Raw genomic sequence first — 113,896 nt, 5'->3', positions numbered from 1 at the left:
CAAAGCGCCGATGATTTCGGTGAACTGCGCGGCGATTCCGGAAAGCCTGATCGAGTCAGAACTGTTCGGCCACGAGAAAGGAGCGTTTACCGGCGCCAGCGCCGGTCGTGCCGGTCTGGTTGAAGCGGCGGACGGCGGCACCTTGTTTCTCGATGAGATCGGCGAATTGCCCCTCGAAGCCCAGGCTCGCTTGCTGCGGGTTCTGCAGGAGGGCGAGATTCGCCGCGTAGGTTCGGTGCAGTCACAGAAAGTCGATGTGCGCCTGATCGCTGCAACTCACCGCGATCTGAAGAGCCTGGCGAAAATCGGTCAGTTCCGTGAAGACCTTTATTACCGTCTGCACGTGATTGCCCTGAAGCTGCCGCCGCTGCGCGAGCGTGGCGCCGACGTCAACGAAATCGCCAATGCCTTCCTCGCTCGCCAGAGCGCGCGGATCAATCGCACCGACCTGAAATTCGCCGCCGATGCCGAACAGGCGATCCGGCACTATTCCTGGCCGGGTAACGTGCGTGAGCTGGAAAACGCCGTCGAGCGCGCGGTGATTCTCAGCGAAAGCCCGGAGATCTCGGCCGACCTGCTGGGCATCGACATCGAGCTGAGCGATCTGGAAGACGACGAGTTCATCGGTCTGCCGCCGCAAACCGGCGGTAACGCCAGCAACAGCAGCCATGAGCCGACCGAGGATCTGTCGCTGGAGGATTACTTCCAGCACTTCGTCCTCGAGCATCAGGACCACATGACCGAGACCGAACTGGCACGCAAACTGGGCGTCAGCCGCAAATGCCTGTGGGAACGCCGCCAGCGTCTGGGCATTCCACGGCGCAAGACCGGGGTCGCCAGCGAAAGCTGAGCGTTACCCACCGCGTGCGCGGGTAACGCATGACAATGTGAAAAAACTGTTACCGCAGTCGATTCACGTAACAGAAGCCGGGGTTATCGGTAACGAAACCCCGGCTTTTTTTCGCCCCTGCAAAACGGTTATATCGACCTAACCCCTTGTTTTACTGGGCTTGGCAAAAGTTGGCACGCACCCTGCTATATGTTTGGTACAAGAACAATAACAAGCAATGCACAAGACAATAAAAATAAGACGAATCGACTCACGCACAATAAAAACAAGACGGCGAGAGGCGCAGCTAACTGATTCTTTTGGAGAGGCGTTGTATTTGGGGCTTGCCCCACGACCAGGCCGAGAACAACAAAAACTGTCCTAAGACAGAGCCTGTACTGGTTGGATCGACAGATCACTGCAATTCAGCGACCAAAGCAATCCGTTTGCTCTTGGCTCCCGATTGGGAGGGTCACGAAGGAAACACTTCGTGGCGAGGGCACTCAACAAAAACAAGAAGCCCGAATCAATAATAAAAAGAGCACGCAACTACTTCTTGGGGAGCTTCGGCTCCCCTTGTAGTTTCTCACTTCCGTGAAATCCCCCCGTTTTCCGCGCTCGACCCTTGTAGCTTGCGGCTTGCAGCTCATATCTGCCGCGTCCTACACCATCCCCCGACTAAATGCTAGAATCTGCGCCCATCATGCGGTCATTCTTTTGGTATGGCCGAACATTCCTTCAAACAGTGCATCCCATGCTGAAGAAGCTGTTCCAGTCATTCCGAACTCCCGTGCGTCGTACGCAACACATCCGCAGCACCCCTGAAGTGCTCAACAGCGGCCAACATTCGCTGCAGAAAACGCAGTTCAGCCGCTATGCGGTGAATATCGTCGAACGCCTGCAAGGTGCCGGTTACCAGGCTTATCTGGTCGGTGGTTGCGTGCGTGACATGCTGCTGGGCATCACGCCCAAGGACTTCGACGTCGCCACCAGCGCCACCCCCGAGCAGGTGCGGGCCGAATTCCGCAATGCGCGAATCATCGGCCGCCGGTTCAAGCTGGTGCACATCCATTTCGGTCGCGAAATCATTGAAGTCGCGACCTTCCGCGCCAATCACCCGGTCAACGAAGACGACGAAGACAGCAACCAGTCTTCGCGCAACGAGAGCGGGCGCATTCTGCGCGACAACGTCTACGGCACCCTGGAAGAAGACGCGCAACGTCGCGACTTCACCATCAACGCCCTGTATTACGACCCGGTCAGCGAGCGCATTCTCGATTACGCCAATGGCGTGCACGACATCCGCAATCACCTGATCCGCCTGATCGGCGACCCCAAGCAGCGTTACCAGGAAGACCCGGTGCGCATGCTGCGGGCCGTGCGTTTCGCCGCCAAGCTCAACTTCGGCATCGAGAAGCACACCGTGCAGCCGATCCGTGAGCTGGCGCCGATGCTGCGCGAGATTCCGTCGGCGCGACTGTTCGAAGAAGTGCTCAAGCTGTTCCTCTCCGGGCACGGCGCGATCACCTTTGAAATGCTGGTTGATCTGCAACTGTTCGCCCCGCTGTTCCCGGCCAGTGCCGAGGCGCTGGAATACAATCCGGAATATACCCACACGCTGATCAGCGAAGCACTGACCAACACCGACCTGCGCATCAAGCAGAACAAACCGGTGACCCCGGCGTTCCTCTTTGCCGCCCTGCTCTGGCCGGCGCTGCCGGCGCGAGTGTTGCGTCTGCAGGAACGTGGCATGCCGCCGATTCCGGCGATGCAGGAAGCCGCTCACGAACTGATTGCCGAGCAGTGCCAGCGCATCGCGATTCCGAAGCGCTTCACCATGCCGATCCGCGAAATCTGGGACATGCAGGAACGCCTGCCACGGCGCAGTGGCAAACGCGCCGATCTGTTGCTGGACAACCCGCGCTTCCGTGCCGGTTACGATTTCCTCCTGCTGCGTGAAAGCGCCGGTGAGGAGACCGATGGCCTCGGCGAATGGTGGACCGATTATCAGGACGCCAATGACAGCGAGCGTCGCGACATGATCCGCGACCTCAGCGGCAAGGGTGACGATGCCAGCGGCGCACCGCGCAAACGTCGCCGCAGCGGCGGTTCCAAGCGCAAGCGCGCCGGTGCTTCGAGCGCGACGGGCGAGTAAGCATGGAACGCATCTACATCGGCCTGGGCAGCAACCTCGCTGACCCGGCCGACCAGTTGCGCAGCGCCATCGCGGCGCTGGGCCAATTGCCGCAGACACGTCTTGCCGGCGTGTCAGCCTTTTATCAAAGCGATTCGCTGCTGCCGGGCCAGCCGCGTTACACCAACGCCGTCGCCGCCCTCGACAGCTCGCTCGCACCGATCGAGCTGCTCGACGCCTTGCAAGCGATCGAAAACGCTCAGGGCCGCGAGCGTCTTGAGCGCTGGGGGCCTCGCACGCTGGATCTGGATATTCTGCTGTTCGGCGATCGCCTGATCGATGAGCCACGGCTGAAGGTCCCGCATTACCAGATTCAGGAGCGGGCGTTCGTTCTTTATCCTCTCGCTGAACTGGCACCGCAGGATCTGCGTCTTGCCGATGGCCGCACGCTGACAGACCTGCTGGCCGCCTGCCCGTTTGTCGGCCTTGAACGCCTCTCCCAGCCCTGAAAAAAATCTGCTGTGAAATGTGGTTATGTGGCGAGGGGATTTATCCCCGTTGGGTCGCGGAGCGGCCCCATGTTGTGTACAGATAGTTCAGATTTGGGCCTGCTTCGCAGTCCAACGGGGATAAATCCCCTCGCCACAGGTCACCTGCCAATCTCCAGTTTTTGTCAGACAAAAATCCCCCGAATCAGGCCCGCCGCGCCGCTGAATCGCATCAGTAACGCCGGTAACACCGCCCGCGTAACAATGCGGTAACACACGCAATTGACTTCCTGTTGGCTCATCACGACTATAGGCGTCCCGCTGCCGCCAACCCGGTATGAACGGGCGCAATCCAGGCCTTTCAAAGCACGACACAAGACCGTGCGCCTGAGTAGATGAAGAATCACGCGCGTGACTCGCAGCAGTTTCCAGAGCGCCTGAACGAGGATTTTTTACATGCCAGCCATCACCCTGACCACGCTCCAGAGCCTCAAGCAGAAAGGTGAAAAAATCACCATGCTGACCTGCTATGACGCGACCTTCGCCCACGCCTGCAACGAGGCCGGTGTCGAAGTGCTGCTGGTCGGCGACTCCCTCGGCATGGTTCTGCAGGGTCATGACAGCACCCTGCCGGTGACCACGGCGGAAATGGCCTATCACGTCGCCAGCGTCAAGCGTGGCAATGGCGATGCCCTGATCCTCGCCGACCTGCCGTTCATGGCCAACGCCACCCTCGAACAGACCATGACCAACAGCGCCATGCTGATGCAGGCCGGCGCGCACATGGTCAAGGTCGAAGGTCAGCTGTGGCTGGCGGAGTCGATCCGTCTGCTCGCCGAGCGCGGTGTGCCGGTGTGCGCGCATATGGGCCTGACCCCGCAAGCAGTGAACATTCTCGGTGGCTATAAAGTGCAGGGCCGCAACGAGAATCAGGCGCGGCAGATGCGTGCCGATGCGATCGCGCTGGAGCAGGCCGGTGCGGCCATGCTGTTGCTCGAGTGCGTGCCGAGCGAACTGGCGGCAGAAATCAGCCAGGCCGTGAGCATTCCGGTGATCGGTATCGGTGCCGGCAACGCCACCGACGGCCAGGTGCTGGTATTGCACGACATGCTCGGCCTGTCGATCACCGGCCGCGTACCCAAATTCGTCAAAAACTTCATGCAAGGTCAGGACAGCATCCAGTCCGCGCTGAAGGCTTACGTCAGCGAAGTCAAAGCCACCACGTTCCCCGGCATCGAACACGGATTCTCTGCATGAACACCGTCAAAACCGTACGCGAACTGCGCGCCGCCGTCGCCCGCGCGCGCAGTGAAGGCAAGCGCATCGGCTTCGTGCCGACCATGGGCAACCTGCACAGCGGCCACGTCGCATTGATCACCAAGGCTACCCAGCGAGTGGATTTCGTGGTCGCGAGTATTTTCGTCAACCCGCTGCAATTCGGCGCCGGTGAAGACCTCGACAAATACCCGCGCACCCTCGCCGCCGATCAGGAAAAGCTCCTCGAAGCCGGTTGCGACCTGCTGTTTGCGCCGACGGTTGAAGAGATGTACCCGGACGGCATGGCCGTACAAACCCGGGTCAGCGTGCCGCAATTGTCCGAAGGCCTGTGTGGTGCCAGCCGTCCGGGGCACTTTGAAGGTGTGGCGACGGTGGTCAGCAAGCTGTTCAACATGGTCCAGCCGGATCTGGCGATCTTCGGCCAGAAGGATTACCAGCAACTGGCGGTGATCCGCGCACTGGTGCATGACCTGAACATGCCGATCCAGATCATCGGCGAGCCGACCGTGCGTGCAGCGGATGGCTTGGCGCTGTCGTCGCGCAACGGCTTCCTCAACGAAGACCAGCGCGCCGTGGCACCGGTGGTGTATCGCGTGCTGAGCAGCATTGCCGAAGCGATCAAGCAAGGTGAGCGCGATTACCCGGCGCTGATCACTGCGCAGTTGCAGGTGCTGGAAGCGGCGGGGCTGCGTCCGGATTATCTGGAAATCCGTCATGGCCTGACCTTGCGTCCGGCGACGGCGGAAGACCGCGATCTGGTGATTCTGGCAGCGGCGTTCCTCGGCACCACGCGGCTGATCGACAACCTGCACCTGAATCTCGATAGCCCGATTTAAGCAGCAACGAATTTCCCTGTGGGAGCGAGCTTGCTCGCGAAGGCGGTGTATCAGCGACTTATAAGTTGCCTGACACGCCGCCTTCGCGAGCAAGCTCGCTCCCACAGGTGTTTTCGGCGCATGCCGGTTGGGCGAAAGTGTTCCGGGCACCTCCGTTTGTCGGCCAGATTCCTCTGCGGATGTTAAAAAAGTACAGGGATCTGGTCAGACAAAGTCAAGACAGAACGCAGCGCGAGGTTTACTGTATTCGCCCTGTGTCCAGATCTCGTGTCGACGCAGTTGATCCCATGCGCTAAAAACCCGTGGTTGATCTGTACCGTGTTCAAAAGGCCGTTCAAGTAAAAAGGAAAACCGCAGCGATGGCGTACTACCGCACTCCTCACGACGTTACCGCTCTGCCCGCCTGGCAAGCGTTGAAAGATCACCGCCAAGCCATGCAGGATTTCAGCATGCGCGAAGCCTTCAACGCCGATCCGCAGCGTTTCAATCAGTTCACCCTCAGTAGCTGCGGTCTGTTTCTCGACTATTCGAAGAATTTGATCAACGCCGAGACCCGCAACCTGCTCGTGGGCCTGGCCAATGAAGTCGACCTGAAGGGCGCGATCAAAGCGCTGTTCGACGGCGAAATCGTCAACGCCTCCGAAGACCGCCCGGCACTGCACACCGCCCTGCGCCGCCCGGTCGGCGACAAGTTGTCGGTCAACGGCGTCAACGTGATGCCGGAAGTGCACAAGGTGCTGAACCAGATCACCGATCTGGTCGGCCGCATCCACGATGGCTTGTGGCGTGGCTACACCGAGAAGCCGATCACTGACGTGGTCAACATCGGCATCGGTGGTTCGTTCCTCGGTCCTGAGCTGGTCTCCGAAGCACTGCTGTCCTACGCGCAGAAAGGCGTACGTTGCCACTATCTGGCAAACATCGACGGCAGCGAATTCCACGAGCTGACGCAGAAACTGCGCGCCGAGACCACGCTGTTCATCGTTTCGTCGAAGTCGTTCAACACCCTCGAAACGTTGAAAAACGCGCAGGCCGCACGCGCCTGGTACCTGGCGCAGGGCGGCTCGGAAGCCGAGCTGTATCGCCACTTCATCGCTGTGTCGAGCAACAACGCCGCCGCTGTGGCTTTCGGGATTCGCGAAGAAAACATCTTCCCGATGTGGGACTGGGTCGGCGGGCGCTACTCGCTGTGGTCGGCGATCGGTTTGCCGATTGCGCTGGCCATCGGCATGTCCAACTTCAAGGAACTGCTGTCCGGTGCCTACACCATGGACCAGCATTTCCAGACCGCGCCGTTCGAACAGAACATGCCGGTGCTGCTGGCCCTGCTCGGCGTCTGGTATGGCAACTTCTGGGGTGCGCAAAGCCACGCGATCCTGCCGTACGACCACTACCTGCGCAACATCACCAAGCACTTGCAACAGCTGGACATGGAGTCCAACGGCAAGAGCGTGCGTCAGGACGGCACCTCGGTGTCGACCGATACCGGCCCGGTGATCTGGGGCGGCGTCGGCTGCAACGGTCAGCACGCTTACCACCAGTTGCTGCACCAGGGCACCCAACTGATCCCGGCCGACTTCATCGTGCCGATCGTCAGCTTCAACCCGGTTTCCGACCATCACCAGTGGCTGTACGCCAACTGCCTGTCGCAGAGCCAGGCGCTGATGCTCGGCAAGACCCTGCCGGAAGCTGAAGCCGAACTGCGCGACAAAGGCATGGGCGAAGACGACGTGCGCAAACTTGCGCCGCACAAGGTGATCCCGGGCAATCGTCCGAGCAACACCCTGGTGGTCGAACGCATCAGCCCGCGTCGCCTCGGCGCGCTCGTTGCGATGTATGAGCACAAAGTGTTCGTGCAAAGCGTGGTCTGGGGCATCAACGCCTTCGACCAGTGGGGCGTAGAACTGGGCAAGGAATTGGGCAAAGGCGTCTACAACCGTCTGGTCGGCAGCGACGAGACCGTGGCTGACGATGCCTCGACTCAGGGCCTGATCAACTACTTCCGCGGGCGTCATCGCGGCTGATAAAAGCCTTCGGGCACAACGCTGTTCCCCTGTGGGAGCGAGCCTGCTCGCGAAATCGGTGCGTCATTCAACACTGTGTTAACTGATCCGCCGCCTTCGCGAGCAAGCTCGCTCCCACAGTTGTTTTGGCGCATGACTTGAACCTGTGCAGCGCTCGGCGCATCTTTATTCGTGTCGCACCACAAGAATAAGGAACCGTCATGTTCGATATCAGCACGTTCCCCAAAGCCGATGCCGTGCGCCAGGCCGCTCAGTTGAGCCAGGACGAGTATCGGCGCCTGTACCGCGAATCGATTGAACACCCCAGCGCCTTCTGGGCCGAGCAGGCCACGCGTTTCCTCGATTGGAGCACGCCGTGGCAGACCGTTCAGCGCTATGACCTGAAAACCGGTGAAGCGGCCTGGTTTGCCGGCGGCAAGCTCAACGTCAGTTACAACTGCATCGACCGTCACCTCAAGCAACGCGGCGAGCAGACCGCCCTGCTCTGGGAAGGCGATGATCCTGCCGAATCGGCGCAGATCACTTACAACAAACTCCATCACCACGTCTGCCGTCTGGCCAACGTACTGAAAAGCCGTGGCGTGAAGAAAGGCGATCGGGTGTGCATCTACATGCCGATGATCCCCGAAGCCGCCTACGCCATGCTCGCCTGCGCGCGAATCGGCGCAATTCATTCGGTGGTGTTCGGCGGATTTTCCCCGGATTCCCTGCGTGATCGAATCCTCGACGCCGATTGCCGCACCGTGATCACCGCCGATGAGGGCGTGCGCGGCGGCCGCTTCGTGCCGCTGAAAAACAACGTCGACAAAGCCCTGCAAAGTTGCCCGAACGTCAGCACCGTGGTGGTGGTCGAGCGCACTCAGGGCCAGGTCGATTGGGTCGAGGGCCGTGACCTCTGGTACCACCAGGCCGTGCGTGAGGTCAGCGACGACTGCTCGCCGGAACCGATGGACGCCGAAGATCCGCTGTTCATCCTCTACACCTCCGGCAGCACCGGCAAACCCAAAGGCGTGCTGCACACCACCGGCGGCTATCTGCTGCAAGCAGCAATGACCTTCAAGTACGTGCTGGATTACCGCGACGGCGAAGTGTTCTGGTGCACCGCCGACGTCGGCTGGGTCACCGGCCACAGTTACATCGTCTACGGGCCGCTGGCCAACGGTGCGACCACACTGATGTTCGAAGGCGTGCCGAGCTACCCGAGCAGTTCGCGCTTCTGGCAGGTCATCGACAAGCACAAGGTGAACATTTTCTACACCGCACCCACCGCCCTGCGCGCGCTGATGCGCGAAGGCGCCGGACCGTTGAAGGAAACGTCGCGCGCCAGCCTCAGATTGCTCGGCAGCGTCGGTGAGCCGATCAACCCGGAAGCGTGGGAATGGTATTTCAATGCTGTCGGTGAACAGCGCTGCCCGATTGTCGACACGTGGTGGCAGACCGAAACCGGCGGCATCATGCTCAGCCCGCTGGTCAGCGCGCAACGGATCAAACCGGGCTGCGCGACGCAACCGATGTTTGGCGTGCAACCGGTGCTGCTTGACGAAGTCGGCAAGGAAATCAAAGGCGCCGGCAGTGGCGTGCTGGCGATCAAATCGAGCTGGCCGGCGCAGATTCGCAGCGTCTACGGCGATCCGCAGCGGATGATCGACACCTACTTCAAACCCTACCCCGGCTATTACTTCACCGGCGACGGCGCCCGCCGCGACGAGGACGGCGATTACTGGATCACCGGACGCATCGACGACGTGATCAACGTCTCCGGCCACCGCATCGGCACCGCCGAAGTGGAGAGCGCCTTGGTGCTGCACGACAGCATCGCCGAGGCCGCCGTGGTCGGTTATCCCCACGACGTCAAAGGCCAGGGCATCTACGCATTCGTCACGCCAATGAACGGCACCGAGGCCAACGAAGAGCTGAAGAAAGACCTGCTGGCGCATGTCAGCAAGGAGATCGGCAGCTTCGCCAAACCGGACCTGATCCAGTGGGCGCCAGCATTGCCCAAGACCCGTTCGGGCAAGATCATGCGGCGGATTCTGCGCAAGATTGCCTGCAATGAGCTCGACAGCCTCGGCGATACTTCGACCCTGGCTGATCCGAGTGTGGTGCAGGACCTCGTTGATAAACGTTTGAATCAATAGCTTCAAGAGCAGGCTCGCGGCCACAGGTGATCGCATTGCACATGTGGGAGCGAGCCTGCTCGCGAAGGCCATCACGCGATCCCCCGGCAAACTGTTAAACTCCCGCGCCCCAATTCCCCTCAGCAAGGCGCCCGCATGTCTTCCTTGAACCAGGCGCTGCGCGCCGCCCTCGATCAACGCCAGGACCTGCTCGCTGCGCTGCACAGCCAGGGCACCGATTGCTATCGGCTGTTCCATGGCAGCCAGGAAGGTGCCGGCGGCCTGACCATCGACCGCTACGGCCCGCAACTGCTGGTGCAGAGTTTTCACCAGACGCTCGAACGTGATGATCTGCTGCAACTGCACGCCATGGTCAACCAGACGCTGGGCTTCGACAGCCTGCTGGTCTACAACGACCGCTCCCGTGGCAACTCGCGGATCGATCGCGAGGACAGCGTTTATAAAGCCGATGACGCCGCACTGGCGGATCTGGTCGGGCATGAATGGGGTCTGAACTACCGCGTGCGTGGGCGTCATGCCGGGCAGGATCCGCTGCTGTTCCTCGACCTGCGCAACACCCGTGGCTGGGTCAAGGATCACGCGCAAGGCAAAAGCGTGCTCAACCTGTTCGCCTACACCTGCGGCGTTGGCCTCAGTGCGGCGGCGGGCGGCGCGCGCGAGGTGTGCAACCTAGACTTTGCCGAGGGCAATCTGGCGGTCGGTCGCGAGAATGGTTTGCTCAATCCGCATCTGCCGGAGATGCAATTCATTCAGTCCGATTACTTTCCGGCAATCCGCCAGCTCGCTGGCCTGCCGATCAGTCAGCGGCGCGGGCAGAAGCTGCCGAGCTATCAGCGCCTCGAACAGCGCCAATACGATCTGGTCCTGCTCGATCCGCCGGCGTGGGCCAAAAGCGCATTCGGCACCGTCGATTTGCTGCGCGATTATCAGAGCCTGCTCAAACCGGCCCTGCTGACCACGGCTGACAACGGCGTGCTGATCTGCTGCAACAACCTGGCGAAAGTCAGCATGGACGACTGGCGCGAACAAGTGTTGCGCTGCGCCGAAAAGGCCGGCCGCCCGGTGCGCGAATGGAGCGTGATGACCCCGGGCGCCGACTTCCCCTCGCGGGACCAGCAGCCACCCTTGAAGACACTGATTTTGCAGCTCTAATCCCTCAAGCATGAGCGATTACATTCCCCTGTGGGAGCGAGCCTGCTCGCGAAAGCGCAGTGTCAGTCGACTTGTTTTTCACTGAACCAGCGCATTCGCGAGCAGGCTCGCTCCCACCGGGGAGATCTATTCCTACAGAAATTTCTGAACAATCCTGTCCCACATCAAGCACTTCGGAACCAGAATCGCGTGCCATACTCCAAGGCACTCCGATTCAGACAGATGAAGCCGCACATGCCCAAAGGATTGATTCGCGCGATTGGCGCACTGCTGACAGCCCTGGCCCTCTACAGCCTGCTGGGGTTTCTGATCCTGCCGGGCATTGCCTTGCGCGTGGCCAACCAGCAACTGGCCAACTACGCGACGGTGCCCGCGCATCTGCAGCGCATCGAACTCAACCCCTTCAGCCTTGAGGTCACCCTGTGGGGCCTGATCATCGGCGAACCGGGCAAGGAGCAGGTCGGCTTCGATCGCCTCTATGCCAACCTGCAAATCGACAGCCTGTGGACCAAAGCGCTGCATCTGTCCGACATCGAACTGGACAAACCCAAAAGCGAAATCCTCTTCGCCAAGGACGGCAAGCTCAACCTGCTCGGCCTGTTCAACCTGCCGCCGAGCGAGCCGACACCCGCCGATCCCGACGCCAAACCATTTCCGCTGCGTATCGACAACATCAAACTGGCCGGCGGCGTGGTGCATTTCGAGGATATGCGGCCCAGCGAGCCGATCGAATTTCTTTACGACGACCTCAGTTTCGAGCTGAAAAACCTCAGCACCCTGCCCGAGGACAGCGCCGACATGACCCTCGTCGCCATCGGCCCCGCTGGCGGGCGGATCGACTGGACCGGCAATTTCAGCCTGATCCCGTTCACCTCCGAAGGCACCCTGAAAGTCACCGATGGCCAGATGAAATCCTTCTGGCCCTACGTGCGTGACGCCGTGCCGCTGGTACTGGAAAACGGCGTGGTCAGCCTCAGCACCGAGTACAAACTCAACCTGTCGAAACAGACCGAACTGCTGCTGAACAACGTCGCGGTGAGCATTGCGCCGTTCGCCATCAAGGCTCCGGACGGACGTCCGCTGGCCAGGCTTGAACGCCTCGACGTCAGCGAAACCTCGCTCGACCTGGCCAAGCAGCAAGTGGTGGTCGGCAAGATCCGCAGCAACAAACTGGAAACCTGGGCGGCGCTGGAAGCCGACGGCCAACTGGACTGGCAGAAGCTGTTCGCCAGCCAACCGTCGAAACCGGCGGCCAAAGCCGCTGCCGAACCTAGGGATACACCGGCCGCCGCCGACTCGCCGAAACCTGAGCCAAGCGCCCCGAGCAAGCCATGGCAGGTGCTGGTCAAGGATGTGCAACTGCGCAACTACACGGTCCATCTCGCCGACCGCTCGGCGCAACCGGCGGTGGCGCTGGACATCACTCCGTTGAACGTCGACCTGCAGGATTTCGACAGCCTCAACGGCTCGCCTTTCAAGCTCAAGCTCGACAGCGGCCTGGGCAAGCAAGGCAAGATCAGCGCCGACGGCACGGTCAATCTGGCCCCGGTCAACGCGCAGCTAAACGTGAAAACCGAGGACGTCGACCTGCGTGTCGCGCAGTCCTACATCAACCCGTTCATTCGCCTGGAACTGCGCAGCGGCATGCTCGGCAGTGACCTCAAGGTCAACCTGAAGAGCACCGAGCCACTGGCCCTCAGTGTTACCGGCCGCGCGCAGATCGATCAACTGCACACCCTCGATACGCTGAAGACCCGCGACTTCCTCAAATGGCAGCAAGTAGTGGTCGACGGTATCAACTATCAGCACGGCGACAGCCTGTCGATCGACAAGGTCAACCTGTTGCAGCCGTATGTACGCTTCATGATCAACGACGATCGCACCACCAACGTCGACGACCTGCTGATCCCGCAACCGGCGGACAGCGGTGCTAAAAGCACCGCAGCCAAACCGGCCGGCAAGGACAAACCGCTGGGCATTCACATCGGTGCGATTGCGATCAACGACGGCTCGGCCAACTTCGCCGACTTCAGCCTGACGCCGAATTTCGCCACCGCCGTGCAGCAGCTCAACGGTCAGATCGGCACCATCGACAGCCGTCAGGCAAAACCGGCCAGCGTCGACATCAAAGGCAAGGTCGACCGTTATGCGCCGGTGACCATCAAGGGGGCGGTCAATCCGTTCGACCCGATGGCCAGCCTCGACATCGCCACCAGTTTCAAGCGCGTCGAACTGACGACCCTGACGCCCTACTCCGGCAAATTCGCCGGCTACCGCATCCGCAAGGGCCGGCTCAACCTTGATCTGCACTACCTGATCACCAAAGGCCAACTGAAAGCCGAGAACAAAGTCGTCGTCGAGCAACTGCAACTGGGCGAGAAGGTCGACAGCCCTGATGCAGTGAGTCTGCCGCTGAAACTGGCGATCGCCCTGCTCAAGGACGTCGACGGCAAGATCTCCATCGAGTTGCCGGTGACCGGCGACCTGAATAATCCACAGTTCAGCGTCATGCCGATCGTCTGGCAGACCCTGCGCAATTTGATCGTCAAAGCTGCCGCCGCGCCGTTCAAGATGATCGGCGGGCTGGTCAGTGGCGGCGGCTCCGAAGACCTCGGCACGGTGTCCTTCGCGCCGGGCTCCAGCGATCTGAGCAAGGACGCCGAAGCGGCGCTGGTGAAACTGTCGCAAGCGCTCAAGGAACGTCCGGCGCTGCGCCTGGAAATCGAAGGCACTGCCGCGAAGAGCAGTGATGGGCCACTGCTCGCCGAGCAACGTCTGGAACGCGAATACCAATACAACTACTACAAGATGCTCCAGCGCCGTGGCGACAAGGTCCCGGCCCAGGCCTCGCTGCTGCAAGTGCCCGAAGGCGAGAAAGGCGCATTGCTCGAAGGGATTTACCGCACCCGCCTGAAAACCCAGCCACCGGCAGAATGGAAAGACCTGGGCAAGGAAGAGCGCACGGCGAAAATGCGCCAAGGCGTGATCGCGTTCTGGAGCGGCAGCGAGGTGCTGTTGCGACAGTTGGGCCAGGATCGCGCCAGCACCATCAAGGATTACCTGGTCGACAAGGGCAAGCTCGAAGATGACCGCGTGTACTTCATCGACGCGAACCTCGGCGAGGCCGAAAGCGATGGCCGCGTGGTCACGCAAATGCACCTGGATGCAGAATGACCGTGCGTAACTGGCTGGCTGTGCTCGCTCTGACCTGCGCCGCCGGCCACGCGTCGGCTTCGGATACATTGCGCTGCGGCAGCCAGTTGATCAGCCTCGGCGACCGCGCCAGCGAAGTGCTGCAAAAATGCGGCGAGCCGGTCAGTCGTGATGTGCTTGGCTACAAGCGCAGTGCCAATCGCCGCGAAGAGTTTCAGGTCGAGGAATGGACCTACGGCCCGAACAACGGCATGTATCAATACCTGCGCTTCGAAGGCAATCGCCTGCGGCAGATCAACAGCAAACGCGGTAACTAAGCCGAACGAAATTCACCCTGTGGGAGCGAGCCTGCTCGCGAATACGGTCTGTCTACTGACGAACTTGTCGGCTGAGACTTCGCATTCGCGAGCAGGCTCGCTCCCACATTGGTATTGCCCAAAATAGAACAGGCCCCGACACAAGTGCCGGGGCCTGTAATGGTCACATCCGTGTGACCGTTCGCATGAACTCTAAAGTTGCGGCAGACGTATTGCTCGGCCCGTCTGTCGCGTCTTCTCCCGGTTCAGGCGAGAAGTCTTGCCTTACTCGGCTTTCAGGCCGTCAGCGGAGACCGCTTTAACGCCTTTGATTTTCTTGGCAATGCCAACGGCGACTTCTTTCTGCGACTCGGTTACCGCAGTGGTCGACGACAGGGAAACTACACCCTTGTTGGTTTCGACTTTGATGTCGGTGCCTGGAATGCCTTTTTCGGTAACCAGGTCAGCTTTGACCTTGGTGGTGATCCAGGTGTCGCTGGTGTCTTGTTTCATTTCGGTAACTTCACCGGCAGCCAGAACCATTGGCGCCTGGGTAGCCTGAGCGGACTGGGCGAAAGCGCCACCAGCCATGGTCAGGGTCAGAGCGGTAGCAGCGGCAGTGATAGCGAACTTCTTCATACGAGTAACTCCTGTTTTTACTGGAAGTCTGCTGTAACGCTTGTCAGCAGGGTTACCGGAGATATTGCGAACGCTGTGCCAACTTTTTCTGGCATACAAATTCGTTTAAAAACAACGAGTTACGAAAACGGGCTATTTTCGTTTTCATGCAAAATGCATGACGTGCGTGAAAATCACATGCAAGTTGCGGTTTTTTGGAAAGTTCATAAGCTGCTGAAATTATTGGAGCTTTTAAAAACCGTTGCGTAATAAAAAGCTCCGCAATTGCGGAGCTTTTTAAGTTGCAGGTGCGTGTCAAACGCCCGGGCAGCTCGTAGTTGTATATTCTTTCGAGCCGGAGAACTTACAGGTCCAGCCAGTGGTAGGACTGCGTGTCAGCGTTACGGTCTGGCCGAGAACAGGCGCTGGAGCGTTGAGCAGCGTACAAGTAATAGTACCCGTCCCATCGGCGACTTTTCCGGATGCCGCCAACGTGCAATTCTGCGTGGCCGCTGTGCCGCCGTTCACGTTGGTGATGCTCGGGTCAGTCGATCCGGCATTGATCACGTCTTCAAAATTAACCTTAAGAGCTGATGCTTCCGCAATCCCAGCGGTCACCTTCGACCGCGCCTGATACTTCGAATACTGAGGCAGGGCGATAGTCGCCAGAATGCCGATGATCGCCACGACGATCAGCAGCTCGATCAGTGTAAAACCTTGTTGTTTTTTCATAGACACGCTCCATGCATGAGTCGAAATCTCATGATCTGAACAAGGCTCAGCACAGCCCATGCCAACGCCTTTCAAGCCCCGCCTGCTGGGCGCGCGCAATTTCCTGCGCCGTTTCCTACAACCCGCAACCGCACTATCTGACACTTTTTGTCACCTGCACCGGCCGTGTTTGGCGCTGTCACTTGACTAGGCTATAAGTCATGAACGGCAAGCGTGCGGAATCCCCATGAATGACATCGCTCTGAGCGGTCTGGCCAAGCAATTGGTCCAGGCCGAACTGCTCACGGAAACAAGTGCCCGGCAATCCTGGGCGCAGGCCCAGCGCAATCGCGTCTCGCTGGTCAATTACCTGGTACACAACAAACTGGTCAACAGCCGGCAGATCGCCGAGATCGCTTCCGAACATTTCGGCATGGCCCTGCTCGATCTCAGCTGCCTCGACAAGGAGACTCAGCCCCGGGGCCTGGTCAGTGAAAAACTGGTTCGTCAGCACTGCGCCCTGCCCTTGTGGCGGCGCGGTAACAAATTGTTCGTGGGCCTTTCCGACCCGAGCAATCAGCAGGCGATCAGCGACATCCAGTTCAGCACCGGCCTGAGCACCGAAGCGATTCTGGTCGAGGACGACAAGCTCAGCGACGCCATCGACAAGTTCTTCGACAGCCACGCCTCTGGACTGGAGGAAATGGCCGATGTCGATCTCGACGGCCTCGACGTCGAGTCCATTGATGACAACAAACAGGACGTGATCGGCGGCCTCGATGCCGACGACGCCCCGGTCGTGCGCTTCGTGCACAAGATGCTGCTCGATGCGATCAAGAGTGGCTCTTCCGACCTGCATTTCGAGCCGTACGAAAAAAACTACCGGGTGCGCATGCGCACCGACGGCATGCTGCGCGAGGTGGCCAAGCCGCCGATCCAGTTGGCCGGGCGTATTGCCGCACGTTTGAAGGTCATGGCCAGTCTGGATATTTCCGAACGACGCAAACCACAGGACGGGCGGATCAAGATGCGCCTGTCGAAAAGCAAATCCATCGATTTTCGCGTCAACACCTTGCCGACCCTGTGGGGCGAAAAAGTGGTGATCCGGATTCTCGACCCGTCCAGTGCACAAATGGGCATCGACGCCTTGGGTTACGAAGCCGAGCAAAAGGCTTTGTACCTGGCCGCGCTGAAACAGCCGCAAGGGATGATTCTGGTCACCGGCCCCACCGGCTCCGGTAAAACCGTGTCGCTGTACACCGGGCTGAATATCCTCAACACCGTTGACATCAACATTTCCACCGCCGAAGACCCGGTGGAAATCAACATGGAAGGCATCAACCAGGTCAACGTCAATCCCCGCCAAGGGCTGGACTTTGCCCAGGCGCTGCGCTCGTTTCTGCGTCAGGACCCGGACGTGATCATGGTCGGCGAGATCCGCGATCTGGAAACCGCCGAGATCGCAATCAAGGCTGCGCAGACCGGCCACCTGGTGCTGTCGACCCTACACACCAACAGCGCAGCGGAAACCCTCACGCGCCTGCACAACATGGGCATTCCCGGTTTCAACATCGCCACCTCGGTCAGCCTGATCATCGCCCAGCGTCTGGCGCGCAAATTGTGCGCGCACTGCAAGCGACCGCTGGATATCCCGCACGAAACCTTGCTCAAGGAAGGCTTCCCCGAGGAACGCATCGGCCATTTCACGATCTACGAGCCGGTCGGTTGCGATCACTGCAACGGCGGTTACAAAGGACGCGTGGGGATTTATGAAGTGGTAAAGAACACACCGGACCTGCAACGGTTGATCATGGCCGAAGGCAATTCGCTGGAAATCGACATCCAGATGCGCCGCGACGGTTTCGCCGATCTGCGCACCTCCGGGCTGCACAAGGCCATGCAAGGCATCACCAGCCTTGAGGAAATCAACCGGGTCACCAAGGATTGAACATGGCGGTCAAGGCAGCGAAAGTCAGCGTTTACGCCTGGGAAGGCACCGACCGCAAAGGCAGTAAAGTCAGCGGCGAGTTGAGCGGGCAGAACCCCGCACTGATCAAGGCGCAGCTGCGCAAACAAGGGATCAACCCGGGCAAGGTGCGCAAGAAATCCGCGTCCCTGCTGAGCTGGGGCAAACGCATCAAACCGCAGGACATCGCCCTGTTCACCCGGCAGATGGCAACGATGATGAAGGCCGGTGTACCGCTGTTGCAGTCCTTCGACATCATCGGCGAGGGCTTCGAAAACCCGGCCATGCGCAAGCTGGTCGACGAGGTCAAACAGGAGGTCGCCGCCGGTAACAGCTTCGCCACGGCCCTGCGCAAGAAGCCGCAATACTTCGACGAGTTGTACTGCAACCTGGTCGACGCCGGCGAACAGTCCGGTGCCCTCGACACTTTGCTCGAACGGGTCGCGACCTATAAGGAAAAAAGCGAAGCGCTCAAGGCCAAGATCAAGAAGGCCATGACCTACCCCACCGCCGTGGTGCTGGTGGCGGCGGTGGTGACCGGCATTCTGCTGGTCAAGGTGGTGCCGCAGTTCCAGTCGGTGTTTTCCGGGTTCGGCGCAGAACTGCCGGGCTTCACCCTGATGATCATCAGCCTGTCGGAATTCATGCAGCAGTGGTGGTGGGCGATTCTTTTTGCGCTGGTGGCAGCGTTTTTCGGCACTCGCCACGCGTTGAAGACTTCGCAGGCCCTGCGCGACCGGCGCGATGCCTGGCTGCTGAAGCTGCCACTGGTGGGCACCTTGATGTACAAGTCCGCCGTTGCACGCTTTGCCCGCACCCTGTCGACCACTTTCGCCGCCGGCGTGCCGTTGGTGGAGGCGCTGGATTCGGTGGCGGGCGCCACCGGCAACGTGGTGTTCAAGCGCGCGGTGCTGCGCGTGCGGCAGGACGTCTCGACTGGCATGCAGCTGAATTTTTCGATGCGCAGCACCGGTGTGTTTCCCAATATGGCGGTGCAGATGACCGCCATCGGCGAGGAATCGGGCGCACTGGATGACATGCTCGACAAGGTCGCCGGTTTTTATGAAGCGGAAGTCGATAACATGGTCGACAACCTCACCAGCCTGATGGAGCCGTTCATCATGGTGGTGCTGGGGGTCATCGTCGGTGGACTGGTGGTGGCCATGTACCTGCCGATCTTCCAACTCGGCTCAGCGATCTGACATGCCTATCGATGAACTGTTTGCCGTGTATCCGCTGGCCTTTGTGGTCAGCGCGCTGCTGCTCGGGCTGGTGGTCGGCAGCTTCCTCAATGTTGTGGTCTGGCGCCTGCCGAAGATGCTTGAGCGTGACTGGCGCCAGCAAGCCCATGATGTGCTCGGCCTGCCCAGCGAAACGCCCGTGCCGACCTACAACCTGATGCTGCCGCACTCCGCGTGCCCGCATTGCGGACATCGAATCCGCCCGTGGGAAAACATTCCGCTGCTCAGTTATCTGTGCCTGCGCGGGCGCTGCTCGGCTTGTTCGGCGCCGATCAGTAAACGTTACCCGCTGACCGAACTGGCCTGCGGCCTGCTGTCGGCATTCATTGCCTGGCATCTGGGCTTCGGCTGGCCGGCGGGCTTGCTGATCTTGCTGACGTGGGGCTTGCTGGCGATGAGTCTGATCGACTGCGAACATCAGCTGCTGCCCGATGTGCTGGTGCTGCCGCTGCTGTGGCTGGGGCTGATCGTCAACAGCTTCGGCGTGTTCGTGGCGTTGCCCGATGCGTTGTGGGGCGCGGTCGCGGGTTATCTGGCGCTGTGGTCGGTGTTCTGGCTGTTCAAACTGCTCACCGGCAAGGACGGCATCGGTCATGGTGATTTCAAGCTGCTGGCCTTGCTTGGCGCTTGGGGTGGCTGGCAGATTCTGCCGCTGACGATTCTGTTGTCATCCTTGGTGGGGGCGATTTTGGGCGTCGTCATGCTGCGCCTGCGCGCCCAGGCAACCTCGACGCCGATCCCCTTCGGACCCTTTCTGGCAATTGCCGGCTGGATTGCCTTGCTCTGGGGTGGTCAAATAACCGACTTCTATTGGCAGTCTGTCGGTTTGAAATGAATACCCCTGTGGAAAAACCCTGGATCCTCGGCCTGACCGGCGGCATCGGCAGCGGCAAAAGTGCGGCGGCGCAGCACTTCATCGACCTCGGCGTGCACGTGGTGGACGCTGATCATGCGGCGCGCTGGGTAGTCGAGCCGGGGCGTCCGGCGCTGGCGAAAATCGCCGAGCATTTCGGTTCCGGCGTGTTGCAGGCCGATGGCACGCTGGACCGCGCCGCCCTGCGCAAACTGATTTTTGAAGACCCTGAACAGCGGCGTTGGCTAGAGGCGCTGTTGCATCCGTTGATCGGCGAAGAAATCGCTCATCACCTGGCGCAGGCAAAATCGCCTTACGCGATTCTGGTTTCACCGTTGCTGATCGAATCCGGGCAATACGCGATGACCCAGCGCATTCTGGTCATCGATGCGCCGCAACAACTGCAGATCGAACGCACCTTGCAGCGTGACCAGACCAGCGAACAACAAGTGCAGGCGATCCTCAAGGCGCAATCGAGCCGTGAAGACCGCGTGAGCCGTGCCGACGATGTGATCGTCAACGACCGCGACCTCGCCTGGCTGCACAGCGAGGTCGAGCGTCTGCATCACTTTTATCTGACTTTATCCGGAGGCCAAGCATGAGCCAGATTCCAACCGTTGAATGCCCAACCTGCGGCGCCCCCGTCGAATTCACCCCGGCGAACAAATTCCGTCCGTTCTGCTCCGATCGCTGCAAACTGATCGACCTCGGCGCCTGGGCCTCGGAAGAGCACAAGATTCCGGTCGCCCCGGATGCCGAAGACGAGCTGTTTTCCGGCGATTTCGATCCGCGTCACTGATCGCTGATCAGGGCCGCATAAAGCCGTAGTCCTGACTGTCGTCGAGGTTCTCCGCGAGAAAGCGCAACTCGTCGGCCAGGTCTTCGGCATTGCGCACGGCCTTGCTCTGCTGCACCACGGCGCTGAGCAGGGCGCGCAAACTCAGGCCCGGGTCAAAGCCCACCTCCTGCGCCAGCTCCAGACTCTGCCGGGTTTCCTGCCGCGCCCATTCGTAAACGCCCATGCCACTGCTCCTGAAGGAATTTGCGCGAGCATGAAATCTCTGCGGCATGGCCGGTTTGATGTGGATCAAGACTTCGGATCGTCGTCCTTCCACGGCGCTGAAAGGTAACGGGTGCGGTTGAAGGTCTCCAGCCATTCCGGGCAGAACACCACCAACGCACTGACAACCATGCCGTTGATAAAGGCCTCGGGAAACAGCAGCAACCACAGGTAGCCGACGAAATCTTCCAGCCATTCCGGCATGGCGAAGAGGCCGTCGTACCACAGCAACGTCAGGCTCAGAATCAGGCACAACAGGCCTGACAACGCAGCGGCGAAGAAACCGGAACAGAAGATGTAAACGAATGGATTGCGTGGCTGCGCACGCTCGACCAGAATCGCCACGCACTCGGTGATCAGCACTGGCAGCAGAATCAGCAACGCGCCATTGACGCCCACCGCCGCCAGGTCCTGACGCCCCAGCAGCACCAGCCCCATCTGCGCAACCAGCCCGCCGACGATCGCCAGCGGCCAATCGAGCAGCAGCGTCACGGCCGTCATGCCGATGAAGTGATAAGACACGCCAGTGTCGAAATCCCTGCGCACCAGCCACAGCAGAAATAGCGCGAACACCGTGCCGAACAGCAAGTGCTGCCGGCGACTGTCGCTGAACAGCTCGACCCATGGCGCACGCATGATCGCCCAGAGCAGCACCGGCAGATAAATCAGCCAGCCGAGCGTCAGGCTTGCCGAGGACAGCAGTTCGGCACCGATCATGATTCCCTCACCTTCTCCATGGGCTTACCGCTTTGTCGCAGTCTACACCGCCGATGCATGTGCACCAGCCGATGCAAAGCTATCTGCTTGTCGCATTTGGACGCTAAGCTTGGGCTTATGGATGATTCAGATTATTTACGCCTGCTGACCATCGCGGCCGAGCAGGCCAATGCGTTCCTGTCCAATGCCCGCAAATGGGAGCGTGAGCGTTGGGTCTGCCAGCGCCTGCTGCAAGGTCTGAACATCCCCTACCGCGCCGACGAATTCGCCCCGGCCGGTGAGCCGCCGGACGTATTGTTCCGCGATGCCAATTTCGAAGTTTTTTTCGTCCTCGATGAAGGCCGCCGTCTGAATGACGAGTGGCGCGACGAATTGCAGCGTCGGCGCAGCGCATTTTCCCTGAGCCAACTGGTGCGCCGCGAAGCCAAACCCAAGCGCATCCCGGCCAACGAATTTCTCCTGCGTCTGGCGCCGACCCTGCGCAAGAAGGCGCACAACTACAAGGAACGCGGCATGGATCTGGGTGAACTTGACATCATCGCCTTCGCCAGCCTCAAGCGCGAAGTGCTCGACCTCAACAGTCATTTCCCGCCACCGACCGAATACCTGCGTCAGGGCTGGCGCTCGCTGTCGCTGGTCGGCCCGACATTCGCCCGTGTGCTGTTCGCCCACCCCGACGCACCGGACTTTCTGCGCAGCAACCTCGGCCGCAGCATTGTGTTCGACGTAGGTATCAGCCTGTGACGCCGCTGCAGCAGTTGATCGCCGAGGTTCCGCAAACGGGCCGTGTGCGCTGGATCGGTGTGCGTCCAGAATCCCGTGGGCCGATGCTTGAGCTGGACGCGGTCGAGGCGCGGCTGGAGGCCGGGCTCACCGGCGACCATGCCCGCCCGGGCATTCGCAATGCGCGACAGGTGACGCTGATCCAGTGGGAGCACCTGGCGGTAATCAACGCACTGATGGGCCGTCCCGCTGACCAGCCAATCCGGCCTGAAGATCTGCGGCGCAATCTCGTTATAAGCGGAATCAATTTGTTTAGCCTGAAGGGGCGGCGCTTTCGCATCGGGCAGGCGATACTCGAAACCACTGGCTGGTGTCAGCCCTGTGCACGCTTGCAGAACAATCTCGGCCCGGGCACTTTCCAGGCCGTGCGCGGGCATGGCGGGATCACTGCCCGGGTGTTACAAAGCGGCATTATTCGCCTCGACGATAGCGTGTGCGTCGAACCGGTTCCGGACAGTGGCTACGCTGCGTTCAATCCGGGCTGAAAACCGCTGTAGCCTGTGCTCATTCAGTAACGTCTACCTGACGAGGCAAATATGACCAGCCGCCTGAACCCCGAAGACCAAAAGCATGTCGAAGAGTACCTGCAACTGTCCCAACACCGTGTCGAGCGCCGGCCTTTCCGGCCTTGGATGCTCCTGGTGCTGGTGCTGGCAGTGACCATTGGTCTGGGCCTGTTGAGCCGATTTATCAGTTACCTGACGTTATGAGCTGCCTTGCGCTCCCTCGGGTAACCGCACCGATTTCCTTTAAAAACCTTGCGAGTTATCCCTATGTCCCATCGTATTGTCATTGTCGGCGGCGGCGCCGGCGGTCTGGAGTTGGCTACCCGTCTGGGTAAGACTCTGGGCAAGCGCGGCACGGCCAGCGTGATGCTGGTCGACGCGAACCTGACCCACATCTGGAAACCGCTGCTGCACGAAGTGGCCGCCGGTTCCCTGAACTCCTCCGAAGACGAACTCAACTATGTCGCCCAGGCGAAATGGAACCACTTCGAGTTCCAGCTTGGGCGCATGAGCGGGCTTGATCGTGCGCAAAAGAAAATCCAGTTGGCCGCGACCTATGACGAAAACGGCGTCGAGCTGGTACCGGCGCGTGAAGTGGCTTATGACTCGCTGGTGATCAGCGTCGGCAGCACCACCAACGATTTCGGCACCCAGGGCGCGGCGCAGCATTGTCTGTTCCTCGATACGCGCAAACAGGCCGAGCGCTTTCATCAACAATTGCTCAATCACTATCTGCGCGCCCACGCCGGGCAGACCGATGTGGTCGAGCAGATCAGCGTGGCCATCGTCGGCGCTGGCGCCACTGGCGTCGAACTGGCGGCAGAGCTGCACAACGCCGCCCATGAATTGGCCGCGTATGGTCTGGACCGGATCAAACCGGAAAACATGCACATCACGCTGATCGAAGCCGGCCCACGAGTGCTGCCTGCCCTGCCGGAGCGCATCAGCGGGCCGGTGCACAAAACCCTGGAGAAGCTCGGGGTCAATGTGATGACCAACGCAGCAGTCAGCGAAGTGACTGCCGACAGCCTGATCACCGCCGATGGCAACGAGATCAAGGCCAGCCTGAAAGTCTGGGCTGCCGGCATTCGCGCACCGGGCTTCCTCAAGGACATCGACGGTCTGGAAACCAACCGCATCAATCAGCTGCAAGTGCTGCCGACTCTGCAAACCACTCGCGACGAAAACATCTTTGCCTTCGGTGACTGCGCGGCCTGTCCGCAACCGGGCACTGATCGCAACGTGCCGCCACGGGCACAAGCGGCGCATCAACAAGCCTCGTTGCTGGCCAAGTCGCTGAAACTGCGCATCGAAGGCAAGACCCTGCCGGAGTACAAATACACCGACTACGGCTCGCTGATCTCGCTGTCGCGTTTTTCTGCTGTGGGTAACTTGATGGGTAACCTGACCGGCAGCGTCATGCTCGAAGGCTGGCTGGCGCGGATGTTCTATGTGTCGCTGTACCGTATGCACCAGATGGCGCTGTACGGGCCGTTCCGCACGGCGATGCTGATGCTGGGCAGCAAGATTGGTCGTGGCACCGAGCCGCGTCTGAAGCTGCACTAAGGCCAACATCTGTGGGAGCTGGCTTGCCAGCGATGGCGCCGGGTCAGTTGATATTTCTGTTGCCTGACCCACCGCTATCGCGGGCAAGCCCGGCTCCCACAGGTTTTCGTGCTGCTCGAAGATCCGGCGCATTCGCGAGCAGCCTCGCTCCCACCTTTGATCTTTATTCCAAGCCCCGCATCGCGCGGGGCTTTTTATTGGCTGTCGATCACAGCTGGAAGCGCCGCACCATGCCCTGCAGCGCATTGGCCAGCTGCGACAGTTCGTGGCTCGACGCGCTGGTCTGATCAGCCCCCGCAGCCGAACGCACCGACAGGTCGCGAATGTTCACCAGATTGCGATCCACTTCCCGCGCCACCTGCGCCTGCTCCTCGGCAGCGCTGGCGATCACCAGGTTGCGCTCGTGAATCTCGTGCACCGACGCCGTGATCGTCACCAATGCCTCACCCGCCCGCTCTGCCAGAACCAGCGTGCTCGCCGCACGAGATGCGCTGGCCTGCATTGACTCCAGCGCCTGGCTCGAACCGCTGCGCATGCCTTGCACCATCTGTTCGATTTCCTGCGTCGATTGCTGGGTGCGATACGCCAGCGCGCGCACCTCGTCGGCCACCACCGCAAAACCTCGACCGCTTTCGCCCGCACGAGCCGCTTCGATGGCAGCGTTGAGCGCCAGCAGATTGGTCTGCTCGGCGATGGCGCGAATCACGTCCAGAACCTTGCCGATGTCCTGCGACTGATTGGCCAGCGACTGCACCAGTTCACCGGTGTTCTGCACATCACTGGCCAGCGCATTGATCGCGCTGGCGGTTTCGCTGACGCGCTCCTGGCCCAATTGCGCCGACTGACTGGACTGGCGCGTGGCATCGGACGTCGACACCGCGTTGCGCGCGACCTCCTCCACCGCAGCGGTCATCTCATTAACCGCAGTGGCGGCCTGTTCGATTTCGTTGTTCTGCTCTTGCAAGCCTTGGGTGCTGTCGACGGTAACGGCGCTCAGTTCGTCAGCGGCGGTGGCCAGTTGTGTGGCTGAGCCGCTGATACCTTGCAGCGTCTCGCGCAGGTTCTGTTGCATCGTCGCGAGGGCTTTGAGCAAGCGGCTGACTTCGTCGTTGCCATGGGTTTCGATCGGTCGGGTGAGATCGCCCTTGGCGACACTTTCGGCGGCATCCACCGCGCTGCTCAGCGGGCGCACGATACTGCGCGTGAGCAACATCGCCAGCGCCACCGTGGCCAGCGCTGCCAAGGCAATGAACAGGGTTACGATGGTGCGCGAGGTTTCATAATGCGCGGCGGATTTCTCGCTTTCGGCAGCGACCTGGCGGGCGAACAGATCGGCGAGATCATTGAGCTGTTTGCCGGAGCCGTCGACCACGGTCTTCATGTCAACCAGCAACAATTTGGTCAACTCGTCACGCTTGCCTTGCTCGGCGAGGGTGAATGACTGGGCGATGCCGGTGCGATAGGCGGCGAAGGTTTTCTTGAACTGGTCATACAGCTGCTGGCCTTCGGCAGTGTCGACCAGTTTGTCGTAGGCGGCGATCTTCTCGCTCAGTTCCTTGTCGCGGGTGTCCATCTGGCCGCGATAGGTGGCGATATTGGCCGGATCCTGATCGAGCGCCATGCGCAGGGAGATGGTGCGGATGCGCAGCATCAGTTCACGGATCTCGTCGCCGCCACGGATGCTCGGCAACCAGCGGTTCTCCACCGCCACCTCACTGTCGCGAATGCTCGACATCTGTCCCAGCGCAAACACGCCGAGCAAGGCCACCAAGACCGCGATCAGGGCAAATCCCAGGGCAGCCCGGGGAGCAATATTCAACTGACGAAGCAACATGACGAACGCCCTTATTCTTGTAATGGCCAGATCAAGGGGCGAAGCGTTGGCAGTCCCCTCGTGTTAGCGGGCTATCGGCAGGTTGTATGACGACTTGAAGGGATTCAGCTTTCGGCAGGCAAAAAAAATCCCCGTATCTTTCGATACGAGGATTTTCAATATGGTCGGGGTAAGGGGATTCGAACTCCTGACATCCTGCTCCCAAAGCAGGCGCGCTACCGGACTGCGCTATACCCCGGTAAAAAAAAGGCGACCTTTCAAAGATCGCCTTCTTCGATCAGCGCTTTTGGCCTCTGATCTTAAGATTCGATCCCAGCGCAAACTGGTTTCAAAAATGGTGGGTCGTGTGGGATTCGAACCTACGACCAATTGGTTAAAAGCCAACTGCTCTACCAACTGAGCTAACGACCCAAATATGGTCGGGGTAAGGGGATTCGAACTCCTGACATCCTGCTCCCAAAGCAGGCGCGCTACCGGACTGCGCTATACCCCGGTTTGAAATTGGCTCCGTGACCAGGACTCGAACCTGGGACCCAATGATTAACAGTCATTTGCTCTACCGACTGAGCTATCACGGAACTACATATTTCAATTTACAACGGTGAAGCTTTGTTGCATTTCGCCACCCGTTCGCATCGCTGCGTTCGTGTGTCTGAGGCGCGCTATTCTACAACCTAGAACACCTCTGTCAACCCCCTAAATTGCTTTCAAGTTAATGATTTGCAACTTATTTCAGATTCCAACCCGGTGGGTTGAAACGCTGCCGGTGACTGACTGCGGGGCGCACTTTACAAGCCTTTTCCTTTGAGTTCAACAGCCTGGCGAAAAAAAGGCCTCGCAATGCGAGGCCTTCCCGGTTTCATTGCCGCTGAGGCTTAGCCGAAAACGATTTCGTCGTTCTCGACCTTGCCGGTGGCGGTGTCGCCCGGCATGAAATGACCCGACAGGATCAACTGCGCCAGCGGGTTTTCGATCCAGCGCTGGATCGCCCGTTTCAAAGGACGCGCGCCATACACCGGGTCGTAACCGACGGCGATCAGCTTGTCCATCGCTTCCGGGCTCAGCTCCAGCTTCAGCTCGCGCTCGGCCAGACGGCTGCGCAGGCGACCCAACTGGATCTCGGTAATCCCGGCGATCTGATCCCGCGCCAACGGCTCGAAGATCACCACCTCGTCGACCCGGTTGATGAACTCAGGACGGAAGTGCGAGGTCAGCGCGTCCATCACAGCAGCACGCTGCGCCTCACGATCACCGACCAGCTCCTGGATCTGCATCGACCCGAGGTTGGACGTCATCACGATCACCGTGTTGCGGAAGTCCACCGTACGCCCGTGACTGTCGGTCAGCCGGCCATCCTCAAGCACTTGCAGAAGGATGTTGAACACATCCGGGTGCGCCTTCTCGACTTCGTCCATGAGGATCACCGAGTACGGCTTGCGACGCACCGCTTCGGTCAGATAACCGCCCTCTTCATAGCCGACGTAGCCCGGTGGCGCACCAATCAGACGAGCCACGGAGTGTTTCTCCATGAACTCCGACATGTCGATCCGCACCATCGCCTCTTCGGTATCGAAAAGGAATTCGGCCAAGGCCTTGCACAGCTCGGTTTTACCGACACCGGTAGGGCCGAGGAACATGAACGAGCCGCTCGGACGATTCGGGTCGGACAGCCCGGCGCGGGAACGCCGCACGGCGTTGGCCACAGCCACGACCGCTTCTTCCTGACCGATGACCCGTTTGTGCAACAGGCTCTCCATCTTCATCAGCTTGTCGCGCTCGCCTTCGAGCATCTTCGACACCGGGATGCCGGTCCACTTCGACACGACTTCGGCAATCTCTTCTTCAGTCACCTTGCTGCGCAGCAACTGGTTTTCGCTCTTGCCGTGCTGGTCGACCATTTGCAGGCTGCGCTCCAGATCGGGGATCACCCCGTACTGCAACTCGGCCATGCGGTTCAGGTCGCCTTTGCGGCGTGCGGCTTCCAGTTCCTGGCGCGACTGTTCGATCTTCTGCTGAATCTGCGCAGAACCCTGCACCTCGGCTTTTTCCGAGTTCCAGATTTCTTCCAGATCCGAGTACTCACGTTCGTGACGCTCGATTTCTTCCTGGAGTTTTTCCAGGCGTTTCTTCGCTGCGTCGTCGCTTTCTTTCTTCAGCGCCTGGGATTCCACTTTCAACTGAATCAGGCGCCGCTCCAGACGATCGAGTACTTCCGGTTTGGAGTCGATCTCCATACGGATACGGCTGGCGGCCTCATCGATCAAGTCGATGGCCTTGTCCGGCAGCTGCCGATCCGTGATGTAGCGATGGCTGAGCTTGGCTGCGGCGATGATCGCACCGTCAGTGATCGCCACCTTGTGGTGGACCTCGTAACGCTCTTTAAGGCCACGCAGAATGGCGATGGTGTCTTCTTCACTCGGCTCGTCCACCAGGACTTTCTGGAAACGCCGCTCGAGCGCCGCGTCCTTCTCTATATATTGGCGATACTCGTTGAGCGTGGTCGCGCCGACGCAGTGCAACTCGCCGCGAGCCAGCGCAGGCTTGAGCATGTTGCCAGCGTCCATCGAGCCTTCGCCTTTACCAGCGCCGACCATGGTGTGCAGTTCGTCGATGAACAGAATGATCTGCCCTTCCTGCTTCGACAGCTCGTTGAGCAAGCCTTTCAGGCGCTCTTCGAACTCGCCGCGATACTTGGCGCCGGCGATCAGCGCGCCCATGTCCAGCGACAGCAGGCGCTTGCCTTTAAGGCCGTCCGGCACTTCGCCGTTGATGATGCGCTGGGCCAAGCCTTCGGCGATCGCGGTTTTACCCACGCCAGGCTCACCGATCAGCACCGGGTTGTTCTTGGTGCGGCGTTGCAGAACCTGAATGGTGCGGCGGATCTCGTCGTCACGGCCGATCACCGGGTCAAGCTTGCCGTCTTCGGCGCGCTTGGTCAGGTCGACGGTGTATTTGTCCAAGGCCTGCCGCGACTCTTCGTGGTTGGCGTCATTTACCGCTTCGCCACCACGCAGGTTGTTGATCGCGTTTTCCAGGGCTTTTTTGCTCACGCCTTGGCCGAGCAGCAACTTGCCAAGCTTGCTGTTCTCGTCCATCGCGGCGAGCAGCACCAGTTCGCTGGAAATGAACTGGTCGCCCTTCTGCTGAGCGAGACGGTCAGCCTGATTGAGCAGACGCGCCAGATCCTGCGACATGTTGACGTCGCCGGTCGGGTTCTGGATTTTCGGTAGTTGATCAAGCTCTTTGGTCAGCTCTTTACGCAAGCTGTTGACGTCGAAGCCTACTTGCATCAGCAACGGCTTGATCGAACCGCCCTGCTGTTCAAGCATGGCCTGCATCAAGTGCGCCGGCTCGATGGCCGGATGATCGTGGCCAACCGCCAACGACTGGGCGTCGGACAGGGCCAACTGTAATTTACTGGTTAAACGGTCAATACGCATGGGTCACCTTCCTTTTGAGCAGGCCGGACCTAAGAAACCATCCTGAATAAAGAAACCTGCCAGATACCACTGTAGATGCGGTCGATTCTGGGAGATTCAAGCGTCGGAGAGTTGATGCAGATCAGAGAGTTTAGCGGGTGAGCCAAACAAGGGAGGCGAAACGACCGGTGCGCGACGCACGGCGATAGGAGAAGAAGCGCGGATCGGTCACGGTGCAGAAACCGCCACCATAAACAGCCGTGACACCCCGTTCAGCCAGACGCAGGCGCGCCAGCAGATAGATATCAGCCATGAACTTGCCGGCATTGTTGCTCGGTACGAACGCTTCTGCTGCTTCAGGCAGTTGATTGATGAAGACTTCCCGTACTTCCGGACCGACCTCAAAGGCTTTGGGGCCAATGGCCGGGCCGAACCAGACCAGTACCTCGTGAGCAGGAACATCGAGGCTGTCGAGAGTTGCCTCAAGCACGCCCGCCGCCAGCCCACGCCAACCGGCATGAGCGGCCGCGACACGCGTGCCGGCACGATCGCAGAACAATGCCGGCAAACAGTCTGCCGTCATCGCCGCACAGGCAATACCCGGCGTTGCCGTCCAACTGGCATCTGCAGTCGCAACGATGCCCGGATCAGCATGCGCAACGGTGATCCCGTGCACTTGCTGCAACCAGGCAGGCTGTATGGAGAAGTGTTCGGTCAAGCGGCGACGATTTTCGGCCACCGCTTGCGGGCGATCATCGACGTGATCCCCCAGATTCAGGCTGTCGAACGGCGCCTCGCTGACACCACCCTCGCGGGTGGTGACACAGGCCCTGACGCTGGCCGGCGCAGGCCAGTCCGGCGTCAGCCAGTTCATCCGACGAAGGCCTCGCGATCCTGCTTGAGCAGGGTCAGCAGCCAGACGAAATCTTCCGGCAGCGGCGATTCCCAGCTCATGCGCTCACCGCTCGTCGGGTGATCGAGTTCAAGGAAGCGCGCGTGCAGCGCCTGACGCGGGAAGTGCTTGAGCGATTCCACCATGGTCGGGTTGGCCGCAGGCGGAATGCGGAAACGCCCGCCATACGCCGGATCGCCGACCAACGGGAAGTTGATGTGCGCCATGTGCACGCGGATCTGGTGAGTCCGACCGGTTTCCAGCTTCACCCGCACGTGGGTGTGCGAACGGAAACGCTCGAGCACGCGGTAATGGCTGACGGCAGGCTTGCCGCCTTCCATCACTGCCATGCGCTGGCGTTGCTGGCCGTGACGACCGATCGGCGCATTGATCTTGCCACCGGCGGTGACCACGCCGATCACGATGCACTCGTAGATACGGCTGACGCTGCGGCTCTGCAATTGTGCGACCAGCTTGGTCTGCGCCTGAATGGTCTTGGCCACCACCATCAGACCGGTGGTGTCCTTGTCCAGACGATGCACGATACCGGCACGCGGGACATTGATGATGTCCGGCACATGGTGCAACAAAGCGTTGAGCAGGGTGCCATCGGCATGACCGGCAGCCGGGTGCACCACCAGACCGGCAGGCTTGTTGATCACCAGGATGTCGTCGTCTTCATAGACGATGTCGAGCTCGATGTCCTGGGCGATCCACTCGCCCTGGGCTTCCTGCTCGGCAGTCAGCTCAAGGATGGCACCGCCATGCACAATGTCGCGCGGGCGGATCACCGCCCCGTCCACAGTCAGGCGACCTTCTTTGATCCAGGCGGAAAGGCGCGAGCGTGAGTGCTCAGCGAAGAGTTGGGCGGCGACTTGATCGAGGCGTTGGCCGCCCAATTCGGACGGCACCTCTGCGCGAAGTTCAATTTTATCGGACATGCTCGGACTGGGCGTCGGCACAGCCTTTGGTTTCGGCTGCGCGCTTGTGGTTAAATACGGCGTCTTTTGCCCCGAGGCTTTTCAACGGGGCGCTCATCATAACAGGACGGCCCCGCCCAAGACAGCGGCCGTCATAGGGACGCAAGCCGCCATGCAAGTGAAACACCTGCTGCTGATCGCCATCCTCGCATTGACCGCTGCTTGCTCATCGAAGGAAGTCGTAGACGAAAACCTCAGCGAAGCCGAGCTGTATCAGCAGGCTCAGACTGATCTGGACAACAACAGCTACACTAGCGCCACAGCCAAGCTGAAGGCTCTGGAGTCGCGTTATCCGTTCGGTCGCTACGCCGATCAGGCTCAGCTGGAGTTGATCTACGCCAACTACAAGAACGCCGAGCCGGAAGCTGCAAAGTCTGCCGCCGAGCGTTTCATTCGTTTGCATCCGCAGCATCCGAACGTGGATTACGCGTACTACCTCAAGGGTCTGACCTCGTTCGACCAGGACGTCGGCCTGCTGGCGCGCTTCCTGCCGCTGGACATGACCAAGCGTGACCCGGGCGCCGCCCGTGACTCGTACAACGAGTTCGCGCAGCTGACCAGCCGCTACCCGAACAGCCGCTACGCGCCGGACGCCAAGCAGCGCATGATCTACCTGCGCAATCTGCTGGCGGCCTACGAGATTCACGTCGCTGACTACTACCTGACCCGTCAGGCTTATGTAGCCGCTGCCAACCGTGGCAAGTATGTCGTGGAAAACTTCCAGGAAACCCCATCGGTCGGCGACGGCCTGGCGGTGATGACCGAAGCCTACCAGCGTCTGCACCTCGACGATCTGGCCGCCACCAGCCTGGAAACCCTGAAGCTCAACTACCCGGATCACCCAAGCCTGCAAGATGGCCAGTTCGTGCCACGCGTAGCCGAGGCCGACAACCGTTCGTTCCTGAGCAAGGCGACTTTGGGCCTGATCGAATCGCGTCCACCGCTGCCGCCGGGCGAAACCCGCGCCAACCAGGACGTGCAGAAGCAGTTCCAGGACGCGAAAGATGCGATTCCGAACGAGCTCAAGCCTAAGGACGAAAACGGCGACGTGATCGAAGAGCCAGAGCCGGAATCCAGCGACACCGATCGCTCGTGGTTCAGCTACATGACCTTCGGCGTGTTCGACTGATTACACCGGCTGTACGAAAAAAGGGAGATCTGCGGATCTCCCTTTTTTATTGCCGCACTTTAATAGGCTGTGCGCTGATCGGGTCCTTGGCTAAACTGCCGGATCATCAGTCGAAAAGCCGCTCATCATGCTTCGTTTATTGTTCTGGATTGCCCTGATCTTCGCCGCCATCTGGCTCTGGCGCAAATTCAAGGCCCCCGCCTCGTCCACCCGACCGCCGCGCGAACAGGACGCGCCGCCGATGGTGCGCTGCGCCCACTGCGGCGTGCACCTGCCGCGCGACCGCGCGCTGGGCAACCAGCAACAGTGGTATTGCAGCCAGGCTCATCTTGAGCAAGGCCCGGGCGCCAGTGGTCGCTGAGGTCGCCAACGCCGACCAGAAACAGGCGCAGCGTCTGCTGCGCCTTTATCACCTGTACCGTTTAAGTGTCGGCATCACTCTGGTGCTGCTGATCTCCAGCAACATGGACAACCGCCTGCTGACGTCGGCCAACGACGACCTGCTGCGCGGCGGCAGCTGGCTGTACCTGATCATCAATATGCTGCTGGTGGTGTTCCTCGAAAACACCCGGCGCCCGGCGCAGTTGTTCACCCTGGCCTTCGTCGACGTGCTGCTGTTGTGCGGCCTGTTCTACGCGGCGGGCGGCGTGGCCAGTGCGCTGGGCAATCTGCTGGTGGTCTCGGTGGCGATCAGCAACACCCTGCTACGCCGACGCATCGGCCTGCTGATTGCCGCCATTGCGGCGATCGGCATTGTCGGCCTGAGCTTTCTGCTGGGGCTCAGCCGCCCCTTGAGCGCCAACGCCTACTTGCAAGCCGGCACCCTCGGTGCGCTGTGCTTTGCCGCATCGCTGCTGGTGCAAGGGTTGATCCGCCGCCTCGAAGTCAGCGAGACCCTGGCCGAACAGCGCGCCAGCGAAGTGGTCAGCCTGGAGGCGCTGAACGCGTTGATCCTGCAACGCATGCGCACGGGGATTCTGGTGCTCGACGAGCAACGTCGGGTGCAACTGGCCAATCACAGCGCGCAGAGTCTGCTCGGCCACAGTCACCTGCAAGGTCATATGATCGACGAATATTCGCCAGCACTGGTCGAGCGTCTGCAACTGTGGCGCAACAACCCGACCCTGCGCCCGCAGAGCCTGAAAATCCCCGGCAATGGCCTTGAGCTGCAGCCCAGCTTCATCGCCCTTGAGCAGAGTCCGAACCAGCAGACGCTGGTGTTTCTCGAAGACCTGGCGCAAATCACCCAACAGGCGCAGCAACTCAAGCTCGCTGCGCTCGGGCGTTTGACCGCCGGCATCTCCCATGAAATTCGCAATCCACTGGGCGCGATCAGTCATGCCGCGCAGCTGTTGGCCGAGTCCGAGGAACTCGATAGCGCAGATCGGCGTCTGACGCAGATTATTCAAGACCACTCCCAGCGCATGAACCGAGTCATCGAAAACGTCCTGCAACTGTCCCGCCGCCAGCAAAGCGCGCCGCAACGGCTGGACCTCAAGCCGTGGCTGGAAGACTTCGTCGGCGAAATCCGCGAGCAGGCCAACGAGCGCCAGCACATTCATCTGCGGATCAATTCCGGCGATTTCACCACGCTGATGGACCCCAACCAATTGCGGCAGATTCTCGACAATCTGATACGCAACGCCTGGCGTCACAGTGCGCAACTGCACGAGCAGGCCGACGTCTGGCTGGCACTGTTCGTCGACCCGGACAGCCAGTTGGCGGTGCTTGAGGTCCAGGACAACGGCCCCGGCGTGTCGGCCGAGGAACAGGCGCATCTGTTTGAGCCGTTTTTCACTACCAGCAGCCAGGGCACCGGTCTTGGCCTTTATCTGTCCCGTGAGCTGTGCGAAAGCAACCAGGCACGCCTAGACTTCAAATCACGCCAAGGCGGCGGCTGCTTTTGCATCACTTTTGCTCACGGACGGAAACAAAGTTGAATACAAGCCCACGGCAAAAAATTCTAATCGTCGACGACGAACCGGATATCCGCGAGCTCCTGGAAATCACCCTGGGACGGATGAAACTCGAGACCTTCAGCGCCCGCAATCTGAGCGAGGCTCAGGCGCTGTTGCAGCGCGAGCACTTTGACCTGTGCCTGACCGACATGCGCCTGCCCGACGGCACCGGGCTGGAGCTGGTGCAACACATTCAGCAACGCGATCCACACCTGCCGGTAGCGATGATTACGGCGTACGGAAGCCTGGAAACTGCGATCAATGCGCTGAAGGCCGGGGCGTTCGACTTCCTCACCAAACCGGTGGAACTGCCGCGCTTGCGCGAACTGGTCAGCTCGGCGCTGCGCCTGCCGACAGCGGGCGGCTTGAGCACGGCAATCGAGCGACGCTTGCTGGGCGACTCGCCGCCGATGGCCAATCTGCGCAGGCAGATCGACAAGCTCGCACGCAGTCAGGCACCGGTGTACATCAGTGGTGAATCCGGCAGCGGCAAAGAACTGGTCGCGCGTCTGATCCACGAACAAGGTCCGCGCGCCAGCCAGCCGTTTGTGCCGGTGAACTGCGGGGCGATTCCGTCAGAGCTGATGGAAAGCGAATTTTTCGGCCACCGCAAAGGCAGTTTCACTGGAGCCGTCGAAGACAAGCCGGGGCTGTTTCAAGCGGCCCATGGCGGCACTCTGTTTCTCGATGAAGTCGCCGACCTGCCACTGTCGATGCAGGTGAAGCTGCTGCGGGCGATTCAGGAAAAAGCCGTGCGCAGCGTCGGCGGCCAGCAGGAAACGGTGGTCGACGTACGCATCCTTTGCGCAACGCACAAAGACCTTGAAGCCGAAGTTTCGGCCGAACGCTTCCGCCAGGATCTGTATTACCGGCTCAACGTCATCGAACTGCGTGTGCCGTCCCTGCGCGAACGCCGTGACGACATTGAGGCGCTTGCCATGCACGTGCTCAAGCGCCTGGCCAAAGACACCGGACAACCCGAAGCGCGCCTGCACCCGCAAGCGCTGGAGGCGCTGAAGAACTATCGCTTTCCCGGCAATGTGCGCGAACTGGAGAACGTCCTCGAACGCGCGCACACCCTGTGTGAAAACCGCACGATCGAAGCGCAGGATCTGCGTTTGAGCGAAGGCAATTGCACGGCGGACGGGGCGATGGCCGATCTGACGCAGGTCGACAATCTTGAGGATTATCTGGAGAGCGTCGAGAGGAAGCTGATTTTGCAGGCGCTGGAGGAAACCCGCTGGAACCGCACGGCGGCGGCGCAGCGGTTGAGTCTGTCGTTTCGGTCGATGCGTTATCGGCTGAAGAAATTGGGCCTGGATTAAAGGCCCCTTAGCGAGCAGGCTCGCTCCCACATTTGGAATGAGTATTCCTGTGGGAACGAGCCTGCTCGCGGCGGTCTACCCGCCTCTGACTAAATCCGGCCCTCAGGCGCATACGGCGCCGGATCAATAATCGGCGCCCGCCCCAGCATCACGTCAGCAAATAGCTGACACGATGCCGGCGCCAGCACCAGCCCGTTGCGGTAATGCCCGCAGTTCAGCCACAACCCTTCGAATCCCGGCACCCGGCCAATAAAGGGAACCCCTTCCGGCGACCCCGGCCGCAACCCGGCCCAGTGCCCGACCACTTCGGCATCCGCCAGCGCCGGCAACAATTCGATCGCCGAGGCCTTGAGGCTTTGCAGCGCTACATCGGTCGGGGTCTTGTCGTAGCCTTCGTGCTCCAGCGTGCTGCCGATCAAAATGTGACCGTCGCGACGCGGGATCGCATATCGCCCCTTGGCCAGCACCATGCTCGGCAGGAAATCAGCCGCGCACTTATAGAGAATCATCTGGCCTTTGACCGGCTCGACCGGCAGCGTCAGGCTCAGCGTCTGGAGCAGATCACCGCTCCACGCCCCCGCTGTCAGCACAATCTGATCGCCGTTGATCACGCCCGTCGGAGTCTGCACGCCGACCACGCGCTCGCCCTCGCGGACGAAGCCACTGACCTCGCATTGCTCATGAATCGTCACATTCGGCAGCGCCAGCAGCGCGGCTTTCAGCGATTTGACCAGCCGTGGATTGCGCACGTTGGCGACATCGGCCATGTAGATCGCCCGGCTGAAACCGCTGCCGAGCACCGGCACCGCGTCATGCGCCGCCGAGATATCCACAGCCCGCAGCGGGCGGCTTTCCCGCTCGGCCCAGGCCAGGGCTGCGGCTTCATCGTCCAGATCCAGCCAATACAGACCAGTGGTGTGTACCTCAGGATCAACCCCCGTGTCGGCAAACAAGCGCTCGCCGAGCTGTGGATAAAAATCCTGCGACCAATGCGCCAGCGCGGTGACTGCCGGACTGTAGCGCCACGGGTATAACGGCGAGACGATGCCGCCGCCAGCCCAGGATGATTCCTGGCCGACATTCGAGCGATCCAGCAGCACCACGCTGCGCACTTCGGAGGCGAGATTGTAGGCAGTGAGCAGGCCAATCACCCCGCCGCCGACAATCACCACTTGCTGTTGCCTGGTCATGTTTGATCCAACCGTAAAAAGACAGTGGGCGCAAAAGGCGCCCGAAAAAGAGTGCGTCAGCGGCCCCAGCAATCCTTGGCGGTCACTCCGGTGGTCGCGTTGTTCATGCTTCGCACGCCGGTGTTGGTCAGGGTGAAATCCCCGCACTTGTCGGTGGCCATGGCCGAGCCGGTTTTACGCGTCGCGGTCAGCACAAACGTCTGGTCGGTCAGCGTCGGGGTGATGGTGTAGAAATCATTGCCCGTGCTCAGTCCGGTGACGCCGGTGTAGACATTGTTGCGGGTGTAGAAACGCTCGAGGGTCTGCGCCTGCTCCGAGAGCAGCGAAACCACTTCGGCGCGACGGCCCTTCTTCACGTATTCGTTGTAGCTGGGAATGCTGATGGTGAGGATGATCCCGATAATCGCGATAACGATCATGATCTCGATCAGGGTAAAACCTCGGCTGGTTCTGCGCATGCCTCAAATTCTCGCTTACTGGATTTGTCGCCACATGATACGACGGCTGCCACCGCCACCCTTCTCTACAATGGTGGTGATGACGCCACTGGTGTCGGTCACGACCTTTCCCGTACCACCGGCGGAAATGACGTTAAGGGTCGGAATGCCGCCGGTAAAAATCACGCCGCTGGATATCGTATCGTTGCTGTCGACCAAACGGTCGCCGGTGGTGTCGATCACGGCGTAGTTGAGCATCTTACCGTTGAACGCATCGAGTTCGACCAGTCGGCCCGTACCAAAGCTCGAACACGGGTCGGTGGTATCGACGCTGGCAGTGGTGAAAACAACTCGCCCCAACACAAGACTGGCCTGATTGATCACGCGCTCGCCGGTCAGCACGTTGTTATACACCAGCGGCAGATACCAGCCTTTTTCTCCCGGATAGGTCGTTTCATTCTGGCTGGTGGTCAGAAACTGCCCGGAACTGCCGGAGAACGAACCGGTTATCGCCTGTGCTTGCAAACTGCTGACGGTGATTTGGCCGGCCCCACCCTCTGCATCCCAGATTGAATAGAACGCCTGCAGATCCTTGTTGGTCTTGTCGGCAGTCTCGTTGAACTTGCCGGTGCCAAAGAACACTTGCTTGCCGCCCTGCGGATTATCCGCCAGCAGCGGTTGCGCGGTGATCGGCTGCGTTGCCCCACCCGGGGCGGTAAACAAAGGCTTGCCGGCAAACGCCACGCCCCAGCTTTCTGCCCCGGGTGCGCTCAAGTCGAATTTCCACATACGCCCCTTCAGGTCACCAGCGTAGGCAGCCTGCACCACGTTCGAGGAATTGACCCTGAGTTTTACCGAAGACAGACCGTTAGTGGTTTCCGTGCTGTCGATGACGATTTTCCTGATCAGCGAACCATCCATTGCATCCAGTACATACAAAGCCGCAACCCCCGAATTGCTGCCGTAACCATTGGCGATGAATGTCGCCCAGCGACCATTGGCCAAGCGTGCCACTTCCGGACGGGCGTAAGCGTAACCCAGGTCATTGAAAGCGTTCGACGTATTGGCAGTGACCGGCGCACTGACCTCCCACAATGCCCTGATGACATTGCCCGCCGAGGCATCGAACAGTTGCAGCCCATAGAAGGTTTTGCCACCAGCCCCCGTTCCGCCAATGGCCAGCGTTCTCCAGGTGGTGCCAGCCTGCGCATCGAACACGCCGACCTGACCGTCCACGAGAAACTTGTGGCTGACGCCGTTGACGTAATTGGTATCCGCAATCAGCCGCAACGAGGGCAGCACGCTGGAGGGCATGTAGGCATAACGGCGGGTGCCGTTCGCCGAATTGATCACGTTGACGAAACCGTCGTTGGCGTTCACCACCAGACTGGTATTCATGTTCGCAGTCTTGGTCGTCAGGTAGTTGGTGTAACTGCTGTCACCCGTCAGATCGGATGCGGTCTTGTCCGAAGGCGACGCGAGCACCAGCGGCGAATTGATGATGTCGCCCAGCAGCGCAGTGCGCACTTTGAGCCCTGCCCTGTTGGTCCCTTTGCTCCACTCCACCAGTTCAGTGCCGCTGATACCGGTGGGTAGGCCCTGATTCAACGTGTTCTGCTGGGCTGGGGAAAAGCTGCCGAATGCCAGAGCAATGGGCGTGTTGCTCAAGGTGTTCCATGACTGGAAAGTCGGCGCTGTGGCAGAGGGCACGATGGTGGTGTCGGTCGACCATTGCGCCGTCGAGGTATTTACCGTGCCGGTCGAGGTAAAGCCGAACGACCTGATCGTGCCGCGCCAATCCTTGGGATCGTAGGTTGTCTGGTAAAAACTGCTGCCACTGGTCAACGTACTGCTGCTGGCAACACCGGCACCACCGGAGCCGGCCTTGGAAGTGATATCGCTCAGTGCCGACGATAACGCCGCATTGAGCCCGGAGCTGTCGGTCGCCTGGTAATACCTGCCCTGCCCGTAACTGGCGGCGTCGGACAACATATCGTTATCCGCAGCGAAACCCACGGTGTAGGTGTTCATGTTCTGCCCGGGAAAATCCAACGCGTTCCAGCTCTTGCCGGCGGCGTCGGTGCCGGTCGAACGCATGTCGATGTCGAAGGCGAATTTGGCGATGTCATCCAGATACAGCGTGTCACCTTCGCCGTCACCGTTGAGGTTGTCGCCATCGTTATTCACGCCATCCCAGTTCGGTAAGCGACTGCCTCCCAGCGGATCGTTGGTCGGGAAGGTACGGTCATAGGTCGGCAAGCCATCGGTAATCACCACGCCGTAGTTTTTCTGGCAGCGGTATTGAATCGGACTGGTATAGGTCGCCGGCGTGCCGTTGTAGTAAGGCGCCAAGCCACGCATGTAGCGGGTGACTTCGTAATAGCTCTCGGCCAATGGCGTGTTGGCCACGGCGTTCAAGCCGTTGATCGATGAGATCAGCGCGTTGTAGTTGGTGTCTGCCTGGGCCTGGGTGACGCTGCCCGCGACGGGTGACAAATCGGTGATCGAGCGGGCGATGAAACCGCCGTTGCCCGGGTTGCTGCTGGTCGCCGGATTGAATGTCGACAGGCCCATGCGCAAGGTGCGGTTGCTGCTCACCAGTGCGGTGGAAACGTTGCGCGCCACGTTCATCCGGTAATCGTTGGGAATCGCCCCCGTGGTGAAGTCACGGGTGCCGTTGCTGTTGGCGAGGCTGACTATGTAGGAAATGTAATCGGCGGAATACCGAGTGTTCTCATTGCCTACGGGGTCGGGCAGTTTCAGGCACAAGGGCGCCACGCTGTTGTTGTAGAACGCATAGGCGCCTCCCGAGCAACCGGAAGTCGGCAGACTCGATAGAAACACTGTGTCGCCAGTAATCTGCGGTGCATTGAGTGCAGAGCACAAGCCGAGGAAGGCATTGCACTGCCGGGCGGGAGTGCGGTTGACGTTCGGGTCGAATCCGGCGGCGTAAATGATACTGTTCATACTCCCCGAATCATCGATCAGCAGCATCACGTTCGGCGCCACCGCAGCCGCGCTCAGCAATGGCGAATCGGAAGGCGTGAAAGCCCAGGCCGGTGCCGCCAGGTAGAAACTCAGGAGCATGCCGATCAACAACGACAGGCCGCGCTCAATACTTCGCATAGACACTCTCCACCACGCTACGCGAATTGCCGGCGATGCCGACCGCAGTGACTCGATACAACGTCGCCGAAGTGTTACTTGGTACGTTCACCGCCGTCAGGGTCGTGCCGATGTTCTGCACGCCATAAAAGCCATTACCGGCAGCGATCCAGGTCACCCCGGAGGTCGAATTGAAGCCGGCCGAGCTGACCGATGACGATTCCGCCGGCGGCAGACATTGGCTCGTGCCGCTGCACACCGCCAATGAGTAGCTGTCCAGTTGTACTGCACTTTCGCCGACACGCAATGCCGCTTCGGCCGCCTGAAACGATTGATTGCGCAAGCTGACGCTGCCGGCCATTTTCTCTTGCAGGTTGGCGCTCTGCATCGAGGACAAACCGATCAATGTGAGCAACAGCAGAAACACCAGACTGACCAACAAGACCATGCCGCGCTGTGCCTGACGTTGTTGCAAGGAAATCCTCATCGCCGCCCCCTCATGGCAAGCGGTTGCGCAATGCCGCAACCACGTTGAAGGTTTGATTGCGCACCCGATTGTTCGGGTCGGTGAGGGTCAGGCTCAGGCGCACACTGCGGATGCGCGCGGGATCGCCAGGGTTGCTGCTGTAGGTCGAGGCTGCGACGTCGGTCGCCGAACTGGCCAGGCCGAAGGTGACGTTGAAGGCGCTGACATTGTTGACCAGCACTTGCTGCGCCGGATTGCCGCTGCCGGTGCCCATGAGGATCTGGTTATTGCTGAAGCTGTAGATCAGGCGCCGGATCGGGAACGCGATCTGGCCCGTGGTCGGGTTGCGCAATCCGCTGTAGGCGACCGCGCTGTTGCGGCAATCGGAAATCACCGTCCAGGTCGGTGTGCCCCCGCCGCTGCCCACATCGGCGGTGACCAGGGTCAGCTTGAGATTGGCGTTATCCCAGTTGATCGGGATGAGTTGGGCAGTGTTGAAATCCCCTGCTGAGCTGGAGTCGACGATGGTGCCAAGGCAGCCGAACATGCCGACCATGCGGATTTCCTGAATCATTTTGCTGAGAACGAAGCGCGCGTCTTCCTGCATCGCTGCGGCGCTGTTCTGACTGACGTAAGTGTTTTTTGCGGCGATGAAAATCTGTACCACACCAAGCACGACGATCAGCCCCAAAGCCAGAGCAATCAGCAATTCGATCAGGCCGAAACCACGGCTGGCACGCTTCATGGTGTGGCCACCGGATCGACCGCCGCCCGGCTGGTCAGGACGAAACTGCGCTGGGCACTGGCAGCGTTCGCCGCGCGCGCATCGCTCCAGGTAATGGTGATGGTGTAGACCCGTTGATTGAGGGTGATGCTGCCCGTCGCGGTCGGACCGCCGAAGTTGGCGATGTTGGTGGTGAAATCGTAGAGGTCCTGGTCCCGCGCATTACTGAGATTGCCCGAGGTCGGTGGCGTGACGGTGTAGTTGGCGCCGGAATTGGCGCGGATGCGATCCATCATGTCATAGGCGATGAAGCTGGCCTGACTGGTCATCCGCGAACTGTCGGTGTACTTCAGCGCATTGAGCTGCACCGCCGCTGCGCCCAACAGCCCGACGGTGAGAATCAGCAGCGCGACCAGCACTTCGATCAGCGTCATGCCCTCCTGTGCGTTTTTTCTCCCTGCCCTCATCCGCAATTTCCACCCAGTTGAATGCGTCCGTTCAAACACACGTTCAGCGTCCTGCTTTGCGTGCCCAGCGTGTAACCGATGACTACCGCCGTCGACGGTGCCGCCAGACCACCAAGATTGTTGAAATCCAGTGCGGTCACTCCTGAGGGTAGCGCCAGAGTCGCGCCACTGCTCATTGCTGGAACAACCCGCAACACATTGGCCGGATTGCCAGTACTGTCGTAGACCGCCAGCTCACCGGTCCACACACTGCCGCCGGCGGTCGGACGCAGACGCGTGGTCACGCCGCGATTGATCGCTTCGAGCCGGGCGAAATTGATCGCTCGCTGCAAGTCGCCGACTTCGGTATCCGCCTTGCTGCTCTGGATCGTACGGGTAAAGGCCGGCACCGCCAGCGTGATCAGTACCAGGAACACCGCGATGGCGACCAGCAACTCGACCAGCGTGAAACCTTTTGTACGAAGATCCATCGGTGCCCTCCGTTGCCGTCGGCTATACCTGCTTTTACACGCTAGAACATTCGCTCGGCACGCGCCGACTGATTTGCCCTGCGCGGCGCACGGATTGCGCTGCTCATACCATTCCCGGAGGGATTTTTTATGCCGCAACACGGTTTCAGCCTGATTGAACTGCTTATGGGACTGGCGATTGGCGCAATTGTTCTGCTGCTGGTCAGCCCGGCGTTCGCCGCGCTCAAGCAAGCGACTCAGCGCGACCACGCAGCGCAGTCGCTGCTCGAAGGCATCCGCCACGCTCGCACACTGGCGATCACGCACAATCAGAGCGTGGTGATCCATGGCATCGACGATGACTGGAGTCAGGGTTGGCGGATCATTCTGGATCGAAGCGGCAAGGGGCCGGAGGACAGCAGCAATCCGCTGCTGGTTGAACGCGCCAGTGAGGCGAAGGTGCCGATTGTCGGCAACTGGTGGGTGAGCCGCTATGTGCGGTTCAGTCATTTGGGGCAACCGCTGATGCCGGGACGGCGGTTTCAGGCAGGGACAATACACGTCTGCTCGCCGCACGAGCCGGTCAGCCAGCGGCAGATCGTGCTGGCGGCGACCGGTCGCGTGCGCCTGGGCAGTCAGGAGACCGAACAGGCGCTGTGCGACAAACGCAGAAGCGTCAGATCGAACGGACGCGCAGCTCTTTCGGCATCGAGAACGTGATGTTCTCCTCACGGCCAGCCAGCTCGTCGGCACCGGTCGCGCCCCAGGCCTGCAATTGCTGGATCACGCCCCGCACCAGCACTTCCGGTGCGGAGGCGCCAGCGGTAATACCGATGCGCTCGACGCCGTCGAACCAGCTCTGTTGCAGGTCCTCGGCACCGTCGATCAGGTACGCCGGAGTCGCCATGCGCTCAGCCAGTTCACGCAGACGGTTGGAGTTGGAGCTGTTCGGGCTGCCGACCACCAGCACCACGTCGCACTCGTCGGCCAGTTGCTTGACGGCGTCCTGGCGGTTTTGTGTGGCGTAGCAGATGTCGTCCTTGCGCGGGCCACCGATGGCCGGGAAGCGCGTGCGCAGGGCATCGATCACACGGCTGGTATCGTCCATCGACAAGGTTGTCTGGGTGACGAAAGCGAGTCTTTCCGGATCGCGCACCTGCAATGCGGCCACGTCCTTTTCGTCTTCAACGAGGTAGATCGCGCCGCCATTGCTCGCGTCGTACTGGCCCATGGTGCCTTCGACTTCCGGGTGACCGGCGTGGCCGATCAGGATGCACTCGCGACCGTCGCGGCTGTATTTGGCGACTTCGATGTGCACCTTGGTCACCAGCGGGCAGGTTGCATCGAAGACTTTCAGGCCACGACCGGCGGCTTCGTTGCGTACGGCTTGGGAAACACCGTGGGCGCTGAAAATGACGATCACGTCATCGGGTACCTGATCGAGCTCTTCTACGAAAATCGCGCCACGGCTGCGCAGGTCTTCGACGACGAACTTGTTGTGCACCACTTCGTGACGCACATAGATCGGCGGCCCGAAGACTTCCAGGGCGCGGTTGACGATTTCGATCGCCCGGTCCACACCGGCGCAGAAGCCACGGGGGTTGGCGAGTTTGATTTGCATGCTGTGCCTCGTGTCTTGCGCGCGAAAACAATGGAAAACAGACTGTAGAGACCTGCTTGTTGTGGCGAGGGGATTCATCCCCGCTCGACTGCTTAGCAGTCGTAGACCGTCAACGGATTTGTCTCAGAATCCGTTGACTGGTCTGGGGGCGCTTCGCACCCCAGCGGGGATAAATCCCCTCGCCACAGAAGCTCACTCCTGCATTTTTAGATCGCTTTGACGGAAATGATTTCCACGTCAAAGGTCAGCGTCTTGCCCGCCAGCGGGTGGTTGAAGTCGACGGTCACTTGCGTGTCGTCGAATTCCTTCACCACACCTGGCAATTCAGTATTGGCCGCATCGTTGAAGATCACCAGCAGACCCGGTGACAACTCCATGTCGTTGAACTGCGAACGCGGGATGGTCTGCACGTTCTGCGGATTCGGCTGACCGAAAGCGTTTTCCGGCTCGACGGTCAGGGTGCGCTTGTCGCCGGCCTTGAAGCCGAACAGTGCGGCTTCGAAGCCCGGCAGCAGGTTGCCATCGCCGACCTTGAACGTCGCCGGGGCCTTGTCGAAGGTACTGTCGACGGTGTCACCGTTTTCCAGGCGCAAGGCAAAGTGCAGGGTGACTTCGGTGTTCTGGCCGATGCGTTGCTCAGTCGATAGCGGTTCAGTCATGAGCAGCCTCTTCGGTTTTCTTCGATTTGAACATGTCCAGTGCCAGCATGATCGCGCCAACGGTGATCGCGCTGTCGGCAATGTTGAACGCCGGGAAATACCAGCGGTTCTGCCAGTGCACCAGGATGAAGTCGATCACATGGCCCAGGGCAACGCGGTCATACAGGTTGCCCAGCGCGCCACCCAGCACCAGTGCCAGGGCGACGGCCAGCCAGGTGTCGTTGCGGCCCAGGCGCTTGAGCCAGACCACCAGCACGGCACTGACGACAATGGCGATCAGGGCAAACAGCCAGCGCTGCCAGCCGGAGCTGTCGGCGAGGAAGCTGAAGGCAGCGCCGGTGTTGTAGGCCAGCGTCCAGCTGAACAGGTCGGGAATGATCACGATCTGCTGGAACATTTCGAGCTTGGCTTCGAAGTAGAACTTGCTGGCCTGGTCAATGACCAGAACCAGCAAGCTCAACCACAGCCAGCTCAGCCGTCCGAAACGGCCAATGGCATCAGGCATAGTGACGAACCTCGCCAGCACCGCTGATGTTGTCGACGCAACGCCCGCAGATTTCCGGATGTTCCGGGTTCACGCCGACGTCTTCGCGGCAATGCCAGCAACGCGCGCATTTCGGGAACGCCGATTTGACGATCTTCAGTTTCAGACCGCTGACTTCGGTGGCCACTGCATCGGCCGGAGCCTGCACGAATGGCGCAACGCTGGCAGTCGAGGTGATCAGAACAAAGCGCAGTTCGTTGCTCAGCTTGGCCAGATCGGCGCTCAGCGCCTCTTCGGCAAACAGCGTCACTTCGGCCTGCAGGTTGCCACCGACGGCTTTCGCCGCACGCTGGATTTCCATCTCTTTGTTGACTGCAACCTTCACTTCCATGATGCGATCCCAGTAGGCGCGACCCAGCTCGAAGCCTTCCGGCAGCTCGGTCAGGCCTTCGTACCAGGTGTTGAGCATGACCGACTCGTTACGCTCGCCCGGCAGGTATTGCCACAGTTCGTCAGCAGTGAAGGCGAGGATCGGCGCGATCCAGCGCACCAGCGCTTCGGAGATGTGGAACAGCGCGGTCTGGCACGAGCGCCGGGCCTTGCTGTCGGCGCCGGTGGTGTACTGGCGGTCCTTGATGATGTCGAGGTAGAAACCACCCAGCTCCTGCACGCAGAAGTTGTGGATCTTCGAGTAGACGTTCCAGAAACGGTATTCGCCGTAGTGCTCTTGCAACTCGCGTTGCAGCAGCAGCGTGCGATCCACCGCCCAGCGATCCAGCGCCAGCATGTCTTCAGCCGGCAGCAGGTCGGTGGCCGGATTGAAACCGGTCAGGTTGGAAAGCAGGAAGCGCGCGGTGTTACGGATACGACGATAGGCATCAGCGCTGCGCTGCAGAATCTGCTCGGACACCGCCATTTCGCCGGAGTAGTCGGTCGAAGCGACCCACAGACGCATGATATCGGCGCCCAGGGTGTCGTTGACCTTCTGCGGCGCGATCACGTTGCCCAGCGACTTGGACATCTTGCGCCCGGACTCGTCGACGGTGAAGCCGTGCGTCAGCAGTTCGCGGTACGGCGCGTGGTTGTCGATGGCGCAACCGGTCAGCAACGAGGAGTGGAACCAGCCACGGTGCTGGTCGGAACCTTCCAGGTACAGGTCGGCACGCGGGCCGCTCTCGTGGCCCATCGGGTGCGAACCGCGCAGGACGTGCCAGTGCGTGGTGCCCGAGTCGAACCAGACGTCGAGGGTGTCGCTGATCTTGTCGTACTGCGGCGCTTCATCGCCAAGCAGTTCGGCGGCGTCGAGTTTGAACCAGGCTTCAATCCCTTCGACTTCAACGCGTTTGGCGACTTCTTCCATCAGCTCGACGGTACGCGGGTGCAGCTCGCCGCTTTCCTTGTTGAGGAAGAACGGGATCGGCACGCCCCAGTTGCGCTGACGCGAGATGCACCAGTCCGGACGATTGGCGATCATCGAGTGCAGGCGCGCCTGGCCCCAGGCCGGAACGAACTTGGTGTCTTCGATGGCTTTGAGCGAGCGCACGCGCAGGGTGTCGCCGCTGGTTGGCTCCTTGTCCATGCCGATGAACCACTGCGCAGTAGCGCGGTAGATCAGCGGGGTCTTGTGGCGCCAGCAGTGCATGTAGCTGTGTTCGATGACGGTGGTGTGCATCAGCGCACCGACTTCGGTCAGTTTTTCCACGATGGCCGGGTTGGCCTTCCAGATGAACTGGCCGCCGAAGAATTCCAGCGACGGCACGTATACGCCGTTGCTCTGTACCGGGTTGAGGATGTCGTCGTTGACCATGCCGTATTTCTTGCAGGTCACGAAGTCGTCCACGCCGTAGGCCGGGGCGGAGTGAACCACGCCGGTGCCAGCGCCCAGCTCAACGTAGTCAGCCAGGTACACCGGCGACAGACGATCGTAGAACGGGTGACGGAAGTTGATCAGCTCAAGTTCTTTACCGGTGGTGGTGGCGATGACCGAACCTTCCACGTCGTAGCGCGCCAGGCAGGCTTCGACCAGCTCTTCAGCCAGCACCAGCAGCTTGTCGCCGATATCGACCAGGGCATAGTTGAATTCCGGGTGCACGTTCAGCGCCTGGTTGGCCGGGATGGTCCACGGGGTGGTGGTCCAGATCACGATCGCAGCAGGTTTGCTCAGCGACGCCAGACCGAACGCGGCAGCCAGTTTGGCCTCGTCAGCGATCGGGAATGCAACGTCGATGGTCGAGGACTTCTTGTTCTCGTACTCGACTTCCGCTTCAGCCAGAGCCGAACCGCAATCGAAGCACCAGTTCACCGGCTTGAGGCCCTTGAAGACAAAACCACCCTTGACGATTTCGGCGAGGGCGCGGATTTCACCGGCCTCGTTCTTGAAGTCCATGGTCTTGTACGGATTGGCGAAGTCGCCGAGCACGCCGAGACGGATGAACTCGGACTTCTGCCCTTCGATCTGCTCGGTGGCGTAGGCACGGCACAGCTCACGGGTCTTATCCGCGCCAAGGTTCTTGCCGTGGGTCACTTCCACCTTGTGCTCGATCGGCAAGCCGTGGCAATCCCAACCCGGGACATACGGCGCGTCAAAACCCGACAAGGTTTTCGAGCGGATGATCATGTCCTTGAGAATCTTGTTCAGTGCGTGACCGATGTGGATCGTGCCGTTGGCGTACGGAGGGCCGTCGTGCAGGACGAACTTCGGACGATCCTTGCCAATCTCGCGCAACTTTCCGTACAGGCCAATACTGTCCCAGCGCTGCAGGATCTGCGGTTCGCGCTGTGGCAGGCCGGCCTTCATTGGGAAGGCGGTGTCCGGAAGGTTTAGCGTGGCTTTATAGTCGGTCATTTAAGGCTCTTCATTAGCGATGGGCGCTAGGTGCGGCTAGTGCACGGGCGGTGGCGACATCCGCATTGATCGCCGTTTTCAATGCCTCCAGAGAGGCGAAGCGCTGCTCTTCACGCAGCTTTTGGTGGAAAACCACCGTCAAACGCCGGTCATACAGATCGCCGGCAAAATCTAACAGATGGACCTCGAGGTGGGCTTTGCCATCTCCTTGCACCGTGGGGCGCACGCCGATATTGGCGACGCCGGGCCAGGTCTTGCCGTCGATGTCGACATTCACCAGATACACCCCGGTAAACGGCACGCGACGACGCTTGAGTTGAATGTTGGCAGTGGGCGTGCCCAGTTGCCGGGCCAGTTTCTGCCCATGCAGCACGCGACCGGCGATGCGGTACGGACGGCCGAGCAAGCGTTCGGCCAGGGCAAAGTCGGCCGCAGCCAAGGCGTTGCGCACCTGCGTGCTGCTGACGCGAATGCCGTCCAGCTCTACGGTTTGCGCCGCTTCGACGGTGAAACCGTGAACCTGCCCGGCCTGCATCAGAAAATCGAAATCGCCGAGGCGGTCGCAACCGAAACGGAAATCGTCACCGACCTCCAGATGCTGCACGCCAAGGCCATCGACCAGAATGGTATCGACGAACTCACTGGCGCTGAGCTTGCTCAGCCGCTGGTTGAACGCCAGGCACAGCACCCGGTCGACGCCTTCAGCGGCCAGCAATTGCAGCTTGTCGCGCAACCGCGCCAGACGTGCCGGTGCGGTATCGGGCGCAAAGAACTCCCGCGGCTGCGGCTCGAAAATCACCACGCAGCTGGGTACGCCCAACTCGAGCGCACGCTCACGCAGCCGGGCCAGGATAGCCTGGTGACCACGGTGAACACCGTCAAAGTTGCCAATAGTGGCGACGCAGCCCCGATGCTGGGGGCGCAAGTTGTGGAGGCCTCGAACCAGCTGCATAACGCGCTTCTTGCTCATAAAGTGGTCGATTATAACCACACCCGACGGCCGACGACAGGCAACACCGTAACGCAAAGTGAACGAGCCGACAAAACCGCCGGCCCGTGCCTGTTTATAAAGACTGAAACCTCAGCTCAAGGCTTTGCGATTGAAGTCGCGCAGGCGGAAACCCAGCAGCAGCAACATACCGAAATACGCCACCACGCCAGCAACCACCAGCGCGCCCAGCCGCAGGAAGCGCTCGAGCATATGCCCCTCATCCCACGCGGGCATGAAATGCATGCAGGCCAGCAACACCGCCGACATCACGGTCACTGCAACGACCAGCTTGAAACCGAATTTGCCCCAGCCCGGTTGCGGTTGATACATCTTTTGCTTGCGCAGCTGATAGAACAGCAGCCCGGCATTCAGGCAAGCACCGGCACTGATCGCCAAGGCAAGGCCGGCATGGGCCAGTGGGCCGATCAACGCCAAGTTGAACAACTGGGTACAGACCAGCGTGAAAATCGCGATTTTCACCGGGGTGCGAATGTTCTGTTGCGCATAAAAGCCCGGCGCCAGCACTTTGATCACGATAATCCCGAGCAGGCCGACAGAATAGGCAATCAGCGCACGCTGGGTCATCTCGGCATCAAAGCCACTGAACTGGCCGTATTGAAACAATGAAACCGTCAGCGGCTCGGCAAGAATCCCCAGTGCCAGCGCGCACGGCAGCACCAGCACAAAGCACAGGCGCAGCCCCCAATCGAGGATTCGCGAATACTCGTGGCGATCCTTGCTGGCGTAGGTCTTGGCCAGCGTTGGCAGCAGAATCGTCCCGAGAGCCACACCCAGCACACCCGACGGCAATTCCATCAAACGGTCGGCGTAATACATCCACGACACCGAACCTGCGACCAGAAACGAGGCGAAGATGGTGTTGATGATCAATGAAATCTGGCTGACCGACACGCCGAGAATCGCCGGCAGCATCTGCTTCATCACCCGCCACACGCCGCTGTCGCGCAGGTTCAGGCGTGGCAGCACGAGCATGCCGATCTTTTTCAGGTGCGGCAGCTGATACAGCAACTGCGCCAGACCGCCGACCAGCACCGCCCAGCCAAGGGCCATGACCGGTGGATCGAAGTACGGCGTGAGGAACAGCGAAAACACGATCATGCTGACGTTGAGCAGAGTCGGCACGAAGGCCGGCACCGAGAAGCGGTTCCAGGTATTCAGGATCGCGCCGGCCAGCGACGACAGCGAGATCAGCAATATATAAGGAAAGGTTACCCGCAACAGATCGGAGGTGAGCTGGAATTTCTCCGGGGTATCGGTAAAACCGGGCGCTGTGGCCCAGATCACCCAGGGCGCGGCGATCATGCCCAGCGCCGTCACCACCGCCAACACCAGCGTCAACAGGCCGGATACATAGGCAATAAAGGTACGCGTCGCCTCTTCGCCCTGCTGGCTTTTGTATTCGGCCAGAATCGGCACGAACGCCTGGGAGAAAGCCCCTTCGGCAAAGATCCGCCGCAGCAGGTTGGGCAGTTTGAACGCAATAAAGAAGGCATCCGTGGCCATCCCGGCGCCGAATGTCCGCGCGATCAGCGTGTCACGAACAAAACCCAGAATCCGGGAAAGCATCGTGATAGAGCTGACGGCGGCCAACGATTTGAGCAGATTCATTGAGAGAGTTTGTGCCTGTCGATAAACAGCAGGCGAACAATGCGCCTACTTGTGCGATACTCCGCGCCGCAACAGCACAGAGCCAAAGCTCGCGAGTTTACAGGTCAAGCGCCGGAAATAAATATCCCGCCTCTTTATACCTACCACTTAGCGGAACGATTCAACTGCCCTTGACAAGACAAGTCTTCATCGGCATGATTCGCGGCCTATTTTGTTTGCTATTTCCTAAAAAGTCTTTCGAGGAGCTCGACGGTGGCCAACTCACCTTCCGCCAAAAAACGTGCAAAACAGGCTGAGAAGCGTCGCAGCCACAACGCCAGCCTGCGTTCCATGGTTCGTACCTACATCAAGAATGTAGTTAAGGCCATCGACGCAAAAGACGCTGAAAAAGCTCAAGCTGCATACGTTCTGGCTGTGCCAGTTATCGACCGTATGGCCGATAAAGGCATCATCCACAAGAACAAGGCTGCTCGTCATAAGAGCCGTCTGAATGGCCACGTCAAAGCGCTGAAAGAAGCCGCTTAATCGACGTAGTCATTAAAAAACCGACCTCAGGGTCGGTTTTTTATTGCCTGTGATTTAACAAGCTACAGGCAAAAAAATGTGGGAGCGAGCCTGCTCGCGAATGCGATCTGCCAGTTGATATTTCTATCGACCGACATGACCTCTTCGCGAGCAGGCTCGCTCCCACAGTTCGGATTGATGACGCTTATTGCTGGACCGGCACCCACGGCAGGATCGGGATGGCCGTGACCGCATTCTGCGGACTGCCCTCGATCAAGCGATCGCTGTAGACCAGGTACACCAGCGTGTTGCGCTTCTTGTCGAGGAAACGCACCACCTGCATGGTCTTGAACACCAGCGAAGTGCGCTCCTTGAACACCTCATCGCCATCCTTCAGCTCACCCTTGAACTTGATCGGCCCGACCTGGCGACAAGCGATCGACGCCTCAGCACGATCCTCGGCCAGACCGAGACCACCCTTCACTCCACCAGTCTTGGCGCGTGACAGGTAGCAGGTCACGCCTTCGACTTTCGGATCGTCGAACGCCTCGACCACGATCCGGTCATTCGGCCCGACAAACTTGAACACCGTCGACACCTGACCGATTTCCTCGGCCGAGGCCAGCAATGGCATGGCCATCAGCAGGCCCAACAATCCTTTCGCTACACGCATCGAATTTTCCTTAGACCAGAATCAGGTTGTCACGGTGAACCAGTTCCGGCTCCGCCATGTAACCGAGCAAACCGACAATCGCATCCGACGACTGACCGATGATTTTTTGCGCTTCCAGGGCGCTGTAATTGGCCAGACCCCGAGCGATCTCCCGACCATCCGGCGCTACGCAGACGACCATCTCACCGCGACGGAAACTGCCTTGAACCAGCTTCACCCCCACCGGCAGCAGACTTTTGTTGCCCTTGGACAACGCCGACACCGCCCCCTCATCCAGCACCAGAGTGCCACGGGTTTGCAGGTGCCCGGCCAGCCACTGCTTGCGCGCCGCGAGCATGCCGCGCTCCGGCGATAGCAGCGTGCCGATGCGCTCGCCCGCCTTGAGACGATCAAGCACGCGCTCAAGGCGCCCGCCGACGATGATGGTATGCGCACCGGAACGCGCTGCCAGGCGCGCCGCGCGCAGCTTGGTCTGCATGCCGCCACGCCCCAGCGCACCGCCGGTACCGCCGGCGACCGCATCAAGCGTCGGATCATCGGCGCGCGCTTCATAAATCAGCTGCGCATCAGGATTGTTGCGCGGATCGGCGTCGAACATGCCGTCGCGATCAGTGAGGATCACCAGCAGATCGGCCTCGACCAGATTGGCCACCAGCGCCGCCAGCGTGTCGTTGTCGCCGAAACGGATTTCATCGGTGACCACAGTGTCGTTTTCGTTGATCACCGGAATGACTTTCAGCTCGACCAGCGCACGCAAGGTACTGCGGGCGTTGAGGTAGCGCTTGCGGTCGGACAGGTCGTCGTGGGTCAGGAGAATCTGCGCAGTGTGCCGGCCATGCTCGGCGAAGCTCGACTCCCACGCCTGCACCAGCCCCATCTGACCGATTGCAGCGGCCGCCTGGAGCTCGTGCATGGCACTGGGTCGCGCGGTCCAGCCCAAGCGACTCATGCCGGCCGCCACCGCCCCGGAGGACACCAGCACCAGCTCGACGCCCGCTTCATGCAACGCCACCATCTGCTCGACCCAGACACTCATTGCCGCGCGATCCAGCCCTTTGCCGTCAGCTGTCAGCAAAGCGCTGCCGATCTTCACGACCCAACGCTGCGCACCTGTCACCTTGCTCCGCATCATCTTCAACCTTAGCTTGAGGGCAGCGCGACCTGGCGCTGCCCGTGACGTTAATCGTGGCGATTGCTGACCAACGATCGATTTCCGGATACTAAAACGCCGCTCGATTGAGCGGCGTTCAAGTTTATCGCAACGGATCAGTCACGCACGTAAATGATTTCCGGACCGTCTTCGTCATCCACATCTTCTTCGTCCCAGTCATCGTCGCCGATGTCATGGACCGACTTCACGCCACTGCGACGCAGGGCACGCTTGTCGTCCAGCGCCTGCAACTGCGCACGGGCTTCGTCTTCGATGCGCTGATCGAGATCGGCCAGCTCTTCCTTGTACGCAGGATCTGCGGCGAGGCGATCGGCACGGTCTTCCATGTAACGCATGATGTCGTGGCACAGACGCTCGGTACCGATCTTGGCGATGGCCGAGATCACGTACACCGGACCGGTCCACTCCAGACGATCGACGATTTCCTTGACCCGAGCATCGTGCTCTTCTTCAAGGATCTGGTCGCACTTGTTCAGCACCAGCCAGCGATCACGCTCGGCCAGCGACGGACTGAACTTGATCAACTCGTTGACGATCACTTCAGCCGCGTCCGGAGCACTGGAATCATCCAGCGGCGCCATGTCGACGAGGTGCAGCAGCAGACGCGTGCGCGCCAGGTGCTTGAGGAAGCGAATGCCCAGGCCAGCACCGTCGGAAGCGCCTTCGATCAGACCCGGAATGTCGGCAATGACGAAGCTCTTCCAGCGATCGACGCTGACCACACCCAGGTTCGGCACCAGCGTGGTGAACGGGTAGTCGGCAACTTTCGGCTTGGCCGCCGAGACCGAACGGATAAAGGTACTTTTACCGGCGTTCGGCAAGCCCAGCAGACCGACGTCGGCCAGCACTTTCATTTCCAGTTTCAGGTCGCGCTGCTCGCCCGGCTTGCCCGGCGTGGTCTGACGCGGTGCACGGTTGGTACTGGATTTGAAACGGGTGTTGCCCAGACCGTGCCAGCCGCCCTGCACTACCATCAGTTTCTGACCGGCCTTGGTCAGGTCGCCGATGACTTCCTGAGTGGCAGAGTCGATCACGGTGGTGCCGACCGGCACGCGCAGGATCAGGTCTTCGCCCTTCTTGCCGGTGCAGTCGGTGCTGCCACCGTTGGAGCCACGCTCGGCATCGAAGTGACGGGTGTAACGGTAGTCGACCAGGGTGTTGAGGTTTTCGTCGGCCATCATGTAGATGGAACCGCCGTCACCACCATCACCGCCGTTCGGGCCGCCGTTTTCAATGAATTTTTCCCGGCGGAAACTCATGGCACCGTTGCCACCGTCACCGGCCTTTACGCGAATCGATACTTCATCAACAAACTTCATAACCAACGCCTCTCGCCGTACGGACGAGCCGAAAAACAATCAAGACATAAGACTCTTGCAAAAATGAGCGCAGCGACCCCAAGACACGACCTGCATCGCACGCCGACAGCCCATACAAACAGCTTTGCAAGAGACTCACCCCACAAACGAAAAAGCCCCGTCGCAAGACAGGGCTTCTCCAGCGATCTCGCGATTAAGCCGCGATTACGCTCACGTAACGACGACCGAAGGCGCCCTTTACTTCGAACTTGATCACGCCTTCGATTTTAGCGAAGAGAGTGTGATCCTTGCCCATGCCAACGCCGTAGCCAGCGTGGAATTGGGTGCCGCGCTGACGCACGATGATGTTGCCGGCCTTGATGACCTGGCCGCCATACATCTTCACGCCAAGGCGTTTGGCTTCTGAGTCGCGACCGTTACGGGTACTACCACCAGCTTTTTTGTGTGCCATGAGTTCAATTCTCCTAGTGAGGAATTAGGCTGTAATTAAGCCTGAATACCGGTGATTTTGATCTCGGTGAACCACTGGCGGTGGCCCATACGCTTCATGTGGTGCTTACGGCGACGGAACTTGATGATGCGGACTTTATCGTGACGACCTTGGGAGATCACTTCAGCCTTGACGGTTGCGCCAGCAACAACTGGTGCGCCGATGTTCACGTCGTCGCCGTTGGCGACCAGCAGAACGCGATCAAAAGTCACGGATTCGCCAGTAGCGATTTCCAGTTTTTCGATCTTCAGGTATTCACCTTCAGCGACCTTGTATTGCTTACCGCCGGTAACGATTACTGCGTACATGGTATTTCTCCGATAATCCTGCTCACCCAGCTCTTTATAAGAAGAGGTATTGGCTGGCATGGCTGCATGGGGCTGGAACGGCCCAAGTGCAATTGCGTAAGGCAGGTGCTGCCCAGGAAGTTCAGGGTGCGCGATTGTACGCAAGCAATCTGCCTCGCGCAAGTGGCCGTCCATCGCGCCTTGACAGGTCTGGACGGGGGTCCTAGCATGCCGCGCAACCCTTCTGGAGCGACTCTCGCTGATGCAACCCCAAGCTTTCTACCGCGCGGTGGCGGACGATTTTAGCGCCGTCGACGGCATCATCAAGAAGCAGCTGACGTCTCGAGTGCCGCTGGTATCGAAAATCGGCGATTACATCACGTCGGCCGGCGGCAAACGCCTGCGTCCTTTATTAGTGTTGCTGTGTGGCAAGGCCCTGGGTCGCGAAGGCGACGACATGCGCCTGCTGGCCGCCACCATCGAATTCCTGCACACCGCGACCCTGCTGCATGACGACGTCGTCGACATGTCCGGCATGCGCCGTGGCCGCTCGACCGCCAACGCCATGTGGGGCAATGCCCCGAGCGTGCTGGTCGGCGACTTCCTGTATTCGCGCTCGTTCGAAATGATGGTCGAACTGGGCTCGATGCCGGTGATGAAGATTCTCTCCCAGGCCACACGCATCATCGCTGAAGGTGAAGTGTTGCAGCTGTCCAAGGTGCGTGACGCCAGCACCAGCGAAGAAACCTACATGGAAGTCATCCGCGGCAAGACCGCGATGCTCTTCGAAGCCTCGACCCACAGCGCCGCCGCGCTCGCCGGCGCGACCGCCGAACAGAGCGAAGCCCTGCGCACGTTCGGCGATCACTTGGGTGTGGCGTTCCAGCTGGTTGATGACCTGCTCGACTATAAAGGCGACGCGGAAACCCTGGGCAAGAACGTCGGCGACGATCTGGCCGAAGGCAAACCGACCCTGCCGCTGATCTACACCATGCGCGAAGGCACGGCCGAACAGGCGGCACTGGTGCGTCAGGCGATCCAGAAAGGCGGGATCGAAGACCTCGAAAGCATCCGCATCGCCGTCGAAGCGTCCGGCTCGCTGGAGTACACCGCGCAACTGGCCCGCGATTACGTGGCCCGTGCGATCAAGTGCCTCGAGGCGCTGCCGGCCAGCGAATACCGCGATGCGCTGGTGGAACTGAGCGAGTTCGCGGTAGCCCGCACGCACTGATTCATCCCCTGTGGGAGCGAGCCTGCTCGCGAAAGCAATCTGCCAATCGACTCAATGTTGACTGACACAGCGCTTTCGCGAGCAGGCTCGCTCCCACAGTTGTTTCTGCGCTATGCCCTCCTCCGCGTAAAACCCTATACAATGTGCGCCCTTTAGTCCTCCTGATACCCAAGGAACCTTAGTGAGCACGTTGCCACCCTGCCCGAAATGCAATTCCGAATACACCTACGAAGACGGCACCCAACTGGTCTGCCCCGAGTGCGCCCACGAGTGGTCTGCCAGCGGCGAAGCCGAAGTGGCGGCTGATGATGCCGTGAAGAAGGATTCGGTCGGCAACGTCCTGCAGGACGGCGACACCATCACCGTGATCAAGGACCTCAAGGTCAAAGGCACGTCGCTGGTGGTCAAGGTCGGCACCAAGGTCAAGAACATCCGCCTGTGCGATGGCGATCACGACATCGACTGCAAGATCGACGGCATCGGTCCGATGAAGCTCAAATCCGAGTTCGTCAGAAAAGTCTGAGCCTTGCGTCATCCATCCTGCGCCAGCCGTGGGATGGAGCTTTGCCCTCCCCGCTTCGGCTCAATGAATCCGCGCATGGCCATCAGCCAGTCATTTTGACCTGACACAACCTTTACCCGGAAAACTCCACGATCCGCCAATAGGCACTTGCCATTTGATGAATAAGAATTATTCTCATTGAAACCTTTCAAGGAGATGAACCCCATGACTTATTTGATCGACGCCTGGCTGGATCGCCCACACCCTTACCTCAGAATCCTCCATCGGGAAACCGGCGAAGTCTGTGCGGTGCTTGAAGAAGAAGCCTTGCATGAGCTGCAGGATCAAGGCGATCTGGACGTCAGCAGCCTCAATTCCAGCGAGCCGCTGGTGCTCAAGGAGCTGGTGCGCAATCTGTTCCTGTTCTGCTATGCCCGGGCGTTGCGCCCGACCAATGAGCTGCACAACAAGATCGAAATATGAAACGCGGTCAAAACTGTAGGAGTGAGCCTGCTCGCGATAGCGGTGTGTCAGATAGCCAATCAACAACTGACACACCGCGTTCGCGAGCAGGCTCACTCCTACATTGGCCTGCCATCAAGCAGGCTCGGTATTACAGAACGTCGAGCAGCTCGACGTCGAATACCAGAACGCTGTGCGGCGGGATGCTGCCCACGCCTTGTGCGCCGTAAGCCAGTTCGCTCGGCACGTACAGGCGCCATTTGCTGCCGGCATTCATCAGTTGCAGGGCTTCGGTCCAGCCGGCGATCACGCCGCCAACCGGGAATTCTGCAGGCTGGCCGCGCTCGTAGGAGCTGTCGAACACAGTGCCGTCGATCAGGGTGCCGTGGTAGTGCGTACGCACCTGGTCTTCACGGGTCGGCTTGGCGCCGTCGCCCTGAGTCAGCACTTCGAATTGCAGGCCGGAAGCCAGGGTGGTGATGCCGTCACGCTTGGCGTTTTCGGCGAGGAAGGCCAGGCCTTCGCCAGCCGCGGCTTCAGCCTTGGCAGCTGCTTCGGCTTGCATGATCTCGCGGATCACTTTGAAGCTGGCGGACATTTCTTCCTGGCCAACACGGCTTGGCTTGCCGGCGAAAGCGTCGGTCAGACCGGCCAGGATCGCGTCCAGGCTGACACCCGGTGGCGGGTTGTCGCGCAGCTGGTCGCCGAGTTGACGGCCGATACCGTAGCTGACGCGGGTTTCGTCGGTGGACAGATTAACTTCGGACATGACACTGCTCCGCTGTGCGGACGGCCACAGGACTTGCCGTGCGTGCACAGCGCGTCCCGGCGCGCCCGGAACCAAAAGGGCGAGCAGACTAGCACAGATACCCCGGACTTGGGGCCGAGGCTACAGGGCCGAGCGCCAGGCGAGCGGCACTTTCAGGCTTTCATCGAGGTCAGCGACCAGCCCGCACATTTCGTCATGGACTGAGGTGTGCACAAGATTGAAGGGCAGTACCGGAAAGGCATGCAGGAGATCCCGCGCGTGCTCCACTGAGCGCAGCGTCAGCATATTGCCCTTGAGATCGCTCAACGGATACGCCGTCCCATGCATCCTCGCTTCCAACAGGTAAATGCCTCCTTCCATGGAGATCAGGTTCAACTCGTCGACCTTCCTGGCAACAGCAAACGCGTTCAACTCTTGCAGGTTCATGGAAGCACCTCACACCGTGGCGAATCGCACCGTTACAGGCATAGGCCGCTGCGCTTGAAAGCACAAGCCACAAACGAAACCGCCCGTCTGTTTCGCAACAGACGGGCGGTTTTTTTGCCTTGATCGGCTGATCAGTGCTTGGTGACCTTGTCCAGGTAACCCATGGCAAACGCGGACACCACAAAAGTCATGTGAATGATCACGTACCACATCAGATGCTCAGGATCGACGTTCTTGGCATCCATGAAGATGCGCAGCAGGTGGATCGAAGAAATCGCCACGATCGACGCCGCGACTTTCATCTTCAGCGACGACGAGTCCATGGTGCCCAGCCAGCTGAGCTTCTCTTTGCCTTCGTCGATGTCCAGTTGCGAGACGAAGTTCTCGTAGCCGGAAATCATCACCATCACCAGCAGACCGCCCACCAGCGCCATGTCGATCAGCGACAGCAGCACCAGAATCAGATCCGATTCAGCCATGGCGAAGACGTTGGGCAGGATATGGATGATTTCCTGGAAGAACTTCAATGCCAGCGCCAGCAGACCGAGGGACAGGCCGATGTAGATCGGCGCCAGCAGCCAGCGGGTGGCGTACATTGCATTTTCGATAAAGCGTTCCATTGACTCTCACACAAGGGGCTGGAAATGGCGGCGAGTATAACAGCCCGCTGTGACAGCCAGAAACCGCCGGAAAATCCGCCACCTGCGTGTGTGTGACAAAGTTTTTCTGCTAGTGTCCAAAGCATTGACAGCCCAATGACAGTGGACAGGACGCGTGGAAATGGATGTGCGATCAGCCTTGACGACTGCCGGAATCTGCCTCGCCTTGCTCATCGGCGGTTGCTCGCCCGGCGATGAAAAACAAGTCGCCAACCTCGACGAAAAGACCGCCACCTTCGAACAGTCACTGGACACGATCAGCGATCCCAAGCTCAAGGACGCCATCACCGAACTCGGCGGTTCGCTGCTGTTGCTCGAACGCGCCCGGCTCAAGCTTGACGACATCACCCCGCATACCGAATACGGCGCCGACGCCCTCGCCGTGCTCAAGCACTACCCTACCCCGCAAGCGCTGGTCGATACCTTCATCGACGGCCTGTTCGTGCTGCACAAGGACGCCAGCTCGGATTACCTCACCGATCTGCAGCCGGTATTCCCGTTCAACCTGAACATTCCCGGCGGTTTCCTGTTCCCGCACGGCATCGAGTGGCACTCGGTGACGCTGAGCAACAAACGCGTGATCGCCTGGCAGCCGGAGTGGTCGGAAACCGATCCAGGCATTCAGCTCAGCCCGTCCAGCTCCAACGTGACCAACCCCGATGACCTGACGGTGACCTACCCGTTCATCGATGGCCTGAACGTCGACAAGAAAAGCCTGCCGCAACCGGTCAGCCTGCAAGGCCAGGTCGAGGTCATCGCGCCGCGTCGCCTGTACAGCTTTGACCTGACGCAGAAAGACGTCGGCCAGACCCGCAGCAACGACAATCTCAGCGTCAAACTGCTCAAGCTGGAAAAAAACTACGCCGAGGTCGAAGTCAGCAACAACCTGCCGCTGGCGGCAGAAGTCGCCGAAACCCGGATCAATCCGCTGATCGTCCAGGCCCGCGACGCCAGTGGCCAATACCTGGTGCGCGCTGGCTCGATCAACGAAAGCCCGGAACAGGTCGCGTTCTACCAGAAACAACTGGCGCAGTTACAAAAGCAAAAGAGCTGGAGCGACACCCTGGAAAAACAGCTCAGCGACGACCAGCAAGCCTTCGAGAAAGACCACCCGCGCCGCTACAACAAGGTGTATTTCCACGGTCCGATCGACACACTGGAAGTCAGCGTGCTCGACTTCTCCTCGGCAACGGTGACGCGCAAATCCCTGGATCTGCCGGTGCGCACCTTCAATCCGCACACCACGGCCAAAGCCGTGCAGCCGCTGGACCTGCCAGTTGTGGTGTATGACGATCTCGCCGCCAACTGGCTCAAAGGCGCGGACCTGACCGAGGAACAATTGAAGGCCGGCGTGCGCATTCATCAATCGGTTGAAGAGCCGAGCGCGGCACGTATCGAGTTTTCCCACCGCCGCACCTTCAATGACGAATTGCTTGGCGACGAACTCAACCCCGGCGTCAGCCCGGTGACTTTCTTCACGGAAAAGCGCGGCGGCAAACTCGACGAGCCGATCGAACTGCCGCCCGAGGCGTACCAGGTCGATCCGCTGCAAGCGACGATTACTTATGATCTGAACCTGTTTCCGGAAACCCCGGCGATTGCCGTGGGCTCGATGCCGTTGTTCCTGGCGACTGTGGCCAAGCAATCCTACGACGCGCAGTCATTGCCCAAAGGCCTGGCGATCAAGGACAACACGCTGGTGGTCGACCTGAAAACCTTCCCGGCCAACGAATGGCGTTTCTTCGTCAAGGACGACAGTGGCCATTACCTCAAGCAGATTCTTTCGGTCAGCCACGACGCCAGCACCGAAGGCCCGGCGCTACTGGGCGTGCACTACTTTTATGGTCGCCCGACTCGCGTGGAAACCTATCAGCGCACCGACCTCGCCACCGTGCAATACGGCTTTGAGGTCAAGCTCGACAACGCGCCGGTGGACCAGACAGCGCCTTAACCGTTGAGGCTGCGCCCACGACCGCCGTTGATCTGCCGCAACTGCGCTTGCAGATGCAAGCTCCAGATCTGCGGATCATCGGCCAGTTCGTAACCATGCAAGGTCAGGCTTTCAACGATGGTGTCGAGAATCGACTCGGCCGCCACCGGGCCGTGGAACGGGCCTTGGGCTTTGATCGCGGAAGGTTGTTCGCCGGCCATGCCGGCCGCGAAGAGCAGCGTCCACATGCCGTTGTCGCCGGCCAGCGGCTTGACGGCGCATTCGATCCGGGTCACCAGACCCAGGCATTGACGGGTGAGACAGAGGTTGCGCGACATGGCGGCGACCCTCGGTAAAGCCGGTATTCAGCCCCCACGGGAGGACTGGCTCGATCCAGTGATACTGTCGATATCCTTGACCTGAGAATAGAAGAAAAGTGTCCCGCGCAAGCCAAATGGAACCAGAAGGCGCCGAATGGTCATTGTGTGAATATTGGCGTCAGAGTAGTGGCACATTCCCCGAAGATCCCCGCAGAGATCAATCTGGAAAAGCACTGTGGGAGCGAGCCTGCTCGCGAAGACGATGGATCAGCCAACTCATTCGTCGACTGATACAGCGCTTTCGCGAGCAGGCTCGCTCCCACAGGGTCTGGCGTGAACTGATCAGGCCGGTTTGGCTTCGGCGAGGGCCTCCTGCGCCAGTTCCTTCTCAGCCTCTTTCAAGTCCTCTTCGCTGATCATCTCGGCGATATCGCGCAGGCGCTCGACCACTCGCGCATTGATGCTGCCTTCGGGGAATTCGCCATCGGCGTTCGGCTCCCCGGCCGGCTCACCCACCAGCAGGCTCAGCGCCTCATCGGCCTGACGCACCGCATACACGTGGAACTGGCCGGCGCGCACGGCGGCGAGGACTTTCTCATCGAGCATCAGCGTGGCGACGTTGGCCTGGGGAATGATTGCGCCTTGTTCGCCGGTCAGGCCGCGTGCTTCGCAGAGGCGGAAGAAGCCTTCGATCTTCTCGTTGACCCCGCCGACTGCCTGCACCTCGCCGAACTGGTTGATCGAACCGGTGATGGCAAAACATTGCTTGAGCGGGGTTTTCGACAGTGCCGAAATCAGCGTGCACGCCTCGCCCAGCGATGCGCTGTCGCCGTCGACGTAACCGTACGACTGCTCGAGCGCAATGCTCGCCGAGATCGCCAGCGGGAATTCCTGGGCGTAACGGCTGCCCAGATAACCGGTGAGGATCATCACGCCTTTGGAGTGAATCGGCTGGCCGAGGTTGACCTCACGCTCGATGTCGACGATGCCGCTGCCGCCCGGGTAGACCGTGGCGGAAATCCGCGCCGGCACGCCGAACGCCGAATCGCCGACCTCCAGCACTGTCAGCCCGTTGCACTTGCCGACCGCCGCACCGTCAGTGTCGATGAGGATAATTCCGGCGAGCATGTCGTCGAGAATCCGCGCCGAGACGCGCCCGGTGCGGGTGGCCTTGGCTTTCAGGGCGCGTTCGATATGGCCTGCGTCGGTCATTTCATCGCCGGCCAGATGGCGAATGAAATCCGCCTCGCTGACCAGTTGGAACAGATCACCAATGCGCGCCGACAAGCGCCCCTGATGCTCGGCCAGCCGTGCGCTGTAGGTCGCCAGTCGTGCCACCGCATCGGCGGTCAGCGGCGCCATGCCTTCTTCCGAAGTACGGGTTTTCAGGAGCTGGGCGAACTGCTCGAGGCTTTCGTCGACCATCGGGATGTCTTCGTCGAAGTCGACCAGAACGCGGAACATCTCCTGGAAGTCCGGATCGAGATCCTGCAGCGTGTAATACAGCTGCCGCGCACCGATGATGATGACTTTGACCTGCAGCGGAATGTGCTGCGGGTTCAGGGTCATGGTGGCGAAGCGGCCCATCTCGCCCAGCGGCGATTCCATTTTCAGTTTGCGCGATTGCAGGGCGCGTTTGAGCGCATCCCACACGAACGGCTCGCTGAGCATTTTCTCCGCTTCGAGAATCAGGAAACCGCCATTGGCGCGGTGCAGCGCACCCGGACGCAACTGCCGGTAAGTGGTGTAGAGCGCGCCCTGATCGGTGGTGTACTCGATGCGGCCGAACAGGTTTTCGTAGGTCGGATGCGGTTCGAACACCACCGGTGCACCGCCGCTGGCCGGATGCCCGACCACCAGGCTCGGTGCGTATTGTTCTTCCAGCAACTTGCGCGCGACGGCGTCGGTCTTGCTGTCGTCAACCAGTTGCTCGACCACGGTTTTCAGCAGATACACCTGCATCGCTTGCAGGTAACCGCAGACCCCGGCGTTCTCCGCGTACTTCTCCGACAGCGGCGCCAGCAACGGCTGCAAGGCCAGGGTGATGGTTTCTTCGTTGAGCGAACGCAGTTGATTGTTCGACTCGCGCTTCCACTGCGGCAGGCTGGCGAGTTCTTCGTTCAGGCGCTCTTCGAGGCCGGAAATGTCATCGTGAAAACGCTCGCGCTCGGCTTCCGGCAACTGCGCGAATTCGGCTTCGTCCAGGGCCTTGCCGTCGAGCATCGGCGTGAAGGCGATATTGCTGCTGTCGCGGTACAGGGCGACGTCTTTTTCCAGGGCCAGCCGCTCGATGATGTCCAGCGCCTTGTCGTAGCGCTGGTTGAAGGCACGGTCGATGGCGCTTTTTTTCTGCTGGTAAGACGGGTGTTCGAAAACCGCCGGAAAAGTCGCCAGCAGGTTGTCGATCAGGCCGTTGATGTCACCGATGAACGAGGCCGCCGTGCCCGATGGCAGCTCCAGTGCACGTGGTTCGCGCGGCTCATCGAAGTTGTTGACGTAGACCCAGTCCGCCGGGGTCTGCAGGCGCTTGCCTTCGGCTTTCAGGTAGCGTTTGACGAACGAGAAACGGCCGGTGCCGGGCTCGCCCATGACGAATACGTTGTAACCGGGGCGTGGCATCGCCACACCGAACTGCAAGGCTTCGACCGCGCGTTCCTGGCCGAGCACACCGCGAAAGGGCTCCAGATCATTGGTGCTGGTGAAGCTGAACTGTTCAGCGGAAAACGGACGAGTCAGCGCTTCGGGCGCAAGACGCAGGCTGGCAGCGACAGGATCAGGCATCGGGCTTCCTTAACAATCAGGCGGGGCAGGTAGCGGCATTCTGGCGCTGCCCGTGCCCCACTGGCAAGGCGCGCCACATGACAAAGCATAGACAAGCGCGCGGCCGGCCGACGCGTCCCGATAAATCAGAGGTTTATTCCAAATATTTTGCAAAAAGTCACGGAACCGCTGGAACGTGCCTAAACTCCAAACTGCGCGGCTGGAACTAATACCGGCCCACTGACACTTTCGGCTTTGTCCTCGGGCAGAGCACGAAGGGCCAGAACCCTGTCCATTGGTATGCACATAAAGAGAACAAAGCTATGAAACGGATTCTTCTCGGTACTCTCTTCACCGCTGTATCCATCAACGCAATGGCGCAAGCCCCGGGCGGCCCGGATTGCGGTTGGGGCAACATGCTGTTCGAAGGTCAGCGTGGCACCCCGGCGCACTTCCTTGCTTCCACCACCAACGGCACTTCCGGTAACGCTACCTTCGGTATGACCTCCGGCACCAACGGCTGCTCGACCAACGCGTCCCTGACTTATGGCGGCAAATCCTGGTTCGCCATGAATGGCATGATGAACGAGCTGTCCGAAGACATGGCCAAAGGCAATGGCGAAGCGCTGACCACTTATGCCGTGGTCCTGGGCGTAGCACCGGAAGATCGTGCGCACTTCGCGCAAGTCACCCACGAGCACTTCCAGCAGATCTTCAGCAAAGCTGACGTGACCGCTGAAGACGTGCATACCAACACCCTGGCAGTACTGAAATCGGACCCACGTCTGGCCAAGTACGCAACTCAGGCTTAAGCTCGACCCCGCCCGCTTCCTTCGGGAAGCGGGTTTTGTTTTTTTTGGCCCGCCCCTCTTTGGGTCTTTATTACTTTCCTGTTCAAGTTGCCGACTATGCTCAAACGCCTTGCCTGGCTGGCGCTCTGTGTCTGCGCCCCGCTGTCCGCCGCGCCTCACATCGATCCTCAACGTTTGCAGCAACTGGCCAACGACCGCTTCTGGATTTCCCTCGGTCATTACGAAACCGCCAAGCTCGGCGGCTGGCGCAGCTATGTCAGCGACAAGAAGTTCTTTCTCGCGCCCGACGGCAATGAACATCCGGACCGCGAACTGGCCGCCACCGTGCAGGCGTTGTACGCCCCGGCCAGCCTCGGCGAGCAACACGCACAATGCGTATACCCCGCGCGCACGCGCTGGCTGAAAGCGCAGCTCAATCTCGCTGACCTGCCAGCGCCGGAATGCGCCGAATACAAGCAATGGTTCAAGGACGTCTCGCCGCACAGCGCGGTGATGATTTTCCCGGCGGCGTATCTCAACAGCCCGTCGTCGATGTTCGGCCACACCCTGCTGCGCATCGATCAGGCGGATGTGCAGGCCGACAAGACCTCGCTGCTCAGCTACGCGATCAACTTCGGCGCCTACATCGAAGGCTCGGACAACAGCATTCTGTATGCCTGGAAAGGCTTGATGGGCGGCTACCCGGGGCTGTTCGCGCTGGTGCCGTATCAGGAAAAACTGTCGGAATACCGCAGCCTGGAAAACCGTGACCTGTGGGAATACCGGCTCAATCTGACACAGGAAGAAACCGCACGCATGGTCGAACATGTGTGGGAGCTCAAGCAGATCCAGTTCGACTATTTCTTCTTCGACGAAAACTGCTCGTATCGCTTGCTGGAACTGCTGCAAGTGGCGCGGCCGAGCCTGCGCCTGACCGAACAATTCCCGCTGACCGCAATCCCCACCGACACCGTCAAAGCGGTGAAAGAGGCCGGGCTGGTCGAGCACATCGAATATCGCCCGTCCCGCGAACGTGAACTGCTCAGCCGCGCCGAGCCGTTGAGCGATGATGAACAGCAATGGGTGCTGAAAGTCAGCGCCGATCAAAAAGTCCTGCAAGAGCCAACGTTCAAAGCCCTGCCGCGCGCACGTCAGGCGCTGATCGTCGACGCCGCCTATCGTCTGGAGCGCTACCGCGCCAACGGCCAGGAGCGCGACCCGCAACGGGCGCAGCGCAGTTTCGAACTGCTGCGGGCGATCAACAAGAACCCGGCGCCGGAGCTGGAAATACCGCAACCCGGTCTGCCCGAAGATGGCCACGAGTCCCGCACCTGGCAGGCCGGCCTCGGTACGCGCGGCGATCGCGCGTTCGGCGAATATGGCCTGCGCATGGCTTATCACGACCTCAATGACAATGCCGAAAGCTTCCCCCTCGGCGCGCAGATCGAGATCCTGCAACTGAAGCTGCGCCAGTACGAAGGCAATGACTGGCAGCTGCAGCAACTGGATCTGGCCACCATTCGTTCGCTGACACCGCGCAACGAGCTGCTGCAACCGCTGTCGTGGCAAGTCACCGGTGGCCTTGAGCGGGTGCCGGGAAAGCATGACGACGAAACGCTGGTCAGCCATGTCAACGGTGGCGGCGGCGGCACGTGGCAGTTGGGCGAAGACGTGCTCGGCTTCGCGCTGGGCACGGTGCGCGTGGAACACAACAATGACTTCGCCGAGTTTGTTTCCCCGGCCGGCGGCTTCAACACCGGCGTGCTGTGGAAAAACCCGCTGGGCAATCTGAGCCTGGAAGCCAAGGGCGACTATTTCTTCAACGGCGAAGTGCGCCGCAGCCTGAGCCTGAATCAGCAGTGGGAGCTGTCGCGCAATCTCGGTTTGCGCCTGAGCGCTCAGCGTGAATTCAGCCAGCTCGCCAGCCCGGAAACAGAAGTCATGCTGGAAGTGAAGTGGTATCACTACTGATCCCGAGCCTGTGTAAATCTCCCTGTGGGAGCGAGCCTGCTCGCGAAAGCGGTGGTTCAGTCAATAGTAGTGTTGCCTGACACGACGCCTTCGCGAGCAGGCTCGCTCCCACAGGTGCTTTGTGGTGTGCAATGGATTTTTCACAGGCCTTCGACAGCCGCCTCATGAATCCCCTTCTAGACTTTCCTTATGAGCCGAGTATCGGCGCGGGAGAGTGCGATGTGGCGGTGCGTGGGATTGTTGGCCGTTGTATTGGCGCTGGCCGGTTGCCAGACCACCCATGAAGACTTGATCGCCAAGGGCTATCCACCGGCCTTCGCCGATGGTTTCGATGACGGTTGCGTCAGCGGCCGGCAAGCGGCGGGCTCGATCAGCGGTGAGTTTCGCAAGAACGTGCCGCGCTATCTCAAGGACCAGCAATACGCCGACGGCTGGGTCGACGGCTTCCGCCAATGTCAGGCGATGCTCGAAAACAGGGATCGCGAGCAATATCGCAACGAACATTGGGACGAACGCGAACGCGCCTGGCAGCAGCAGAAGGACCAGGACGTCGGGCGGGCCTATCGCTCGCAATAGGTCGCTTGCAGACATCCAGTGAAACCAAACGCCGGCAATCATGGCCCAAATCCTTTAACAGGAGGACTTCATGAGTCGCGCATTCGTCAACGAAGACAACGCCGCCGCGCAGGCCGATCAGCCGGTCGAACGTCAGGTCAGCACGCAGCCCAACTACGTCACCCCGCAAGGGCTGGCGCAGTTGCAGGCGAAAGTCATCGAGTTGCAGAGCCTGCACGCCGAGCAAACGGCCAAGGGCGAGCAGGCCGACAAACAACGTCTCGCCGATCTGCAACGGGATCTGCGTTATTTCACTCAGCGCCTGAGCAGCGCCCAAGTCGCAGTCGCTGCGACCTCCACCGACAAGGTGCAGATCGGTAGCTGGGTGACTTTTGCCGATGAACACGACACTGAACACCGCGTGCAACTGGTCGGCGAGGATCAGGCCGACGCCAGTCAGGGCCTGATCAACTGGGCCTCACCGCTGGGCCGGGCCTTGCTCGGCGCCCGGCTCAACGATGAAGTGCTATGGCAGCGACCTGCCGGCGATCAACTGATCGAAGTGATCCGCATCGAACCGGCTTAAACCACGCCTTGCGCCAACATCGCATCGGCGACTTTGACGAAGCCGGCGATGTTCGCGCCCTTGACGTAATTGACCTGACCGTTGTCTTCGCCGTAATGCACGCAGGCGTGGTGGATCGACTGCATGATCGCGTGCAGCTTGCTGTCGACCTCGCCCGCCGTCCACAGCAGGCGCATGGCGTTCTGCGACATCTCCAGACCACTCACGGCCACACCGCCGGCATTCGACGCTTTGCCCGGAGCGAAGAGAATGCCGGCCTCGATAAAGATATCCACAGCCGCCAGCGTGGTCGGCATGTTCGCGCCTTCAGCCACACAGACGCAGCCATTGCGCAGTAGAGTGCGCGCGGCTTCGGCGTCGAGTTCGTTTTGCGTCGCGCAGGGCAGCGCGATATCGCACGGCAGCGACCACGGATGTTGGCCGGCGCGGAATTCCAGACCATGGGCGCTTGCCAGTTCGCTGATGCGCCCGCGCTTGATGTTTTTCAGCTCCAGCAGCGCCAGCCACTGTGCTTCGCTCAATCCTGCTTCGCAGTACAGCGTGCCTTCGGAATCGGACAGGGAAATCACCTTGCCGCCCAGATCCATGACCTTGCGCGCCGCGTACTGCGCGACGTTGCCGGAACCGGAAATCGCCACGCGCTTGCCTTCCACGCTCTGCCCGCGGCGCTTGAGCATTTCTTCGGCGAAGTACACGCAGCCGAAACCGGTGGCTTCCGGGCGAATCAGGCTGCCGCCGTAAGTCATGCCCTTGCCGGTGAGGACGCTGGTGAACTGGTTGCTCAGGCGCTTGTACTGGCCAAAGAGGAAACCGATCTCCCGCGCACCGACACCGATATCACCGGCCGGCACGTCAACGTCGGCGCCGATGTGGCGATACAGCTCGCTCATGAACGCCTGGCAGAAACGCATGACTTCAGCATCGCTCTTGCCCTTCGGATCGAAGTCCGAACCGCCCTTGCCACCGCCCATGGGCAGGGAGGTCAGCGAGTTCTTGAAGGTCTGCTCGAAGGCGAGAAATTTCAGCACGCCGAGGTTCACCGACGGATGAAAACGCAAGCCGCCCTTGTACGGGCCGATGGCGCTGTTCATCTGGATACGGAAGCCGCGATTGACCTGGACCTTGCCCTGATCGTCGACCCACGATACGCGAAACACCAGCGCACGCTCCGGCTCGCAGATGCGCTCCAGAATGCCCGAAGTCAGGTAATGCGGATTGGCTTCAAGAAACGGCCACAGACTGCGCAGGACTTCTTCGACAGCCTGGTGGAATTCGGGTTGGTCCGGGTCGCGTTTTTTCAGGCGCGCAAGGAAGGATTCGACGGATTCGATCATGGGCAAAGTCTCGGCAAATTTATTGTCGTTGGAGGAGATTGGGCCGGACTGTAACAAACGAATTGCGCACAGGAACAGAGCAAGATGTCGCAGTTATGAAATTAAATGGTGCACAGGATATAAATCCAAGGGGTTTTTGATCCGTTTTTGCACCTGAGTGGGGAGCACAGATTCAAGACTTGCACCAACAGCTACACCATCTTCGCGAGCAGGCTCGCTCCCACATTTGGAATGCGTTACCCCTGTGGGAGCGAGCCTGCTCGCGAAAGCCGCAACTCGGTATATCAGGAAAAAACCAGGGCAAAAAAAACGGAGCCCGAAGGCTCCGCTCTTGTGCAACCAACCCGAATCAGGCCAGTTTCTTGTGACGTACCCGGTGTGGCTGGGCCGCTGCTTCGCCGAGGCGTTTTTTGCGGTCGGCTTCGTACTCGGTGTAGTTGCCTTCGAAGAACACCGCTTGCGAGTCGTCTTCGTACGCCAGAATGTGCGTGGCGACACGGTCAAGGAACCACCGATCGTGAGAGATCACAATGGCGGCGCCCGGGAAGTCCAGCAGGGCTTCTTCCAGCGAACGCAGGGTTTCCACGTCGAGGTCGTTGGACGGTTCGTCGAGCAGCAGGACGTTGCCGCCCTCCTTCAGGGTCAGCGCCAGATGCAGACGACCGCGCTCACCGCCGGACAGATCCTTGACGAACTTCTGCTGGTCGCCGCCCTTGAAGTTGAAGCGACCGACGTAGGTGCGCGACGGGATCTCGTAGTTGCCGATGCGGATCTGGTCGGAACCGTCGGAAATCTGCTGGAACACGGTCTTGCTGCCGTCGAGGTCTTCACGGCTCTGGTCGACGCAGGCCAGTTGCACGGTTTCACCGATTTCGATGCTGCCCGAATCCGGGGTTTCCTTGCCCATCAGCATGCGGAACAGCGTCGATTTACCGGCACCGTTACCGCCGATCACGCCGACGATGGCGCCCTTCGGCATGGAGAACGACAGGTTGTCGATCAGCACGCGATCGCCGTAGCCCTTGGTGACGTTCTTGAATTCGATGACCTTGTCGCCCAGGCGTGGACCGGCCGGGATGTAGATCTCGTTGGTCTCGCTGCGCTTCTGGAATTCCTGCGATTGCATTTCTTCGAAGCGTTGCAGACGTGCCTTGGATTTCGACTGGCGGGCCTTGGCGCCTTTGCGCACCCACTCCAGTTCTTCTTTCATGGCTTTTTCGTGAGCCGACTGCTGCTTGGATTCCTGGGCCAGACGATCGGACTTGGCTTCGAGCCAGCCCGAATAGTTGCCCTCGTAAGGAATGCCCGCGCCGCGGTCGAGTTCCAGAATCCAGCCGGCGACGTTGTCGAGGAAGTAACGGTCGTGCGTGATCGCGACCACGGTGCCCGGGAAGTCGTGGAGGAAATGCTCCAGCCACGCCACCGAATCGGCATCCAAGTGGTTGGTCGGTTCGTCGAGCAGCAGCATGTCTGGCGCGGACAGCAGCAGACGGCACAGGGCGACACGGCGCTTTTCACCACCGGACAGGTGTTCGACTTTCGCGTCCCAGGCTGGCAGACGCAGCGCATCGGCGGCGACTTCCAGCTGCCGCTCAAGGTTGTGGCCGTCGCTGGCCTGCAGGATCGCTTCGAGCTTGGCCTGTTCAGCAGCAAGCTTGTCGAAGTCGGCATCCGGGTCGGCGTAGGCCGCGTAGACCTCGTCCAGACGCGCTTGCGCATCCTTGATCACGCTGACCGCTTCCTCGACCACTTCACGCACGGTCTTGGCAGGGTCGAGCTGCGGCTCTTGCGGCAGGTAACCGATGTTCAGGTCCGGCATCGGACGGGCTTCGCCTTCGAACTCGGTGTCGACGCCGGCCATGATTTTCAGCAGCGTGGATTTACCCGAACCGTTGAGGCCGAGCACGCCGATCTTGGCGCCGGGGAAGAAGGACAGCGAAATGTTCTTGAGGATTTCCCGCTTCGGCGGAACAACTTTGCCCAGCCGATGCATGGTGAAGACGTATTGAGCCATGGAGAACCTTGGGTCAGTGACAGATGAATGATTGGAGCGCAGGCGATGCCTGGCCAGACTGTGCGCGTCGTTCACTTGATCGCGATCAATGCGTGCGCGCTGGAAAAAGTCTGATTGTAGGGGCTGGAACGCCCCCGGTCTAACCGGCAAAGCTACCTTAATGCTGGAAGGCAGTCCAGCCGAGAGGGGCTGGCACTTCGCCACGAGTCAAGGCATGCTAGCCGCCCTTCGGGCGTCCGGCTTATAGTGCACGTCGCGCCAGTCCAGCCAAATCGCAGGATCACAGCTTGACCAATGTCACTCCGCCAGCCTCTGTGAGCAGCACCCCACCGGCGCCCGGCTCGCCCCTGCGCGGGACATTGAAGGGTGCGCTGGCCACCCTCGTGCTGTTATTGCTCGCGTTGCTGTTCTGGCAACTGCTCGATCAATTGCGCGAAACTCAGAAAAATCAGCGTCAATACACCATCGATTACACCGCCGACCTCGCCGCTCAGGTCAGCCTGAACATGGCGCTGAATGCGCAAATCGCCCTCAATCTGCTACCGATCGTCGAACAACCGCAAACTGCCGACGAACAGCAGATGCTCCTGCGCAAACTGCAACGCTCGCTGCCAGATCTGCGTAGCATGGCCCTGCTCTCGCCCTCCGGCCGGATCATCAGCGACAGCGCCACCGACAGTTCCGACGCCGATTACCTGACCGAACTGGTGCGCCGCAGCCGTGCCCAGGCGCATTACTTCAGCAATGCCGATGACGGCTCGGTGGTGCATCTGCTGTTGCATCAGGCCAGCGGCAGCAGTCGCGGTTACTGGGCCTTGCGTTTGACGCCAACCTTCTTCGACTCGCTGACCAAACAGGACGCCACCGCCCTGCGCCCGTTGTGGCTGGTGGAAAACCGCCTCAATCACCAGATCATCAGCCGCGACGCCGGGCTGCCCTCGGTCAAGGCTGGCGGGCTGACGCCCGACGATGTCGCCAACACCGTGCTGACCGTGCCGCTGAGCAGCAGCGACTGGCAATTGCGCGGGCTGTTCGACCGCCAGCGCGTACTCGAAGAATTGCTGCCAGCGTTCATCGGCAAATGCCTGCTCGGCCTGGCGTTTTCGATGTTGCCGGTGATCGCGCTGCTGAACATGCGTCGGCGCCAGCGTCAGGTGCATGAAGGCCGGCGGCGTTATCAGGATATTTTCGAAGGCACCGGCGTGGCCTTGTGCGTACTCGACCTGTCCGGCCTCAAGCAGACGTTCGACAAGGCGCAGATCCAGACCAGTGACCAGCTCAAGGCCTGGCTCGACCAACCGCAGCAGCGCCAGCAGTTGCTTGCGGAAATGCGCGTCACCGAAGTCAACCAGGTCGCCCTGCAACTGCTCGATGTGCACTCCTGCGACGATGCCTGGCAACTGCTGATCGATGGCCAGCGCCATCCGCAGTGCGCGATCGGTCAGCAGATCCTCGACGCCGTCCTGCAGCAGCAGAAACAGCTGGAACTGGAAATCAAACTGCCCAACAGCAACGGTCGCGACCAGCATCTGTGGATGGTTTTGCGCCTGCCGAGCGAGCAGCACGACTATAAAGCGGTGATCCTCAGCATCAACGACATCACCAGCCGCAAGCTGATCGAACTGTCGCTGCTGGAGCGTGAAGGTTTCTGGTCGGACGTGGTGCGCACCGTGCCCGATCATCTGTATGTGCAGGACGTGATCAGCCAGCGGATGATTTTCAGCAACCACCACCTCGGCCAGACCCTCGGCTACAACCGCACTGAACTGCATCAGATGGGCGAATACTTCTGGGAAATCCTCCTGCATCCGGAAGACGCCGACTATTACCATCGCTCGCGGCAGTTGCAGCGTCACGCCGGTTACAGCCAATTGTTGCAATGCCAATTGCGCTTCCGCCATCGCGACGGCAAGTGGCGGCGCTTCGACATCCGTGAACAGGCGCTGGCACGGGACAAGCACGATCAGGTCACGCGGATCATCGGCGTGGCCAAGGACATCACCGAACAGATCGAGGCCAGCGAATCGCTGCGTGACAGCGAGCAGCGTTACCGCATGCTCGCCGAAAGCATCAGCGACGTGATTTTCTCCACCGACAGCAAGCTCTCGCTGAACTATGTCAGCCCCTCGGTGCAGGCCGTGCTCGGTTACAACGCCGAATGGATTTTCCAGAACGGCTGGCAATCGATCATCGCCAATCCCGGGCAACTGAACGGCATTCATGTGCTGATGGACCGCGTCAGCAAGGCGCTGGACAAGCCCGAGCAACTGGCATTGCTGCGCAGTCAGGTGCAAACGCAGCTGTTCCTCTTCGATTGCCTGCGTGCCGACGGCCGCAAGATTCCGATCGAACTGCGCCTGGTGCTGGTGTGGGACGAGCACGGCGCGTTCGAAGGCGTGCTCGGCGTCGGCCGCGATATCAGTCAACAGCGCCGTGCCGAAAAAGATCTGCGCATGGCCGCCACGGTATTCGAGCACTCGACTTCGGCAATCCTGATCACCGACCCGGCCGGCTACATCGTCCAGGCCAACGAAGCGTTCAGTCGGGTCAGCGGCTACAGCGTCGGCGAAGTGCTCGACCAGTTGCCGAACATGCTCACTGTCGACGAGCAGCAGGACGCGCACTTGCGCTACGTGCTCAAGCAGTTGCACGAGCACAGCACCTGGGAAGGCGAAGTGTGGATGAAGCGCCGTAACGGCGAACATTACCCGGCGTGGGTCGGCATTACTGCCGTGCTCGACGATGAGGGCGATCTGGCCAGTTACGTGTGTTTCTTCAGCGACATCAGCGAGCGCAAGGCCAGCGAGCAGCGCATCCACCGCCTCGCCTATTACGACGCCCTCACCCACCTGCCGAACCGCACGCTGTTCCAGGATCGTCTGCACACCGCGCTGCAAGCGGCCGAACGGCAGAAGTCGTGGGTGGTGCTGATGTTCCTCGACCTCGACCGTTTCAAACCGATCAACGACTCCTTGGGCCACGCCGCAGGCGACCGCATGCTCAAGGACATGGCCACGCGCCTGCTGGCCTGCGTCGATGACGACGATACCGTCGCGCGCATGGGTGGCGACGAATTCACCTTGCTGCTGCAGCATCGTTCCAACCGCGAACTGGCGCTGAACCGGGCGATTCACGTAGCCGAGCAGATTCTCGCCAGCCTGGTGCGGCCGTTCGTGCTCGAGGGCCGCGAGTTCTTCGTCACCGCCAGTATCGGCATCGCCCTGAGTCCGCAGGACGGCAATGAACTCAGCCAGTTGATGAAAAACGCCGACACGGCGATGTACCACGCCAAGGAACGCGGCAAGAACAACTTCCAGTTCTATCAGGCCGACATGAACGCCAGTGCGCTGGAGCGTCTGGAACTGGAAAGCGATCTGCGCCATGCGCTGGAGCAGAACGAATTCGTCCTGTATTACCAGCCGCAGTTCAGTGGCGACGGCAAGCGCCTGACCGGCGCCGAAGCGCTGCTGCGCTGGCGCCATCCGCGTCGCGGGCTGGTGCCGCCGGGGGATTTCATTCCGGTGCTGGAAGAGCTTGGTCTGGTGGTGGACGTTGGCGACTGGGTCATCAGCGAGGCCTGTCGACAGCTGAAAACCTGGCACCAGCAACGGGTGCGGGTGCCGAAGGTGTCGGTGAACATTTCCGCACGGCAGTTCTCCGACGGCCAGTTGGGCACGCGAATCGCGACGATCCTGCGCGAAACCGGCCTGCCGCCGGCGTGTCTGGAGCTGGAACTGACCGAAAGCATCCTGATGCGCGAAGTCAGCGAGGCGATGCAGATTCTTGCCGGGCTGAAAAACCTCGGCCTGAGCATCGCGGTCGATGACTTCGGCACCGGTTATTCATCGCTGAACTACCTCAAGCAATTCCCGATCGACGTGCTGAAGATCGACCGTACTTTCGTCGACGGCCTGCCGTCCGGCGAACAGGACGCGCAGATCGCCCGGGCGATCATTGCCATGGCCCACAGCCTGAACCTGGCGGTGATCGCCGAGGGTGTGGAAACCCATGAGCAACTGGACTTCCTGCGCGAGCATGGCTGCGATGAGGTGCAAGGATATCTGTTCGGCCGGCCGATGCCGGCGGGACGGTTTGAAGCGCAGTTCTGTAACGACGCGCTGTTCATGTTCGACTGACGATCTGCGGCGCGCCCGAAAAGATCGCAGCCTTCGATCGTTCCCACGCTCCGCGTGGGAATGCCTCACTGGACGCTCTGCGTCCGCTTCGGCAGTTGACGCGGAGCGTCACGGGCTGCATTCCCACGCAGAGCGTGGGAACGATCAATGCCCCTCTGCTCGCGAAGGGGCCGGCAAAAGCACCGCACATCTGTCATGAACGCCACTTGTCTGCGACATGACGTCGTTTCATATGTCATCCAAAAGCGGTTGGGTTAGAATGCCCCCCTTTTCTGCCCCCGATCCTTGAGGACCGCCATGTTCAGCCGTGATTTGACTATTGCCAAGTACGACGCCGACCTTTTTGCCGCCATGGAGCAAGAAGCTCAGCGTCAGGAAGAACACATTGAGCTGATCGCTTCGGAAAACTACACCAGCCCAGCGGTGATGGAAGCTCAAGGCTCGGTCCTGACCAACAAGTACGCCGAAGGCTATCCGGGCAAGCGTTACTACGGTGGTTGCGAATACGTGGACGTGGTTGAACAACTGGCCATCGACCGCGCCAAGGAACTGTTCGGCGCCGATTACGCCAACGTTCAGCCGCACGCCGGTTCCCAGGCCAACGCCGCTGTTTACCTGGCTCTGCTGCAAGGTGGCGACACCATTCTGGGCATGAGCCTGGCCCATGGTGGTCACCTGACCCACGGCGCCAGCGTTTCCTCCTCGGGCAAGCTGTACAACGCCGTTCAATACGGTATCGATGCCAACGGCCTGATCGACTACGACGAAGTCGAGCGCCTGGCGGTCGAGCACAAGCCGAAAATGATCGTTGCCGGTTTCTCGGCCTACTCGCAGATCCTCGACTTCCCGCGCTTCCGCGAAATCGCTGACAAGGTCGGCGCTTACCTGTTCGTCGACATGGCTCACGTCGCCGGTCTGGTTGCCGCGGGTGTGTACCCGAACCCGGTGCCGTTCGCCGACGTCGTGACCACCACCACCCACAAGACCCTGCGCGGTCCACGTGGCGGTCTGATCCTGGCCCGTGCCAACGCCGAGATCGAGAAGAAGCTCAACTCCGCAGTATTCCCGGGCGCCCAGGGTGGCCCGCTGGAGCACGTGATCGCGGCCAAGGCGATCTGCTTCAAGGAAGCGCTGCAGCCTGAGTTCAAGGCTTACCAGCAACAAGTGGTGAAGAACGCCAAGGCCATGGCCGAAGTGTTCATCGCACGCGGTTTCGACGTGGTTTCGGGCGGTACTGAAAACCACCTGTTCCTGCTGTCGCTGATCAAGCAGGACATCTCCGGTAAAGATGCCGACGCCGCTCTGGGCAAAGCGTTCATCACCGTGAACAAGAACTCCGTGCCTAACGATCCACGCTCGCCGTTCGTCACCTCCGGCCTGCGCTTCGGTACTCCGGCTGTGACCACTCGCGGTTTCAAAGAGGCTGAGTGCAAAGAGCTGGCCGGCTGGATCTGCGACATCCTGGCTGACCTGAACAACGAAGCGGTGATCGACGCCGTTCGCGAGAAAGTCAAAGCCATCTGCAAGAAACTGCCGGTGTACGGCGCTTGATGCCTCGTTAATCCGCAATAAAAAACCGGTCACGATGGCCGGTTTTTTATTGCCATGAATTCAATAAAAAAATACCACCCGAATAAAGCAGCAACCTGCTAATCCCGTCCAGCAGGATTGTTCATCTCGTTGTTCAAACCAAACTCTTGCAACACACATGCAAACCGCCATAGATGAAAACCGCTTAGTCTGAAACCCGACTTGATAAATGGATTTCATCATGACGGGCAATATCGAAAAATCTTTCATCGCAACATTGAGAATGTTCGACCACAGGGTCGGCTTTCTTGAACAGCTGTACGGCAAACCGGCGATGGCTACCATCAGTCTGTTCAGCGGCGGTTTCTATACCGGACGCCCGCAAACACGGGATCAGTCCCACCTGCTCGGCATCCGGAGCAACGAGCAGAGCGGCCGGATAAAACCGCTGAAGCTGCATTTCGCTCATACCCCTGACGGCTACATCCTCACCGTGAAAAACCAGGGCAACTATTTCAATCAGGTAATCAGCAATCACTGGCTGGACACCGTCGAGGCCGTCAAGCCAGAGACTGACAACTTGAGCACTTTTATTCTTGTCGACCGTAGCGGCACCGCTATAACGCTGGACAACTTAACGGGTGTACATACAGCTGTTTCTCTCAAACTGAAAAATCATGCCTATCTGGGCGGTATAAAAATCAGAAGTCTGCCTTACGTCTATCTGGGCAAAACCGAAGAACGTTCAAAGATCACTTTCATCCTGAGCATCGTCGAAAGACATGTACCAGTCATCAAAACGTGACTCACGCCCCGCCCAGAAAAAAAGGCATAGCCGCCAATTTTTCTCAAATGCTCAAGACCGGGCCATCCAGACAACTGGTAAGACCGGTCATGCCAATTTTCTAATTTTCCCTTGCGATCCGCGAAAACCTGCGCCTAGACTGCGCCTGCACTGGACATACCGGTAAGACCACAATAATTAAGTCCTGAATCCGCTGCGCCACGCGTACGGCAGCCAGGACACCGACCCAGGATTCCTCCCATGCTCAGATGGTGCTCGCGTTCAATCTTCCTTCAAGTGGTTCTCGGACTGATGCTCGGCATCGTCTGCGGGCTGACCCTTCCTGAATACTCCGCCCAGCTGAAACCGCTCGGCGATGGCTTCATCAAATTGATCAAGATGCTGATTGGCCTGATCGTGTTCTGTGTGGTGGTCAGCGGCATCAGCGGCGCGGGCGATCTGAAGAAGGTCGGACGCATCGGCCTGAAGTCGGTGATCTACTTTGAAGTGCTGACCACCATCGCTCTGGTGATCGGTCTGGTGTTCGCCTTCAGCACCGGCATTGGCAGCGGCGCGAACATTCATCTGGAGCAGCTCTCCAGCGCCGACATGGGCGACCTCGCCGAGCGCGGCCAGCACATGCACACCACCACGCAATTTCTGATGGACCTGATCCCGACCTCGGTGATCGGCGCCTTCGCTGACAACAATATTCTGCAAGTGCTGCTGTTCTCGGTGCTGTTCGGCAGTGCGCTGAATCTGGTTGGCGAAGCCGCTTCCGGGATTTCGCGATTGATCAACGAACTCAGCCACGTGATCTTCCGCATCATGGGCATGATCGTGCGTCTGGCGCCGATCGGCGTGTTCGGTGCCATCGCCTTCACCACCAGCAAATACGGTCTCGACTCGCTGCAGCACCTGGGCAGTCTGGTCGGTCTGTTCTACCTGACCTGCGTCGCCTTCGTCGCGCTGATCCTCGGTCTGGTGATGCGCGTTTCCGGTCTGCGCATGTGGCCGCTGCTCAAGTACCTGCGGGAAGAACTGCTGATCGTGATGGGCACCGCCTCTTCCGACGCCGTGCTGCCGCAGATCATGCGCAAGCTCGAACACCTCGGTATCGGCAGTTCGACGGTCGGTCTGGTGATCCCGACCGGGTACTCGTTCAACCTCGACGGTTTCTCGATCTACCTGACCCTGGCCATCGTGTTCATCGCCAACGCCACCGGCACACCGCTGGCGATGACCGACTTGCTGACGATTCTGCTGGTGTCGCTGATCACCTCCAAAGGCGCCCACGGCATTCCCGGTTCGGCGCTGGTGATTCTCGCCGCGACGCTGACGGCGATCCCGGCGATTCCCGTAGTCGGTCTGGTGCTGGTGTTGGCGGTGGACTGGTTCATGGGCATCGGCCGCGCGCTGACCAATCTGATCGGCAACTGCGTCGCCACCGTGGCCATCGCCCGCTGGGAAAAAGACATCGATGTACAGCGCGCGAACAAGGTGCTCAACGGTGAGCAGGGCTATAACTTTCAACCGCGAAAAACCGTCGCTCAGGCGGCGGCCAAAGAATTCTGAATGAGTGCCGTGCCTGCCAATATGCAGGCACGGCGCAGGGAGCCAATACGTGATTACAACTTCAACCGTCGTCAATTCAGTGGTGGAAAAACTCCGCGCCGCGTTGGCCCGTGGCCAATGGCGCTCCGGCGACATGCTGCCGGGCCAGCGCGAACTGGCCGAACAGCTGGGCATCAGCCGGCCCAGCCTGCGCGAAGCGGTGATCGTCCTCGAAACCCTCGGCCTGGTGCGCTCGATGCCGGGCAAAGGCGTAGTCGTGCTCGACGCACAACTCAGCGACAGCCAGAGCCACGACAGCGCAGTCGCCGGCGCCAGTCTCGAAGACGTGCTGCAACTGCGCTACACCCTTGAGCCGTTCATCGTCGGGCTGGTCGCGCAATCGATCAGCAGCAAGGAAGTCGGCCAATTGCGCCTGACCCTGATGGACATGCGCGAAGCCCTCGAGGCCGGTGACAGTGAGGCCGGAGTCAGTGCCTACATCGCTTTCCACGAAGAACTGTTCACGCTGACCTCGAACCCGATTTTCCAGAGCGTGGTACAGCAGACCAGCAACGCCCTCAAGCAAAGCGCCGAGGTATTGCGCAATTCCCCGGAACATCTGGCCGAACGCCTGGAAGAAAACGAAGCGGTAGTCCGCGCGATCCGCAGCAAGAACAGCGCTCAGGCCAGCGCCGAAATGCGTCGGCACATTCTGCGCGAAGGCCAGCGCATGGGCGTTGAGCTGAATATTCCGGACGACAACTTGCCCACCTGATTTGCCAGGAGAACGGCCATGAACAGTTTTGCTTCAGCCTCGCATGCCAATTCGACCGCCCTGCCCGTCTCTCGCCTGGGCACGCCGACGGAAGATCTGTATCCGCGAGTGTTCGACGCGATTCTCGAGCAGCGTATCGATGAAGACAGCCGGTTCACCGAGGACACTCTGCAGGCGATGTTCAACGCCGGCCGCGCCGATGTGCGGCGGGTGCTGACGCAGTTGTCCCACGAGCAGATCGTGGTATTGCGCGCCAATCATCGACCACGAGTGGCCGCGCCTGATCGGGAGCTGATCCGGCAGACCTTGCATGCGCGACGGCTGGCTGAGCACACCTTGGTGCGGTTGGCCTGTCAGCGTCCGCAGCCAGACGATCTGAAATGTTTGCGCACGTTGATAGAGCGCGAGAAGCGCGCCACCGAGCAGGCTCGGCGCGGGGCGGCGATTCGGTTATCGGGGGAGTTTCATTTGCAGTTGGCACGGATGGCGGGGAATGTGCCGTTGGCGCATTTTCTGCGCAGCCTGGTGCCGCTGACGTCGTTGGCGATTGCGCGGAGTCATTTTTCGACGCAAAGCTGTTGCGCATGGCAGGAGCATTTGTCGTTGGTTGAGGTTGTGGAGCGAGGTGATGTTTCCAAGGCCTGCATGTTGATGGATCGGCATCTGGATCATCTTGAGCAGACACTGCTCGGTCCAGACCTTGAGCATTGTGCTGTCGGTTAGACCGCCTTCGCGAGCAAGCTCGCTCCCACAGTTGACCGCATTTCTCTGGACGGAATACGGTCTCCTGTGGGAGCGAGCTTGCTCGCGAAGACGCCATCACTGACAACCAAGATCCATCAGGCAGAAGCAACCCTGGCAAACCCCGCCCGAATTTTCTCTTCCGGCAAATCATCGGCAATAAACACGATCACACTCTCGCGCGCCTCGCCCTCGGCCCATTCGGTGTCCCAGTCGAAACCATAGAGTTTCAGCACACCCTGAAACACCAACCGCCGATCTTCGCCGGCAATGTTCAGCACGCCTTTGTAGCGCAGCAACTGCTTGCCGTGCTCTTCCAGCAACTCGTTCATGAATTCGCTGAGCTGATCGATATCCAGCGCCTGATCGGTGCGCAGCACCAGGCTGGAGATGCGATCGATCGACGGTGCCTTGCTCACCGGACGCAGGCTCAAACCGCCGCCCAGGTCAGCATTGAGGTTGAAGCCGCGTACATCCAGCAGTTCGGCCAGATCGATATTGCCATGCTCGACCACGCGGATCGGCGCGCGGCGGTTGATTCGCGTGAGGCGTTCGCTCAGCGCAGTGAACGTCGCCTCATCGACCAGGTCGGTCTTGCTCACCAGCAAGCGATCGGCGAAACCGATCTGCGCCTGGGCAATGGTCTGGGTCAGGTGCACGTCGGCGTGAGCGGCGTCGACCAGGGTGATGATGCCGTCGAGCAGATAACGCTCGCGCAGCTCTTCCTCGATGAAAAAGGTCTGTGCCACCGGCGCCGGATCGGCCAGCCCCGTGCACTCGATCACCAGACGATCGAAGGCGATCTCGCCACTGTCCAGGCGTTCGAGCAGCAGGTACAGCGCCTTGGTCAGATCGGTGTGAATGGTGCAGCAGACGCAGCCGTTGGCCAGGGTCATGACTTGCACCGGCTCGTCACCCAGTAACTGAGTGTCGATGCCGGCGTCGCTGAATTCGTTTTCGATCACGGCGATTTTCAGGCCGTGCTCGGCTTTCAATAAATGACGCAGCAAGGTGGTCTTGCCGGCGCCGAGGAAACCGCTGAGAACCGTTACCGGAATGGGAGAAGACAAAACCCGATCTCCTGAAAAGAACACAAAAACAAATGTGGGAGCGAGCCTGCTCGCGAAAGCGGTGTGTCAGTCAAATCATTCATCAACTGACACTCCGTATTCGCGCGCAGGCTCGCTCCCACAGGGGATTACCTCAACCTGATGCTGTCAGCTCAACAGCACTTCGGCCCACCCTTGCCACCGTAACGGGCTTCCTGACGTTCGCGAAAGAACATCTCGTAGCTCATCACCGGTTTGTCCGGGTGTTTGGTTTGCATATGCTCGACGTAGGTGTCGTAGTCGGGCATGCCGACCATCAGGCGCGCGGCCTGACCGAGGTATTTACCGAGGCGACTCAGGTCATTGAACATGCTGCAATCCTCTGGTTACGCATCCGGCAGGGCCTGGAATGGCGATTCTTTATCCGTACGCTCTTTTTTGCCCCAGGCGGCGATGCCGACCTTGAGCGCATAGAACAGGATGCTGAACACCACGAACAGGAACAGCGCGGTGAGTGTGGCGTTGGTGTAGGCGTTGAAGATCACGTGCTGCATCTGCTCGACGCTTTTAGCCGGTGCCAGCACCTGACCGTTGGCCAGCGCATCGCTGTACTTCTTGGCCAGGGACAGGAAGCCGATCGCCGGGTTGGCGTCGAACAGCTTGATGAAGCCAGCAGTAGTGGTGCAGATCAACAGCCAGGTGGCCGGCAACAGGGTGACCCAGATGTAGCGCTGGCGCTTCATCTTGATCAGGACCACGGTGCCGAGCATCAGCGCAATACCGGCGAGCATCTGGTTGGAGATGCCGAACAATGGCCACAAGGTGTTGATGCCGCCCAGTGGATCGATCACGCCCTGATACAGCAACCAGCCCCACATCGCCACACAACCGGCGGTGGCGATCAGGTTGGCGCCCCACGATTCGGTGCGTTTCAGCGCTGGTACGAAGGAACCGAGCAGGTCCTGCAGCATGAAACGCCCGGCACGGGTGCCGGCGTCCACAGCGGTGAGGATGAACAGCGCTTCGAACAGGATCGCGAAGTGGTACCAGAACGCCATGGTGTTTTCACCCGGCAGGACACTGTGCAGGATCTGCGCGATACCGACCGCCAGAGTCGGCGCACCACCGGCACGGGCCAGAATGGTGGTTTCGCCGATGTCATGGGCAACCGCTTGCAGCGCTTCCGGTGTGATCGCAAAGCCCCAGCTCGTGACAACCTGCGCCACCGAAGCGACGTCACTGCCGACGACTGCGGCCGGGCTGTTCATGGCGAAATATACACCCGGCTCGATCACCGAAGCGGCAACCATGGCCATGATCGCTACGAACGATTCCATCAGCATGCCGCCGTAACCGATGTAGCGGGCGTTGATTTCGTTATCCAAAAGCTTCGGCGTGGTGCCCGACGAGATCAGCGCGTGGAAACCCGATACCGCGCCGCAGGCGATGGTGATGAACAGGAACGGGAACAGACCGCCCTTCCATACCGGCCCGGTGCCATCGACGAACTGGGTCAACGCCGGCATTTTCAGCTCGGGCATGGTGATCAGGATGCCGATCGCCAGGGCGACGATGGTGCCGATCTTGAGGAAGGTCGACAGGTAGTCACGCGGCGCGAGAATCAGCCAGACCGGCAGCGATGCAGCGACGAAACCATAGCCGACCAGCATCCAGGTAATCTGCACACCGGTGAAGGTAAAGGCTTTGGCCCATACCGGATCGGCAGCGATCTGCCCGCCCAGCCAGATCGAACCGAGCAGCAGCAATACACCGACCACGGAGATTTCGCCGATGCGGCCGGGGCGGATGTAGCGCATGTAGATGCCCATGAAAATCGCGATCGGGATGGTCGCCATCACGGTGAAGATGCCCCACGGGCTCTCGGCGAGGGCCTTGACCACGATCAGCGCCAGCACCGCGAGGATGATGATCATGATCAGGAAGCAGCCGAACAGTGCGATGGTCCCGGGAATCCGGCCCATTTCTTCACGCACCATATCGCCCAGGGAACGGCCGTTGCGTCGGGTCGACATGAACAGGACCATGAAGTCCTGCACCGCGCCCGCCAGCACCACACCGGCTATCAGCCAGAGTGTGCCGGGCAGATACCCCATCTGCGCCGCCAGCACCGGACCGACCAGTGGCCCCGCGCCAGCGATGGCCGCGAAGTGATGACCGAAAAGAATGTGTTTGTTGGTCGGCACATAGTCCAGACCATCGTTGTTGAGCACGGCGGGGGTGGCCCGACGCGGATCCAGTTGCATCACGTTGTTGGCGATGAACAGACTGTAGTAACGGTACGCAACCAGATAAATGGCCACGGCAGCGACCACAATCCACAAGGCGTTGATCGCCTCGCCGCGGCGCAATGCCACTACGCCCAGGGCGCACGCTCCTACGATTGCCAGCACGAGCCAGGGTAAGTGGCGCAGCAGGCTATTATTATTTTTCATTTTATTATTCCAGCCAGGGTGGACAAGAAAGACAGCCACCCCGAGTTTAGCGCTTACGGCGCCAAAGGCCATACCCCGACATAGGTCTAGACGCTTGAGCGATTGGCTGGCGCCCGCATTCGCGGTCTATAGTCAGCGAACCTTCATGAGGATTGCGCCATGAGCGAGCACCCCGCCAATCGACGTCGTTTCAAACGTATTGCGTTCGATGCCCGAACCGAGCTGAAACAGGGCGAATACATCTGGCCGGTCAAACTGATCGACCTGTCGCTCAAGGGACTGCTGATCGAGCGACCGGAGCCGTGGCTCGGGGATAAAGAGCAGGACTTCTTCGTAGACATTCATCTGAGCGAAGACGTCGATATCGAAATGGACGTGCATCTGGCCCACGAGGAAAACGGCCACTTGGGGTTCATCTGCCGGCACATCAGCCTGGAATCGATCCAGCGCCTGCGCCGCTTGATCGAACTGAATCTGGCGGATGAGGCCGAGCTGGAGCGCGAACTGGGTGCCCTGATCGAAATCTAGCGCCACCCCCAACCCCGAATTGGAATGCCCTGTGGTGAGGGGAATCTATGTGGTGAGGGGATTTATGGGGTGAGAGGATTTATGTGGCGAGGGGATTTACCCCGTTGGGCTGCGCAGCAGACCCGTTTTTTCAGGGCCGCTACGCGCCCCAACGGGGATAACCCCCCACAGAGGTTCGGCGTTCACTCAAACAGTGCGTCAAGTGCTTGTTCAAGGCGGCTCACGGCGATGATCTGCAAGCCGGGAGGCGATTCCTTCGGTGCGTTACCCTTGGGCACGATCGCGCGTTTGAAGCCGTGCTTGGCCGCTTCCTTCAACCGCTCCTGCCCGCTCGGCACCGGGCGCACCTCGCCAGACAGGCCGACTTCGCCGAACACCAGCAGATCATGGGGCAGCGGCCGGTTGCGCAAACTCGACATCACCGCCGCCATCAACGCCAGATCCGACGCCGTCTCCAGCACCTTCACGCCACCCACCACGTTGAGGAACACGTCCTGATCGTGGGTCGGAATCCCGCCGTGGCGGTGCAGCACCGCGAGCAACATCGCCAATCGGTTCTGATCCAGCCCCAGCGTCACCCGACGCGGGTTGGCCAGATGGCTGTCATCGACCAGCGCCTGCACTTCGACCAGCATCGGTCGGGTGCCTTCCCACGTCGCCATGACCACACTGCCCGGGACTTCTTCCTGAGCACGGGTAAGAAAAATCGCCGATGGGTTGGAGACTTCTTTCAGGCCCTTGTCGGTCATGCCGAACACGCCCAACTCGTTGACCGCTCCGAAACGGTTTTTCACCGCCCGCAGCAGACGCAGACGACCATCGGATTCACCTTCGAAATACAGCACCGTGTCGACCATGTGTTCCAGAACACGTGGACCGGCCAGCGCACCTTCTTTAGTGACGTGGCCGACGAGGAAGATCGCCGTGCCGCTCTGTTTGGCATAACGCACCAGCAGCGCCGCACTCTCGCGCACCTGCGACACGCCGCCCGGGGCCGATTGCAGTTGTTCGGTGAAGATGGTCTGGATCGAGTCGATCACCATCACCTTGGGCTTTTCCTGGCGGGCAGTGGCAATGATGGTTTCGATGCAGGTTTCGGTCATCACCCGCAGTTGATCCTGCGGCAGGCCGAGACGGCGAGCGCGCATCGCCACTTGCTGCTGGGATTCTTCGCCGGTGACGTACAGCGCTGGCATGCTCTTGGCCAGATTGCACAGGGTCTGGAGCAGGATTGTCGACTTGCCGATCCCCGGATCACCGCCGATCAGCACCACCGAGCCATCGACCAGCCCGCCGCCGAGCACGCGGTCGAGCTCACCGGACGCGGTGGAAAAACGTGGAATCTCTTCGATGCTGACTTCGGCGAGCGTCTTGATCTGCGCCTGCTGGCCGGCCCAACCGGTGCGCCCGGTGGGTGCCGTGGCGCCGCCGCTTTCGATCATGGTTTCGGTCAGGGTGTTCCAGGCACCGCACTCACCGCACTGCCCGGCCCACTTGGGAAAGGTTGCGCCGCACTCGGTGCAGCCGTACATGCGCTTGGCCTTGGCCATCAGAACCCCCGGAACAAAAGACGCGATGATAACGCAGCCATCGCCGATCAGCGCGGCGCAGCGGTACGGATTTCGCCGCTGGCCAGACGCGCGGCACTGTTACCCAGCGGATCCTCGGCGTTGAGGTCGGCGCCCTTGGCTTTCAACGCATCAAGCAATTCCAGACGCTTGAACAGCCCGGCGTACATCGCCGCTGTTTGTCCGGCGCCGTTACGTTGGTCGGGGCTGCAATCGGTGGCCATCAGGCGCCGGGCGATCTGCAACTCGCCTTTGAAAATCGCGCCCATCAGCGCCGTGTTGCCGCGTTGATCCTGAGCACAGGCGTTCGCGCCCGCTGCCAACAGTCGCTCAACCGCCGGCGCCTGACCGTGGTAGGCGGCCAGAATCAGCGCGGTGTAACCCTTGCTGTCGCGGGTATCGAGGGAATAGCCGGACTCGATAAAGGTCTCGAGCATTGGCACATCGCCACGGCGAGCGGCGTCGAAGTAGTAATCCTGCAACTGCGCCTTGATTGCCTCGGGGCTTTGCTCGACCGGTGCCGCCCACACGGTGAACGACAGGCACCCGGCCAGGCACAAAAGAAAAATACGCATCGGGCTCTCCTTGAGCGCACGCGAGGCGGGACAGCCCTCGCGTGCGCCGCATCGCTATCAGTCGGTCAGTTTGGCCGCCAGTGCTTTCACACGGCTGAGGTCGCCCTTGGCCACTTCGGTCACACCGCTGCCGTACTCGGGGTCAGCCTTGTACAGGAAGGACAGGATGATGTGCTTGCTCTCGTCATCGGTGGTGGCCAGCGAGCCGCCGAAGCTGTCGATCAGGTCGCGGCGTTCCTGCTTGCTGTACGAGCGATACAGATCACCGGCCTGCTTGAAGTTCTGCTCACGCTGGATCTTCGCCTGCTGCGTGCTGCCCGCCAGCGCCGACTGGCTGTAACGCGCCGCTGGCGTTTCTTCACGCGGTTGCAGGCGGCTTGGCTGGTAGTTGACGCCGGACTGGCTGGCGCCAAAATTCATCGCGCCATCCTGATTGCCATTGTTCACTGCGGTTTTCGGTGCGTTGATTGGCAATTGCAAAGCGTTGGCGCCGAGGCGATACATCTGCGTATCGGCGTAAGAGAACACTCGGCCCTGCAACAAACGATCTTCCGAAGGCTCGATACCCGGAACTACGTTGGCCGGTGCCATGGCAACTTGTTCAGTTTCCTGGAAGACATTGGCCGGATTACGGTTCAAGACCATTTGTCCAACTTTGCGCTCGGCAATACCCGGCCAGATCTTGGTTGCATCCAGTGGATCGAAATCAAACTTGGACAAATCCTGCGGCTTGAGAACTTGCACGTACAAGTCCCACTTCGGAAAGTTGCCCTTGTTGATATTACTCACCAAGTCGTTGGTCATATGACTGTAATCCTGACCTTGAACTTCACTGACTTGCTTTGGCGTGAGGTTCTTGATGCCTTGCAAACTTTTCCAGTGAAACTTCACATAGTGAACTTCATTCTTGGCATTGATCAGCTTATAGGCATGAACACCATTGCCATCCATCTCTCGATAACTGGCCGGAGTGCCGTAGTTGGAATACAACTCGGTCAGTGTGCGGGTGGCTTCCGGTACATGGGAGAAGAAATCGAATCGGCGCGAATCGTCGTCGAGGTTGGTGCGTGGATCGGGCTTGAAGGCGTGGACCATATCCGGGAATTTGATCGCATCGCGGATGAAGAAGGTCGGGAAATTGTTGCCGACCAGATCCCAATTACCGTCAGCGGTGTAGAACTTGGTGGCGAAACCACGCGGGTCACGCAGGGTTTCCGGGGAATGGTTGCCATGCACCACCGCCGAAAAACGCACGAATACCGGCGTGCTCTGGCCTGCGGCGAACACCTTGGCCTTGCTCAGGTCGCTGAGGTCATCGGTCACGGTGAAGGTGCCATGAGCGCCGGTGCCGCGTGCATGTACCACGCGCTCGGGAATACGCTCACGATCGAAGCGTTGCAGCTTCTGGATCAGTTGCACGTCCTGCAGCAGCACCGGGCCAGTGGCGCCGGCAGTTTGCGAGTTCTGATTGTCACCGACAGCAGCGCCGTTATCGCGGGTCAGCGGAGCGGCGTTGACCGAGAAGGTCAGCAGGCTGGCGGTGAGAACGCCGAGGGTGCGGCGATGGGGAAAAGCCCCCAGTCCAAGAGCGGAAGTCATATCAGGTTCCTCTGGTTTTATTGGGCGCATCCAGGTGCGCCACAGCAAGGCTAGAGGCCCGTGCCGAGGAACATAAATAGAAAGAACGTAACGCCATGATTGAAGAAATTGGCTTTCCCGTCAGCGGGTTAGCGCGTATTCCGCGCGCGATTGCTGGCATTTTGCAAACTAATCGTCAATTGATGTGTCGATAAAAACGGGCATTGTAAGAAGGTGTTTCGCGCAGGAGGCGTTTCGCTGATTTACACTGCCTACACCAAACTCATCTGTAACAAGGAAATAACTATGGGCGTGCTTAGCGAGTTCAAGGCCTTCGCGGTCAAAGGCAATGTGGTCGACATGGCCGTCGGTATCATCATCGGCGCGGCGTTCGGCAAGATCGTTTCGTCGTTTGTCGGCGACGTGATCATGCCGCCGATTGGCCTGTTGATCGGTGGGGTGGACTTCAGTGATCTGGCTGTCACGCTCAAAGCCGCCCAGGGCGATGCGCCCGCCGTGGTGCTGGCTTACGGCAAATTCCTGCAGACGGTGCTGGATTTCGTGATTGTCGCGTTTGCGATCTTCATGGGCGTCAAAGCCATCAACCGCCTCAAGCGCGAAGAAGCCGTGGCGCCGACCGCGCCGCCGATCCCGAGCAAGGAAGAGCAACTACTGGGCGAAATCCGCGACCTGCTCAAGGCGCAGAACGAGCGGCCCTGAGGCATTCGCTACACATCAAAACGGCACCCGCGGGTGCCGTTTTCGTTACCAGTAATTCTCCACCGCAACCTGCCCCGGCTTGCGCGTCAGGCTCAGGCGCATGTCGCGCTGTTTCAGCAAGGCGCGGGTGTCGTCAATCATCTGCGGATTGCCGCACAGCATCACTCGCGAATGCTCTGGCGAGAGCTCAACCCCTGCCGCTCGTTCCAGTTCGCCGTTTTCGATCAACGTGGTAATCCGGCCCTGCAATGCGCCTGGGTGGGCTTGGCGGGTGACAGTGGGGATGAATTGCAGCTTGTGGGCGTATTCACTCAGATAGTCACGTTGCGCCAACCCGCCGATCAACTCTTGATAGGCCAGTTCCCGCGCCTCCCGGACGCTGTAAACCAGAATGATCCGCTCCAATTTCTCCCAGACCTCGAAGTCCTGCAGGATCGACAGAAAGGGCGCCACCCCGGTGCCGGTCGACAATAACCACAGGTCTCGGCCGTCGACAAAACGATCCAGCGTCAGGTAGCCGAACGCCTGGCGCTCGACCATCAAGCTGTCGCCGACCTGTAGCCGGCTCAGCTCACTGGTGAATTCGCCGCCCGGCACGACGATGGAAAAGAACTCGAGAAACTCATCGAACGGCGACGACACCATCGAATAGGCGCGCCAGACCGTGCTGCCATCGGCCTTGGTGACGCCCAGCCGGGCGAACTGGCCGGCACGGAAGCGAAAGCCGGGATCACGGCTGGTGCGCAGCGTGAACAGGTTCGGCGTCAACGGTTGCACATCGAGCAAGGTCTGGGTGGTGTACTTCTCGGCACTGGCAGTCATGAGGCACTCCTTGAAACGATTGCCCACAGTGTCCCGCAAAATCGCGCTGCCAAACACTCGTGATTGGTAATGGTATTGACGGGATCAGCGCTAAACATTCGATTCGCTGGCAATGCTGGATCTAGAGCAATAACTTTAAGATGCCAGTTAAAATATAACAGCCTGTATTGCTAAGAACACTTTATAAAAAACATCAAAGTTTCAATCTCGAAAAAATGTAAGGCGTTTCGCAGGAAAGATCCTACACTTCGATTCGTGCCGGATTTTTTGGATCCATTTGGCGCCCCTATATCAGGATGGAGGCAAAGTTCATGGAAACGTGGAAGGAATCACAATTGAAACAACTGACATTTGCCAAAGGCATTGAGGCGGCATACCCGATACTGCTGAGATTTGCCGAGAATCTGGGCTTTAACTATTGTGCGATAGCGGTCACCTCCCCCCATCGCGATGTCCATTTGAATGCCTTGCAAATCAATAACTATCCGAAAGAATGGAACATCCAGTACAACAAAGAGAACTACCGGAATATTGATCCGGTAATAGCGCATTGCAATCATTCGGTATTGCCGATCGTCTGGGAAGAAAGAGTATTCACCGATGCGCCAGAATTGTGGCAGGCGTTGAAACAGAATGGACTACAGCATGGCTGGTCGCAGGCCTTTCATGACGAAACCAGTGGTTTGTGCAGCATCATCAGCCTGGCGCGCACCCACTGCCCGATCAGCCCGCTCGAACTGTATGAGCATTACGGTTATCTGTTTTTTGCCAACCGACACTTCAGTGACCTGTATGCCCGCACCGTTCCCACACCGGCCAAGCCCAGCAAGCCGAGGCTATCGTCCCGGGAGCTGGAGATCATGAAACTGTCCGCCGTGGGCAAGACCGCTCACGATATTTCGCGAATCCTCAGCCTGAGCGAACGCACCGTTAACTATCACGTACAAAACGTCATCGAAAAATTCAACGTCTGCAACAAGATTTCCGCAGTGATTGCCGCCGCTCGTGCCGGCATTATCTGACAGCTGAGCGTTATCGCGCGGTAATCCTGCGAGTATTTAGGCGCAAAAAAACGTACCATTCAGGCCTTTCCGAGTGATGACGCAACCTGCTTGCATCGCAGTCCACTCGATCGGATCCCGTCGCACCATCTGCCGGCAACGGGATATCTGCCGAATATCCTGAGTCCCCGCCCCATGCCTTTGCTCGAAACGCCTTTCGCCCAGCTCGACCTGATCCGCCAGCCTGAACAGCAGAATGAACCACTGCAAGCCTTCGATGCGGCGGACGAATACCTGCTCAATCATCTCGCCAGCGAACAACCTGCGAGCAGCACCCGCGTGCTGGTGCTCAATGACAGCTTTGGCGCCTTAGCAATCAGCCTGCTGGGCAAGGTCGAGGTGAGCAGCAGCGGCGACTCGTTCCTGGGTTTCGTCGGGCTGGAAAAGAATCTGCTGCGCAATGGTCAGGCGTTCGATGCGATTCGTCCGATTCCGGCCAGTGAGCCCTTGGTCGGGCCGTTTGACCGGGTGCTGATCCGCGTCCCCAAAACTCTGGCGCTATTGGAAGAACAGCTGATCCGCCTGCAAGGACAACTCGCTCCCGGCGCGCAAGTGATCGCCGCCGCCATGGTCAAGCATCTGCCGCGCGCTGCCGGCGACTTGCTGGAGCGCTACGTTGGTCCTGTGCAGGCATCGCTGGCAGTGAAAAAGGCGCGATTGCTGATCGCCACACCTGAAAGCAAAGCGCCCGCCACATCGCCCTACCCGACTCGCTATCGCCTCGACGAACCAGCGATCGAATTGCTCAACCACGCTAACGTGTTCTGCCGCGAAGGCCTCGACATCGGCACTCGCGCGTTTCTGCCGCATCTACCGAAAAACCTTGGCCACGCGCGAGTCGCCGACCTCGGTTGCGGCAACGGTGTTCTGGCAATCGCCAGCGCCTTGCAGAACCCGGATGCACATTACACGCTGGTCGACGAATCGTTCATGGCGGTGCAATCGGCTGCCGAGAACTGGCGCGCGGCATTGGCCGATCGCGAAGTCACCGTGCGCGCTGGCGATGGTCTGGCCGGGCAGGCGCCGCAGTCGCTGGACGTGGTGCTGTGCAACCCGCCGTTCCATCAGCAGCAGGTGGTTGGCGATTTCCTCGCCTGGCGCATGTTCCAGCAGGCGCGCGAGGCACTGGTGGTTGGTGGTGCGCTGTACATCGTCGGCAACCGGCATCTGGGCTATCACAGCAAACTGGCGCGCCTGTTTCGTGGTGTCGAGCAAGTGGCGGCGACGCCGAAATTCGTCATCCTCAAGGCGCGCAAATAAAACTGCGGCGTAAAAAAACCCTCCGTGAGGAGGGTTGCAAATCCATACCCGAAGGCGCCGGGACGGGATGTTTCAGTGGGTGGTCAAACCTGCGGCATTCATGAACATGCGCATCAGGCTGGCGGCGATGAACAACACGCCGACACTGCCAACCCAGATCAGGGCCAACCAGCCGAGCCGCTGCCACAGTGGCTTTTTTTCGGCTTCTTCAATGTCGTGCAGGGAATGTTTGCCGGTCATTGCATCGATCTCCGTTAAGCCGAGGCGTCACTGCGGACGCCTTCGCGAGCAGGCTCGCTCCCACAGGGCAAGCCCAGCATGGGATTAGTGGTAACCGTCTTCGTGGGTGACCTTGCCGCGGAACACGTAGTAGCTCCAGAAGGTATATCCCAGGATGAACGGAATGATGAACAACGTGCCGACCAACATGAAGCCCTGACTTTGCGGCGGCGCGGCGGCGTCCCAGATCGATATCGACGGCGGCACGATGTTCGGCCACAGGCTGATGCCCAGACCGCTGTAGCCGAGGAAAATCAGCACCAGGGTCAGCAGGAACGGCGTGTAGTTGGCATTACGTGCCACCGCGCGAATCAGGCCGTACAAGGTGACCAGCACCAGAATCGGCACCGGCATGAACCAGAACAGATTCGGCATGCTGAACCAGCGCGAGGCGATTTCCGGATGCGACAGAGGCGTCCACAGGCTGACGATACCAATCACTGCCAGCAGGACGAATGCCAGCGGTCGCGCCAGATCATGCATCTGTTCCTGCAATTTGCCTTCGGTTTTCATGATCAGCCAGGTGCAGCCGAGCAAGGCATAGGCCACCACCAGCGCCGCACCGCAGAACAGCGTGAACGGCGTCAGCCAGTCCAGTGAACCACCGGCGAACTGGCGATTGACCACCGGCAGACCATCGATGAACGCTCCCAGCGCCACGCCCTGAAAGAACGTCGCCGCGATCGAACCACCGATAAATGCCTTGTCCCACAGGTGACGCTTTTCATCCTTGGCCTTGAAGCGAAACTCGAAAGCCACGCCGCGAAAAATCAGGCCCATGAGCATGAAGATCAGCGGCAGGTACAGCGCCGACAACACCACCGAATAGGCCAGCGGGAAGGCGCCGAACAACGCCGCGCCACCCAGTACCAGCCAGGTTTCGTTGCCGTCCCAGACCGGGGCGACGGTGTTCATCATCACGTCGCGATCGGTCTTGCCGGGTACGAACGGGAAGAGAATGCCAATGCCCAGGTCGAAGCCGTCCATGACCACGTACATCATGATGCCGAAGATGATGATCACGGCCCAGATCAGCGGAAGATCGATACCCATGAGTCAAATCTCCTTGGTCAAGCGAGTGTTGTCTTCGTGCTCGCCCTCGGCCGGATCGTCGGCTGCGGACAACGGACGCGCCGGGGTGCGTTTCTTGCCTGGACCACCGTCCGGTGTTTCGCTGCCTTCGCTGATCTTCGGCCCTTTGCGCACCAGGCGCATCATGTAGCCGAGACCGGCGCCGAACAGGGCGAAATAGACCACGACGAACATGATCAGGGTGATGCTCATCTGCATGAAGCTGTGGTTGGACGAAGCATCTGCGGTGCGCATCAGGCCATAGACCACCCACGGTTGACGGCCGATTTCCGTGGTGAACCAGCCAGCGAGAATCGCGATCAGACCGGACGGCCCCATCCACAAGGCCAGATGCAGGAACGGCCGCGAGGTATACAGCGAGTCACGCTTGCGCAGCCACAGGCTCCACAACCCGGTGAAGATCATCAGGAAACCGAGGCCGACCATGATCCGGAACGACCAGAACACGATGGTCGAATTCGGCCGGTCTTCCGGTGGAAATTCCTTCAGCGCCGGCACTTGTTTATCCAGCGAGTGGGTGAGGATCAGGCTGCCGAGGTATGGAATCTCTACGGCGAACTTGGTGCGTTCCTCTTTCATGTCCGGCCAGCCGAACAGGATCAGCGGCGTCGCTTCGTCGCCATGGTTTTCCCAGTGGCCTTCGATCGCCGCGATTTTTGCCGGCTGGTGCTTGAGCGTATTGAGGCCGTGGAAGTCGCCGATCACAGCCTGGATCGGCGCGACGATCAACGCCATCCACATCGCCATCGACAGCATGGTGCGGATCGCCGGGTTGTCCCTGCCGCGCAGCAGGTGCCAGGCCGCCGACGAGCCGACGAAGAACGCCGTCGCGACGAACGCGGCCGTGGCCATGTGCATCAGCCGGTAAGGGAATGACGGGTTGAAGATGATTGCCAGCCAGTCGGTGGGGATCACCTGACCGTTGACGATTTCAAAGCCTTGCGGGGTCTGCATCCAGCTGTTGGAGGCGAGAATCCAGAAGGTCGAAATCAGCGTGCCGATCGCTACCATCACCGTCGAGAAGAAGTGCAGGCCGCGCCCGACCTTGTTCCAGCCGAACAGCATCACGCCAAGGAAACCGGCTTCAAGGAAAAACGCCGTAAGCACTTCATAGGTCAGCAACGGCCCGGTGACGGCACCGGCGAAGTCGGAGAAACGACTCCAGTTGGTGCCGAACTGATAAGCCATGACCAGCCCGGAAACCACGCCCATGCCGAAGTTGACGGCGAAAATCTTCGACCAGAAATGGTAGAGATCGCGGTAGGTGTCGTTGCGGGTCTTCAGCCACAAGCCTTCGAGCACCGCCAGGTAACTCGCCAGGCCGATGGTGATGGCCGGGAACAGAATGTGGAACGAGATGGTGAACGCGAACTGAATTCGGGCGAGATCGAGAGCCTCTAAACCGAACATATGGCTTCCTCTGTCAGGTAATACGGGTAGCTGGCCCGGAGGCCTGCACCACTGCCCCCACGGATATGGAGTGCGGCGAATTCGGATTCGTTCTTTTTTTGCAACCATCGCAACGCAGGGAGTCTGGCCAAATGGCCGCCAGATCAGTTCCGGTCGGGGTCTTGATCTGGATCAAGCAACGTTGAAAGAGTAGTCCCATTTTTGCCAATGAACTGCGTGGTGGTTTGCCGCGTGACAAGTTGCCTCACTCCCCTGTGGCGAGGGGATTTATCCCCGTCCGGCTGCGCAGCAGTCGTCGTTTCGAGATTTTGGGGCCGCTGCGCGACCCAACGGGGATAAATCCCCTCACCACAGGGCTGATTGTCAGCATGAAAGATCGATGTCTGGCTAACTGAATTGTTTCTCGTAGCAACTTCCTGTTACAGACTGGTGATAATCTCGCCGTTCACTCGTCCAAGACCTGCCTTCAGATGCCCACACAAGAGCCCCTGCTGTTACGTCACCATCGTCCGTTCATGGCTTTCTGGCTGGCGCGGATTTTCACCGCCAGCGGGTTCCAGATGCTCACCGTGGCAATTGGCTGGAACCTGTATCAACTGACCGGCAACGTGCTGGATCTGGGCCTGGTCGGGCTGGTCGAATTCGCCCCGCGGGTGCTGTTCATGCTGCACACCGGGCATGTCGCTGATCGCTACGATCGGCGCAAGGTCGCCGCGCTTTGCCAGTCGTTGCAGGCGTTGATTGCCTTGGCGCTGGCCATCGGCAGCGCCACCGATCACGTCACCCGCGAGATGATTTTCATCCTCGCCTTTCTGCTCGGCGCCGCCCGTTCGTTCGAGATGCCGACGACTCAGGCGCTGCTGCCGAGCATCGTCCCAAGTGCGCTTTTCCCCCGCGCAGTTGCCGCCGCGCAATCGGCGCAGCAGTCGGCCACTATCGTCGCCCCGGCCCTCGGCGGTTTGCTCTATGCATTCGGCAGCGTCTGGGTCTACGGCCCGACCGTGCTGCTGTATGTGATCGCCTGTTCGCTGATGCTCAACCTGCCGGCACGCCAGACGCCATTGAATAAAGGCAAAGCCACGCTGGACTCGCTGCTGGCGGGGATTCGCTTTATCCGCAGCCGCCCGGACATCCTCGGCGCGATCTCGCTGGACCTGTTCGCCGTGTTGCTCGGCGGCGCCACGGCGTTGCTGCCGGTGTTCGCCAAGGACATTCTGCTGACCGGCCCGTGGGGTCTTGGCCTGTTGCGCTCGGCGCCGGCGGTGGGTGCGTTGCTGATGTCGCTGTTTCTCGCGCGATTTGCCGTAGAACGCAATGTCGGCCGGGTGATGTTCACCGCCGTCGGCATCTTCGGCGTCGCCACTATCGCGTTTGGTTTGTCGACCTCGTTCTGGTTCTCCCTGGCGGTGCTGGTGGTGCTCGGCGCAGCGGACATGATCAGCATGGTCATCCGTGCCTCGTTCGTACAGCTGGAAACTCCCGACGAAATGCGCGGCCGGGTCAGCGCGGTGAACGGCCTGTTCATCGGCGCATCGAACCAGTTGGGCGAATTCGAATCCGGCATCACCGCCCACTGGTTCGGCACCGTGCCGGCGGTGGTGATGGGCGGGATCGGCACCCTGGTGGTGACGGGGACGTGGATCAAACTGTTTCCGACGTTGGCGAATCGGGACCGGATGCATGTGCCGGTGGAAGAGAAGGTCTGAGCTTTTTTGGAAAAAACTCACCTGCTCAGCACATATCAAGCGACAACGTGCGGTACATAGTTACCGCACTGAGTGTAATGTATCGCCTTACACTCGCCGCCATGATCAAATCCTTTCAGCACAAAGGCCTTCGTGGCTTCTATGAAACAGGTACGACTCGTGGAATTCGTGCCGACCATGCAAAACGGCTGTCGCGCATGTTGCAGTTCATGGATCGAGCGACACTTCCCGGCGATCTGGACTTGCCGGGCTGGCGCCTGCATCCGTTGAAAGGCGAGCTGAGTGAATACTGGTCGCTCAGCGTTTCAGGCAACTGGCGAGTGATCTTTCGTTTTGTCGGTTCGGATATCGAATTGGTCGATTATCTGGACTACCACTGACAGGAGGCAGGCTCATGCCCATGCACAACCCGCCACACCCCGGTGAAACCCTGCTGCTGGATGTCTTGCCCGAGCTTGGTATCAGCGTGAGCGAATTGGCCCGGCACCTTGGCTTTGCACGCCCGCATCTTTCGCGCGTACTGCACGGACACGCGCCAATCAGCCCGGATCTGGCAGTACGACTTGAGCGTGCAGGGATCGGCAAGGCGCGCGTTTGGCTAGGCGTCCAAACCGACTACGATCTTTGGCAAGCGGAGCACCGTGAGCAACCAATGATAGAACCCCTCGCAGCCCACGGCTGACCCGTCAGGCCATCAACTCCCCCGCCACCCTCGCCCGCAACGCCTTGCCACCAAGCTGCTCGACCAGGGTCAGGGCAAATTCCAGCGCCGCGCCCGAGCCTTGGGCGGTGATGCAGTTGCCGTCGACCACCACCGGTTGATCAACAAACGTACAGCCGGACAACTGATGGCTGGCGCCGGGCAGGCAGGTCATGCGTCGCTGGCGCAGCACGCCTGATGCCTGGAGGGCGGTGGCTGGGGCTTCGCCGATGGCGGCGAACAGGCGGCCGGCGCTGGCTTGGTCCTTGAGCAACTGCTGCAAGGGCTGATGCGCCGCCAGATGCAGGGAACCGACGGCACCGCCCGGCAGGGCAATGAGGTCAAAAGTCTGTGCCAGTACATCGACGAGCATGCCGTCGGCAGTCAGCCGGGTGCCGCGTGCGCAGGTCAGCATGCGCCGGCCTTCGATGCTGGCGGCGACCACTTCGATGCCGGCGCGGCGCAGCACGTCGATCAGGGTCACGCTTTGCAAATCGTCGATGCCTTCGGCGAGGGCAATCAGGGCTCTGGAAGTCATGGGCGCTTTCCGCTGGGTAGTCAGTCAAGCGTAGTCAGCTTTGTCCCACCTTGTTCGCAGACAGCCGTTACTTGATGTAAAGCTGAGTCGAAAGCGTGTTGCGCGGAGCGTTGATCGAGGTGTTGCTGAAGTTGAAGGTGCCTTGCTGTTTGCCGGCCAGATCGAAGGTATAAAGAGAACCGACGGTTTTGCTGCCAGGGGTGCATTCAGTGAGATTGCCATTATCGAAGGCGCACACCGGACCTCGGGTGCCGTTGACCTCGAAGCCATCCAAAGTCACGTGTGGCTGGTTCTGGCCATAGCCGACTTCCAGCACATAGACCTTGATATTCGGCCCGCTGTGATTGCATTGGGTTTGCGGCTGGTTATCGGCAATATCTTCCAGACCGCAGGATGGCGATTGCACTTTGATCACCTTCACCTCGGTGAGCGGCGGCGCCGATGCCGCGAACGCCGGAGCTGTCAGCAGCAGTGCTGCAATCCATCCGAAAATCCTGATCCCGCCGTTGCGCATGCCTGCCCACTCCAAAAAATCAGCGCGCAGTATGGCGCAGTTGTCGGCTGCGCAAAACTTCGCCGACGATCGACACCAACATCCGCCAAATTCCTCACGCGGCTGGTATGATGCGCGGCTTTTTCCGACCCACGACAATTTCCCAGGCGCTTGCGACGGTCTGTGCTTTGCTGTTGAGGTCGATACATTCACGGCGCCACGCGCGCCACGGGGAGCAGACATGCTGGAAAGGCTGTTTCAACTCAAGGCACACAACACCAACGTGCGCACCGAAATTCTTGCGGGCGTCACGACTTTCCTGGCCATGGCTTACATTCTGTTCGTCAACCCGAGCATCCTCGGCGAGACCGGCATGGACAAGGGCGCAATTTTCGTCGCCACCTGTCTGGCGGCCGCCATCGGCTCGACCGTGATGGGCCTGATCGCCAACTACCCGATCGCCCTCGCTCCGGGCATGGGCCTGAACGCCTTCTTTACCTACACCGTGGTGCTGCACATGGGCCACACCTGGCAGGTGGCGCTGGGTGCGGTGTTCATTTCCGCCGTGCTGTTTTTCCTGCTGTCGATCTTCCGCATCCGCGAATGGATCATCAACGCCATTCCGCTGCCACTGCGCTCGGCGATTGCCGCCGGTATCGGCCTGTTCCTGGCGCTGATCGCCCTGCACAACGCCGGTATCGTGGTCAGCAACCCGGCGACCATGGTCGGCCTCGGCGATCTGACCAAACCGGCACCGATTCTGGCCACCGTCGGCTTCGCCGTGATCGTCGCCCTCGAAGCGCTGAAAGTGCGCGGCGCGGTGCTGATCGGCATTCTCGCCGTAACCATCGCCTCGATCGTACTGAACGTCACCGAGTTCGGCGGCATCATGTCGATGCCGCCGTCGCTGGCGCCGACCTTCCTGCAACTGGACATCAAAGGCGCACTGGACATCGGTCTGGTCAGCGTGATCTTCGCCTTCCTGTTCGTCGACCTGTTCGACAACTCCGGGACCCTGATCGGCGTCGCCAAGCGCGCCGGCCTGATGGGCAAGGACGGCCACATGCCGAAAATGGGCCGTGCGCTGATCGCCGACAGTACGGCGGCCATGGCCGGCTCGCTGCTGGGCACGTCGACCACCACCAGTTACATCGAATCCGCTGCCGGCGTCAGTGCCGGTGGCCGCACGGGCCTGACCGCCATCGTCGTGGCAATCCTGTTCCTGCTGGCGCTGTTCTTCTCGCCCTTGGCGGCCAGCGTTCCGGCATTCGCCACCGCGCCAGCGCTGCTGTTCGTCGCGGTGCTGATGACTTCCGGCCTGGCGGAAATAGACTGGGACGACATCACCGTGGCAGCACCGGTTGTGGTTACCGCACTGGCCATGCCGTTCACCTATTCGATCGCCAACGGCATCGCCTTCGGCTTCATCGCCTGGACCGCCATCAAACTGCTGTCCGGCCGTGCCCGTGAGCTGAACCCGGCTCTGGTGATTCTGTCGATTCTGTTTGTGATCAAGTTGGGTTGGTTCAACGCATGAGTTTCGATTCCCAAGCCTACGCCGAACAACTCGAGGCCAAGGTCACGCGCTTGCGTGATCTGCTGGCATCGTTCGATGCACCCGAGCCGACGGTGTTTGACTCGCCTCTGCAGAACTTCCGCCTGCGCGCCGAATTCCGCCTGTGGCGCGAGGGCGGCGAGCGGCATTACGCGATGTTCTCTCAGGACGACAAGCGCACGCCGATACTCATCGAAGAATTCCCGATTGCCAGCCTGCGCATCAACCAGTTGATGCCGCAGTTGAAGGCCGCGTGGCAAGCCAGTTCGGCGCTGAGCCACAAGTTGTTCCAGGTCGAATTCCTGACCACGCTGGCCGGCGACGCGATGATCACCCTGTGCTATCACCGTCCGCTGGACGAGCACTGGCATGCGGCGGCAACTCAGTTGTCGGCGGATCTGGGCGTGAGCATCATCGGCCGCTCCAAAGGCAAGCGCGAAGTGCTCGGTCAGGACTATGTCGTGGAGAAACTCGAAGTCGGCGGCCGCACCTTCAGCTATCGCCAGCCCGAAGGCGCGTTCACCCAGCCCAACGGCACGGTGAACCAGAAGATGCTCAATTGGGCATACGAAGCCTTGGGCGATCGCAGCGACGATCTGCTCGAGCTGTACTGCGGCAACGGTAACTTCACCCTGCCGCTGGCGACTCGCGTGCGCAAAGTGCTCGCTACCGAAATCAGCAAGACTTCGGTCAACGCGGCCCTGAGCAATCTCAGCGAAAACGCTGTGGATAACGTCACGCTGGTGCGCTTGTCCGCCGAGGAACTGACCGAAGCGCTCAACGAAGTGCGCCCGTTCCGTCGCCTGCACGGCATCGATCTGAAGAGCTACGAATTCGGCAGCGTCTTCGTCGACCCACCGCGCGCCGGCATGGATCCGGACACCTGCGAACTGACCCGGCGCTTCGACAACATCCTCTACATTTCCTGCAACCCGGACACCCTGGCGGCTAACATCGCCCAGTTGCATGACACCCACCGCATTACCAAGTGCGCGATGTTTGACCAGTTCCCGTGGACCCATCACATGGAATCCGGTGTGCTGCTGACCCGGCGTTGATTGCGGGTAGCTGATACGGAAAAGCCGTCGTGATTGACGGCTTTTTTGTGGGGAATCTTTTGATCTGTGCGATCACCGAACATAAAACGCCAAGGTCATTTCTGTCCAATTGACCGATGTAACCATCTAGTACATTTTATCTCCACAGGCTGAACCCTCTCGGCCGATGCCAAAAACAAGAAGTGGAGTTACCCCATGTCCCCTACCGTTCTGGTGCTTAACGGCCCGAACCTGAACCTGCTCGGCACTCGCGAGCCGGCGACTTATGGTCATGAAACCCTGGCGGATATTTCCGCGCTGTGTGGTCGCGCGGCTGACGAGTTCGGTCTGACCGTGGAATTTCGCCAGACCAATCATGAAGGCGAGCTGCTCGACTGGATTCACGCCGCGCGTGGTCGTTGTGCCGGGATCGTGATCAATCCGGCGGCGTGGACGCACACGTCCGTGGCGATTCGCGATGCCTTGGTCGCCAGCGAGCTGCCAGTGATTGAAGTGCACCTGTCCAACGTCCACGCCCGTGAGCCGTTTCGTCATCATTCATTTGTTTCCGACATTGCCACGGCGGTGATGTGCGGGTTCGGCAGCCATGGCTATCGCCTGGCGCTGGAGCATTTCAGCCAGCGGTTGCAGAGGTAAGAAACCATGTCGCGTTCCAAGGTGATACTCGCCGGGCTGATCGGCGCCGGGATTCAGGCTTCACGCACGCCGGCACTGCATGAGCACGAAGGTGATGCGCAGGGCCTGCGGTATCTGTACCAGCTCATCGACCTCGATCAATTGCGCCTCGACAGCACGGCCCTGCCCGACTTGCTGCAGGCGGCGGAGCGAATGAATTACACCGGGCTGAACATCACTTTCCCGTGCAAACAGGCGGTCATCCCGCTGCTCGATGAGTTGTCGCCGGAAGCCCGTGGCATCGGCGCGGTGAACACGGTGGTGCTGAAGGACGGCAAGCGTGTCGGCCACAACACCGATTGCCTCGGTTTCGCCGAGGGTTTTCGCCGGGGTCTGACAGACGCTGCCCGTGAACGCGTCGTCCAGATGGGCGCCGGTGGCGCTGGCGCGGCGGTGGCCCACGCGCTGCTCAGCGAAGGCGTACGGCAATTGACGATTTTTGATGTCGACCGCGAGCGTGCCGAGAGCCTGGCAAACAATCTCAATCAACATTTTGGCGCCGGTCGCGCACAGGCGGGGCGGGATTTGCCCGTGGCGCTGGCGCAGGCCGATGGTCTGGTCAACACCACGCCGATGGGCATGGCCAAGCTGCCGGGTTCACCGGTGCCGGCCGGGTTGCTGCGCAAGGAAATGTGGGTCGCGGAGATTGTGTATTTCCCGCTGGAAACCGAACTGCTGCGCGACGCCCGCGCCTTGGGTTGCCGCACGCTGGATGGCGGCAACATGGCGGTGTTTCAGGCGGTGAAGGCGTTTGAACTGTTCAGCGGCGTGGTGCCGGATGCGCAGCGTATGCTCGAGCATTTTCAGAGCATGAATGGCTGAACAACAGGGTAACTCTGTGGGAGCGAGCTGCTCGCGAAGGCGTCGATTCAGTCAACGAACAGGGCGACTGACACACCGCTTTCGCGAGCAGGCTCGCTCCCACAGGGAAGATCGAGTCAGGCCTTCAGGTAGCGCAACACCGATTCGCAGATCATCTCGCGGTGGCGCTGCTTGATGGTTTCGTCCGGCAGGTCGATCTGGAAGATTTCCCCCAGCGTGTGGCGGTTCGACACGCGATAGAAGCAGAACGAACTGATCAGCAGATGCACGTCCAGCGCATCGATGCCTCGCCGGAACAGACCTTCGTCCGCGCCCCGTTGCAGAATCCCGCCCAAGGTATCGAGGATCGTGTTGTTTAGCGCCTTGATCGCATCGGAACGCTTTACGTACTCGGCGTTGTGGATGTTTTCGATGCTGACGATGCGCACGAAATCGACGTTGTGGTCATGGTGATCGAAGGTGAATTCCACCAACCGACGGATCGCCAGCTCGGGCGGCAGCTCGTCCAGGTGCAGGCGGTTTTCCGTGCTGCGGATATCGCCGTAAAGCTTCTCCAGCACCTCGACGTACAACTGCTCCTTGCTGCCGAAGTAGTAATAGATCATGCGCTTGGAGGTGTGGATACGCTCGGCGATCGCGTCGACGCGGGCGCCGGACAAGCCCTGCTGGACGAACTCGACGATCGCCTCCTGCAGAATGTTCTCGCGGGTCTTTTCCGGATTGTTCTTGCGACTCTTGCGCGGCACTGCGTCGGACTCGACAGCAGCGGCGGAAAGTTCTGAATTCATGGTCATCGCGGGCTCACGGCCATCACTGCACAAGCTGGCGATTATGGGCCGCGCGGGACAGTGAAGGAAGCCGCGCAGCCGGTGTTTGATCCCGCGTTTACGAATTCCCTACAACTTCGCCTGACGCACCGCACCGCTGCGGGATTTGGCCATCGCCGCCAGCCGCACCGCAACGTTGGCCGCGCCGTAGCCGGCATAGCCATTCTTGCGCTGGATGATCTCGAAGAAGAAACGCCCCTCGAACGGCTCGGTGTAGACGTGAAACAACTCGCCGCCCTGGGCGTCACGGTCGTAGAGCACGTTGTAATAGGCCAGCTCGCTGAGAAACTCATCGTCGAAATCGAAACGCGCCGCAAGGTCGTCGTAGTAATTCAGCGGGATGTCCAGCAGCGGCACGCCAGCCTCTTTGGCGCGACTGACCTGGGTGAAGATGTCGTCACAATCGAAGGCGATGTGGTGCACACCGGAGCCGCGATAACTCGACAGCGCATGCGAAATGGCGGTGTTGCGGTTCTCGGAGATGTTCAGCGGCAGCCGGATCGAGCTGTCGCGACTGCGCAGTGCGCGGCTCTTCACCAGACCGTACGGATCGGGCAAGACCACCTCATCGTCGGCTTCGAAATCCAGCAGGCTTTTGTAAAACAGCACCCAACTGTCGAGGCTGTCGGCAGGCAGGGCCATGGCCATGTGATCGATACGCTTGAGGCCGCCGCCGGTCTGCGCGTCCGGCAACAGATTGAAATCGGTGCCGTACACGTCGGCGTCCGCATCGACCAGATAAATCAGGCTGCCGTCCGGTGCGCGCACCGCCGCCAGCTCCAGTTCATTCGGCCCGACCAGCCCGCGATAGGGCTGCCCCTTGTAAGCGACGGCGCGGGCCAGCGCACTGGCGCTGTCCTTGACCCGCACCGCCGTGGCGCACAGCGACGGGCCGTGGGCTTCGAAAAAGCTGTGGGCGAACGAATACGGCTCGGAGTTGAGGATCAGGTTGATATCGCCCTGACGCAGCAGGCTGACGCTCTTGGAGCGATGCTGCCCGGCCTTGGCAAAACCGAGGCGTTGCAGCCAGTGACTGAGCTTCGCGCCCAACGCTTCGTCGACGGCAAACTCGAGAAATTCAACCCCGTTGTATTCGCTGGCCGGCGGCGTTTCGAAAAGAATGTCACGGTTGGCCACCGGCGGCGCTTCCTGCTCGAGACGCTGACGGGTCTTCTCTTCCAGATACAGCAGCGAGCGCAATCCGTCGGCGGCGTTAGCTCGCGGGGGCGCGGCGCGGAAGCCGTCGTTGAAGATTTCCAGTGACAACGGCCCGGTATAGCCACTCTTGATGATCGGTGCGAGGAAACCCGGCAGATCGAATTCGCCCTGCCCCGGGAAACAGCGGAAATGCCGGCTCCACTCCAGCACGTCCATGGCCAGGATCGGCGCGTCGGCCATTTGCACGAAGAAGATCTTGTCGCCGGGAATGTCGGCGATCGCGCTGGGATCGCCCTTCAGCGACAGGGTGTGAAAGCTGTCGAGCAGCACGCCGAGGTTGGGGTGATCAGCCTGACGAACGATGTCCCAGACCTGTTGATAAGTATTGACGTGACGGCCCCACGCCAGCGCTTCGTAACCGATGCGCAAGCCACGGGCGCCGGCGCGTTCGGCCAGCAGGCGCAAATCATCGACGAGGATTTGCTGATCGCCGACACTGTCCGGCGAGGCGTTGCTGCAGACCAGCACCAGGTCGGTGCCAAGTTCCTGCATCAGATCGAATTTGCGCTCGGCACGCTCGAGGTTGCGCGCCAGGCGATCGCGGCGGCAGCCTTCGAAGTCACGGAACGGCTGGAACAGGGTGATGGCGATCCCCAGATCGGCGCACATCTGTTTAATTTCCCGGGGACTGCCGTCGTAGTACAGGAGGTCGTTTTCGAAAATCTCCACGCCGTCGAACCCGGCGGCGGCAATGGCTTCGAGTTTTTCCGGCAGGGTGCCGCTCAAGGAAACGGTGGCAATGGAACGCTGCATGTTTCAACTCCCGTTTGGAGACGGCGGCTGCGTGAGCCGCGCCGCTTTTATAGGATGAGCAAATTATTGGCTGCATCCCTGCGCGCAGCAATTTAAAGTGTACTACCCGGTTAGTTTTGCGTGCGATTATCGAACACTAAGGCGATTTAGCGAATTGACGATTTTTTGTTCACTGCCCAACATCGGTTGCACATCGAGTCCGGCCACTAACCACCGGGCAAGGTGTTCGACAGAAAAGAACACCAAATAACAAATCCAAAAACGGGTGGAACACATGATTCCTTCACAGACTTCCCGCATGGCTCCGGCCATGAGCACTGCCACGGGTGGCATTGGCGACAAGATCCGCGGCGCCATGGCTGTCGGCAAGACCCGCTGGGGCATGCTGGCGCTGGTGTTTTTCGCCACCACCCTCAACTACATCGACCGCGCCGCCCTCGGCGTCATGCAGCCGATCCTCGCCAAGGAAATGAGCTGGACGGCGATGGATTACGCCAACATCAACTTCTGGTTTCAGGTCGGCTACGCGATCGGTTTTGTCCTGCAGGGACGCCTGATCGACCGGGTCGGCGTCAAGCGCGTGTTCTTCTGCGCCGTGCTGCTCTGGAGCCTGGCGACCGGCGCCCATGGCCTGGCGACCTCGGCAGTCGGCTTCATGGTCTGCCGCTTCATCCTCGGCCTGACGGAAGCGGCCAACTACCCGGCCTGTTTGAAAACCACGCGCCTGTGGTTCCCGGCCGGTGAACGTGCAGTCGCTACCGGCATTTTCAACGCCGGCACCAACGTCGGCGCGATGTTCACGCCGATGCTGCTGCCACTGGTCCTGCATGTGTGGGGCTGGCAAGCGGCGTTCCTCTGCATGGCCGCACTCGGCGGGATCTGGCTGTTGTTCTGGGGCCTGAAATACTTCAATCCGGAAGATCACCCGACGGTGAAACAGTCGGAGCTCGATTACATCCAGCAGCAAGTCGAACCGGAACAGGCTCGCGTGCCGTTCAGCAAGATCCTGCGCATGCGCGGCACCTGGGCCTTCGCCCTCGCCTACTCGCTGACCGCGCCGGTGTTCTGGTTCTATCTGTACTGGCTGCCGCCGTTTCTCAATCAGCAATACAACCTCGGCATCAACGTGACGCAGATGGGTATTCCGCTGATCATCATCTACGTCACGGCTGACTTCGGCAGTGTCGGCGGCGGGATTCTGTCCTCGTTCCTGATCGGTCGCGGCATGAACTCGATCAAGGCGCGGCTGCTGTCGATGTTGCTGTTTGCCTGCTGCATCATCGGCGTGGTCATGGCTGCCGGCTCGGCGAATCTGTGGGTGGCGGTGGCGGCGATCTCGCTGGCGATCGGCGCGCATCAGGCCTGGACTGCGAACATCTGGAGCCTGGTGATGGACTACACGCCCAAGCACATGATGAGCACAGTGTTCGGCTTCGGCGGCATGTGCGCGGCGATCGGCGGGATGTTCATGACCCAGATCGTCGGCCACATCCTCACCGTCACCAACAACAACTACACAGTGCTGTTCACGCTGATTCCGGCGATGTACTTCCTCGCACTGACGTGGATGTACTTCATGGCACCGCGCAAGATTCCGACCGTTACCGAATAACCTGCCTGCATACATCCCATTGTGGGAGGGAGCCTGCTCGCGAAGGCGTCACGTCAGCCGCTGAATATGGCGACTGACCCACCGCTTTCGCGAGCAGGCTCGCTCCCACAAGTTGTACCGGGATCCGCTCTTCAGCGCCGGCTCTGCTGCCACGCTGCCGCCAATCCGCTGCAACAGATCACCGCAATACCAATCACCGTCAACCCGCTCGGGGTGTGATTGAACAGCAGCCAGCCCAACAATCCGGCAAAGACAATCTGGCAATAGCCGAACGGCGCCAGCAAGGCTGGTGCTGCGTGACGGAAGGCCTGGGTCAGGAACAGATGCGCCGTCATCCCGCAGCTGCCCAGCGCCAGCATCAGCGCGGCATGAGGCAACGTCGGCACCTGCCAGAAGAACGGCACCAGCGCGCTCATCACCAAGGTATTGCACAGCCCGGCGAAGAAGTTGCTGGTGGTCGGGCTGTCCACTTCGGCGAGCTTGCGCGTCAGCAATTGGTAGAAGCAGAAGAACAGCGCCGAGCAGAACGGCAGCAGGATCGCCGGGGTGAACAGTTCGCCGCCCGGGTGGACGATGATCAGCACGCCGATGAAGCCGCAGATCACCGCGATCCACTGCCCGCGCGTCACCCGTTCCTTGAGCAACGGCACCGACAATGCCGTCACCAATACCGGTGCGAGAAAGTTGACCGCCGTGGCTTCGGCCAGCGGGATGTACAGCAGCGCCGTGGTGAAAAACAGGCTGGTGCCGAGCAGGCACAGGGCACGGGCGAGCTGCCATAACGGTTTTTTCGTGCGCAGCACGCGCAAACCGGACTGCGGCAGGAAAATCCCCGCCATCAACAAGGTGTGCACCACATAGCGCGCCCACACCACCATCACGATCGGATAAAAACCGGAGAGGTATTTCGACAACGCGTCGTGGCTGGAAAACAGGAACGTCGCCACGACAATCAGCAAGATCCCCTTGAAGGGCTGGTTGACACCGGAGAGCGGGGTGCTGACGGTCATTGGCAATCTCTGAAAAAAAAATCCGGGCGAGCGTTCGCGCTGGCGGCAATCGTTGTGGCAATCATAGTCGGCCGAGCTTTCAGCAACCGCACAGGTTGCACTCTTCTTCGCCGGGAAACCGCCGCCAGGCAAAACCTTGAGGCAAGATTCCCGCCACTTCGGCGCCCGGCCAGTGTGCAACATCACAGACTGCCGTCGGAACAGCGGGTTCATGAGTTCGACGGAAGAAATTCCACTCGGGATTGAATTCACGGCGCGCTCGACCGTCAATACCAGGCCCGCACCATGTGGGCGCGTGTGCATGGACGGACGACCGGACTGGCGCCACACTCACACAGCGGCAACACTCATCACCAGCAGATTCATCACCGGCAATAGAAAGAGGATTCCCACATGCTATGGAAAAAAGGCCGACGCAGTGACAACGTCGTCGACGCCCGGGGTGATGATGCCGGCGGTGGCGGCGGCATGCGCTTCGGTGGCGGCAAGGGCCTGAGCCTGACCGCTATTGTGCTGATCGTCGGCATCGGCTGGCTCACCGGCCAGGACCCGATGCAGATTCTCGGCCAGTTGACCGGGCAGATGGAACAACCGGCGCCCACCTCGCAAACCCGTCAGGCACCGCCGGCCAACGATGAACAGGCTGAATTCGTCCGCTCTATCCTCGGCGACACCGAAGACACCTGGGGTCCGATCTTCCAGCAGGCCGGACGCCAATACAAAGACCCGACACTGGTGCTGTTCAGCAATCGGGTGAACTCCGCGTGCGGCATGGCCACTTCTGCCACCGGCCCGTTCTACTGCCCGGCCGACCAGAAGGTCTATCTGGACATGGCCTTCTTTCAGGAGATGTCGCAGCGCTTCAAAGCCGCTGGCGATTTCGCTCAGGCTTACGTGATTGCGCACGAAGTCGGCCACCATGTGCAGACGCTGCTGGGCGTCTCGGCGAAGATGCAGGCGGCGCGTCAGCAAGGCCGGCAGATGGAGGGCGACGGCGGCTTGCTGGTTCGCCAGGAATTGCAGGCCGACTGTCTCGCCGGCGTCTGGGCGTATAACGCGCAGAAACGCCTGAACTGGCTGGAACCGGGCGACATCGAGGAAGCCTTGAATGCCGCCAACGCCATCGGCGATGATCGCTTGCAGCAACAGGGTCAGGGCCGTGTGGTGCCGGACTCGTTTACCCACGGTACGTCAGCGCAAAGGGTGCGCTGGTTCAAAACCGGATTCGCGCAAGGCCAGGTAAGCCAGTGCGACACCTTCGCGGCGAAAACCCTGTAAATGCATAAATGGCTTGTGGCGTTACTGTTCATCGTCGGCACCGCGCAAGCGGCCGGCGTCGATGCGATCAGCCCCGGTCGCCTGCAACTCAAGGCCGGGGAAATGGCGGTGGGCATCGGCCCGGCACCGGAGAAGATCGAGCGGGTGCTGATCGTCATTCACGGTCGCCTGCGCAACGCCGAGACCTACCGCAAAAGCGCGGAAAGCGCCGCCGAACTCGCCGGGCAGACCGCGCACACGCTGGTGATCGCTCCGCAGTTTCTCAATGAAAGCGACGTCACCCTGTATTCCTTGCCGCCGACGGTGCTGCGCTGGCAGGGCAACGAGTGGATGGGCGGCGGCTTGTCCACCGGGCCGAATCCGCTGAGTTCCTACGCGGCGCTGGACGAAATCGTCGCGCGGCTCAGCGACCGCAAACAGTTTCCGGACGTGAAGCAGATCGTGATCTTCGGCCACTCCGGCGGTGGTCAGGTGGTGCAGCGTTACGCCCTGCTGGCCAAGGATCAGCCGGCGCTCAAGGCCAACGGTATTCGCTTGCGCTATGTGGTGGCCAATCCTTCTTCTTATGCGTACTTCAACGAGCAGCGGCCAGTGGCGTTCGATCACGCGCAATGTCCTGGTTTCAATCGCTGGAAGTACGGCCTGGCGGACATGCCGGTGTATGCCGGCGGGCAAACGCCGTTGCAGGTCGAGAGCGCTTACGTCAAACGCGAGGTGATTTATCTGCTCGGGCAGCAGGACGTCGATCCGGAACATCCGGCGCTGGACAAGAGCTGCGCGGCCGAGGCGCAAGGGGCTTACCGGTTGATGCGCGGGAAGCTGTATTTCGGTTATTTGCTGCGTCGCCATCCTGAGGGGGTCAATCAGCGGCTGGTGGAGGTGCCTGGGGTCGGGCATGACGGGGATGGCATGCTGACGTCGGCGGAGGGGCAGAAGGCGTTGTTTGATCAGTAGGTTTTTTTCTGAATCCACCGCCCCCTTCGCGAGCAGGCTCGCTCCCACATAGCTCTATGACATGCACAAAATATGTGTGCACTGAAGATCCAATGTGGGAGCGAGCTTGCTCGCGAAGGGGCCGGCTCAGGCGACGAGGATGTCAGGCAAACAGCATCCGCCGCAACTCAACACAATCCTTCGCATGCCAATCCGTCAACTCCGGCCACGGGTTATCCGGCAGGTTCACCAACACCGTCCGCGCCCCCGCTGCTCGGCCGCAATCCAGATCAAAGCGGTAATCACCAACCATCACCATGTCACTGGCCGGCACTTGCCAGGCTTCGGCCAGTTTCAGCAAACCGCCGGGATGCGGCTTCGGCGGTGCTTCGTCGCGACCCAGCACATCCTCGACCGCGAAGCAGTCGGCCAGGCCGATCGCCTCCAGCGTCACATGTGCCAGCTCCCGCGCATTGCGCGTGAGAATGCCGAGGCGATAACCGCGCGCATGCAGGTCGCGCACCAGCTCCACCGCGCCGGTGGCCGGGGTCGAGCCCAACGCCAGATCGCGTTCATGCTCAAGCAACCAGGCATGCTTGGCCGCTGCTTCATCCGCTGGCAATGCAGCGAGATGGGTGAGGATATCGTCCTCTGGCGGAATCGCCAGCGCCACGCGAATCGCCGCAAAGTCATGCACGGCGACGGTCAGCGTGCCGTCCATGTCGAATACCCAATGGCGAACTGCGGTCAGGCTCATGCCCAGTCCTTGCGATGGCGGATCAGGCCTTCCTGAGTCACCGAAGCGACCAGTTGCCCGGCGCGGTTGAACACGCTGCCACGGGAAAAACCACGGGAGTTGCCGGCCCACGGGCTGTCCATCGCGTAGAGCAACCAGTCATCGGCGCGCAGGTCGTTGTGGAACCACAGCGCGTGATCGAGGCTGGCGACCTGCATGTCTTTCTGCCAGACCGACTTGCCATGGGGCAGCATCGACGTGGTCAGCAGGCCGAAATCCGAGGCGTACGCCAGCAGGTATTTGTGCAGCGCAGGAATGTCGGCCAGGGCACCGTCGGCGCGGAACCACACATATTTGATCGGATCGGCCGGTTGCGGGTTGTACGGATCCTTTTCGGTGACCGGGCGTACTTCGATCGGTTTCGGGCACAGCAGTTTTTCACGCATGTGCTCGGGAATCAGGTGCGCACGCTGCTGGATCAGCTCCAGCTCCGAGGGCAGGTTTTCCGGGCCGACCACCGCCGGCATCTGGCCCTGATGCTCGAAGCCTTTTTCGTCGTACTGGAACGAAGCGCTGCACGTGAAGATCGGGTGGCCCTTCTGGATCGCCGTCACACGGCGGGTGCTGAAGCTGCCGCCATCACGCACGCGATCAACCGAATAGACCACCGGCAACTTGGCATCGCCCGGGCGCAGGAAATAACCGTGCAGCGAGTGCACATGACGCGCCTCTTCCACCGTCTGACTGGCCGCCGACAGCGACTGGCCGAGCACCTGACCGCCGAACAACTGGCGGAACCCCAGATCCTGACTACGACCACGGAACAGGTTTTCTTCGATCGGTTCCAGGGTCAGCAGATCGACCAGATCTTCCAGCACTTGGCTCATTCAGACTCTCCTCACACAAAGCAATGGCCGCGCAGTCTTGGCTGCGGCGGACGATTCAGGTTCTGGCACGGGCCAAATACGATGGCGGCCATTGTAAACGTCCGTGTCGGCTTATTCATGCAAGGTTTGCAGCCATTGTTCGCGGCTGATGCGATACAGGACATGGCGGCGCAACGGGTGATCGAGCGCAAGCCTGGGGTGATCGAAATCATCCTGCGGATCGTGATGCATGCCGATCGCCTGCATGACCTTCTCCGACTGCGCATTCTGCCCGGCGGTAAACGAGACGATTTCCTCCAGTTTCAACTGGTCGAAACCCGCGCGCAGTGCGGTCCACGCCGCTTCGCTGGCGTAACCCAGGCCCCAGTGTTCCTTGGCCAGCCGCCAGCCGATCTCCACCGCCGGGGTAAACGGCGCATCGAAGCCGACCACGCCCAACCCGGTGAAACCGATGAACTCGCCCGTGTCCTTGCGCTCCAGCGCCCACAGGCCAAAGCCGTGCTCGGCAAAATGTCCGCGCACGCGGCCGATCAATGCGGCGCTTTCGAGCCGGGTCAACGGCGCCGGAAAGTAGCGCATCACCTGCGGATCGGCGCACATCGCGGCGAATGCCGGCAAATCTTCGTCCTGCCATTGACGCATCAACAAGCGCGCGCTTTGCAGCTCCAGTATCGGCTCCATCGTCCCCTCCATTTCCATGCCGTTGAGTCTACATCGCTGGTAGGATCGTTCATTCTTTCCCTGGTTCTGCGCGAAACAAGCCATGCCCTTGCCGTTGATCTACCACGAAGACTACAGCCCCGAGTTTCCCGCGGATCACCGCTTTCCCATGGACAAGTTCCGGCTGCTGCGCGATCACTTGGTCGACAGCGGCCTGACCCGCGACGCCGACCTGCTGCGCCCGCAGATCTGCCCTAACGACATCCTCGCCCTTGCCCATGACCGCAGCTATATCGAACGCTACATGAGCGGCGAGTTGTCCCGCGAAGACCAACGGCGCCTCGGCCTGCCGTGGAACGAAGCGCTGGCGCGGCGCACGGTGCGCGCGGTGGGCGGTTCGATTCTCGCCGCAGAGCAAGCGCTGGAACATGGCCTGGCCTGTCATCTGGCCGGCGGCACCCATCACGCTCACTACGATTACCCCGCCGGCTTCTGCATCTTCAATGACCTGGCGATCATCAGCCAGTACCTGTTACAGAGCGGCCGGGTCAATCGCGTGCTGATCTTCGATTGTGACGTGCATCAGGGCGACGGCACCGCGCGGATTCTGCATGACACGCCGGAGGCGATTACCGTTTCCCTGCACTGCGAAAAGAATTTTCCCGCACGCAAAGCCGAAAGTGACTGGGATATTCCGCTGCCCAAGGGCATGGGCGATGCCGACTATCTGCAGGTGGTCGATGACACGCTCAATTACCTGCTGCCGCTGTATCAACCGGATCTGGTGCTCTACGACGCCGGCGTCGATGTGCA

General features: G+C 60.3%; 105 protein-coding genes and 4 tRNA genes (2 of these 109 running past the window's edge). 54 read left to right on the top strand and 55 right to left on the bottom strand.

The window, feature by feature from the left end; all coding sequences use genetic code 11:
* The 10 genes from D8U61_RS25490 to D8U61_RS25440 all read left to right on the top strand — a co-directional run.
* Window positions 1-850, top strand: the 3' portion of a protein-coding gene (locus D8U61_RS25490) for a sigma-54 dependent transcriptional regulator (RefSeq protein ID WP_039761623.1). Its footprint begins 587 nt before the window's first position; the window shows 850 of its 1,437 coding nt (coding positions 588-1,437); the start codon falls outside the window, past its left edge; its stop codon occupies window positions 848-850.
* A gap of 733 nt (window positions 851-1,583) precedes the next feature.
* Window positions 1,584-2,984, top strand: a complete 1,401-nt coding sequence (locus D8U61_RS25485; RefSeq protein WP_016773164.1) for a polynucleotide adenylyltransferase PcnB — start codon at window positions 1,584-1,586, stop codon at window positions 2,982-2,984.
* A gap of 2 nt (window positions 2,985-2,986) precedes the next feature.
* A complete protein-coding gene (folK, locus tag D8U61_RS25480) occupies window positions 2,987-3,472 on the top strand; it encodes a 2-amino-4-hydroxy-6-hydroxymethyldihydropteridine diphosphokinase (protein WP_016773163.1) in 486 nt (161 codons plus the stop codon).
* 435 nt (window positions 3,473-3,907) lie between these two features.
* On the top strand, window positions 3,908-4,708 hold the full coding sequence (panB, locus tag D8U61_RS25470) for a 3-methyl-2-oxobutanoate hydroxymethyltransferase (RefSeq protein ID WP_071173624.1): 801 nt from the start codon (window positions 3,908-3,910) through the stop codon (window positions 4,706-4,708).
* Window positions 4,705-5,565 (top strand): pantoate--beta-alanine ligase, encoded by an 861-nt coding sequence (panC, locus tag D8U61_RS25465; RefSeq protein WP_130927870.1) that lies wholly within the window; start codon window positions 4,705-4,707, stop codon window positions 5,563-5,565. The genes panB and panC overlap by 4 nt, the downstream gene beginning before the upstream one ends.
* Before the next feature lie 359 nt (window positions 5,566-5,924).
* Window positions 5,925-7,589 (top strand): glucose-6-phosphate isomerase, encoded by a 1,665-nt coding sequence (gene pgi / locus D8U61_RS25460; protein ID WP_130927869.1) that lies wholly within the window; start codon window positions 5,925-5,927, stop codon window positions 7,587-7,589.
* 200 nt (window positions 7,590-7,789) lie between these two features.
* Window positions 7,790-9,727, top strand: a complete 1,938-nt coding sequence (gene acs / locus D8U61_RS25455) for an acetate--CoA ligase (protein ID WP_110603187.1) — start codon at window positions 7,790-7,792, stop codon at window positions 9,725-9,727.
* A gap of 135 nt (window positions 9,728-9,862) precedes the next feature.
* Window positions 9,863-10,879, top strand: coding sequence for a class I SAM-dependent methyltransferase (locus D8U61_RS25450; RefSeq protein WP_130927868.1), 1,017 nt, complete (start codon window positions 9,863-9,865; stop codon window positions 10,877-10,879).
* Between the two features lie 222 nt (window positions 10,880-11,101).
* Window positions 11,102-14,053, top strand: coding sequence for a DUF748 domain-containing protein (locus D8U61_RS25445; protein ID WP_130927867.1), 2,952 nt, complete (start codon window positions 11,102-11,104; stop codon window positions 14,051-14,053).
* Window positions 14,050-14,349 carry a DUF2845 domain-containing protein gene (locus tag D8U61_RS25440; RefSeq protein ID WP_039761633.1) on the top strand — a complete coding sequence of 100 codons (300 nt, stop codon included), beginning with the start codon at window positions 14,050-14,052 and terminating at the stop codon, window positions 14,347-14,349. Before D8U61_RS25445 ends, D8U61_RS25440 begins: the two co-directional genes overlap by 4 nt.
* 264 nt (window positions 14,350-14,613) lie before the next feature.
* Here the strand turns inward: D8U61_RS25440 and D8U61_RS25435 are convergent, their stop codons facing one another.
* Both D8U61_RS25435 and D8U61_RS25430 read right to left on the bottom strand, forming a co-directional pair.
* Window positions 14,614-14,967, bottom strand: coding sequence for a BON domain-containing protein (locus D8U61_RS25435; protein ID WP_016773155.1), 354 nt, complete (start codon window positions 14,965-14,967; stop codon window positions 14,614-14,616).
* Between the two features lie 294 nt (window positions 14,968-15,261).
* Window positions 15,262-15,678: a pilin gene (locus tag D8U61_RS25430; protein ID WP_056790436.1), complete on the bottom strand. Its 417-nt coding sequence runs from the start codon at window positions 15,676-15,678 to the stop codon at window positions 15,262-15,264.
* 226 nt (window positions 15,679-15,904) lie between these two features.
* Here D8U61_RS25430 and pilB point away from each other — a divergent pair, with 226 nt between their 5' ends.
* From pilB to yacG, 5 genes are read left to right on the top strand one after another with little or no spacing between them, the layout of a single operon-like run.
* Window positions 15,905-17,605 carry a type IV-A pilus assembly ATPase PilB gene (gene pilB / locus D8U61_RS25425; RefSeq protein ID WP_130901798.1) on the top strand — a complete coding sequence of 567 codons (1,701 nt, stop codon included), beginning with the start codon at window positions 15,905-15,907 and terminating at the stop codon, window positions 17,603-17,605.
* A gap of 2 nt (window positions 17,606-17,607) precedes the next feature.
* On the top strand, window positions 17,608-18,825 hold the full coding sequence (locus tag D8U61_RS25420) for a type II secretion system F family protein (RefSeq protein WP_130900967.1): 1,218 nt from the start codon (window positions 17,608-17,610) through the stop codon (window positions 18,823-18,825).
* 1 nt (window position 18,826) lies between these two features.
* Window positions 18,827-19,699, top strand: coding sequence for an A24 family peptidase (locus tag D8U61_RS25415; protein ID WP_130901797.1), 873 nt, complete (start codon window positions 18,827-18,829; stop codon window positions 19,697-19,699).
* Window positions 19,696-20,319 (top strand): dephospho-CoA kinase, encoded by a 624-nt coding sequence (gene coaE, locus D8U61_RS25410; RefSeq protein WP_130887103.1) that lies wholly within the window; start codon window positions 19,696-19,698, stop codon window positions 20,317-20,319. The genes D8U61_RS25415 and coaE overlap by 4 nt, the downstream gene beginning before the upstream one ends.
* Window positions 20,316-20,516, top strand: coding sequence for a DNA gyrase inhibitor YacG (gene yacG, locus D8U61_RS25405; protein ID WP_016773149.1), 201 nt, complete (start codon window positions 20,316-20,318; stop codon window positions 20,514-20,516). The genes coaE and yacG overlap by 4 nt, the downstream gene beginning before the upstream one ends.
* Window positions 20,517-20,523: 7 nt before the next feature.
* Here yacG and D8U61_RS25400 read toward each other — a convergent pair whose 3' ends face one another.
* A complete protein-coding gene (locus D8U61_RS25400) occupies window positions 20,524-20,739 on the bottom strand; it encodes a hypothetical protein (RefSeq protein WP_016773148.1) in 216 nt (71 codons plus the stop codon).
* Window positions 20,740-20,804: 65 nt separating this feature from the next.
* The gene (locus D8U61_RS25395) at window positions 20,805-21,494 is read right to left on the bottom strand and encodes an energy-coupling factor ABC transporter permease (RefSeq protein WP_016773147.1); all 690 of its coding nucleotides are present in this window, start codon (window positions 21,492-21,494) and stop codon (window positions 20,805-20,807) included.
* Window positions 21,495-21,611: 117 nt separating this feature from the next.
* On the opposite strand from D8U61_RS25395, the gene D8U61_RS25390 reads away from it, so the two are divergent.
* From D8U61_RS25390 to D8U61_RS25375, 4 genes are all read left to right on the top strand, one after another.
* Window positions 21,612-22,238 (top strand): DUF1780 domain-containing protein, encoded by a 627-nt coding sequence (locus tag D8U61_RS25390; RefSeq protein ID WP_007909887.1) that lies wholly within the window; start codon window positions 21,612-21,614, stop codon window positions 22,236-22,238.
* Entirely contained in the window at window positions 22,235-22,762 is a 528-nt protein-coding gene (locus D8U61_RS25385) for an MOSC domain-containing protein (protein ID WP_125925984.1), read from the top strand. Before D8U61_RS25390 ends, D8U61_RS25385 begins: the two co-directional genes overlap by 4 nt.
* Before the next feature lie 51 nt (window positions 22,763-22,813).
* On the top strand, window positions 22,814-22,987 hold the full coding sequence (locus D8U61_RS25380; protein WP_007909875.1) for a DUF3094 domain-containing protein: 174 nt from the start codon (window positions 22,814-22,816) through the stop codon (window positions 22,985-22,987).
* 63 nt (window positions 22,988-23,050) lie between these two features.
* Window positions 23,051-24,349 (top strand): NAD(P)/FAD-dependent oxidoreductase, encoded by a 1,299-nt coding sequence (locus tag D8U61_RS25375; RefSeq protein ID WP_016773144.1) that lies wholly within the window; start codon window positions 23,051-23,053, stop codon window positions 24,347-24,349.
* 208 nt (window positions 24,350-24,557) lie between these two features.
* Here D8U61_RS25375 and D8U61_RS25370 read toward each other — a convergent pair whose 3' ends face one another.
* The 8 genes from D8U61_RS25370 to rluD all read right to left on the bottom strand — a co-directional run bounded on the left by D8U61_RS25370 (window position 24,558) and on the right by rluD (window position 31,435).
* Window positions 24,558-26,183, bottom strand: coding sequence for a methyl-accepting chemotaxis protein (locus D8U61_RS25370; RefSeq protein ID WP_071173634.1), 1,626 nt, complete (start codon window positions 26,181-26,183; stop codon window positions 24,558-24,560).
* Window positions 26,184-26,344: 161 nt separating this feature from the next.
* A tRNA-Pro gene (locus D8U61_RS25365) sits at window positions 26,345-26,421 on the bottom strand.
* A 97-nt stretch (window positions 26,422-26,518) separates the two neighbouring features.
* Window positions 26,519-26,594: transfer RNA gene (locus tag D8U61_RS25360), tRNA-Lys, on the bottom strand.
* 5 nt (window positions 26,595-26,599) lie between these two features.
* Window positions 26,600-26,676: transfer RNA gene (locus D8U61_RS25355), tRNA-Pro, on the bottom strand.
* Window positions 26,677-26,685: 9 nt separating this feature from the next.
* Window positions 26,686-26,761, bottom strand: a tRNA-Asn gene (locus tag D8U61_RS25350).
* Between the two features lie 297 nt (window positions 26,762-27,058).
* Window positions 27,059-29,623, bottom strand: coding sequence for an ATP-dependent chaperone ClpB (gene clpB / locus D8U61_RS25345; protein WP_016773142.1), 2,565 nt, complete (start codon window positions 29,621-29,623; stop codon window positions 27,059-27,061).
* Between the two features lie 130 nt (window positions 29,624-29,753).
* Window positions 29,754-30,476 (bottom strand): peptidoglycan editing factor PgeF, encoded by a 723-nt coding sequence (pgeF, locus tag D8U61_RS25340; protein WP_130902289.1) that lies wholly within the window; start codon window positions 30,474-30,476, stop codon window positions 29,754-29,756.
* Complete coding sequence (rluD, locus tag D8U61_RS25335; protein WP_042610487.1) at window positions 30,473-31,435, bottom strand: 23S rRNA pseudouridine(1911/1915/1917) synthase RluD; 963 nt, start codon at window positions 31,433-31,435, stop codon at window positions 30,473-30,475. The genes pgeF and rluD overlap by 4 nt, the downstream gene beginning before the upstream one ends.
* 151 nt (window positions 31,436-31,586) lie before the next feature.
* On the opposite strand from rluD, the gene D8U61_RS25330 reads away from it, so the two are divergent.
* The 4 genes from D8U61_RS25330 to D8U61_RS25315 all read left to right on the top strand — a co-directional run bounded on the left by D8U61_RS25330 (window position 31,587) and on the right by D8U61_RS25315 (window position 35,886).
* Window positions 31,587-32,603, top strand: coding sequence for an outer membrane protein assembly factor BamD (locus D8U61_RS25330; RefSeq protein ID WP_016773139.1), 1,017 nt, complete (start codon window positions 31,587-31,589; stop codon window positions 32,601-32,603).
* 127 nt (window positions 32,604-32,730) lie between these two features.
* Window positions 32,731-32,964 carry a PP0621 family protein gene (locus tag D8U61_RS25325; RefSeq protein WP_130902288.1) on the top strand — a complete coding sequence of 78 codons (234 nt, stop codon included), beginning with the start codon at window positions 32,731-32,733 and terminating at the stop codon, window positions 32,962-32,964.
* The gene (locus D8U61_RS25320; RefSeq protein ID WP_130927881.1) at window positions 32,954-34,543 is read left to right on the top strand and encodes an ATP-binding protein; all 1,590 of its coding nucleotides are present in this window, start codon (window positions 32,954-32,956) and stop codon (window positions 34,541-34,543) included. The genes D8U61_RS25325 and D8U61_RS25320 overlap by 11 nt, the downstream gene beginning before the upstream one ends.
* Complete coding sequence (locus tag D8U61_RS25315) at window positions 34,540-35,886, top strand: sigma-54 dependent transcriptional regulator (protein ID WP_125925980.1); 1,347 nt, start codon at window positions 34,540-34,542, stop codon at window positions 35,884-35,886. Before D8U61_RS25320 ends, D8U61_RS25315 begins: the two co-directional genes overlap by 4 nt.
* 89 nt (window positions 35,887-35,975) lie before the next feature.
* On the opposite strand, the gene thiO is transcribed toward D8U61_RS25315, so the two are convergent.
* The 7 genes from thiO to D8U61_RS25280 are packed head-to-tail and all read right to left on the bottom strand — an operon-like array spanning window position 35,976 to window position 42,745.
* A complete protein-coding gene (gene thiO / locus D8U61_RS25310) occupies window positions 35,976-37,076 on the bottom strand; it encodes a glycine oxidase ThiO (protein ID WP_130927866.1) in 1,101 nt (366 codons plus the stop codon).
* A gap of 56 nt (window positions 37,077-37,132) precedes the next feature.
* Window positions 37,133-37,534 (bottom strand): type IV pilin protein, encoded by a 402-nt coding sequence (locus tag D8U61_RS25305; protein ID WP_122750953.1) that lies wholly within the window; start codon window positions 37,532-37,534, stop codon window positions 37,133-37,135.
* A 15-nt stretch (window positions 37,535-37,549) separates the two neighbouring features.
* Window positions 37,550-40,639 carry a PilC/PilY family type IV pilus protein gene (locus D8U61_RS25300; RefSeq protein WP_130927865.1) on the bottom strand — a complete coding sequence of 1,030 codons (3,090 nt, stop codon included), beginning with the start codon at window positions 40,637-40,639 and terminating at the stop codon, window positions 37,550-37,552.
* On the bottom strand, window positions 40,626-41,105 hold the full coding sequence (locus D8U61_RS25295) for a PilX N-terminal domain-containing pilus assembly protein (protein ID WP_016773134.1): 480 nt from the start codon (window positions 41,103-41,105) through the stop codon (window positions 40,626-40,628). The genes D8U61_RS25300 and D8U61_RS25295 overlap by 14 nt, the downstream gene beginning before the upstream one ends.
* A gap of 10 nt (window positions 41,106-41,115) precedes the next feature.
* On the bottom strand, window positions 41,116-41,829 hold the full coding sequence (locus tag D8U61_RS25290; protein WP_130927864.1) for a prepilin-type N-terminal cleavage/methylation domain-containing protein: 714 nt from the start codon (window positions 41,827-41,829) through the stop codon (window positions 41,116-41,118).
* Window positions 41,826-42,275: a type IV pilus modification protein PilV gene (pilV, locus tag D8U61_RS25285; RefSeq protein ID WP_130927863.1), complete on the bottom strand. Its 450-nt coding sequence runs from the start codon at window positions 42,273-42,275 to the stop codon at window positions 41,826-41,828. The genes D8U61_RS25290 and pilV overlap by 4 nt, the downstream gene beginning before the upstream one ends.
* On the bottom strand, window positions 42,272-42,745 hold the full coding sequence (locus tag D8U61_RS25280; protein ID WP_130927862.1) for a GspH/FimT family pseudopilin: 474 nt from the start codon (window positions 42,743-42,745) through the stop codon (window positions 42,272-42,274). The genes pilV and D8U61_RS25280 overlap by 4 nt, the downstream gene beginning before the upstream one ends.
* 129 nt (window positions 42,746-42,874) lie before the next feature.
* On the opposite strand from D8U61_RS25280, the gene D8U61_RS25275 reads away from it, so the two are divergent.
* Entirely contained in the window at window positions 42,875-43,444 is a 570-nt protein-coding gene (locus D8U61_RS25275) for a GspH/FimT family protein (RefSeq protein ID WP_130927861.1), read from the top strand.
* Here the strand turns inward: D8U61_RS25275 and ispH are convergent.
* The 6 genes from ispH to murJ form a co-directional block, all read right to left on the bottom strand.
* Window positions 43,401-44,345 (bottom strand): 4-hydroxy-3-methylbut-2-enyl diphosphate reductase, encoded by a 945-nt coding sequence (ispH, locus tag D8U61_RS25270; RefSeq protein ID WP_016773129.1) that lies wholly within the window; start codon window positions 44,343-44,345, stop codon window positions 43,401-43,403. The two genes, D8U61_RS25275 and ispH, sit on opposite strands and share 44 nt — an antisense overlap.
* Before the next feature lie 206 nt (window positions 44,346-44,551).
* The gene (fkpB, locus tag D8U61_RS25265) at window positions 44,552-45,004 is read right to left on the bottom strand and encodes an FKBP-type peptidyl-prolyl cis-trans isomerase (RefSeq protein WP_122698534.1); all 453 of its coding nucleotides are present in this window, start codon (window positions 45,002-45,004) and stop codon (window positions 44,552-44,554) included.
* Complete coding sequence (gene lspA, locus D8U61_RS25260) at window positions 44,997-45,509, bottom strand: signal peptidase II (protein WP_041477796.1); 513 nt, start codon at window positions 45,507-45,509, stop codon at window positions 44,997-44,999. The genes fkpB and lspA overlap by 8 nt, the downstream gene beginning before the upstream one ends.
* Window positions 45,502-48,333: an isoleucine--tRNA ligase gene (gene ileS / locus D8U61_RS25255; protein WP_130927860.1), complete on the bottom strand. Its 2,832-nt coding sequence runs from the start codon at window positions 48,331-48,333 to the stop codon at window positions 45,502-45,504. Before ileS ends, lspA begins: the two co-directional genes overlap by 8 nt.
* Before the next feature lie 13 nt (window positions 48,334-48,346).
* A complete protein-coding gene (ribF, locus tag D8U61_RS25250) occupies window positions 48,347-49,285 on the bottom strand; it encodes a bifunctional riboflavin kinase/FAD synthetase (protein ID WP_016773125.1) in 939 nt (312 codons plus the stop codon).
* A gap of 129 nt (window positions 49,286-49,414) precedes the next feature.
* The gene (gene murJ / locus D8U61_RS25245) at window positions 49,415-50,953 is read right to left on the bottom strand and encodes a murein biosynthesis integral membrane protein MurJ (protein WP_130902281.1); all 1,539 of its coding nucleotides are present in this window, start codon (window positions 50,951-50,953) and stop codon (window positions 49,415-49,417) included.
* Between the two features lie 252 nt (window positions 50,954-51,205).
* Here murJ and rpsT point away from each other — a divergent pair, with 252 nt between their 5' ends.
* Window positions 51,206-51,478: a 30S ribosomal protein S20 gene (gene rpsT, locus D8U61_RS25235; protein WP_003228351.1), complete on the top strand. Its 273-nt coding sequence runs from the start codon at window positions 51,206-51,208 to the stop codon at window positions 51,476-51,478.
* Between the two features lie 184 nt (window positions 51,479-51,662).
* Here rpsT and D8U61_RS25230 read toward each other — a convergent pair whose 3' ends face one another.
* The 5 genes from D8U61_RS25230 to rplU all read right to left on the bottom strand — a co-directional run bounded on the left by D8U61_RS25230 (window position 51,663) and on the right by rplU (window position 55,418).
* Entirely contained in the window at window positions 51,663-52,130 is a 468-nt protein-coding gene (locus D8U61_RS25230) for a CreA family protein (RefSeq protein ID WP_039761698.1), read from the bottom strand.
* Between the two features lie 10 nt (window positions 52,131-52,140).
* Complete coding sequence (gene proB, locus D8U61_RS25225) at window positions 52,141-53,259, bottom strand: glutamate 5-kinase (protein ID WP_039761700.1); 1,119 nt, start codon at window positions 53,257-53,259, stop codon at window positions 52,141-52,143.
* Between the two features lie 137 nt (window positions 53,260-53,396).
* The gene (gene cgtA, locus D8U61_RS25220) at window positions 53,397-54,620 is read right to left on the bottom strand and encodes an Obg family GTPase CgtA (protein WP_016773122.1); all 1,224 of its coding nucleotides are present in this window, start codon (window positions 54,618-54,620) and stop codon (window positions 53,397-53,399) included.
* A 193-nt stretch (window positions 54,621-54,813) separates the two neighbouring features.
* Window positions 54,814-55,071: a 50S ribosomal protein L27 gene (rpmA, locus tag D8U61_RS25215; protein ID WP_016773121.1), complete on the bottom strand. Its 258-nt coding sequence runs from the start codon at window positions 55,069-55,071 to the stop codon at window positions 54,814-54,816.
* A gap of 35 nt (window positions 55,072-55,106) precedes the next feature.
* On the bottom strand, window positions 55,107-55,418 hold the full coding sequence (gene rplU / locus D8U61_RS25210) for a 50S ribosomal protein L21 (protein ID WP_007924746.1): 312 nt from the start codon (window positions 55,416-55,418) through the stop codon (window positions 55,107-55,109).
* A gap of 241 nt (window positions 55,419-55,659) precedes the next feature.
* On the opposite strand from rplU, the gene D8U61_RS25205 reads away from it, so the two are divergent.
* The 3 genes from D8U61_RS25205 (at window position 55,660) to D8U61_RS25195 (ending at window position 57,613) form a co-directional block, all read left to right on the top strand.
* Complete coding sequence (locus D8U61_RS25205; RefSeq protein ID WP_016773120.1) at window positions 55,660-56,628, top strand: polyprenyl synthetase family protein; 969 nt, start codon at window positions 55,660-55,662, stop codon at window positions 56,626-56,628.
* Between the two features lie 181 nt (window positions 56,629-56,809).
* Window positions 56,810-57,151 carry a zinc ribbon domain-containing protein YjdM gene (locus tag D8U61_RS25200; RefSeq protein WP_016773119.1) on the top strand — a complete coding sequence of 114 codons (342 nt, stop codon included), beginning with the start codon at window positions 56,810-56,812 and terminating at the stop codon, window positions 57,149-57,151.
* Window positions 57,152-57,355: 204 nt separating this feature from the next.
* Window positions 57,356-57,613 carry a hypothetical protein gene (locus D8U61_RS25195; protein WP_016773118.1) on the top strand — a complete coding sequence of 86 codons (258 nt, stop codon included), beginning with the start codon at window positions 57,356-57,358 and terminating at the stop codon, window positions 57,611-57,613.
* 130 nt (window positions 57,614-57,743) lie between these two features.
* Here the strand turns inward: D8U61_RS25195 and D8U61_RS25185 are convergent, their stop codons facing one another.
* The 3 genes from D8U61_RS25185 to D8U61_RS25175 all read right to left on the bottom strand — a co-directional run bounded on the left by D8U61_RS25185 (window position 57,744) and on the right by D8U61_RS25175 (window position 59,407).
* Window positions 57,744-58,361, bottom strand: a complete 618-nt coding sequence (locus tag D8U61_RS25185) for an FKBP-type peptidyl-prolyl cis-trans isomerase (protein ID WP_016773117.1) — start codon at window positions 58,359-58,361, stop codon at window positions 57,744-57,746.
* Between the two features lie 120 nt (window positions 58,362-58,481).
* A complete protein-coding gene (locus D8U61_RS25180; protein ID WP_024014365.1) occupies window positions 58,482-58,787 on the bottom strand; it encodes a DUF6482 family protein in 306 nt (101 codons plus the stop codon).
* Window positions 58,788-58,918: 131 nt separating this feature from the next.
* Window positions 58,919-59,407 (bottom strand): TIGR00645 family protein, encoded by a 489-nt coding sequence (locus D8U61_RS25175; RefSeq protein ID WP_016773116.1) that lies wholly within the window; start codon window positions 59,405-59,407, stop codon window positions 58,919-58,921.
* 160 nt (window positions 59,408-59,567) lie between these two features.
* On the opposite strand from D8U61_RS25175, the gene D8U61_RS25170 reads away from it, so the two are divergent.
* Entirely contained in the window at window positions 59,568-61,397 is a 1,830-nt protein-coding gene (locus D8U61_RS25170; protein WP_130927859.1) for a hypothetical protein, read from the top strand.
* Here D8U61_RS25170 and D8U61_RS25165 read toward each other — a convergent pair.
* Complete coding sequence (locus D8U61_RS25165) at window positions 61,394-61,714, bottom strand: hypothetical protein (RefSeq protein WP_016773114.1); 321 nt, start codon at window positions 61,712-61,714, stop codon at window positions 61,394-61,396. The genes D8U61_RS25170 and D8U61_RS25165 overlap by 4 nt on opposite strands.
* A gap of 324 nt (window positions 61,715-62,038) precedes the next feature.
* On the bottom strand, window positions 62,039-64,477 hold the full coding sequence (locus D8U61_RS25155; protein ID WP_024014367.1) for an ATP-binding protein: 2,439 nt from the start codon (window positions 64,475-64,477) through the stop codon (window positions 62,039-62,041).
* A 302-nt stretch (window positions 64,478-64,779) separates the two neighbouring features.
* Here D8U61_RS25155 and D8U61_RS25150 point away from each other — a divergent pair, with 302 nt between their 5' ends.
* From D8U61_RS25150 to D8U61_RS25130, 4 genes are all read left to right on the top strand, one after another.
* Window positions 64,780-65,268, top strand: a complete 489-nt coding sequence (locus D8U61_RS25150) for a DUF3015 domain-containing protein (RefSeq protein ID WP_016773112.1) — start codon at window positions 64,780-64,782, stop codon at window positions 65,266-65,268.
* Window positions 65,269-65,364: 96 nt separating this feature from the next.
* Complete coding sequence (locus D8U61_RS25145; protein ID WP_024014368.1) at window positions 65,365-67,218, top strand: DUF4105 domain-containing protein; 1,854 nt, start codon at window positions 65,365-65,367, stop codon at window positions 67,216-67,218.
* A 219-nt stretch (window positions 67,219-67,437) separates the two neighbouring features.
* Window positions 67,438-67,794 carry a hypothetical protein gene (locus D8U61_RS25135; protein WP_125925968.1) on the top strand — a complete coding sequence of 119 codons (357 nt, stop codon included), beginning with the start codon at window positions 67,438-67,440 and terminating at the stop codon, window positions 67,792-67,794.
* 70 nt (window positions 67,795-67,864) lie between these two features.
* Window positions 67,865-68,359: a GreA/GreB family elongation factor gene (locus tag D8U61_RS25130; RefSeq protein ID WP_039761720.1), complete on the top strand. Its 495-nt coding sequence runs from the start codon at window positions 67,865-67,867 to the stop codon at window positions 68,357-68,359.
* Here D8U61_RS25130 and gdhA read toward each other — a convergent pair.
* Entirely contained in the window at window positions 68,356-69,693 is a 1,338-nt protein-coding gene (gdhA, locus tag D8U61_RS25125) for an NADP-specific glutamate dehydrogenase (RefSeq protein ID WP_024014371.1), read from the bottom strand. The genes D8U61_RS25130 and gdhA overlap by 4 nt on opposite strands.
* 349 nt (window positions 69,694-70,042) lie before the next feature.
* On the bottom strand, window positions 70,043-71,707 hold the full coding sequence (gene ettA / locus D8U61_RS25115; protein WP_016773108.1) for an energy-dependent translational throttle protein EttA: 1,665 nt from the start codon (window positions 71,705-71,707) through the stop codon (window positions 70,043-70,045).
* Window positions 71,708-71,994: 287 nt separating this feature from the next.
* On the opposite strand from ettA, the gene morA reads away from it, so the two are divergent.
* The 6 genes from morA to D8U61_RS25085 all read left to right on the top strand — a co-directional run bounded on the left by morA (window position 71,995) and on the right by D8U61_RS25085 (window position 81,209).
* Complete coding sequence (gene morA / locus D8U61_RS25110) at window positions 71,995-75,843, top strand: cyclic di-GMP receptor MorA (protein WP_122881721.1); 3,849 nt, start codon at window positions 71,995-71,997, stop codon at window positions 75,841-75,843.
* A 297-nt stretch (window positions 75,844-76,140) separates the two neighbouring features.
* Window positions 76,141-77,394, top strand: a complete 1,254-nt coding sequence (gene glyA / locus D8U61_RS25105) for a serine hydroxymethyltransferase (protein ID WP_016773106.1) — start codon at window positions 76,141-76,143, stop codon at window positions 77,392-77,394.
* A 208-nt stretch (window positions 77,395-77,602) separates the two neighbouring features.
* The gene (locus D8U61_RS25100; protein WP_130902279.1) at window positions 77,603-78,178 is read left to right on the top strand and encodes a hypothetical protein; all 576 of its coding nucleotides are present in this window, start codon (window positions 77,603-77,605) and stop codon (window positions 78,176-78,178) included.
* 240 nt (window positions 78,179-78,418) lie between these two features.
* Window positions 78,419-79,732, top strand: a complete 1,314-nt coding sequence (locus D8U61_RS25095; RefSeq protein ID WP_110603140.1) for a C4-dicarboxylate transporter DctA — start codon at window positions 78,419-78,421, stop codon at window positions 79,730-79,732.
* Window positions 79,733-79,781: 49 nt separating this feature from the next.
* Complete coding sequence (locus tag D8U61_RS25090; RefSeq protein ID WP_016773102.1) at window positions 79,782-80,486, top strand: FadR/GntR family transcriptional regulator; 705 nt, start codon at window positions 79,782-79,784, stop codon at window positions 80,484-80,486.
* Window positions 80,487-80,504: 18 nt separating this feature from the next.
* Window positions 80,505-81,209, top strand: coding sequence for a GntR family transcriptional regulator (locus D8U61_RS25085; protein WP_125925965.1), 705 nt, complete (start codon window positions 80,505-80,507; stop codon window positions 81,207-81,209).
* A gap of 116 nt (window positions 81,210-81,325) precedes the next feature.
* Here the strand turns inward: D8U61_RS25085 and yjiA are convergent, their stop codons facing one another.
* From yjiA to D8U61_RS25070, 3 genes are all read right to left on the bottom strand, one after another.
* Entirely contained in the window at window positions 81,326-82,297 is a 972-nt protein-coding gene (yjiA, locus tag D8U61_RS25080; protein WP_130887747.1) for a GTPase, read from the bottom strand.
* 152 nt (window positions 82,298-82,449) lie between these two features.
* Window positions 82,450-82,647: a YbdD/YjiX family protein gene (locus tag D8U61_RS25075; protein WP_003228401.1), complete on the bottom strand. Its 198-nt coding sequence runs from the start codon at window positions 82,645-82,647 to the stop codon at window positions 82,450-82,452.
* A 15-nt stretch (window positions 82,648-82,662) separates the two neighbouring features.
* Window positions 82,663-84,729, bottom strand: a complete 2,067-nt coding sequence (locus D8U61_RS25070; RefSeq protein WP_130927858.1) for a carbon starvation CstA family protein — start codon at window positions 84,727-84,729, stop codon at window positions 82,663-82,665.
* Between the two features lie 159 nt (window positions 84,730-84,888).
* Here D8U61_RS25070 and D8U61_RS25065 point away from each other — a divergent pair, with 159 nt between their 5' ends.
* On the top strand, window positions 84,889-85,257 hold the full coding sequence (locus tag D8U61_RS25065) for a PilZ domain-containing protein (protein WP_071173654.1): 369 nt from the start codon (window positions 84,889-84,891) through the stop codon (window positions 85,255-85,257).
* 182 nt (window positions 85,258-85,439) lie between these two features.
* On the opposite strand, the gene radA is transcribed toward D8U61_RS25065, so the two are convergent.
* The 3 genes from radA to katB are packed head-to-tail and all read right to left on the bottom strand — an operon-like array spanning window position 85,440 to window position 88,999.
* Window positions 85,440-86,807: a DNA repair protein RadA gene (radA, locus tag D8U61_RS25060; RefSeq protein WP_024014403.1), complete on the bottom strand. Its 1,368-nt coding sequence runs from the start codon at window positions 86,805-86,807 to the stop codon at window positions 85,440-85,442.
* Between the two features lie 47 nt (window positions 86,808-86,854).
* Window positions 86,855-87,400 (bottom strand): ankyrin repeat domain-containing protein, encoded by a 546-nt coding sequence (locus D8U61_RS25055; RefSeq protein ID WP_130927857.1) that lies wholly within the window; start codon window positions 87,398-87,400, stop codon window positions 86,855-86,857.
* Between the two features lie 57 nt (window positions 87,401-87,457).
* Window positions 87,458-88,999, bottom strand: coding sequence for a catalase KatB (gene katB / locus D8U61_RS25050; RefSeq protein WP_110603132.1), 1,542 nt, complete (start codon window positions 88,997-88,999; stop codon window positions 87,458-87,460).
* Between the two features lie 285 nt (window positions 89,000-89,284).
* Here katB and mscL point away from each other — a divergent pair, with 285 nt between their 5' ends.
* Window positions 89,285-89,698, top strand: coding sequence for a large-conductance mechanosensitive channel protein MscL (mscL, locus tag D8U61_RS25045; RefSeq protein ID WP_024014404.1), 414 nt, complete (start codon window positions 89,285-89,287; stop codon window positions 89,696-89,698).
* A gap of 45 nt (window positions 89,699-89,743) precedes the next feature.
* On the opposite strand, the gene D8U61_RS25040 is transcribed toward mscL, so the two are convergent.
* Complete coding sequence (locus tag D8U61_RS25040; protein WP_130927856.1) at window positions 89,744-90,520, bottom strand: ferredoxin--NADP reductase; 777 nt, start codon at window positions 90,518-90,520, stop codon at window positions 89,744-89,746.
* A 311-nt stretch (window positions 90,521-90,831) separates the two neighbouring features.
* Between D8U61_RS25040 and D8U61_RS25035 the strand changes: the two genes are divergently transcribed.
* A complete protein-coding gene (locus D8U61_RS25035) occupies window positions 90,832-91,542 on the top strand; it encodes an autoinducer binding domain-containing protein (protein ID WP_177433367.1) in 711 nt (236 codons plus the stop codon).
* A gap of 174 nt (window positions 91,543-91,716) precedes the next feature.
* On the top strand, window positions 91,717-92,841 hold the full coding sequence (locus D8U61_RS25025; protein ID WP_130887743.1) for a class I SAM-dependent methyltransferase: 1,125 nt from the start codon (window positions 91,717-91,719) through the stop codon (window positions 92,839-92,841).
* A gap of 72 nt (window positions 92,842-92,913) precedes the next feature.
* Here the strand turns inward: D8U61_RS25025 and D8U61_RS25020 are convergent, their stop codons facing one another.
* The 3 genes from D8U61_RS25020 to D8U61_RS25010 all read right to left on the bottom strand — a co-directional run bounded on the left by D8U61_RS25020 (window position 92,914) and on the right by D8U61_RS25010 (window position 95,622).
* Complete coding sequence (locus tag D8U61_RS25020; RefSeq protein ID WP_016773090.1) at window positions 92,914-93,081, bottom strand: DUF2474 domain-containing protein; 168 nt, start codon at window positions 93,079-93,081, stop codon at window positions 92,914-92,916.
* Window positions 93,082-93,165: 84 nt separating this feature from the next.
* The gene (cydB, locus tag D8U61_RS25015) at window positions 93,166-94,173 is read right to left on the bottom strand and encodes a cytochrome d ubiquinol oxidase subunit II (RefSeq protein WP_016773089.1); all 1,008 of its coding nucleotides are present in this window, start codon (window positions 94,171-94,173) and stop codon (window positions 93,166-93,168) included.
* Between the two features lie 3 nt (window positions 94,174-94,176).
* The gene (locus tag D8U61_RS25010) at window positions 94,177-95,622 is read right to left on the bottom strand and encodes a cytochrome ubiquinol oxidase subunit I (protein WP_024014409.1); all 1,446 of its coding nucleotides are present in this window, start codon (window positions 95,620-95,622) and stop codon (window positions 94,177-94,179) included.
* A gap of 470 nt (window positions 95,623-96,092) precedes the next feature.
* On the opposite strand from D8U61_RS25010, the gene D8U61_RS25005 reads away from it, so the two are divergent.
* The 3 genes from D8U61_RS25005 to D8U61_RS24995 all read left to right on the top strand — a co-directional run bounded on the left by D8U61_RS25005 (window position 96,093) and on the right by D8U61_RS24995 (window position 98,010).
* Entirely contained in the window at window positions 96,093-97,328 is a 1,236-nt protein-coding gene (locus D8U61_RS25005) for an MFS transporter (protein WP_122610948.1), read from the top strand.
* A 101-nt stretch (window positions 97,329-97,429) separates the two neighbouring features.
* Window positions 97,430-97,708, top strand: coding sequence for a type II toxin-antitoxin system RelE/ParE family toxin (locus tag D8U61_RS25000; RefSeq protein ID WP_038861219.1), 279 nt, complete (start codon window positions 97,430-97,432; stop codon window positions 97,706-97,708).
* A gap of 14 nt (window positions 97,709-97,722) precedes the next feature.
* Entirely contained in the window at window positions 97,723-98,010 is a 288-nt protein-coding gene (locus D8U61_RS24995; protein WP_016773085.1) for a HigA family addiction module antitoxin, read from the top strand.
* 4 nt (window positions 98,011-98,014) lie between these two features.
* Here the strand turns inward: D8U61_RS24995 and D8U61_RS24990 are convergent, their stop codons facing one another.
* Together D8U61_RS24990 and D8U61_RS24985 are read right to left on the bottom strand one after the other, a co-directional pair.
* Window positions 98,015-98,566, bottom strand: coding sequence for a DJ-1 family glyoxalase III (locus D8U61_RS24990; protein ID WP_123443300.1), 552 nt, complete (start codon window positions 98,564-98,566; stop codon window positions 98,015-98,017).
* A gap of 67 nt (window positions 98,567-98,633) precedes the next feature.
* Window positions 98,634-99,080, bottom strand: a complete 447-nt coding sequence (locus D8U61_RS24985) for a DUF4879 domain-containing protein (protein ID WP_024014412.1) — start codon at window positions 99,078-99,080, stop codon at window positions 98,634-98,636.
* Between the two features lie 220 nt (window positions 99,081-99,300).
* On the opposite strand from D8U61_RS24985, the gene D8U61_RS24980 reads away from it, so the two are divergent.
* The 4 genes from D8U61_RS24980 (at window position 99,301) to D8U61_RS24965 (ending at window position 103,169) form a co-directional block, all read left to right on the top strand.
* The gene (locus D8U61_RS24980; RefSeq protein WP_016773083.1) at window positions 99,301-100,596 is read left to right on the top strand and encodes an NCS2 family permease; all 1,296 of its coding nucleotides are present in this window, start codon (window positions 99,301-99,303) and stop codon (window positions 100,594-100,596) included.
* Window positions 100,593-101,672 (top strand): tRNA (uridine(54)-C5)-methyltransferase TrmA, encoded by a 1,080-nt coding sequence (trmA, locus tag D8U61_RS24975; protein ID WP_123443299.1) that lies wholly within the window; start codon window positions 100,593-100,595, stop codon window positions 101,670-101,672. Before D8U61_RS24980 ends, trmA begins: the two co-directional genes overlap by 4 nt.
* Window positions 101,673-101,867: 195 nt before the next feature.
* Window positions 101,868-102,308: a type II 3-dehydroquinate dehydratase gene (gene aroQ / locus D8U61_RS24970; protein ID WP_130927855.1), complete on the top strand. Its 441-nt coding sequence runs from the start codon at window positions 101,868-101,870 to the stop codon at window positions 102,306-102,308.
* A gap of 6 nt (window positions 102,309-102,314) precedes the next feature.
* Window positions 102,315-103,169: a shikimate dehydrogenase gene (locus D8U61_RS24965; protein ID WP_130927854.1), complete on the top strand. Its 855-nt coding sequence runs from the start codon at window positions 102,315-102,317 to the stop codon at window positions 103,167-103,169.
* 116 nt (window positions 103,170-103,285) lie between these two features.
* On the opposite strand, the gene D8U61_RS24955 is transcribed toward D8U61_RS24965, so the two are convergent.
* Both D8U61_RS24955 and quiC read right to left on the bottom strand, forming a co-directional pair.
* The gene (locus D8U61_RS24955; protein WP_016773079.1) at window positions 103,286-103,963 is read right to left on the bottom strand and encodes a TetR/AcrR family transcriptional regulator; all 678 of its coding nucleotides are present in this window, start codon (window positions 103,961-103,963) and stop codon (window positions 103,286-103,288) included.
* A gap of 102 nt (window positions 103,964-104,065) precedes the next feature.
* Window positions 104,066-105,967 (bottom strand): 3-dehydroshikimate dehydratase QuiC, encoded by a 1,902-nt coding sequence (gene quiC, locus D8U61_RS24950; RefSeq protein WP_125925956.1) that lies wholly within the window; start codon window positions 105,965-105,967, stop codon window positions 104,066-104,068.
* A 274-nt stretch (window positions 105,968-106,241) separates the two neighbouring features.
* Here quiC and D8U61_RS24945 point away from each other — a divergent pair, with 274 nt between their 5' ends.
* Window positions 106,242-107,579, top strand: a complete 1,338-nt coding sequence (locus D8U61_RS24945) for an MFS transporter (protein WP_130927852.1) — start codon at window positions 106,242-106,244, stop codon at window positions 107,577-107,579.
* A gap of 131 nt (window positions 107,580-107,710) precedes the next feature.
* On the opposite strand, the gene D8U61_RS24935 is transcribed toward D8U61_RS24945, so the two are convergent.
* On the bottom strand, window positions 107,711-108,589 hold the full coding sequence (locus D8U61_RS24935; protein ID WP_041477756.1) for a DMT family transporter: 879 nt from the start codon (window positions 108,587-108,589) through the stop codon (window positions 107,711-107,713).
* Window positions 108,590-108,982: 393 nt separating this feature from the next.
* Between D8U61_RS24935 and D8U61_RS24930 the strand changes: the two genes are divergently transcribed.
* Entirely contained in the window at window positions 108,983-109,867 is an 885-nt protein-coding gene (locus D8U61_RS24930; protein ID WP_016773076.1) for a neutral zinc metallopeptidase, read from the top strand.
* Complete coding sequence (locus tag D8U61_RS24925) at window positions 109,868-110,821, top strand: alpha/beta fold hydrolase (RefSeq protein ID WP_122750937.1); 954 nt, start codon at window positions 109,868-109,870, stop codon at window positions 110,819-110,821.
* Window positions 110,822-110,963: 142 nt separating this feature from the next.
* Here the strand turns inward: D8U61_RS24925 and D8U61_RS24920 are convergent, their stop codons facing one another.
* From D8U61_RS24920 to D8U61_RS24910, 3 genes are all read right to left on the bottom strand, one after another.
* On the bottom strand, window positions 110,964-111,557 hold the full coding sequence (locus D8U61_RS24920; protein WP_122610957.1) for an HAD family hydrolase: 594 nt from the start codon (window positions 111,555-111,557) through the stop codon (window positions 110,964-110,966).
* Window positions 111,554-112,423, bottom strand: coding sequence for an acyl-CoA thioesterase II (tesB, locus tag D8U61_RS24915; RefSeq protein ID WP_016773073.1), 870 nt, complete (start codon window positions 112,421-112,423; stop codon window positions 111,554-111,556). Before tesB ends, D8U61_RS24920 begins: the two co-directional genes overlap by 4 nt.
* A 111-nt stretch (window positions 112,424-112,534) precedes the next feature.
* A complete protein-coding gene (locus D8U61_RS24910) occupies window positions 112,535-113,104 on the bottom strand; it encodes a GNAT family N-acetyltransferase (protein ID WP_110603105.1) in 570 nt (189 codons plus the stop codon).
* A gap of 82 nt (window positions 113,105-113,186) precedes the next feature.
* Between D8U61_RS24910 and D8U61_RS24905 the strand changes: the two genes are divergently transcribed.
* Window positions 113,187-113,896, top strand: partial view of a histone deacetylase gene (locus D8U61_RS24905; protein WP_016773071.1) — the 5' portion only. 211 nt of this gene lie beyond the right edge of the window; the window shows 710 of its 921 coding nt (coding positions 1-710); its start codon is at window positions 113,187-113,189; its stop codon lies beyond the right edge, outside the window.

Origin of the sequence: Pseudomonas sp. Sample_14 (assembly GCF_004307515.1) — a bacterium.
Taxonomy (GTDB): domain Bacteria; phylum Pseudomonadota; class Gammaproteobacteria; order Pseudomonadales; family Pseudomonadaceae; genus Aquipseudomonas; species Aquipseudomonas atacamensis.
This window is presented reverse-complemented; position numbering and strand designations above follow the sequence as displayed.

Coding starts and splice junctions, on each gene's coding strand:
- D8U61_RS25485 (WP_016773164.1), top strand. CDS start 1,584: ATGCTGAAGAAGCTGTTCCAGTCATTCCGAACTCCCGTGCGTCGTACG.
- folK (WP_016773163.1), top strand. CDS start 2,987: ATGGAACGCATCTACATCGGCCTGGGCAGCAACCTCGCTGACCCGGCC.
- panB (WP_071173624.1), top strand. CDS start 3,908: ATGCCAGCCATCACCCTGACCACGCTCCAGAGCCTCAAGCAGAAAGGT.
- panC (WP_130927870.1), top strand. CDS start 4,705: ATGAACACCGTCAAAACCGTACGCGAACTGCGCGCCGCCGTCGCCCGC.
- pgi (WP_130927869.1), top strand. CDS start 5,925: ATGGCGTACTACCGCACTCCTCACGACGTTACCGCTCTGCCCGCCTGG.
- acs (WP_110603187.1), top strand. CDS start 7,790: ATGTTCGATATCAGCACGTTCCCCAAAGCCGATGCCGTGCGCCAGGCC.
- D8U61_RS25450 (WP_130927868.1), top strand. CDS start 9,863: ATGTCTTCCTTGAACCAGGCGCTGCGCGCCGCCCTCGATCAACGCCAG.
- D8U61_RS25445 (WP_130927867.1), top strand. CDS start 11,102: ATGAAGCCGCACATGCCCAAAGGATTGATTCGCGCGATTGGCGCACTG.
- D8U61_RS25440 (WP_039761633.1), top strand. CDS start 14,050: ATGACCGTGCGTAACTGGCTGGCTGTGCTCGCTCTGACCTGCGCCGCC.
- D8U61_RS25435 (WP_016773155.1), bottom strand. CDS start 14,967: ATGAAGAAGTTCGCTATCACTGCCGCTGCTACCGCTCTGACCCTGACC.
- D8U61_RS25430 (WP_056790436.1), bottom strand. CDS start 15,678: ATGAAAAAACAACAAGGTTTTACACTGATCGAGCTGCTGATCGTCGTG.
- pilB (WP_130901798.1), top strand. CDS start 15,905: ATGAATGACATCGCTCTGAGCGGTCTGGCCAAGCAATTGGTCCAGGCC.
- D8U61_RS25420 (WP_130900967.1), top strand. CDS start 17,608: ATGGCGGTCAAGGCAGCGAAAGTCAGCGTTTACGCCTGGGAAGGCACC.
- D8U61_RS25415 (WP_130901797.1), top strand. CDS start 18,827: ATGCCTATCGATGAACTGTTTGCCGTGTATCCGCTGGCCTTTGTGGTC.
- coaE (WP_130887103.1), top strand. CDS start 19,696: ATGAATACCCCTGTGGAAAAACCCTGGATCCTCGGCCTGACCGGCGGC.
- yacG (WP_016773149.1), top strand. CDS start 20,316: ATGAGCCAGATTCCAACCGTTGAATGCCCAACCTGCGGCGCCCCCGTC.
- D8U61_RS25400 (WP_016773148.1), bottom strand. CDS start 20,739: ATGGGCGTTTACGAATGGGCGCGGCAGGAAACCCGGCAGAGTCTGGAG.
- D8U61_RS25395 (WP_016773147.1), bottom strand. CDS start 21,494: ATGATCGGTGCCGAACTGCTGTCCTCGGCAAGCCTGACGCTCGGCTGG.
- D8U61_RS25390 (WP_007909887.1), top strand. CDS start 21,612: ATGGATGATTCAGATTATTTACGCCTGCTGACCATCGCGGCCGAGCAG.
- D8U61_RS25380 (WP_007909875.1), top strand. CDS start 22,814: ATGACCAGCCGCCTGAACCCCGAAGACCAAAAGCATGTCGAAGAGTAC.
- D8U61_RS25375 (WP_016773144.1), top strand. CDS start 23,051: ATGTCCCATCGTATTGTCATTGTCGGCGGCGGCGCCGGCGGTCTGGAG.
- D8U61_RS25370 (WP_071173634.1), bottom strand. CDS start 26,183: ATGTTGCTTCGTCAGTTGAATATTGCTCCCCGGGCTGCCCTGGGATTT.
- clpB (WP_016773142.1), bottom strand. CDS start 29,623: ATGCGTATTGACCGTTTAACCAGTAAATTACAGTTGGCCCTGTCCGAC.
- pgeF (WP_130902289.1), bottom strand. CDS start 30,476: ATGAACTGGCTGACGCCGGACTGGCCTGCGCCGGCCAGCGTCAGGGCC.
- rluD (WP_042610487.1), bottom strand. CDS start 31,435: ATGTCCGATAAAATTGAACTTCGCGCAGAGGTGCCGTCCGAATTGGGC.
- D8U61_RS25330 (WP_016773139.1), top strand. CDS start 31,587: ATGCAAGTGAAACACCTGCTGCTGATCGCCATCCTCGCATTGACCGCT.
- D8U61_RS25325 (WP_130902288.1), top strand. CDS start 32,731: ATGCTTCGTTTATTGTTCTGGATTGCCCTGATCTTCGCCGCCATCTGG.
- thiO (WP_130927866.1), bottom strand. CDS start 37,076: ATGACCAGGCAACAGCAAGTGGTGATTGTCGGCGGCGGGGTGATTGGC.
- D8U61_RS25305 (WP_122750953.1), bottom strand. CDS start 37,534: ATGCGCAGAACCAGCCGAGGTTTTACCCTGATCGAGATCATGATCGTT.
- D8U61_RS25300 (WP_130927865.1), bottom strand. CDS start 40,639: ATGCGAAGTATTGAGCGCGGCCTGTCGTTGTTGATCGGCATGCTCCTG.
- D8U61_RS25295 (WP_016773134.1), bottom strand. CDS start 41,105: ATGAGGATTTCCTTGCAACAACGTCAGGCACAGCGCGGCATGGTCTTG.
- D8U61_RS25290 (WP_130927864.1), bottom strand. CDS start 41,829: ATGAAGCGTGCCAGCCGTGGTTTCGGCCTGATCGAATTGCTGATTGCT.
- pilV (WP_130927863.1), bottom strand. CDS start 42,275: ATGAGGGCAGGGAGAAAAAACGCACAGGAGGGCATGACGCTGATCGAA.
- D8U61_RS25280 (WP_130927862.1), bottom strand. CDS start 42,745: ATGGATCTTCGTACAAAAGGTTTCACGCTGGTCGAGTTGCTGGTCGCC.
- D8U61_RS25275 (WP_130927861.1), top strand. CDS start 42,875: ATGCCGCAACACGGTTTCAGCCTGATTGAACTGCTTATGGGACTGGCG.
- ispH (WP_016773129.1), bottom strand. CDS start 44,345: ATGCAAATCAAACTCGCCAACCCCCGTGGCTTCTGCGCCGGTGTGGAC.
- fkpB (WP_122698534.1), bottom strand. CDS start 45,004: ATGACTGAACCGCTATCGACTGAGCAACGCATCGGCCAGAACACCGAA.
- lspA (WP_041477796.1), bottom strand. CDS start 45,509: ATGCCTGATGCCATTGGCCGTTTCGGACGGCTGAGCTGGCTGTGGTTG.
- ileS (WP_130927860.1), bottom strand. CDS start 48,333: ATGACCGACTATAAAGCCACGCTAAACCTTCCGGACACCGCCTTCCCA.
- ribF (WP_016773125.1), bottom strand. CDS start 49,285: ATGCAGCTGGTTCGAGGCCTCCACAACTTGCGCCCCCAGCATCGGGGC.
- murJ (WP_130902281.1), bottom strand. CDS start 50,953: ATGAATCTGCTCAAATCGTTGGCCGCCGTCAGCTCTATCACGATGCTT.
- D8U61_RS25230 (WP_039761698.1), bottom strand. CDS start 52,130: ATGCGTGTAGCGAAAGGATTGTTGGGCCTGCTGATGGCCATGCCATTG.
- proB (WP_039761700.1), bottom strand. CDS start 53,259: ATGCGGAGCAAGGTGACAGGTGCGCAGCGTTGGGTCGTGAAGATCGGC.
- cgtA (WP_016773122.1), bottom strand. CDS start 54,620: ATGAAGTTTGTTGATGAAGTATCGATTCGCGTAAAGGCCGGTGACGGT.
- rpmA (WP_016773121.1), bottom strand. CDS start 55,071: ATGGCACACAAAAAAGCTGGTGGTAGTACCCGTAACGGTCGCGACTCA.
- rplU (WP_007924746.1), bottom strand. CDS start 55,418: ATGTACGCAGTAATCGTTACCGGCGGTAAGCAATACAAGGTCGCTGAA.
- D8U61_RS25205 (WP_016773120.1), top strand. CDS start 55,660: ATGCAACCCCAAGCTTTCTACCGCGCGGTGGCGGACGATTTTAGCGCC.
- D8U61_RS25195 (WP_016773118.1), top strand. CDS start 57,356: ATGACTTATTTGATCGACGCCTGGCTGGATCGCCCACACCCTTACCTC.
- D8U61_RS25185 (WP_016773117.1), bottom strand. CDS start 58,361: ATGTCCGAAGTTAATCTGTCCACCGACGAAACCCGCGTCAGCTACGGT.
- D8U61_RS25180 (WP_024014365.1), bottom strand. CDS start 58,787: ATGAACCTGCAAGAGTTGAACGCGTTTGCTGTTGCCAGGAAGGTCGAC.
- D8U61_RS25175 (WP_016773116.1), bottom strand. CDS start 59,407: ATGGAACGCTTTATCGAAAATGCAATGTACGCCACCCGCTGGCTGCTG.
- D8U61_RS25170 (WP_130927859.1), top strand. CDS start 59,568: ATGGATGTGCGATCAGCCTTGACGACTGCCGGAATCTGCCTCGCCTTG.
- D8U61_RS25165 (WP_016773114.1), bottom strand. CDS start 61,714: ATGTCGCGCAACCTCTGTCTCACCCGTCAATGCCTGGGTCTGGTGACC.
- D8U61_RS25155 (WP_024014367.1), bottom strand. CDS start 64,477: ATGCCTGATCCTGTCGCTGCCAGCCTGCGTCTTGCGCCCGAAGCGCTG.
- D8U61_RS25150 (WP_016773112.1), top strand. CDS start 64,780: ATGAAACGGATTCTTCTCGGTACTCTCTTCACCGCTGTATCCATCAAC.
- D8U61_RS25145 (WP_024014368.1), top strand. CDS start 65,365: ATGCTCAAACGCCTTGCCTGGCTGGCGCTCTGTGTCTGCGCCCCGCTG.
- D8U61_RS25135 (WP_125925968.1), top strand. CDS start 67,438: ATGTGGCGGTGCGTGGGATTGTTGGCCGTTGTATTGGCGCTGGCCGGT.
- D8U61_RS25130 (WP_039761720.1), top strand. CDS start 67,865: ATGAGTCGCGCATTCGTCAACGAAGACAACGCCGCCGCGCAGGCCGAT.
- gdhA (WP_024014371.1), bottom strand. CDS start 69,693: ATGATCGAATCCGTCGAATCCTTCCTTGCGCGCCTGAAAAAACGCGAC.
- ettA (WP_016773108.1), bottom strand. CDS start 71,707: ATGGCTCAATACGTCTTCACCATGCATCGGCTGGGCAAAGTTGTTCCG.
- glyA (WP_016773106.1), top strand. CDS start 76,141: ATGTTCAGCCGTGATTTGACTATTGCCAAGTACGACGCCGACCTTTTT.
- D8U61_RS25100 (WP_130902279.1), top strand. CDS start 77,603: ATGGATTTCATCATGACGGGCAATATCGAAAAATCTTTCATCGCAACA.
- D8U61_RS25095 (WP_110603140.1), top strand. CDS start 78,419: ATGCTCAGATGGTGCTCGCGTTCAATCTTCCTTCAAGTGGTTCTCGGA.
- D8U61_RS25085 (WP_125925965.1), top strand. CDS start 80,505: ATGAACAGTTTTGCTTCAGCCTCGCATGCCAATTCGACCGCCCTGCCC.
- D8U61_RS25075 (WP_003228401.1), bottom strand. CDS start 82,647: ATGTTCAATGACCTGAGTCGCCTCGGTAAATACCTCGGTCAGGCCGCG.
- D8U61_RS25070 (WP_130927858.1), bottom strand. CDS start 84,729: ATGAAAAATAATAATAGCCTGCTGCGCCACTTACCCTGGCTCGTGCTG.
- D8U61_RS25065 (WP_071173654.1), top strand. CDS start 84,889: ATGAGCGAGCACCCCGCCAATCGACGTCGTTTCAAACGTATTGCGTTC.
- radA (WP_024014403.1), bottom strand. CDS start 86,807: ATGGCCAAGGCCAAGCGCATGTACGGCTGCACCGAGTGCGGCGCAACC.
- D8U61_RS25055 (WP_130927857.1), bottom strand. CDS start 87,400: ATGCGTATTTTTCTTTTGTGCCTGGCCGGGTGCCTGTCGTTCACCGTG.
- katB (WP_110603132.1), bottom strand. CDS start 88,999: ATGACTTCCGCTCTTGGACTGGGGGCTTTTCCCCATCGCCGCACCCTC.
- mscL (WP_024014404.1), top strand. CDS start 89,285: ATGGGCGTGCTTAGCGAGTTCAAGGCCTTCGCGGTCAAAGGCAATGTG.
- D8U61_RS25040 (WP_130927856.1), bottom strand. CDS start 90,520: ATGACTGCCAGTGCCGAGAAGTACACCACCCAGACCTTGCTCGATGTG.
- D8U61_RS25035 (WP_177433367.1), top strand. CDS start 90,832: ATGGAAACGTGGAAGGAATCACAATTGAAACAACTGACATTTGCCAAA.
- D8U61_RS25025 (WP_130887743.1), top strand. CDS start 91,717: ATGCCTTTGCTCGAAACGCCTTTCGCCCAGCTCGACCTGATCCGCCAG.
- D8U61_RS25020 (WP_016773090.1), bottom strand. CDS start 93,081: ATGACCGGCAAACATTCCCTGCACGACATTGAAGAAGCCGAAAAAAAG.
- cydB (WP_016773089.1), bottom strand. CDS start 94,173: ATGGGTATCGATCTTCCGCTGATCTGGGCCGTGATCATCATCTTCGGC.
- D8U61_RS25010 (WP_024014409.1), bottom strand. CDS start 95,622: ATGTTCGGTTTAGAGGCTCTCGATCTCGCCCGAATTCAGTTCGCGTTC.
- D8U61_RS25005 (WP_122610948.1), top strand. CDS start 96,093: ATGCCCACACAAGAGCCCCTGCTGTTACGTCACCATCGTCCGTTCATG.
- D8U61_RS25000 (WP_038861219.1), top strand. CDS start 97,430: ATGATCAAATCCTTTCAGCACAAAGGCCTTCGTGGCTTCTATGAAACA.
- D8U61_RS24995 (WP_016773085.1), top strand. CDS start 97,723: ATGCCCATGCACAACCCGCCACACCCCGGTGAAACCCTGCTGCTGGAT.
- D8U61_RS24990 (WP_123443300.1), bottom strand. CDS start 98,566: ATGACTTCCAGAGCCCTGATTGCCCTCGCCGAAGGCATCGACGATTTG.
- D8U61_RS24985 (WP_024014412.1), bottom strand. CDS start 99,080: ATGCGCAACGGCGGGATCAGGATTTTCGGATGGATTGCAGCACTGCTG.
- D8U61_RS24980 (WP_016773083.1), top strand. CDS start 99,301: ATGCTGGAAAGGCTGTTTCAACTCAAGGCACACAACACCAACGTGCGC.
- trmA (WP_123443299.1), top strand. CDS start 100,593: ATGAGTTTCGATTCCCAAGCCTACGCCGAACAACTCGAGGCCAAGGTC.
- aroQ (WP_130927855.1), top strand. CDS start 101,868: ATGTCCCCTACCGTTCTGGTGCTTAACGGCCCGAACCTGAACCTGCTC.
- D8U61_RS24965 (WP_130927854.1), top strand. CDS start 102,315: ATGTCGCGTTCCAAGGTGATACTCGCCGGGCTGATCGGCGCCGGGATT.
- D8U61_RS24955 (WP_016773079.1), bottom strand. CDS start 103,963: ATGACCATGAATTCAGAACTTTCCGCCGCTGCTGTCGAGTCCGACGCA.
- quiC (WP_125925956.1), bottom strand. CDS start 105,967: ATGCAGCGTTCCATTGCCACCGTTTCCTTGAGCGGCACCCTGCCGGAA.
- D8U61_RS24945 (WP_130927852.1), top strand. CDS start 106,242: ATGATTCCTTCACAGACTTCCCGCATGGCTCCGGCCATGAGCACTGCC.
- D8U61_RS24935 (WP_041477756.1), bottom strand. CDS start 108,589: ATGACCGTCAGCACCCCGCTCTCCGGTGTCAACCAGCCCTTCAAGGGG.
- D8U61_RS24930 (WP_016773076.1), top strand. CDS start 108,983: ATGCTATGGAAAAAAGGCCGACGCAGTGACAACGTCGTCGACGCCCGG.
- D8U61_RS24925 (WP_122750937.1), top strand. CDS start 109,868: ATGCATAAATGGCTTGTGGCGTTACTGTTCATCGTCGGCACCGCGCAA.
- D8U61_RS24920 (WP_122610957.1), bottom strand. CDS start 111,557: ATGAGCCTGACCGCAGTTCGCCATTGGGTATTCGACATGGACGGCACG.
- tesB (WP_016773073.1), bottom strand. CDS start 112,423: ATGAGCCAAGTGCTGGAAGATCTGGTCGATCTGCTGACCCTGGAACCG.
- D8U61_RS24910 (WP_110603105.1), bottom strand. CDS start 113,104: ATGGAGCCGATACTGGAGCTGCAAAGCGCGCGCTTGTTGATGCGTCAA.